Annotated in this window: 105 protein-coding genes and 5 tRNA genes (2 of these 110 cut by a window edge); 56 read left to right on the forward strand and 54 right to left on the reverse strand. The window is 36.8% G+C overall.

Going from position 1 to position 115,343, the window contains the following annotated elements; genetic code table 11:
- Both DBR39_RS10880 and lepA read left to right on the forward strand, forming a co-directional pair.
- Positions 1-169, forward strand: partial view of a hypothetical protein gene (locus tag DBR39_RS10880; RefSeq protein WP_124532979.1) — the final stretch only. Its footprint begins 851 nt before the window's first position; 169 of the gene's 1,020 nt are visible here — the last part of the coding sequence; its start codon lies beyond the left edge, outside the window; the stop codon is at positions 167-169.
- Between the two features lie 127 nt (positions 170-296).
- Positions 297-2,093 (forward strand): translation elongation factor 4, encoded by a 1,797-nt coding sequence (lepA, locus tag DBR39_RS10885; RefSeq protein WP_124532981.1) that lies wholly within the window; start codon positions 297-299, stop codon positions 2,091-2,093.
- A gap of 51 nt (positions 2,094-2,144) precedes the next feature.
- On the opposite strand, the gene DBR39_RS10890 is transcribed toward lepA, so the two are convergent.
- Both DBR39_RS10890 and DBR39_RS10895 read right to left on the reverse strand, forming a co-directional pair.
- Positions 2,145-2,789, reverse strand: a complete 645-nt coding sequence (locus tag DBR39_RS10890) for a DUF1579 domain-containing protein (RefSeq protein WP_124532983.1) — start codon at positions 2,787-2,789, stop codon at positions 2,145-2,147.
- A 289-nt stretch (positions 2,790-3,078) separates the two neighbouring features.
- A complete protein-coding gene (locus tag DBR39_RS10895; protein WP_124532985.1) occupies positions 3,079-3,825 on the reverse strand; it encodes a hypothetical protein in 747 nt (248 codons plus the stop codon).
- 60 nt (positions 3,826-3,885) lie between these two features.
- On the opposite strand from DBR39_RS10895, the gene DBR39_RS10900 reads away from it, so the two are divergent.
- From DBR39_RS10900 to DBR39_RS10965, 14 genes are all read left to right on the forward strand, one after another.
- Positions 3,886-4,581 (forward strand): NUDIX hydrolase, encoded by a 696-nt coding sequence (locus tag DBR39_RS10900; RefSeq protein WP_124532986.1) that lies wholly within the window; start codon positions 3,886-3,888, stop codon positions 4,579-4,581.
- A 331-nt stretch (positions 4,582-4,912) separates the two neighbouring features.
- A complete protein-coding gene (locus DBR39_RS10905) occupies positions 4,913-5,455 on the forward strand; it encodes an NADAR family protein (protein WP_124532988.1) in 543 nt (180 codons plus the stop codon).
- Positions 5,456-5,484: 29 nt separating this feature from the next.
- Positions 5,485-6,033 carry a 2OG-Fe(II) oxygenase gene (locus DBR39_RS10910; protein WP_124532989.1) on the forward strand — a complete coding sequence of 183 codons (549 nt, stop codon included), beginning with the start codon at positions 5,485-5,487 and terminating at the stop codon, positions 6,031-6,033.
- A gap of 78 nt (positions 6,034-6,111) precedes the next feature.
- Positions 6,112-6,447, forward strand: a complete 336-nt coding sequence (locus DBR39_RS10915) for a hypothetical protein (protein ID WP_103234834.1) — start codon at positions 6,112-6,114, stop codon at positions 6,445-6,447.
- A 2-nt stretch (positions 6,448-6,449) separates the two neighbouring features.
- Entirely contained in the window at positions 6,450-7,304 is an 855-nt protein-coding gene (locus tag DBR39_RS10920) for a hypothetical protein (RefSeq protein WP_124532991.1), read from the forward strand.
- An 81-nt stretch (positions 7,305-7,385) separates the two neighbouring features.
- A complete protein-coding gene (locus DBR39_RS10925) occupies positions 7,386-8,465 on the forward strand; it encodes an adenylosuccinate synthetase (protein ID WP_124532993.1) in 1,080 nt (359 codons plus the stop codon).
- 64 nt (positions 8,466-8,529) lie between these two features.
- Positions 8,530-10,212 carry a tetratricopeptide repeat protein gene (locus tag DBR39_RS10930; RefSeq protein WP_124532996.1) on the forward strand — a complete coding sequence of 561 codons (1,683 nt, stop codon included), beginning with the start codon at positions 8,530-8,532 and terminating at the stop codon, positions 10,210-10,212.
- A gap of 5 nt (positions 10,213-10,217) precedes the next feature.
- On the forward strand, positions 10,218-10,724 hold the full coding sequence (locus tag DBR39_RS10935) for an O-acetyl-ADP-ribose deacetylase (RefSeq protein WP_124532998.1): 507 nt from the start codon (positions 10,218-10,220) through the stop codon (positions 10,722-10,724).
- A 4-nt stretch (positions 10,725-10,728) separates the two neighbouring features.
- Positions 10,729-11,415, forward strand: a complete 687-nt coding sequence (locus tag DBR39_RS10940) for an SIR2 family NAD-dependent protein deacylase (RefSeq protein WP_124533000.1) — start codon at positions 10,729-10,731, stop codon at positions 11,413-11,415.
- Positions 11,415-12,356, forward strand: a complete 942-nt coding sequence (locus DBR39_RS10945; RefSeq protein ID WP_124533002.1) for an ADP-ribosylglycohydrolase family protein — start codon at positions 11,415-11,417, stop codon at positions 12,354-12,356. The genes DBR39_RS10940 and DBR39_RS10945 overlap by 1 nt, the downstream gene beginning before the upstream one ends.
- A gap of 10 nt (positions 12,357-12,366) precedes the next feature.
- Complete coding sequence (locus DBR39_RS10950; protein ID WP_124533004.1) at positions 12,367-12,909, forward strand: RNA 2'-phosphotransferase; 543 nt, start codon at positions 12,367-12,369, stop codon at positions 12,907-12,909.
- A gap of 1 nt (position 12,910) precedes the next feature.
- Complete coding sequence (locus DBR39_RS10955; protein WP_124533006.1) at positions 12,911-13,639, forward strand: metallophosphoesterase family protein; 729 nt, start codon at positions 12,911-12,913, stop codon at positions 13,637-13,639.
- Between the two features lie 160 nt (positions 13,640-13,799).
- Positions 13,800-15,524 carry a hypothetical protein gene (locus DBR39_RS10960; RefSeq protein WP_124533008.1) on the forward strand — a complete coding sequence of 575 codons (1,725 nt, stop codon included), beginning with the start codon at positions 13,800-13,802 and terminating at the stop codon, positions 15,522-15,524.
- Positions 15,525-15,621: 97 nt separating this feature from the next.
- Positions 15,622-16,410 (forward strand): T9SS-dependent choice-of-anchor J family protein, encoded by a 789-nt coding sequence (locus tag DBR39_RS10965; RefSeq protein WP_124533009.1) that lies wholly within the window; start codon positions 15,622-15,624, stop codon positions 16,408-16,410.
- A gap of 50 nt (positions 16,411-16,460) precedes the next feature.
- Here the strand turns inward: DBR39_RS10965 and DBR39_RS10970 are convergent, their stop codons facing one another.
- Positions 16,461-17,342 carry a cupin-like domain-containing protein gene (locus DBR39_RS10970; protein ID WP_124533011.1) on the reverse strand — a complete coding sequence of 294 codons (882 nt, stop codon included), beginning with the start codon at positions 17,340-17,342 and terminating at the stop codon, positions 16,461-16,463.
- 450 nt (positions 17,343-17,792) lie between these two features.
- Here DBR39_RS10970 and DBR39_RS10975 point away from each other — a divergent pair, with 450 nt between their 5' ends.
- The gene (locus DBR39_RS10975) at positions 17,793-20,495 is read left to right on the forward strand and encodes a Plug and carboxypeptidase regulatory-like domain-containing protein (RefSeq protein ID WP_124533014.1); all 2,703 of its coding nucleotides are present in this window, start codon (positions 17,793-17,795) and stop codon (positions 20,493-20,495) included.
- Between the two features lie 60 nt (positions 20,496-20,555).
- Here the strand turns inward: DBR39_RS10975 and DBR39_RS10980 are convergent, their stop codons facing one another.
- Positions 20,556-21,053, reverse strand: coding sequence for a DinB family protein (locus DBR39_RS10980; protein ID WP_103231579.1), 498 nt, complete (start codon positions 21,051-21,053; stop codon positions 20,556-20,558).
- Positions 21,054-21,235: 182 nt separating this feature from the next.
- Here DBR39_RS10980 and DBR39_RS10985 point away from each other — a divergent pair, with 182 nt between their 5' ends.
- From DBR39_RS10985 to DBR39_RS11025, 9 genes are all read left to right on the forward strand, one after another.
- A complete protein-coding gene (locus DBR39_RS10985; RefSeq protein ID WP_124533016.1) occupies positions 21,236-22,135 on the forward strand; it encodes a GLPGLI family protein in 900 nt (299 codons plus the stop codon).
- A 168-nt stretch (positions 22,136-22,303) separates the two neighbouring features.
- Positions 22,304-22,576: a hypothetical protein gene (locus DBR39_RS10990; RefSeq protein ID WP_124533018.1), complete on the forward strand. Its 273-nt coding sequence runs from the start codon at positions 22,304-22,306 to the stop codon at positions 22,574-22,576.
- Between the two features lie 135 nt (positions 22,577-22,711).
- The gene (locus DBR39_RS10995; RefSeq protein ID WP_034693968.1) at positions 22,712-22,966 is read left to right on the forward strand and encodes a ferrous iron transport protein A; all 255 of its coding nucleotides are present in this window, start codon (positions 22,712-22,714) and stop codon (positions 22,964-22,966) included.
- A complete protein-coding gene (gene feoB, locus DBR39_RS11000; protein WP_124533020.1) occupies positions 22,966-24,999 on the forward strand; it encodes a ferrous iron transport protein B in 2,034 nt (677 codons plus the stop codon). The genes DBR39_RS10995 and feoB overlap by 1 nt, the downstream gene beginning before the upstream one ends.
- Before the next feature lie 218 nt (positions 25,000-25,217).
- On the forward strand, positions 25,218-26,234 hold the full coding sequence (locus tag DBR39_RS11005) for a DUF4421 family protein (protein WP_124533022.1): 1,017 nt from the start codon (positions 25,218-25,220) through the stop codon (positions 26,232-26,234).
- A 64-nt stretch (positions 26,235-26,298) separates the two neighbouring features.
- A complete protein-coding gene (gene glmM / locus DBR39_RS11010; RefSeq protein ID WP_124533024.1) occupies positions 26,299-27,681 on the forward strand; it encodes a phosphoglucosamine mutase in 1,383 nt (460 codons plus the stop codon).
- Between the two features lie 48 nt (positions 27,682-27,729).
- Positions 27,730-28,308, forward strand: coding sequence for a Crp/Fnr family transcriptional regulator (locus DBR39_RS11015; protein ID WP_124533026.1), 579 nt, complete (start codon positions 27,730-27,732; stop codon positions 28,306-28,308).
- Between the two features lie 342 nt (positions 28,309-28,650).
- Entirely contained in the window at positions 28,651-29,622 is a 972-nt protein-coding gene (locus DBR39_RS11020; protein ID WP_124533028.1) for a zinc-binding alcohol dehydrogenase family protein, read from the forward strand.
- A 207-nt stretch (positions 29,623-29,829) separates the two neighbouring features.
- Positions 29,830-31,212 (forward strand): tetratricopeptide repeat protein, encoded by a 1,383-nt coding sequence (locus DBR39_RS11025; protein ID WP_124533030.1) that lies wholly within the window; start codon positions 29,830-29,832, stop codon positions 31,210-31,212.
- 45 nt (positions 31,213-31,257) lie between these two features.
- On the opposite strand, the gene DBR39_RS11030 is transcribed toward DBR39_RS11025, so the two are convergent.
- From DBR39_RS11030 to DBR39_RS11045, 4 genes are all read right to left on the reverse strand, one after another.
- On the reverse strand, positions 31,258-32,127 hold the full coding sequence (locus DBR39_RS11030) for a hypothetical protein (RefSeq protein WP_124533032.1): 870 nt from the start codon (positions 32,125-32,127) through the stop codon (positions 31,258-31,260).
- 47 nt (positions 32,128-32,174) lie between these two features.
- On the reverse strand, positions 32,175-33,053 hold the full coding sequence (locus tag DBR39_RS11035) for a DMT family transporter (RefSeq protein ID WP_124533033.1): 879 nt from the start codon (positions 33,051-33,053) through the stop codon (positions 32,175-32,177).
- Entirely contained in the window at positions 33,040-33,693 is a 654-nt protein-coding gene (gene aat, locus DBR39_RS11040; RefSeq protein ID WP_124533036.1) for a leucyl/phenylalanyl-tRNA--protein transferase, read from the reverse strand. The genes DBR39_RS11035 and aat overlap by 14 nt, the downstream gene beginning before the upstream one ends.
- Before the next feature lie 61 nt (positions 33,694-33,754).
- On the reverse strand, positions 33,755-34,132 hold the full coding sequence (locus tag DBR39_RS11045) for a DUF3127 domain-containing protein (RefSeq protein ID WP_124533038.1): 378 nt from the start codon (positions 34,130-34,132) through the stop codon (positions 33,755-33,757).
- Positions 34,133-34,311: 179 nt separating this feature from the next.
- Between DBR39_RS11045 and DBR39_RS11050 the strand changes: the two genes are divergently transcribed.
- From DBR39_RS11050 to DBR39_RS11070, 5 genes are all read left to right on the forward strand, one after another.
- Positions 34,312-34,393 (forward strand) — tRNA-Leu (locus tag DBR39_RS11050).
- Positions 34,394-34,397: 4 nt separating this feature from the next.
- Positions 34,398-34,473, forward strand: a tRNA-Gly gene (locus DBR39_RS11055).
- A gap of 6 nt (positions 34,474-34,479) precedes the next feature.
- Positions 34,480-34,563 (forward strand) — tRNA-Leu (locus DBR39_RS11060).
- Between the two features lie 121 nt (positions 34,564-34,684).
- Positions 34,685-34,766: transfer RNA gene (locus DBR39_RS11065), tRNA-Leu, on the forward strand.
- A gap of 78 nt (positions 34,767-34,844) precedes the next feature.
- Positions 34,845-34,928, forward strand: a tRNA-Leu gene (locus tag DBR39_RS11070).
- Positions 34,929-35,059: 131 nt separating this feature from the next.
- On the opposite strand, the gene DBR39_RS11075 is transcribed toward DBR39_RS11070, so the two are convergent.
- From DBR39_RS11075 to DBR39_RS11130, 12 genes are all read right to left on the reverse strand, one after another.
- Positions 35,060-37,264 (reverse strand): peptidase domain-containing ABC transporter, encoded by a 2,205-nt coding sequence (locus DBR39_RS11075; protein WP_124533040.1) that lies wholly within the window; start codon positions 37,262-37,264, stop codon positions 35,060-35,062.
- Positions 37,261-40,362 (reverse strand): lantibiotic dehydratase, encoded by a 3,102-nt coding sequence (locus DBR39_RS11080; RefSeq protein ID WP_124533042.1) that lies wholly within the window; start codon positions 40,360-40,362, stop codon positions 37,261-37,263. The genes DBR39_RS11075 and DBR39_RS11080 overlap by 4 nt, the downstream gene beginning before the upstream one ends.
- A complete protein-coding gene (locus tag DBR39_RS11085; protein ID WP_124533044.1) occupies positions 40,343-41,290 on the reverse strand; it encodes an LLM class flavin-dependent oxidoreductase in 948 nt (315 codons plus the stop codon). Before DBR39_RS11085 ends, DBR39_RS11080 begins: the two co-directional genes overlap by 20 nt.
- Position 41,291: 1 nt before the next feature.
- Positions 41,292-42,449, reverse strand: a complete 1,158-nt coding sequence (locus DBR39_RS11090; RefSeq protein ID WP_124533046.1) for a lanthionine synthetase LanC family protein — start codon at positions 42,447-42,449, stop codon at positions 41,292-41,294.
- Positions 42,449-43,621, reverse strand: a complete 1,173-nt coding sequence (locus tag DBR39_RS11095) for a lanthionine synthetase LanC family protein (protein WP_124533048.1) — start codon at positions 43,619-43,621, stop codon at positions 42,449-42,451. Before DBR39_RS11095 ends, DBR39_RS11090 begins: the two co-directional genes overlap by 1 nt.
- 81 nt (positions 43,622-43,702) lie before the next feature.
- On the reverse strand, positions 43,703-43,867 hold the full coding sequence (locus DBR39_RS11100; RefSeq protein ID WP_175579922.1) for a class I lanthipeptide: 165 nt from the start codon (positions 43,865-43,867) through the stop codon (positions 43,703-43,705).
- Positions 43,868-43,929: 62 nt separating this feature from the next.
- Entirely contained in the window at positions 43,930-44,109 is a 180-nt protein-coding gene (locus tag DBR39_RS11105) for a class I lanthipeptide (RefSeq protein WP_076595230.1), read from the reverse strand.
- Between the two features lie 49 nt (positions 44,110-44,158).
- Entirely contained in the window at positions 44,159-44,338 is a 180-nt protein-coding gene (locus DBR39_RS11110) for a class I lanthipeptide (protein WP_124533050.1), read from the reverse strand.
- A 54-nt stretch (positions 44,339-44,392) separates the two neighbouring features.
- Positions 44,393-44,572, reverse strand: coding sequence for a class I lanthipeptide (locus DBR39_RS11115; protein ID WP_076595230.1), 180 nt, complete (start codon positions 44,570-44,572; stop codon positions 44,393-44,395).
- A 55-nt stretch (positions 44,573-44,627) separates the two neighbouring features.
- Positions 44,628-44,807, reverse strand: a complete 180-nt coding sequence (locus DBR39_RS11120; RefSeq protein WP_076595230.1) for a class I lanthipeptide — start codon at positions 44,805-44,807, stop codon at positions 44,628-44,630.
- 87 nt (positions 44,808-44,894) lie between these two features.
- The gene (locus DBR39_RS11125) at positions 44,895-47,291 is read right to left on the reverse strand and encodes an outer membrane beta-barrel family protein (RefSeq protein WP_124533052.1); all 2,397 of its coding nucleotides are present in this window, start codon (positions 47,289-47,291) and stop codon (positions 44,895-44,897) included.
- Positions 47,292-47,357: 66 nt separating this feature from the next.
- Positions 47,358-48,002, reverse strand: coding sequence for a hypothetical protein (locus tag DBR39_RS11130; RefSeq protein ID WP_124533054.1), 645 nt, complete (start codon positions 48,000-48,002; stop codon positions 47,358-47,360).
- A gap of 125 nt (positions 48,003-48,127) precedes the next feature.
- On the opposite strand from DBR39_RS11130, the gene DBR39_RS11135 reads away from it, so the two are divergent.
- Positions 48,128-48,886 (forward strand): response regulator transcription factor, encoded by a 759-nt coding sequence (locus DBR39_RS11135; protein ID WP_103234627.1) that lies wholly within the window; start codon positions 48,128-48,130, stop codon positions 48,884-48,886.
- A gap of 11 nt (positions 48,887-48,897) precedes the next feature.
- On the opposite strand, the gene DBR39_RS11140 is transcribed toward DBR39_RS11135, so the two are convergent.
- Together DBR39_RS11140 and DBR39_RS11145 are read right to left on the reverse strand one after the other, a co-directional pair.
- Positions 48,898-49,644 (reverse strand): ThiF family adenylyltransferase, encoded by a 747-nt coding sequence (locus DBR39_RS11140; RefSeq protein WP_124533056.1) that lies wholly within the window; start codon positions 49,642-49,644, stop codon positions 48,898-48,900.
- A 218-nt stretch (positions 49,645-49,862) separates the two neighbouring features.
- Entirely contained in the window at positions 49,863-50,489 is a 627-nt protein-coding gene (locus DBR39_RS11145; RefSeq protein WP_124533057.1) for a helix-turn-helix domain-containing protein, read from the reverse strand.
- 122 nt (positions 50,490-50,611) lie between these two features.
- On the opposite strand from DBR39_RS11145, the gene DBR39_RS11150 reads away from it, so the two are divergent.
- The 8 genes from DBR39_RS11150 (at position 50,612) to DBR39_RS11185 (ending at position 61,977) form a co-directional block, all read left to right on the forward strand.
- Positions 50,612-51,007 carry a molecular chaperone Tir gene (locus tag DBR39_RS11150; protein ID WP_103234624.1) on the forward strand — a complete coding sequence of 132 codons (396 nt, stop codon included), beginning with the start codon at positions 50,612-50,614 and terminating at the stop codon, positions 51,005-51,007.
- Between the two features lie 19 nt (positions 51,008-51,026).
- The gene (locus DBR39_RS11155; protein ID WP_124533059.1) at positions 51,027-51,728 is read left to right on the forward strand and encodes a PspA/IM30 family protein; all 702 of its coding nucleotides are present in this window, start codon (positions 51,027-51,029) and stop codon (positions 51,726-51,728) included.
- 3 nt (positions 51,729-51,731) lie between these two features.
- Positions 51,732-52,388: a hypothetical protein gene (locus DBR39_RS11160; RefSeq protein ID WP_124533061.1), complete on the forward strand. Its 657-nt coding sequence runs from the start codon at positions 51,732-51,734 to the stop codon at positions 52,386-52,388.
- A 125-nt stretch (positions 52,389-52,513) separates the two neighbouring features.
- On the forward strand, positions 52,514-54,535 hold the full coding sequence (locus DBR39_RS11165; protein ID WP_124533063.1) for an SPFH domain-containing protein: 2,022 nt from the start codon (positions 52,514-52,516) through the stop codon (positions 54,533-54,535).
- Positions 54,536-54,676: 141 nt separating this feature from the next.
- On the forward strand, positions 54,677-59,476 hold the full coding sequence (locus DBR39_RS11170; RefSeq protein WP_124533065.1) for a DNA repair ATPase: 4,800 nt from the start codon (positions 54,677-54,679) through the stop codon (positions 59,474-59,476).
- Between the two features lie 177 nt (positions 59,477-59,653).
- Positions 59,654-60,022, forward strand: a complete 369-nt coding sequence (locus DBR39_RS11175) for a hypothetical protein (RefSeq protein WP_124533067.1) — start codon at positions 59,654-59,656, stop codon at positions 60,020-60,022.
- Positions 60,023-60,061: 39 nt separating this feature from the next.
- Entirely contained in the window at positions 60,062-61,477 is a 1,416-nt protein-coding gene (locus DBR39_RS11180; RefSeq protein WP_124533069.1) for a PLP-dependent aminotransferase family protein, read from the forward strand.
- Positions 61,478-61,491: 14 nt separating this feature from the next.
- Entirely contained in the window at positions 61,492-61,977 is a 486-nt protein-coding gene (locus DBR39_RS11185; RefSeq protein ID WP_124533071.1) for a GNAT family N-acetyltransferase, read from the forward strand.
- A 74-nt stretch (positions 61,978-62,051) separates the two neighbouring features.
- Here DBR39_RS11185 and DBR39_RS11190 read toward each other — a convergent pair whose 3' ends face one another.
- From DBR39_RS11190 to DBR39_RS11220, 7 genes are all read right to left on the reverse strand, one after another.
- On the reverse strand, positions 62,052-63,905 hold the full coding sequence (locus DBR39_RS11190) for an alkaline phosphatase family protein (protein ID WP_124533073.1): 1,854 nt from the start codon (positions 63,903-63,905) through the stop codon (positions 62,052-62,054).
- 181 nt (positions 63,906-64,086) lie between these two features.
- The gene (locus DBR39_RS11195; RefSeq protein ID WP_124533075.1) at positions 64,087-64,266 is read right to left on the reverse strand and encodes a hypothetical protein; all 180 of its coding nucleotides are present in this window, start codon (positions 64,264-64,266) and stop codon (positions 64,087-64,089) included.
- Between the two features lie 51 nt (positions 64,267-64,317).
- Entirely contained in the window at positions 64,318-64,986 is a 669-nt protein-coding gene (locus tag DBR39_RS11200) for an HAD-IA family hydrolase (RefSeq protein ID WP_124533077.1), read from the reverse strand.
- Positions 64,987-64,993: 7 nt separating this feature from the next.
- A complete protein-coding gene (locus tag DBR39_RS11205) occupies positions 64,994-66,148 on the reverse strand; it encodes a TIGR03364 family FAD-dependent oxidoreductase (RefSeq protein ID WP_124533078.1) in 1,155 nt (384 codons plus the stop codon).
- 11 nt (positions 66,149-66,159) lie between these two features.
- Entirely contained in the window at positions 66,160-67,464 is a 1,305-nt protein-coding gene (locus DBR39_RS11210; RefSeq protein WP_124533080.1) for a DUF5690 family protein, read from the reverse strand.
- 3 nt (positions 67,465-67,467) lie between these two features.
- Positions 67,468-70,293: a TonB-dependent receptor gene (locus tag DBR39_RS11215; protein WP_124533082.1), complete on the reverse strand. Its 2,826-nt coding sequence runs from the start codon at positions 70,291-70,293 to the stop codon at positions 67,468-67,470.
- A 551-nt stretch (positions 70,294-70,844) separates the two neighbouring features.
- Positions 70,845-71,414: a helix-turn-helix domain-containing protein gene (locus DBR39_RS11220; RefSeq protein ID WP_103234392.1), complete on the reverse strand. Its 570-nt coding sequence runs from the start codon at positions 71,412-71,414 to the stop codon at positions 70,845-70,847.
- A 254-nt stretch (positions 71,415-71,668) separates the two neighbouring features.
- Between DBR39_RS11220 and DBR39_RS11225 the strand changes: the two genes are divergently transcribed.
- From DBR39_RS11225 to DBR39_RS11270, 10 genes are all read left to right on the forward strand, one after another.
- On the forward strand, positions 71,669-72,376 hold the full coding sequence (locus tag DBR39_RS11225) for a response regulator transcription factor (RefSeq protein ID WP_124533084.1): 708 nt from the start codon (positions 71,669-71,671) through the stop codon (positions 72,374-72,376).
- Positions 72,377-72,379: 3 nt separating this feature from the next.
- Positions 72,380-73,783, forward strand: coding sequence for a sensor histidine kinase (locus tag DBR39_RS11230; protein WP_124533086.1), 1,404 nt, complete (start codon positions 72,380-72,382; stop codon positions 73,781-73,783).
- A gap of 286 nt (positions 73,784-74,069) precedes the next feature.
- Positions 74,070-74,564 (forward strand): hypothetical protein, encoded by a 495-nt coding sequence (locus DBR39_RS11235; RefSeq protein WP_109737888.1) that lies wholly within the window; start codon positions 74,070-74,072, stop codon positions 74,562-74,564.
- Positions 74,565-74,594: 30 nt separating this feature from the next.
- A complete protein-coding gene (locus DBR39_RS11240) occupies positions 74,595-75,422 on the forward strand; it encodes a YoaK family protein (protein ID WP_124533088.1) in 828 nt (275 codons plus the stop codon).
- 315 nt (positions 75,423-75,737) lie between these two features.
- The gene (mutL, locus tag DBR39_RS11245; protein ID WP_124533090.1) at positions 75,738-77,528 is read left to right on the forward strand and encodes a DNA mismatch repair endonuclease MutL; all 1,791 of its coding nucleotides are present in this window, start codon (positions 75,738-75,740) and stop codon (positions 77,526-77,528) included.
- Between the two features lie 5 nt (positions 77,529-77,533).
- Complete coding sequence (locus tag DBR39_RS11250) at positions 77,534-78,289, forward strand: rhomboid family intramembrane serine protease (protein WP_124533092.1); 756 nt, start codon at positions 77,534-77,536, stop codon at positions 78,287-78,289.
- Positions 78,290-78,298: 9 nt separating this feature from the next.
- On the forward strand, positions 78,299-79,291 hold the full coding sequence (locus DBR39_RS11255; RefSeq protein WP_228447819.1) for an endonuclease/exonuclease/phosphatase family protein: 993 nt from the start codon (positions 78,299-78,301) through the stop codon (positions 79,289-79,291).
- Between the two features lie 72 nt (positions 79,292-79,363).
- On the forward strand, positions 79,364-80,335 hold the full coding sequence (locus DBR39_RS11260) for an endonuclease/exonuclease/phosphatase family protein (RefSeq protein WP_124533094.1): 972 nt from the start codon (positions 79,364-79,366) through the stop codon (positions 80,333-80,335).
- Between the two features lie 4 nt (positions 80,336-80,339).
- Entirely contained in the window at positions 80,340-80,702 is a 363-nt protein-coding gene (locus DBR39_RS11265) for a hypothetical protein (protein ID WP_124533096.1), read from the forward strand.
- A 25-nt stretch (positions 80,703-80,727) separates the two neighbouring features.
- Positions 80,728-81,171, forward strand: coding sequence for a hypothetical protein (locus tag DBR39_RS11270; RefSeq protein WP_124533098.1), 444 nt, complete (start codon positions 80,728-80,730; stop codon positions 81,169-81,171).
- A gap of 70 nt (positions 81,172-81,241) precedes the next feature.
- Here DBR39_RS11270 and DBR39_RS11275 read toward each other — a convergent pair whose 3' ends face one another.
- The 16 genes from DBR39_RS11275 to mraZ all read right to left on the reverse strand — a co-directional run bounded on the left by DBR39_RS11275 (position 81,242) and on the right by mraZ (position 100,782).
- Positions 81,242-82,756: a GH3 auxin-responsive promoter family protein gene (locus DBR39_RS11275; RefSeq protein WP_124533100.1), complete on the reverse strand. Its 1,515-nt coding sequence runs from the start codon at positions 82,754-82,756 to the stop codon at positions 81,242-81,244.
- 105 nt (positions 82,757-82,861) lie between these two features.
- The gene (locus DBR39_RS11280; protein WP_103235094.1) at positions 82,862-83,272 is read right to left on the reverse strand and encodes a BrxA/BrxB family bacilliredoxin; all 411 of its coding nucleotides are present in this window, start codon (positions 83,270-83,272) and stop codon (positions 82,862-82,864) included.
- A gap of 460 nt (positions 83,273-83,732) precedes the next feature.
- The gene (locus DBR39_RS11285) at positions 83,733-84,179 is read right to left on the reverse strand and encodes a GatB/YqeY domain-containing protein (RefSeq protein ID WP_124533102.1); all 447 of its coding nucleotides are present in this window, start codon (positions 84,177-84,179) and stop codon (positions 83,733-83,735) included.
- A 172-nt stretch (positions 84,180-84,351) separates the two neighbouring features.
- Positions 84,352-86,268: a cell division protein FtsZ gene (gene ftsZ, locus DBR39_RS11290; protein WP_124533104.1), complete on the reverse strand. Its 1,917-nt coding sequence runs from the start codon at positions 86,266-86,268 to the stop codon at positions 84,352-84,354.
- 126 nt (positions 86,269-86,394) lie between these two features.
- On the reverse strand, positions 86,395-87,780 hold the full coding sequence (gene ftsA, locus DBR39_RS11295; protein ID WP_124533106.1) for a cell division protein FtsA: 1,386 nt from the start codon (positions 87,778-87,780) through the stop codon (positions 86,395-86,397).
- Between the two features lie 78 nt (positions 87,781-87,858).
- Positions 87,859-88,830, reverse strand: a complete 972-nt coding sequence (locus DBR39_RS11300) for a cell division protein FtsQ/DivIB (protein WP_185147173.1) — start codon at positions 88,828-88,830, stop codon at positions 87,859-87,861.
- Between the two features lie 30 nt (positions 88,831-88,860).
- Complete coding sequence (gene murC, locus DBR39_RS11305) at positions 88,861-90,219, reverse strand: UDP-N-acetylmuramate--L-alanine ligase (protein WP_103232143.1); 1,359 nt, start codon at positions 90,217-90,219, stop codon at positions 88,861-88,863.
- Between the two features lie 96 nt (positions 90,220-90,315).
- On the reverse strand, positions 90,316-91,416 hold the full coding sequence (gene murG, locus DBR39_RS11310) for an undecaprenyldiphospho-muramoylpentapeptide beta-N-acetylglucosaminyltransferase (RefSeq protein WP_124533109.1): 1,101 nt from the start codon (positions 91,414-91,416) through the stop codon (positions 90,316-90,318).
- Between the two features lies 1 nt (position 91,417).
- The gene (locus tag DBR39_RS11315; protein WP_124533111.1) at positions 91,418-92,656 is read right to left on the reverse strand and encodes an FtsW/RodA/SpoVE family cell cycle protein; all 1,239 of its coding nucleotides are present in this window, start codon (positions 92,654-92,656) and stop codon (positions 91,418-91,420) included.
- A gap of 61 nt (positions 92,657-92,717) precedes the next feature.
- A complete protein-coding gene (murD, locus tag DBR39_RS11320; protein WP_124533113.1) occupies positions 92,718-94,043 on the reverse strand; it encodes a UDP-N-acetylmuramoyl-L-alanine--D-glutamate ligase in 1,326 nt (441 codons plus the stop codon).
- 83 nt (positions 94,044-94,126) lie between these two features.
- A complete protein-coding gene (gene mraY / locus DBR39_RS11325; protein WP_103232138.1) occupies positions 94,127-95,368 on the reverse strand; it encodes a phospho-N-acetylmuramoyl-pentapeptide-transferase in 1,242 nt (413 codons plus the stop codon).
- Between the two features lie 80 nt (positions 95,369-95,448).
- On the reverse strand, positions 95,449-96,909 hold the full coding sequence (locus DBR39_RS11330; RefSeq protein WP_124533115.1) for a UDP-N-acetylmuramoyl-L-alanyl-D-glutamate--2,6-diaminopimelate ligase: 1,461 nt from the start codon (positions 96,907-96,909) through the stop codon (positions 95,449-95,451).
- 60 nt (positions 96,910-96,969) lie between these two features.
- The gene (locus DBR39_RS11335) at positions 96,970-98,961 is read right to left on the reverse strand and encodes a penicillin-binding transpeptidase domain-containing protein (RefSeq protein ID WP_124533117.1); all 1,992 of its coding nucleotides are present in this window, start codon (positions 98,959-98,961) and stop codon (positions 96,970-96,972) included.
- A complete protein-coding gene (locus tag DBR39_RS11340) occupies positions 98,945-99,310 on the reverse strand; it encodes an FtsL-like putative cell division protein (protein ID WP_103232134.1) in 366 nt (121 codons plus the stop codon). The genes DBR39_RS11335 and DBR39_RS11340 overlap by 17 nt, the downstream gene beginning before the upstream one ends.
- A gap of 69 nt (positions 99,311-99,379) precedes the next feature.
- The gene (rsmH, locus tag DBR39_RS11345) at positions 99,380-100,273 is read right to left on the reverse strand and encodes a 16S rRNA (cytosine(1402)-N(4))-methyltransferase RsmH (protein WP_124533119.1); all 894 of its coding nucleotides are present in this window, start codon (positions 100,271-100,273) and stop codon (positions 99,380-99,382) included.
- A 50-nt stretch (positions 100,274-100,323) separates the two neighbouring features.
- Complete coding sequence (mraZ, locus tag DBR39_RS11350; protein WP_124533121.1) at positions 100,324-100,782, reverse strand: division/cell wall cluster transcriptional repressor MraZ; 459 nt, start codon at positions 100,780-100,782, stop codon at positions 100,324-100,326.
- Between the two features lie 272 nt (positions 100,783-101,054).
- Here mraZ and DBR39_RS11355 point away from each other — a divergent pair, with 272 nt between their 5' ends.
- The 3 genes from DBR39_RS11355 (at position 101,055) to DBR39_RS11365 (ending at position 102,944) form a co-directional block, all read left to right on the forward strand.
- The gene (locus tag DBR39_RS11355; RefSeq protein WP_124533123.1) at positions 101,055-101,816 is read left to right on the forward strand and encodes an alpha/beta fold hydrolase; all 762 of its coding nucleotides are present in this window, start codon (positions 101,055-101,057) and stop codon (positions 101,814-101,816) included.
- Positions 101,817-101,878: 62 nt separating this feature from the next.
- Positions 101,879-102,502, forward strand: coding sequence for a ribosome biogenesis GTP-binding protein YihA/YsxC (gene yihA, locus DBR39_RS11360; RefSeq protein WP_089735572.1), 624 nt, complete (start codon positions 101,879-101,881; stop codon positions 102,500-102,502).
- Positions 102,495-102,944: a GNAT family N-acetyltransferase gene (locus tag DBR39_RS11365; protein ID WP_103232130.1), complete on the forward strand. Its 450-nt coding sequence runs from the start codon at positions 102,495-102,497 to the stop codon at positions 102,942-102,944. Before yihA ends, DBR39_RS11365 begins: the two co-directional genes overlap by 8 nt.
- 137 nt (positions 102,945-103,081) lie before the next feature.
- Here the strand turns inward: DBR39_RS11365 and DBR39_RS11370 are convergent, their stop codons facing one another.
- From DBR39_RS11370 to DBR39_RS11405, 8 genes are all read right to left on the reverse strand, one after another.
- Positions 103,082-103,396: a hypothetical protein gene (locus tag DBR39_RS11370; protein ID WP_123921364.1), complete on the reverse strand. Its 315-nt coding sequence runs from the start codon at positions 103,394-103,396 to the stop codon at positions 103,082-103,084.
- A gap of 100 nt (positions 103,397-103,496) precedes the next feature.
- Positions 103,497-104,564, reverse strand: a complete 1,068-nt coding sequence (locus tag DBR39_RS11375; protein WP_124533125.1) for a type I restriction endonuclease — start codon at positions 104,562-104,564, stop codon at positions 103,497-103,499.
- Positions 104,565-104,575: 11 nt separating this feature from the next.
- Entirely contained in the window at positions 104,576-104,908 is a 333-nt protein-coding gene (locus DBR39_RS11380; RefSeq protein WP_124533127.1) for a YegP family protein, read from the reverse strand.
- Between the two features lie 5 nt (positions 104,909-104,913).
- Positions 104,914-105,201, reverse strand: coding sequence for a membrane protein insertion efficiency factor YidD (gene yidD / locus DBR39_RS11385; protein ID WP_124533129.1), 288 nt, complete (start codon positions 105,199-105,201; stop codon positions 104,914-104,916).
- The gene (locus tag DBR39_RS11390; protein ID WP_124533131.1) at positions 105,173-105,436 is read right to left on the reverse strand and encodes a hypothetical protein; all 264 of its coding nucleotides are present in this window, start codon (positions 105,434-105,436) and stop codon (positions 105,173-105,175) included. Before DBR39_RS11390 ends, yidD begins: the two co-directional genes overlap by 29 nt.
- A 124-nt stretch (positions 105,437-105,560) precedes the next feature.
- On the reverse strand, positions 105,561-106,226 hold the full coding sequence (locus tag DBR39_RS11395; RefSeq protein WP_124533133.1) for a response regulator: 666 nt from the start codon (positions 106,224-106,226) through the stop codon (positions 105,561-105,563).
- A 13-nt stretch (positions 106,227-106,239) separates the two neighbouring features.
- Positions 106,240-107,880 (reverse strand): sensor histidine kinase, encoded by a 1,641-nt coding sequence (locus DBR39_RS11400; protein WP_124533135.1) that lies wholly within the window; start codon positions 107,878-107,880, stop codon positions 106,240-106,242.
- A 58-nt stretch (positions 107,881-107,938) separates the two neighbouring features.
- Positions 107,939-108,130, reverse strand: coding sequence for a hypothetical protein (locus DBR39_RS11405; RefSeq protein WP_124533137.1), 192 nt, complete (start codon positions 108,128-108,130; stop codon positions 107,939-107,941).
- A gap of 383 nt (positions 108,131-108,513) precedes the next feature.
- Between DBR39_RS11405 and DBR39_RS11410 the strand changes: the two genes are divergently transcribed.
- Together DBR39_RS11410 and DBR39_RS11415 are read left to right on the forward strand one after the other, a co-directional pair.
- Positions 108,514-109,365, forward strand: a complete 852-nt coding sequence (locus tag DBR39_RS11410; protein WP_124533139.1) for a hypothetical protein — start codon at positions 108,514-108,516, stop codon at positions 109,363-109,365.
- Positions 109,366-109,439: 74 nt separating this feature from the next.
- A complete protein-coding gene (locus tag DBR39_RS11415) occupies positions 109,440-111,227 on the forward strand; it encodes a metallophosphoesterase family protein (protein WP_124533141.1) in 1,788 nt (595 codons plus the stop codon).
- Between the two features lie 119 nt (positions 111,228-111,346).
- On the opposite strand, the gene DBR39_RS11420 is transcribed toward DBR39_RS11415, so the two are convergent.
- Positions 111,347-112,423 (reverse strand): phosphatidylinositol-specific phospholipase C1-like protein, encoded by a 1,077-nt coding sequence (locus tag DBR39_RS11420; protein WP_124533143.1) that lies wholly within the window; start codon positions 112,421-112,423, stop codon positions 111,347-111,349.
- A gap of 332 nt (positions 112,424-112,755) precedes the next feature.
- Between DBR39_RS11420 and DBR39_RS11425 the strand changes: the two genes are divergently transcribed.
- A protein-coding gene (locus DBR39_RS11425) for a SusC/RagA family TonB-linked outer membrane protein (RefSeq protein WP_124533145.1) crosses the window boundary here: on the forward strand, positions 112,756-115,343 show its 5' portion. The gene runs 457 nt beyond the window's last position; 2,588 of the gene's 3,045 nt are visible here — the first part of the coding sequence; the start codon lies at positions 112,756-112,758; its stop codon lies beyond the right edge, outside the window.

Here is a 115,343-nt window from a genome sequence, read left to right on the forward strand (position 1 = left end):
TGGGGTCACAATTGGTGTTGCTGCCGGTGGTCTGGTGGGTGGCGTTATTGGTGCAGTTGTTGACGTCAGCTTATCAAATAAAAAGAAGAATACGTTAGGAAATAAAGTTTATCTTGATCCTTTTACAGGAAATTATTTGGTACCGGAAGACTTTGGTAAAACGAAATAATATGTAAAAAAAATTGGAAAAATTTGGCTTCTCTTCTTATTGTTACCTGTGTTTCAGTTAAAAGAAAAAATTAAGAATGAAAAATTCTCTTTCATTTTCTTATCTTTGCAAATTACAAGATTCTTAAATGAAAAACATACGAAATTTTTGCATAATCGCTCATATCGACCACGGTAAAAGTACCCTGGCAGACCGTCTATTGGAGTATACGAATACCGTTACCCAAAGAGAATTACAGTCTCAGACGCTGGATGATATGGATTTGGAGAAAGAACGTGGGATTACAATCAAATCACACGCGATCCAGATGGATTATGAGTATAAAGGAGAAAAATATATTCTAAACCTTATTGATACACCGGGACACGTTGACTTTTCTTATGAAGTATCCCGTTCTATTGCTGCCTGTGAAGGAGCACTTCTTATCGTGGATGCTGCACAGAGTATTCAGGCACAAACCATCAGTAATCTATATCTGGCATTGGAAAATGATTTAACGATCATTCCGATTTTGAATAAAATTGACCTTCCATCTGCCAATCCTGAAGAAGTAACCGATGAAATCATGAATCTGATCGGATGCGAATATGAAGATGTATTGAGAGTTTCAGGAAAAACAGGAGAGGGTGTTCATGATCTTTTAGAGAAGATTGTTGAAAGAATTCCTGCACCGGTAGGAAATCCTGACGGACCACTTCAGGCATTGATTTTTGACTCTGTTTACAACCCGTTCAGAGGAATTGAAGCTTATTTCAAAATCGTGAACGGAAGTATTTCTAAAAATGAAAAGATTAAGTTCTTTGCAACCGGGAAAGAATATGGTGCTGATGAAGTAGGGACATTGAAACTGAAGCAGGTTCCAAAGAAAACGATTCATTGTGGAGATGTGGGATATCTGGTTTCCGGTATTAAGGATGCGCGTGAAGTAAAAGTAGGAGATACCATCACTTCTTTTGAAAAACCTGCAGACGGTCCGATTGATGGATTTGAGGAAGTAAAACCAATGGTATTTGCCGGGATTTACCCAATTGATTCTGAGGATTTTGAAGAATTAAGATTCTCTCTTGAAAAATTAAGACTGAATGATGCATCTCTGGTTTTTGAACCGGAAAGTTCTGCGGCTCTTGGTTTTGGTTTCCGTTGCGGATTCTTAGGAATGCTTCACATGGAAATCGTTCAGGAACGTCTTGACAGAGAGTTCAATATGAACGTAATTACAACGGTACCTAACGTTTCTTATTTTGGATATACTAAAAAAGAACCTGAAGTTCCTATCCTGATCAACAACCCGTCTGAAATGATGGATCCTTCAACGATGGATAGAGTAGAAGAGCCGTTCATTAAGGCTTCTATCATTACAAAATCTGACTTCGTAGGAGCGGTAATGACTTTATGTATCGAGAAGAGAGGAGAGATCGTTAATCAAAGTTACTTGACATCAGAAAGAGTTGAGCTAATTTTCAATATGCCTCTTGCTGAGGTTGTATTCGATTTCTATGACAGATTGAAGTCGATCTCTAAAGGATATGCGTCATTCGATTATCATCCAATTGGATTCAGAGCTTCCAAGCTTGTAAAAATGGATATCCTGATCAATGGTGATATGGTAGATGCATTGTCTTCATTGATTCACGATTCTAATGCGTATTACATCGGTAAAAGGATGTGTGAAAAGCTTCGTGAGCTGATCCCGAGACAGCAGTTTGATATTGCGGTTCAGGCAGCATTAGGGGCGAAAGTAATTGCAAGAGAAACCATTAAAGCCTTAAGAAAAGACGTTACTGCAAAATGTTACGGTGGGGATATCTCCAGAAAGCGTAAACTATTGGAGAAGCAGAAAGAAGGTAAGAAGAAAATGAAGCAGATTGGTAGAGTAGAAGTACCGCAATCAGCGTTCATGGCTGTATTAAAACTGAATGATTAATTCATTATAAAATAAAAAAACCGCTTCAGACGAAGCGGTTTTTTTATTGATTTATTTCTTACGGGTATATTTGATTTCCATTGTTTTGTACTCTTTTCCAGTCTTGGAATCGGGACCGTACATTTCCAGTTTTTGAGTATTGTCATCCACAAATGTGAAAACTTCTCTGAAATCACAATCCTTTCCAGGTCTTGAAGGATCAGTCATTTTTCCTTTAAATTCAACTGATTTTGTGGAAGCATTCCAATCTCCTTCCCCATGCATTATTCCGGTCCCCATATTGTCAATCCATGTACTGACAAACTTCTTCTTTGAGTTGTCATAGCCTACAATGCTCATTCCTTCGAAAGGCATTCCCATAAAGTTTCCTTTGTGGTTGCTGACCTGGTAACGTCCGCCATACATCATTTTATTAGTAGCCTCAGATTGGCTGGTCATAGGTTTTGCTCCGTTTTCCATCCACATGGTGGTTTCTCCGGTCCAGGTTCCGTCAGATTTTGCCAGCATTTTGTGCATTTCTCCGGGAGTAGCATATTCCATCCAGGATTTCATGGCCGTTGCAGAGTCTACAGGTTTCCATTCGGAATTTGTTGCCGTAGAGTCGTTTTTACCGGAACCATTGGCAGCAGCTGTTTTTCCTTTCTCACAAGCCATTAATAAAAAGGCAATAGAAAGAATTGATAATAAATTTTTCATAATGATTTAGTTTTAAGATTGTTAGATTTGCAACTTAAAGATATGAACTTTTATTATATCTGAAATTATTTTTTACTACGGGCATAAATCGCTAGCCAAAGTTATTTGCCATCAGAAGGAATATAGTTCATTTTCGATGTGTTGCCTGCTGAGGTTGTATTTGATTTTTATAATGGAAGGAAATCGATCTCGATTAGGATATATTTCATTTGATTTTACCACACGGTAGCCGTTCAGGCTGTCTTAAACCTAAATAATTAATTCATTCTTACTTTACCTTTGAGTCCTTCTATTGATATTCGATTATTTTTTTATCATAATTCATCAAAAAAGGTTTTGAAGCAGCATTGCCAAAATATAATTTGAATTTGCCCTTACTTGTTCCCGGCAAAAAATTGACTGAAACCACCATAATTTCATCAGGTTCAAATTCCCAATATGCATAGTTCCAGCTTCTATTTCCACAAATTAATGCATTATCATTCCGTATAATCTGCCATTTTTGTTGATTATTTAAAAGAGCTGGAAATAAGCTTTTAAACTCGGGGAGAATAAGTTTTCGTCCGGAAATATTTTTTATAAAGACCGGAAATGATTTGTATTTTTTTAAGGTTTCAGTTTCAAAATTATACATGTATTTTGGAATTGTATCCTGTACTTTGACAATGATTTCAACACTTTTTGAGGTTAAAGAATCAAAGATAACCGGTTTATCTGCTAAATAAACCCTATTGACAGATGGATAGAAATATTTCTGAATGATACGTTCCCTTGCTGAATCTTGCTGAATTCTCTCCAACGAAGGAGGAGGAGGTGGTGGAGCAAGCATATGCCGAAAATATTTTACCTCTATTGATGATGCTTCCTTTCCAATATAGATCACTCCTGTCCCTGTTTCTTCCAGCCCTTCATTGAACTGTTGAAAGCTCAGTTTTTCATGTTTTGGATATTGTAAATTAATTTCATCGGCAAAAGATTTCTCTTTACAGCCGGAGAACGTTAGCAAAAGTGAAAAATAAACAAAAAATTTCATCATGTAAACTTAATAAAAAGATTTATTTCTATAACTTTGTGTATTCGTAACGCAAATTAATTTATGGAGTCTCCAAAAAAACTACAAGATATAAAAGTGGCTGTAGATGCAGTTATTTTCGGATATTTTGACAAAAAAGATCTTCAGATTCTTCTGATTAAAAGAAATATTGAACCTTTTAAAGGAGGTTGGGCACTACCCGGAGGTCTTGTTCTTGATGATGAAAGTGTAGATGATGCCGTAAAAAGAGAACTCTATGAAGAAGCGGGCATAAAACCTGATTTTTTAGAACAACTTTATACATTTGGTAATCTGGGTCGCGATCCAAGGAATAGAGTGGTTTCTGTGGCTTATCTGGGCCTTGTGAACCCGTCTTATCATGAACTGTTTGCAGATTCTGATGCTGAAGATGCACAATGGTTTAGTGTAAACAAACTCCCTTCAGTGGCTTTTGACCACAAAACAATTATTGAGACTGCCTTAAAAAGACTTCGTACAAAAATTCAATACCAGCCTATCGGTTTCAATCTTCTCAATGAAGAATTTCCTTTTTCAGACCTTGAAAACCTTTATAAAGCCATTGTAGGGCAGGAAATTGACAGGAGAAACTTCCGTAAAAAAATCATGAGCTATGGACTGCTTAACGAAACCAACAACGTTAAAAAAGAGGGCAGCGGCAGACCCGGAAAGCTTTTTACATTTAATAAGGAAAAATATAAAGAGCTGGAGGAACAGGGCTTTTATTTTGAGATTAAATAGCTTGTTTTAAATATAAATTTCACTAATAATTGGGCACTAATGTTTACAAATATATTGGAGCTTAAGAAATATACTTTAATAAATTCATTAAAATACATTCAATAGGAACGGGCTTTAGCCCGTTTTTTTTATACCATATTCCAATGGCTTTAGCCAAAACTTATTAAAGATTTGTGTCATTTGTGATATGAATTTGTGCTATTTGTGTTTAATAAAACTGAATTTTTCTAACTGGTAATCAGTTAATTATATTTATTAGTGTAAAATTAACGCAAATAAATTTGGTGCAAAGACTGATTTTCTTTTAAATTTGTGTAAAAATAACACAATCATGAATTACACCTTACACAATATTACAGAACGCTTTCAGAAAAAAGAAAGAATAAAATTTCTCTTTTTCTGGGGACACACAGCAAAAGATACTATTACCAAATCATGCTTTAGCCAGTGGTTTCCAGGAAAATTTGAAGAAAACGGGATTGTTTATAAAACGGCTGAACATTATATGATGGCTGGAAAGGCAAGACTGTTTAATGATGCTGAAATGGAAGAGGAAATCTTAAAGGCGGTTACTCCTAATCAGGCAAAAGCCCTGGGAAGGAAAGTGAAAAACTTTGATCCTACAATTTGGGATGAACATAAATATGAAATGGTAACCCAAGGGAATCTTTTAAAATTCTCTCAGAATCAAGATTTTAAAGACTTTCTTTTGTCAACAGGAGATAAAATTCTGGTGGAGGCAAGTCCTTATGATAGAATTTGGGGAATTGGAATGCTGGAAACAGATACCAGAGCACAAAATCCTTTACTCTGGAATGGAGAAAACCTCTTAGGATTTGCTTTAATGGAAGTAAGAGATGAATTAAGAAAGTAAAAACACAAGACCAAACACAAAATACGATTATGGAAAAAGTTGAATTACACCCACAGATATTTCTGATTGAAGATTTTCTGACCGAAACAGAATGTGACCATTATATCAGTCTTTCACAGGAAAAAGTTTTTGAAGAAGCAAAGATCAATGTTTTTGGACGGCAGCAAATGAACAAAGGCGTCAGAAATAATGACCGGCTGATGATGTTTGATGAAAGAATAGCTGAGGAACTTTTTAAAAAAGCCGCTGCATTTCTACCTCAGGAACATGATGGACATGAGCTTCTTAACTTTAATGAAATGCTCAGGGTTTACAAATATGCTCCCGGACAGCAGTTCAAAATGCACAGAGACGGAAGTTATATCAGGAATGAAAAAGAGAAAAGTTTTTACACCTTTATGATCTATCTGAATGATGATTTTGAAGGAGGAGAAACAGAATTTGAAAACTTATTTCCCGTAGCTCCAAAGAAAGGAACAGCCCTTATTTTTTATCATCCTTTAAGACACGAAGGGAAAATACTTATCAGCGGATTAAAGTATGTGCTGAGAACAGATGTAATGTACTCAAAGGAATAAAATCATTCGTAAAAAGAGATAGCATTACTATGTCCTGTTTAATTAGCGTAATATTAACACAAATAAAAATATTTGGTCATGGAAGATGAATTAAAACCAAGATTTATCGAATCATTACAAAGAAATAATGATCAGATCAGAGAAGACCGTGCCCGGATCATCGGAGGAGATTCCGAATTGATTTACAGACGCCGAGTCGAAGATATCGAATTAAAAATCAAAAGACTCGAGCGGGAACAGGAAGGGCTTATTGATATCAGTCCTTTAGACAGAAACAGTCTGACTTTTGCGGATTTCAATCCCGAAGCATTCGTTCAGAAAGACATGGAATTATCATTAACAATCAGAAATCTGAATATTCAGCTCGAAGTAACTCAAAAGAGATTTGAATATTTATTTGGAAAAACACTATAGTCATGGGAAGTACAAGATACGATTTAGACGCTCGTTATGACAGAGCAAGTAAAGCGGGTTACGGAACAAAATCCGCAGGAGAAATTTTCACCCAAAACGCCAAAAGAATGGCTCATGAATCCATGAATCCTCATGGTATTTCTTTCAGAGAATCCAGAGATTCAGACATTCATCCCAATTCTGTTCCCATTATTTTAGGATTGGATGTTACAGGAAGCATGGGACATATTCCCCATGAACTGATCAGAGACGGTTTGCCAAAACTGATGGGAGGAATTATCCAGGGAGGAGTTCCTGATCCAGCCTTGTTATTCCTTGGAATAGGAGATCATGAATGTGACGGCTATCCGCTTCAGGTGGGTCAGTTTGAGTCAGGAGATGAAGAACTGGATATGTGGCTTACCCGTACCTACATAGAGTCCGGAGGCGGTGGAAATGCCGGAGAAAGCTATCTTTTAGCCTGGTACTTTGCTGCTTTCCATACCAGAACAGATGCCTTTGAAAAAAGAGGACAAAAAGGATTATTGTTTACCGTAGGTGATGAACCTTGTTTAAAAACACTTTCTGCCTCTGCAATCAGAGAAATTATGGGAAAAGGACAGCAAACTTATACTCATTTTGAACTGCTGGAAGAAGCAAAGAAAAAATATGAAGTATACCATATCAGTGTTTTGCATTCTGATCAGGCACTCAGAGCAGATAGAGGCTGGAAAGAATTACTAGGCCAAAACTGTATATCCATAGAAGATCACCGGGAAATTCCCAACGTTATCAAAGGGATTATCTGTGATAAGTTTAAAAATAAAACCTTGGGAACAACAGGAACAGAAGGGTTAGATCAGTTTCAAATGCTTTAGAACTAAGAAATTGCCATCAATACAATTATAAAAATACAAATGAAAATGGCAATGGAAAAGGATCTCAAAAAATATAAAAACATGAAAAAGGCGCAAATAGTAATAGGACTTGGTTTTGGAGATGAAGGAAAAGGAATAACCACCGATTTTCTCGCTTCTCAGAATCCGAAGGCTGTCGTGATCAGATTTTCAGGAGGCCAACAGGCGGCACATACCGTGATGATTGATGAAAGAAAACATGTACATTCCAGTTTTGCGAGCGGAGCACTTCGTGGCCTGCCTTCTTACTTCACCGAGCATTGTACGATACACCCGGCTTTTCTGCTCAACGAAAGAGAAGAATTGAACGCAAAGAACGGTAACATCGAACTGCATATTCATCCGTTAGCAAAGGTCACAACTCCTTTTGATGTATGGCAAAACAGAACAAATGCACGGAATCTGGAGCATGGAACCTGCGGAAAGGGAGTAGGCGCTACCAAGAAAAGACACGAAAGTCCCTATAAACTATTTGCAATAGACCTCATAGCACCCAAAGAAATGTTGTTGGAGAAACTGAAAGGGATCGCTTATTACTATGGTTTTGTAGATGAAAGTGAGATCAGTAAACTTTTACAGCCTTTTTTAGATGCTATTGAAGCCATTGATTGGAATATAAATGATTATAACTACCTGGCTTTGTTTGATCACCTTATTTTTGAAGGAAGTCAGGGAGTTTTACTCGATATGGATCATGGAGTTTTTCCCAATGTGACTTATGCTCATACCACTTCAAAAAATGCATATGAGATCTGCCAGCTTTTAAAAATTGAAGACATAGAAATGTATTATGTGACCAGAAGCTATGCAACGCGCCATGGAAGCGGCTGGATGAGCAATGAAAAAGAAATGAATCTGAGAAATAATGAAGAGGAAACCTGTACATTTAATGAATATCAGAAGGAATTAAGATTTGGAGAAATAGATTACAAACTGCTGAATTATGCCTTGAAGCTGGATGGAGCTTATGTATTTCCGGTTAAAAAAAACCTTGTCATCACTTGTCTGGATCAGATTGACGAACAATTTAAAATAGAAAATCTGGATGTTGAATTTAATGCGGTTTACGGATCCTATTCTCCGTATTCAAAAGATTTTAAAGAGATTTTAGAAAATAAATAAAGAGTTATATTTATTGAGTAATGCTAAGCTCAAATGATGAAATAATATTTAAAAAAAATAATCAATGAATACAATAGATAGACAGGAATTAATTGATAAAGTTAAAAAACTTAATGAAGAGGAAAATTACGAGGAAGTTATAAAAACAGCTTCAGATGAGATTTTGGAACAAGTTAATGATTATGAATTATATGCTGAAATTGCTCAATCTAAATGCAGATTAGGACGAAATGATTATAAACCAGATGCTATAAAAAGTCTTAATATTAAAGAAAATGCTAAGGGCAATCATTATTTAGGAAATTGTTATATTAATGAGGATCCAGCTTTAGCTGAAGAATATTATAAAAAAGCTATAGAGCTAGATGATAAATTTTTTTTAGCTTATCAGGGTCTTGGAAATATCTATGTAACTTCAAAACAGAATGAGTATGCTGAAGAATATTATAAAAAAGCAATTTCAATTGATTCAGAAAATTTCAATATATCAGTATCATATTTAGGATTAGCACAAATTTATTCTGATAAAGGAGAGTATAATAAAGCGATGCTTTCATTTAAAAAAGCAATAAAATTAGAAACAAGAGAGAAGTCATATGCATATAATGGTATTGGTAATATTTATTATGCTAAGGGTGATTTTAAAAATGCAGTAAAGTATTATAAACTATCCATTAGTAGTGATGCAAAAAATTCGGCACCATACTATAATATTGCAAATATTTATTTTACTCAGGAAAAGTATATTGAGTCAAGGGAAAACTATCAAAAGTATATTGAGCTTGATAAGGTAAAAGATTTTTTTTATGATAATTCGGTCTCTAAGGTAAGAGAAATTAGCAAAATTTTATTGAGTGAAGACTATGAAAAAATTCAGAAAATAGTTTCTAAAATTCAAAAAACTTTAGAATATGAGGAGGATTGTATTACGCATTTCACAGGCCTTTCAGTGGCAAAAGCTTTAATTTTAGAAAAAAGTAAATTTCGTTTATCAGAAGGAGCTTTTTTAAATGATACTTCTGAAGGCGCGGCTTTATTTGAGTATTTAAAATATGAATCACCACTTAGTAAAAAGGAAAGTCATGTAGATATTATTTTTGTAAAAAAACCATTTATAGGAAGTTTTGTTTCACAAAATAAGCATAACGATCTTACAATGTGGAGGATGTATGGAAAAGAAGGAAAAGAAGAAGCAAGGGGTTGCGCAATTACAATGAATAAGGAGGTTCTAATTGAAGAAGTAAAATCAGAACTTAAAATCGACAAAACATCACCTAATGAAACAGATTTTAAATTCTATAGAGTTGCGTACAAAAAAGAAAACGGGCAATTTTTTATTCCTGAGCAAGCTGAAAGAAGTATAAGAAATAAGGATTTAAATGATTATTGTAATCAATTAGAGTTAGCGCTCAAAGAATTTATAAAAAAAACAGGAAGTAAAGATATTCAGAAAGATATTGAGGAACTTTTGTTTGAAATTGCATTTTTATTTAAAGGTATTGAATATCAATATGAGCATGAAGTACGATTAGTACAAAAGGGTATTGGTTTCGATAAGAAAGTTAATAAAGATTTTGAAATACCAAGAGTATATATTGAACTTTCTGAAATTTTGAAAAGTGTAAAAAAAATTACATTAGGCCCCAAAGTAGAAAGAGCAGATGAATGGGCAGCAGCACTATACTATGAACTTCAGAATAATGAAATAGAAGCTGAAATACATATTTCTAGACAACCATTTAAATAAGTTCCATGAAAATTGAATTAATAAAAGGCGACCTCACAAAGATCCACGCCGATGCGATTGTTAACGCCGCCAATTCATCCTTACTTGGTGGAGGTGGAGTGGATGGAGCTATTCACAGAGCAGGAGGCCCACAGATCTTTGAAGAATGCATAGCAATCAGAAACAGACAGGGCAAATGCAATACTGGTGAAGCTGTAGTAACAAATGCTGGAAATCTCCCTGCAAAATATGTTATCCATACAGTAGGCCCGGTTTGGAATGGAAATGAGGAAAAAGAATCGAAACTTCTGGCAAACTGTTATCGCAATTCTTTGCAATTAGCAGAAAGTTTAGGAGTAAAGACCATTGCTTTTCCTAGCATCAGTACGGGAGTATATAAGTTTCCAAAAGAACTGGCAGGAAAAATTGCAGTAGATGAGGTCAAAAAATTTCATTCAGATATCATTGAGAAAGTTATTTTTGTCTGTTTTGATGATGAGAATGAAATGATTTATGAAAAACTATTAGAATAAACCAATGAAAAAACTAACCATATTAAGCGGCGCAGGAATTAGTGCCGAAAGCGGAATAAAAACCTTCAGAGACGGAGATGGTCTCTGGGAAAATCATAATGTAACGGATGTGGCAAGTCCGGAAGGATGGAGAAAAGACAGAGCTTTGGTTCTTGAATTTTACAATCAGAGAAGACGCCAGCTGCATGAAGTACAGCCCAACGAAGCTCATCAATTACTGGCAGAGCTGGAAAAGCATTTTGATGTTCAGATCATTACCCAGAATATCGATGATCTTCATGAAAGAGCAGGATCTAACAATATTCTTCATATTCACGGAGAATTGTTCAAATCATGTTCTTGTAACAATAAAAACCTGATTTATGATCAAAAAGAGGATATCAATATCGGAGATAAAGCAGAAGATGGGGCACAGTTAAGACCTTTTATCGTTTGGTTTGGAGAAGATGTTCCATTGTATCAGACAGCAAGAGAAATCGTAAAAGAATCGGATATCCTACTGGTAATCGGAACTTCTTTGCAGGTATATCCGGCAGCCGGACTGATTCATGATATCAAAGATGACTGCCTTTTAATCGTTATCAACCCTAATGAAACAGGATTTGGATACGGACAGAGAGCGGTTGTCATGAAAGAAACAGCCACTCAAGGAATGAAACTCCTGTTCGATAAACTGGTAAACCTTGCCTGATGGAAAACAAAGTAAAAGCAGGAATTATGGGTGTCTGCATTGGAGATGCACTTGGTGTTCCGGTGGAATTTAAGAAAAGAGAAGATTTAAAACGTTTTCCGGTCACAAAAATGCTGGAATACATGTCCTGGAATCAACCCAAAGGTACCTGGAGCGATGACAGTTCTCTTACACTTTGTCTTGCAGAAGAACTTACCAAAGGCTATAACCTGGAAAAAATAGGACAAAGCTTTGTAAAATGGAATAAATACGGTCACTGGACAGCCCATGGAAGGCTTTTCGATATTGGAGGAACTACAAGGCATGCTCTGGCAAGATTAATCAAGGGGGAGAGTGCTAAATTTTCAGGAAATATTTTTGAAGAAGACAATGGGAATGGTTCTTTAATGAGGATTCTTCCCCTGGCTTTTTATCTTGAAAAAGAAGATGATATTCAGACGCTGTATCTTACAGTAAAAGAAGTTTCAGCAATAACGCACGGTCATTTCCGTTCTGTTTTTGCCTGTTTCATCTATGTGATTTTTGCCATTCAATTATTGAAAGGGAAGAACAAAAAAGAGGCTTATGCGCATACACAGGAAGTTGCGTTGGAATATGCAGAAAAGCAAGGGTTTAACCCAAATGAAATTGAGCTTTTTCATAAGATTTTAAAAAGTAATATTTCCGATTATCCTGAAGATGAAATCAAGAGCGGCGGATATGTCCTGCACAGTCTGGAAGCTTCCTTATGGTGTTTTCTAAACTCAGAAAGCTATTCAGAAGCGGTTTTAAAAGCGGTAAACCTGGGAGAAGATACCGACACCACCGGAGCCATCACCGGAGGCATTGCAGGAATTTATTATGGATTTGAGAGTATTCCACAGGAATGGATTGCCGAGCTGGTGAGGAAAGATGATATTGAAGCATTGTGCAAAAAACTACACGAAAAATTAATGAATTAAAAAACAAATCATGAACGAAATAGAAAAGAAAAAAATAAGTAAATTTCTAAGCCTTATTCTCCGGCATCAGCCTGAAAGCATTGAACTTACGCTAGATGAAAACGGTTGGGCAGATATAGAAGAGCTGAGAGCAAAATCAGCCAAAAGAAGAATATATTTTACGCCCGCAGAATTAGATGAGGTTGTAGAAACCAATAATAAAAAGCGTTTTGCTTTTAACGAAGACAAAACCATGATCAGGGCAAGCCAGGGACATTCTATTGATATAGATCTGGCCCTGGAAGCAAAGCAACCCCCTGAATTCTTGTACCACGGAACGGCAGAAGCTAATATCACTTCCATTTTAGAAAAAGGAATTGAAAAAAGAACACGCCAGCATGTACACTTAAGTGTTGATAAAGAGACGGCTACAAAGGTAGGGATGAGACACGGTAAGCCCGTGATTCTCACCATCAGAACCGGAACAATGCATCAGGAAGGATTATCTTTCTATCAGTCAGCAAACGGAGTATGGCTGACGGATTTTGTAGATGCAAAATACATTTCGAAGTAAAATGAGCAGAACATTAGTAATAGGAGACATTCACGGAGGATTTAAAGCCCTGCAACAGGTTCTTGAAAGAGCGGCTGTGACAGAAAATGATCAGTTGATCTTCCTCGGAGATTATGTAGACGGATGGAGCGAATCCTCCCAAATTATACAGTTCTTACTGAAACTTTCCGAAAAGCAGGAATGTATTTTCATCAAAGGAAATCATGATGCATGGTGTGAAGATTGGCTGGCATTGGGACAAAATCCTGATGTATGGCTTTTCAATGGAGGAAAAAGCACCATAGAAAGTTATGCTGATTATTCTCTTGAAGAGTTGGATATTCAGCTCGAATTCTTTCAAAGGATGAAAAACTATCATATTGATGATCAGAACCGGTTGTTTATTCATGCCGGATATGCTTCCATGCACGGCCCTGAAAGAGAAGTGTATTCCAGCAATTACCGCTGGGACAGAACCCTTTGGGAAACTGCGGTGGCAATGGATAAAAAACTGGAAAATAATTCAGAATTATATCCTAAAAGACTGCTTCTGTACAAAGAAATATTCATCGGACATACCCCTACGCTGGATATCGGAATCAAAACACCCGCCAATAAAGCCAATATCTGGAATATGGATACCGGAGCAGCCTATACAGGATCTTTATCGATCATGGATATCGACTCCAAACAATTCTGGCAAAGCGACCCGCTTCCTTCCCTGTACCCCAATGAAAAAGGGAGAAATTAATAGAATGGAACAAATAAATCAGGCTTTTAGTGCTATTAGTAACAAACCTCACAGGTTTTCAAAACCTGTGAGGTTTCTATTTTCAAAACAATTCTGTTAGTCAACACATTCTCTTTTTCACAAAAGATAACTAATTTTAAAGTCTGAAAATATGACTTCAATGAAACTGAAATATCTTTTATTCACGCTGAGTTCCACCTTGTTTTTGGCTCAAAAATCATTTCAGACCCCTTTTGAAAAGGGCAATGGCAACCAGACTGTTACTTACGATGAAATGAATAGCTACTATGAGAATCTGGCTAAGAACTTTAATACCATTCAGTACCTTAAAAAAGGAGAAGATGACAACGGAAAACCCATTTATGTGGTCGTTTATAACCCTTTTCCTGAAAAGGACCTTGAAATAGTAAGAAAAGACAAAGCCATTCTCTTCGTCAATAACGGGATTCACCCCGGAGAACCGGACGGAATAGATGCTACCATGATGCTGATGAGAGATCTTGCAGTCAAAAAAATCAAAACTCCGCAAAATTTTGTCATTGCTGCTATTTCCGCCTATAATGTGAGTGGAATGCTCAACAGAGGATCCTATTCCAGAGCCAATCAAAATGGTCCGGAACAGTACGGCTTCAGAGGAAATGCTAGAAATTATGATCTGAACAGAGATTTTATCAAGGCAGATTCTAAAAATGCAAGAAGCTTTCAGGAAATCTATCAGTGGCTGAAACCGGATGTTTTCATAGATAATCATGTGAGCAATGGAGCAGATTATCAATACACATTTACCTATATTTCTACCTTTAAAGAACGTCTGGGAAATACTCTTGGAGCCTATTTCTATAACGATTATCAGGCTAAAAATCTTGGAGATATGAAGAAACTGGGCTACGAAAGTACTCCTTATGTCAACATTCACGGAGATGTTCCTGAAGTGGGATTTGCTTCATTTGAAGATTCCCCGAGATACTCTACAGGATATACCTCTCTTTTCAATTCTTTAGGAACCGTTCCCGAAACCCATATGCTGAAGCCTTATGACAAAAGGGTAGATGCTACTTACCAATATATGCTGGTCAACCTGCAGAATTTAGATAAAGAATATCATACGATAAAACAGCTCCGCATTGAAAATTTAAAACAATACCAGGCAGGAAAACAATACGGAATCCGTTGGAAAATAGACTCCACGAAGTTTTCTACGATGGATTTTAAAGGTTATGAAGGAAAATACAAACCAAGTGAAATCTCTGGTAAACCAAGGCTGTATTATGACCGCAACAAACCTTTTACGAAGAATATAAAACTCTTTACCACTGCTATTCCTACGGGATATATTACCATTCCGAAGTATTATGTGATTCCGCAGTCGCAGTATCGCGTAATTGAAGAATTTAAAAGAAATAAAATTCAGATGAAACCCATACGGAAAGACAGTACTCTGGCGGTTGAATCCTATAAGATCAAAGATTTTAAAACCGTTAAAAACCCTTATGAAGGTCATTATCTGCATTTTGAAACTACGGTAGATACTTCTCGTAAAAATATGACATTTTCTGCAGGAGACTATTTGGTTTCTACCAATCAGCCTGGTGTAAAATATATCATAGAAACCCTTGAACCTGAAGCACTAGACTCATTTTTCAACTGGAACTTCTTTGATGGAATTCTGGCTCAGAAAGAATATTATTCTGCATATATTTTCGAAGATACAGCAGCTGAACTGTTGAAAAAAGACAACAAACTGAAAGAAGCTTTTGAAGCAGCTAAAGCATCGGATAGAAAATTGTCTGAAGACGGAGAGGCACAGCTGGATTGGGTGTACAGGCACTCTCCATACTTTGAAGAAAAAACGTTCAGACAGTATCCTGTTTACCGGGTGTTGTAGATTTATTTTCATAAAAGTCTGATTATTTTTTATTTTTAATGATAATTTGTTAAACAATGTCTTTGTTTTTTATTAAATTAGCATAAAAATAAACACGATGAAACAAATTTATCAATTCGTAACATTGCTGTGCTTCATACCAACAGGTCTGCTAGCACAATATTCTCAAAGTTTTGACTCGGCAACAATGCCTGCCGGGTGGACGATAATTAATGGAGGAGATCCCGGAACCTGGGAAACCTTTAGTTCTTATGACTCTTCATTCAATGCTCCCCATTCAGGAACCCATTTTCTGGGATTGGAATATGACAGTACTGCCCATGATGATTATGCCATAAGTCCTGCTATAGTGGTTACCGCGGGAGTATCAGATAAGCTTACTTTCTGGGCAAGAAACAGAGGAGCCGGGCTTGCTGAGACGGTGGATATAAAAGTATCAACAACAACTCCCACCATCGCGGGCCTTACCAATACGCTCGCTGCTGCGGTAAAACCTCCTACTTCATGGAATCAGTATACTTATGACCTGACTCCTTATGTAGGACAAACAATTTATATTGCTTTCTATTCCACGACTGAGGATGTCTGGTTTATTGGGATAGACGATTTCCAGATTTCCGCAAACAGTCTATCGGTTTCCGATGTAAAAGAGGATAGCAGCCGTGGATCCATCTATCCAAATCCGGTAAAAGATATCTTATATATCAAAAATAAAACTAAGATATCTGAGATTAACATCTATGATTTTAACGGAAAACTGGTGAAAAAAGAAATAATAAATGCAGAAAACGGAACTGTAAATGTAAGTGAACTGACATCAGGAAATTATATAGTGAAGGTCAAAGATAAAGAGACAGAAAAAGGCTATAAAATGATTAAAAAATAGCATTTTATAATAGAATTAAAAAAGACGTTTCATTTGAAACGTCTTTTTATTTATCTCGGTAAGCCTCTTTTTAAAGCGATTTCTGCTCTTTCAACCGCCAGTTTTTCTTTCCACTCCATGTAATTCTTTTTGAAATTGGCTTTCATTATATCGTCAAATTTTCGCTGTACAGTAAGATTCCACAGCGAATGTGCTTTTACTGCCCACGACTTGTCCCATGCTCTTAAAGAAATAGAGAAACTTCCGTCCAGATATTTCATCCAGTGCCACCATCCCGTAGGCATAAACAGAGTATCTCCGTGCTCCAGGTAGCATTCAATACCTTCTACACCATTCAGCGCCGGGAATTTTGTGAAATCCGGATTTTCTATATCGTAATCTTCCAGTGCATACGTAGCATAAGGAATCTGGTAAAGCCTTTCTCTCCATTTATAATCAAAAAGGAGAATATGCTTTCTTCCATTGAAATGAGTATGGAAAATATGAGCCATATCAATATCAAAATGAAGGAATGTTTCAGATCCTTTTCCGCCGAAGAACATATTAGGATATTTATCAAGAAATCCTCCCATAAGTTCTTTGGGGGAAATATAATCTTCTAAAAGCTTCGGAGCATATTTTATAGGATCAAAAAGAAATATTCTGAGATCAGTCGGCTCCCGCTGTATAAGATCTATATAATCTCCAAACTTCATTTTTGCGGCCGATGCATTGATGGGGGCAGAGGGATCTGCCTTTGAACTGTCATATAGCGGAACTTCCACATCTCCTACAACCTCCTTCATATATTCCATCGTCCATTTTTGGTAAGCAGGCCAGTTTTTTGCCATATTCCTGATGACAACGGGCCTTCTTGGCTTTAGATATTTTTCGTAGAATTCCTCTTTTGAAATATCTTCTACAATATCTATAGGCTTTAAAATAATTCCCATTTTAGTAAATTTAATGTTACAAAATTATTAAATATATATTTATGTGCCCGTTTTTAAGTTTTTTTTAATCTATAATTCAAATCAGATTTTACTATCTGGAATGAATAAAAATATTAAAATTTATATTTCTCTTGAAAAGCGCTTCTTTTTTATTTAATATGATAAATTGTATTAAGATTTTGTTGCGAATTTTTAAAAATAACTGATGAAAATTTTTGAAGATTTTATATGCCCAATATAATTTTTAAAGGAAAAAAATTATCATGTATCATGAGTTACAAGGTGAGCTATAGTTGATCCGAAAAGAATACACTTTAAAAAAAAATCAAAGGTTTAAAAAATATAACTATGTTTGTAGTGATAATGATTTAACCTTTATCTATAAAATTCATCTTTATAAAAAGTGTAACAAAAAACGATAATGATTAACTAATTGAGCAAATGTTAAGTATGAAAAAAAATATTTCTTTATTTCTGATGCTTTTCTTTACTGTGCTTACTTTCGCACAAAAGACTGTTTCAGGAAAGATCACTGATGATGACGGGGTAGCAATACCAAGTGCCAGTGTGACCATAGAAGAACCGGGTAAAGATGCTATTCTGGCCTACGGAATTACCAATTCTAAAGGTGAATACAAAGTAACGTTCACTTCCGCTGAATCGAATGTGGATCTTAAAGTAAAAGCTTTCAATCAGAAGCCCCTTACGAAACAAATCAGCAACAGTGATCAGACCTTAAGTTTCAAAATGCAGTCTGAAGCCACAGAAATTAAAGAAGTACAGCTGAAAACAAAAATGATTACCGCAAGAGGGGATACCATTTCCTATGATCTTAAAGCATTCAACAACAAAAATGACAGAACTCTGGCAGATGTAATGAAAAAGATTCCGGGAATTGAGGTGAATACCGACGGAACAATTCTCTACCAGGGAAATGCCATCAATAAATTCTATGTGAACGGAAAAGATCTTATGGAAGGTGGTTATGGAACCATCAACAACTCACTTCCGAAAGATGCCGTACAGAAAGTAGAAGTTCTCGAAAATCACCAGCCGGTAAAAATTCTTCAGGATAAAGTACCTTCAGATCAGGCAGCAATCAATATCAAGCTTAAAAACTCCGTTACCATGACAGGGAGAGGAGAAGTTGGAACGGGCTTCGGAGATCCATGGCTTTGGAATGTAAAGCTGACTCCTATGTTTTTCGGGCAGAAAAGCCAATGGGTGGTCAATTATAAAACCAATAACATGGGTGAGCAGGTGGAAAATGAAGGAAATATTTTAGCATTCGGGAACAGATTTGAAGGCAAGAGAATCAATGCTTCTCAAAATGACTGGCTGAATGTAGAAAATGCAAGTACCCCTAATCTTCCGGTAAAGAGATATCTGATGAATAATGTTCATTACTTATCAGCCAACTATCTTACCAATATTGATAAGAAAAAGGAATGGGAACTTAAAGCTAACGCGAACTATACCAATAATGCGGTAGAGAGAGAATCTTACAGCCAGACGGATTATTTTGCAACATCTAATCAGCCTGCTTCAAGAGTAACTCAGAATATTTTCAATAATTTCTATACGGATAAAGCAAAAGGAGAATTGATTTTTACTAAAAATGCAAAAAAAGGATTCTTTAAAAATACAACAAGCTTCTCCCAATATTGGAACGCAGACAGGGGTATTGTAGACCGAACAGATGCAACCAACAGCAGACATGGGGATGAGGCAATAGAATCTCCTACTACTTCATTTCAGAACTCTTTGAGTACCATTATTCCATGGAAAGAGAAAATGGTTAATATTCAGTCTTATATTAATTATCAAACAGATAGACAGACACTGGAGGTTTCTCCTGCTTCATATTTGCAGATACCTGGCTTCACAACAACAGCACCTACAGATATTGTAAGACAGAATATGAGGCTTAAAACTTTCGAAGCCAATCATTCTGCCAATTTAGGTTTTTCAGCTAAAGGATGGACTTTCACCCCGGAGGTTGGTTTTAATTTTAAAACTACAGATCTTACTACGGACCTTTCAAACCTTCAGAATAGCAAGTTTTTAAGACCAAATGAAGCATATAATAATGATTTGAAATATACTACAGCAACACCATATGGAAGTTTAGGAGTAAATTATAAAAGTGAATCATTGATGATCTATGCCAATCTTCCAGTAAACTCAAACAATATTAAAGCGGAAGATCCATTGAGACTTGTTTCAAAATCGGTAAATAAAGTAACCTTTGAGCCAAATATTTTTGCACAGTACTCATTTGCTTCATTCTGGAAAGCTTCAGTAACGGGTAATATCAATAATAACTTCGGGGAAGTAAACACCGCATATTCAGGGTTTTTAATGACGTCACCCAATGGTATTAATGCAATGGATGCCTCCAACCCGATTCCTCAGAACAATACAAAATCTGGAGGGACACGAATAGAATATAGAAATCCTTTGAATAATTTGTTCTTTAATCTTAATTATAGATTATCCGATGCCAAAAGAAATCTTATTTCTTCTCCTGTAAGAAACGAAGCAGGATATACCACAGTGAAATATCTGGAACAGGAAAATCACACAAAAAATAATGGGTTTAGCGGAGAAGTAGGAAAATATTTCCCGAAATTTAAAACAAATGCTTCATTAAGCTATAGCAACAATACTTCAACATCAGATGCTTATCAGAATGATCAATCTTACGAAAGCAAAAATAATTCTCAGTCAGTAGGGTTTAAATTCAATAATACCTATTTCAGCTGGATGAGCGTTGATTATAATTTTACCATTTCAAAAACAAAACAAACCAATACAAGTGTAACACCTGAATTGAATAATAAGAACTCAAGAAATGGATTTAATCATAACTTAGGCGTATTTTTCTATCCATTGGAAAACCATACCATAGGATTTAACTGGGATCAGGTAAACAGTAGTGCCGGAACTCAGAAATATAATAACGGATTCTATGATTTGTCTTATCAGTTCAGTTGGGCTAAAAAGAAAATAGATTTCGAAGTGAAATGGATGAATATCGCGAACAAAAAAGTTTTTGAAACGTATGATATCAATGCACAAAGTATTTCTTATACGAGAATCCAACTCCGCCCCAGTCAGGTCATGTTTACTGTAAAATTCAACTTTAAATAAAAATAAAAACCAATCCATCCGGATTGGTTTTTTGTTGAGATATACTTTAAGGTATTAAAATTAAAAACTTTGCTGGTCTGCTGAAGGCCCATAGCTTCCCGGCAAAGGAATGTTGTTCAGTCTGTAATATACTCCCAGTTGAGCTCTGTGATGAGTGATCTGGTTCAAAGCATGGCGGATTGCCCCATATTTGCTCCAGCTTGCCAGTTCATGGCCGTCATTTTTAATGGTCCAGCTTGGGTTCAGATCGTCTTCCTTGCTGTTTTCCAACGCCTTTTTGCCTGCCTGAAAATCTTCTTCCAGTTTTTTCAGAAGCTCTTCTCTTGTTGAAAGAACCGAAGGTTTGTAGTCTCCTTTGCCAAAATCCAGTTCGGAAGTATTTAAAATAGTATTCGGCCATTCAAAAACTTCTACGAGGTGAGTGGCAAGTGGCATCATCTTCATGCTTTTTTCATGGGGGGCGAAGTCATTTTTTCCTTCAGGGAATAGTTCAATAAATTTTTTTGTGGTTTGGAATTCTCCCTCCAGTTCGGATTTTAATTGAGATAAGGTATCCATAATATTTTGTTTTTTAGAAACTTAAAGGTAAGCGTTTTAAAAAAGAAACTGTTTTAAGAGAATCATAATTTTTTAATGATCACTTAATCTGGAGTAGATTTATTATTTGATCAAAAATAAAATTTCAAAAAAACTGTAACAAAAGTAGAGACATGAGTACTAATTATATAAAACTTGAAATAATGAAAAAGTTATTCTCCGTATTTCTTATCGCTCTTTTTGCTTTTGCGGGAGCTCAGGAGTCAAAGGAAACCGCAAACCGTTTCTTTTATGAACTGACTTTTAAACCGAAGAAAGATTCGGCAAAGCTGGATAAGATCATTACCATCCTTGATATTACTCCAAAAAAATCCATCTATCAGGATTACACAATGCCTGCTCAGGATTCTATCATTAAAATTCAGATAGAAGAGATGGAGAAAACCAAGTCTTTCAAGGATATGACCAAACTAATAAAATGGCCTAAATTTTCCTATAAAATTATCAAAAGTTATCCGGACATGAAGGCTCAGTATGTAGACAGAATCAGTAGAAACTTATTCTCATACGAAGACGATCCGAAACTGCAATGGAGCATTTTACCAGATAAAGAAAAGGTAGGTGCATACAATGCTCAGAAAGCAACTACAGAATTTGGAGGAAGAAAATGGACGGCATGGTTCAGTTCAGATATCCCTTTTCAGGATGGGCCGTACAAATTTAAAGGACTTCCAGGTCTGATTGTAAAAATTGAAGATGCTGATAAAAATTACTCATGGCAGCTGAGCGGAAATAAAAAGATCGAAAACTATGATGAATTGTCATATGCAGATAAGATCAATGCCAAGATGGGAATGATGAGCAATACAATAACACCTACATCCAAAGAAAAATTCCTGAAATCTTACGAAGGATATAAAGCAGATCCATTTGCAGAATCAAGACCTTACATGACTGCAGAGAACATGAGCAGACCAATGCCTGGTACAGACGGAACGGTAGGAGATTTTATGAAGAGACTTGAAAAGCAGGTGAAAGATTTCTTCGGATCCAATGACAATCCAATAGAAAAAGAACAGGCTTCTGAAAAGAAGAAAAAATAAGCATTCATATCAACTAAATTATATTTTGAATCAACCCAGATACAGCAATGTGTTTGGGTTGATTTCTTTTTTATAGATCTAAAAGAAATTTTAAAAATTATTCAGGAAAAAATTTGATTTTGTTTTTTATTCTTTTATGTTTGTTAAAACTAATTTTAAAATTATACCATGAAAAAAATTCTTGTCACAGTTTTACTGACAACGTCAGCTCTGTTATTTGCTAAAAATGAATCTCCAAATAAAAATACGGAGTCCAAAAAAGCAACAGAAACTGTTTTAGTCACTAAAAAAACTATCCAAACGGCAGATCAACAACAAAAACCTATTACAATATCCACAACAGCAAAAGAGATAGAATTGACTACAGCAGAAAAATGCGCTATTGAACTTGCTTTAGGTTCTGTAATTGCAGGTCCTCCTTACCACTGCTTACAACTTTAATCCTCAGAAGAAAATTCTTAATAAGATTCAAATCAACCCAGATACAGCGATGTGTCTGGGTTGATTTCTTTTGTATTGAAACGTTATTTAGATTAAATTTAAATAGCGTATATTTGCAGGACTAAAAATTAGGCTTTGAAAGAGAAAGGATTACATAAATTAAGTGGATTCCCTAAGAATAAAATGGGGAAGATATTGGGGTATGATAATGACCATCTGAAAATGCCCAATAAAATTATTGAAATGGGGCTTCTTCCGGAGACCACTTTCAGAATTTTGTATCAGGCCCCGTTCAATGGGCCTATGTATGTGGAGTTTGGAGCAGAAAAAAGCCGGATTGCTCTTCGTGAGGAAGAAGGAGATTATATCATTGTTGAAGAATTGAATTAATGCAGGAAAACAAGAAAAAACAGATACTTTTAGTCGGAAATCCTAATGTAGGGAAGTCAACGGTTTTTAACATGCTTTGCAACAAAAAGCAGAAGACCGGGAACTATGCCGGCGTTACCGTAGCAAGTCATTCTGGGAACTATACCTATAAAAACGAAGATGTTGAGGTGATCGACCTTCCGGGTTCTTACAGCTTATATCCGAGTTCAGAAGATGAAGCTATTTTTTCCAAATACCTTATTGATGAGCAGAAAAACTATGCTGGAGTTGTTTATATTCTTGAAGCATTAAGTTTAAAAAGAGGGCTGCTTCTGTTTCAGCAGATCCAGGACCTTGGTATTCCAATGATTTTGATTGTCAATCAGATTGACCAGGCAGAGAGAAGAGGGATTACCATAGACATTGAGAAATTTTCCGATGCATTAGGTCTTACAATTATCCAGACCAATGCCAAAGAACAGATCGGAATTGATGAAGTAAGAGAAGCCATTTACAAAAATGAATTTGTAAAAGCAGATAAAGTTTCTTTTGAAACCCCAAACGAACACAAAGATTTTATTCAGAAACTGGCAGCACATAAAGGTTTCGACAACGAATATAAGGCCTGGATGAGCCTATCACTAGGAACAGACCTGGGAAGAATAGGATCCGCAATGGAGCAGCTGAATGAAGCTGATACTAAAAGCCTGGTTCCAAAAAGATTACAGGTTCAGGAAACCGTTAGGAGATATCAGAACGTAGATAGAATACTGGAGAATGTAATTTCCAAGAAAGCTCAGTTTAAAGAATTACTGACCGAAAAGCTGGATAAGGTTTTGGTTCATAAATTCTGGGGATATGTCGTCTTTTTATTGATCTTATTGGTTATTTTCCAAAGTGTATTCTTCCTGGCAGAATATCCGATGAACTGGATTGAAGAGACATTCTCGTGGCTGGCTGCATTTACCAGCGAACACCTTCCTGAAGGCCCTGTCAATTCATTGATCTCAAACGGAATTGTTCCGGGAATAGGAGGAATTGTGGTTTTTGCACCACAGATTGGGATTCTGCTGTATTTCCTTTATCTCCTGGAAGATTCAGGATATATGGCGAGAGTGGTATTCCTTATGGACAGACTGCTTCGTCCATTCGGGCTCAACGGTAAAAGTATCGTTCCGCTGGTATCAGGAACCGCCTGTGCCATTCCTGCAGTAATTTCTACAAGAAATATTGAAAACGTTAAAGAGAGGTTGCTGACGATCCTGGTAACGCCGTTTATGACTTGTTCTGCAAGACTTCCGGTATACAGCATCGTTATTGGACTGATCATCTCAGAAGGAACATTTTTAGGAATAAAATACAAAGCGCTGGTTTTGATGGGAATGTACCTTCTTGGGTTTCTGGTTGCTTTATTCTCAGCGGCAATTCTTAAGGGATTTATTAAAAGCAAAGGAAAAACATACCTGGTAATGGACCTTCCTACCTATAAAAAACCACTTTTTGCCTATGACCTTAAAATGGTTTTAGGAAAAGTATGGGACTTTATTACCGGTGCCGGAAAAATAATTTTTATCGTAAGTATCATCATTTGGTTCCTGAGCTATTTTGGACCGAAACAGAAAGCGGATGAACTGGTAGCCGCCAATGTTCATCTTGACCATTCTTACCTTGCCAAAATGGGTAAAGGAATAGAACCCATTATTGCTCCATTGGGCTACGACTGGAAAATGGGGGTAGGAATTCTTACAAGTTTCGTAGCCAGAGAAGTTTTTGTAGGAACAATGTCTACACTATACAGCTTGGAAGATGATGCTCCGGAAGTAAAAGTAATTGATAAAATGAGACGCGATGTAAAACCGAATGGCGAAAAAGTCTTCAGTTTTGCAACGGGAATCTCAGTGCTTCTTTTCTATGCATTTGCAATGCAGTGTGTTTCTACACTTGCAGTAGTCTACAGAGAAACCAAAAGCTGGAAATGGACTGGCTTTCAGGTGGTCATGATGACAGGTTTGGCATACTTTGTGTCGATGATAGCATATCAGATTTTAAAGTAATGAATTCATCATTAATTTTTCAATACGTACTCATCTTATTGATTGTAGCATTCGCATGTTACTCTCTATTTAAGGTGCTTAAAAAGAATTTTGCCCCTAAGAAATTCAGTTCCAAAAGAACAAACTGTGATAAAGATTGCGGCTGTTCTTAATATTGGGCTTATCGGATAATTGGAAAAAATAGAGTAAATTCATTTTTCTAATTTAAATTATTCGATTTGAATTTCTTAAAAGCAGGATTATTAATATTAATTTCTTCATTTTCCACGCAGGGAAAAGCACAATCCGATACCACGAATACCAAGTCCTATGCAGATCAGGTAATGATTCGTGTGAATCTTGATACCAATATAGAAAGCTATATTTTTTCAGAAGGAGAAGGGAAAAATGCAAATAAGACAATCCTGTCAATCAACAACAAAACCAAGACATCCCTTTCAGTCGATTATAGAATAATAAGTGCAACGTTATCATTTTCACCTAAATTTTTACAGGGAAACAATGATAATCAGATGAAAGGCGAAAGCTCATACACCGATTTTAGCTTCAGACTCTTTCCCGGGAGATTCATCCAGAATATGTACTATAAAAATGTAAAAGGCTTTTATATTGAAAATATGAAAGACCTGTTTCCGCAATGGCAGGAAGGTCGTGATCCGTATATTCAGTTTCCGGATCTTAGGGTACAAAGCTTTGGTGGATCCACCTCCTATATTCTTAATAAAAAATTTTCAGCAAGAAGTATCTACACACAGGGAGAATGGCAGAAGAGAAGCAGTGGAAGCTGGGTGCCTTTTGTAGATTATGATCTTACTGTTTTCAGAAATAAAATTGACGAAGTAAAAAGTAAAGAAACTCAATATAATATCGGAGGCAATATGGGGTATTTTTACAACTGGGTAATAGGGAAAAATGTGAACATTTCACCTTATTTAGCCATTGGAATAGGAGGTAAATTCTCAAGCTACCGGAACTTTCAGAATGGTGAGGTAAAAGAAAATGCTCAATATGCCACCATAAGAATGCAGGGCGGTTTGCATGTAGGGTATAATACGGACCGTTTTTTATTCGGGGGCAAAATGAATTTTAATACGTACGCCTACGATCAGAAAAACAACCAGGCAGTGGAGAATAATAACCTCTATGGCTTATTGTATGTGGGATATCGTTTCGCACCACCGAAAGTTGTGAAAAATACCTACGATAAAATCCAAAAAAAGATTCCGGTTCTATAAGTTGAAAGGTCTTTTAAGTATCTTTGTCTGGTAAAATTTAGAAAAACTATAAATTAAAAACATAATGTCGTTAATAAAATCTATTTCCGGAATTCGCGGAACCATTGGTGGAAAAGTAAATGATAACTTGACACCGCTTGATGTGGTAAAATTCGCATCCGCATTCGGAACCTGGCTTCAGAATAATAAAAATAAAAAAGACCTTACCCTTATCATTGGAAGAGATGCCAGAATTTCTGGTCAGATGGTTTCTTCCCTGGTGACTGCAACGCTGCAGGGATTGGGAATTAATGTTGTAGACTTAGGACTTTCTACAACACCCACGGTTGAAATAATGGTTCCTGAGCTGAATGCAGATGGAGGAATCATCCTTACCGCTTCTCATAACCCAAAACAATGGAATGCCCTTAAGTTATTAAATGAGAAAGGAGAGTTCATCACGGGTGAAAATGGAGCTGAAGTATTGGCTTTAGCAGAAAGTGAAGATTTCAACTATGCAGAAGTAGACGATCTTGGAAAATATGAAACAAGAGAGGATGCTTTTGATATCCATATTAAGCAGATTCTGGATTTACCAATGGTAGATGCAGAAGCCATCAAAGCTAAGAATTTTAAAGTAGTTCTGGATGCTGTAAACTCTACAGGAGGTATTGCAATTCCTATGCTTTTGGATACATTAGGATGTGAAACGATCAAATTATACTGTGAGCCTACCGGACATTTTCCACACAATCCTGAACCCCTGAAAGAACATTTGGGAGATATCTGCGAATTGGTGAAAAAGGAAAATGCCGACTTAGGAATCGTGGTAGATCCGGACGTGGACAGATTAGCTTTGATCGATGAAAAAGGCGAAATGTTTGGCGAAGAATATACATTGGTAGCCGTTGCAGATTACTTGCTAAAGCATAAAAATGGTGCAGCAGTCTCTAATCTTTCTTCAAGCCGTGCCTTGAGAGATGTAGCACATACCCACAATTCTGAATATTTTGCAAGTGCTGTAGGAGAAGTAAATGTAGTTACTTTGATGAAAGAGAAAAATGCAGTCATTGGAGGAGAAGGAAACGGAGGAATTATCTATCCTGATTTACATTACGGAAGAGATTCTTTAGTAGGGGTCGCTTTATTTTTAACCCATTTGGCTAAAGAAAACAAAACTGTTTCTGAGCTGAGAGCAGGATACCCAAGCTATTTCATGGGGAAAAAGAAAATAGAACTGACTCCTGAGATTGATGTAGATGCAATCTTAAGCAAAATGGAGCAGGAATACAAAAATGAAGAAGTTTCTGTTGTAGACGGCGTTAAAATAGACTTTGAAAATAACTGGGTTCACCTTAGAAAATCTAATACAGAGCCAATTATCAGAATTTATACAGAAGCTAAATCTCAGGAAGAAGCAGATAAATTAGGAGATGACATCATTGCTAAAATCAAGAGTTTAATCTAAAAATATACGAAGAACGGACGCATTGTCCGTTCTTTTTTTATATCAGGAATGTTTGAAAATATCAAAAACAGATTTCCCTTCCCTAAAGAAAAATGGAGGAAGTTTCTCAGCAGCTTCGAACGGATGGAGGTTCCTGCCAAAACTTTGCTTTTAAAAGAAGACGAAGTTTCCCATAATGCCTATTACATTGAAAAAGGCGTGGTAAGAGCCTGGTATAATAATGATGGAAAAGACGTTACATTCCAGTTTTTCCTGGAGAATACAATGTTCTCGTCCCTTGAAAGCTTTAGAAAAGGATTGCCAAGTATGGTTTCATTCGAGACCATAGAGCCCTGTATATTATATAAAATCAAAAAACCTGATGTGGAAGCTTTCTTAGAAGAAGTTTATGAAAATCCTGAGCTCAGAACTCTGTTTATGGATGCTCTTTTCGAAAGGGTATTCGATTATATGAAGCATTTCTTTTCATTTATTAAAGATACACCACAGCAGCGGTATATCAATCTGGTCAAAACCAAGCCGGAGATCATCAGAAGAGTTCCCCAGCATTATATCGCTTCTTATCTCGGTATTACAACGGTACATCTCAGCAGGATAAAAAGTAAGATCCTGAAAGAGAGACTTTAAGAGGTTGGAAGAAGGAAGTCAGAAGCTGGAAGTTAAAAAAAACACTGTATAACTTCGGACTCATCTTAAACACGATGTCCGCAAAGAATAATTTCCTTAATTGAAGACGGTCGCAAAGGCGTTTCACTCAGCAATGTTGATTGTTCATTGCTAAACGAAGTGCCTTAACGAACACATAATACACAATATCCTGCTCTCTAGCAACCTCTACGTTTCTTAACTCTATTGTCCGCTTTATAAACTCCCAGCCTCCCTCTTCCAGCTCCCTTTCCTAAAACTCATAACAAATGTTATTGCTTTGCTGAGGTTCCCTGTGATAATTTTGTATAAAAATTTAGAACAATGAAAGCAGCCGTAATATTCGAAAAAGGAAAGAGTCCTCAATATACAGATTTTCCGGAGCCGGAAGCAGTAGCGGAAAACGAGATTTTAATATCAGTAAAAGCAGCAGCTATTAAAAATCTTGATAGAGCAAGAGCAAGTGGAAATCATTATTCCACGGAGAAAGAAGAACATAAACCCACTATTATTGGTTCAGATGGAGTTGGATATCTTGAAAACGGAGATAAAGTCTATTTTTTCAGCAAAAAAGGGACTATAGCAGAACAAGTGGTAGTCGATAAAAAAATGACCGTTCCAATCCCCTCGGAACTGGATTTTTCTATAGCAGCAGCATTACCCAACGCGGTGATGGGATCTGCAATGGCATTAAGATTTAAGGCGGGCATACAACCCGGAAATACAGTTCTGATCAATGGAGCAACAGGAATTACAGGGAAGATCGCTGTTCAGATTGCCAGATTATATGGCGCAAAAAAAATTATTGTTACCGGAAGAAATGAGGAAGCTTTGCAGGCCTTGCTTGAACTGGGGGCCGATGAGGTGATTTCCCTCAAAGCAGATGATCATGATTTTAAACAAAAAATAAAAGAAATTCATAGCGAAACTCCTATAGATATTATCCTGGATTATATCTGGGGGCATTCCGTAGAAATGATACTGTCTGCTCTTAAAGGAGACGGAACATTTTCTCACCGATCAAAACTTGTTACCGTAGGCGGAATGAGCGGAGATACCATTCAGCTGTCTTCACAGATTCTCAGAGGAACTGATATTCAGATTTCGGGATCAGGATTGGGAAGCTGGACGAAAGAAGAATCAGCGCTTCTCTTTTCAGAAATTATTCCTGAAATGTTTCAGGCGGCCTTGGACGGAAAAATTAATATGGAGACGGAAGATGTTGATATTAAGGATATTGAATCTGTATGGAATGGGTATGTACAAAGCGGAAAACGGCTTGTCATAAGAATTTAACCCCAATTTGCGTTTTTTTATCCACAATCCTTTTATTGGTTTTCTTTTTTTACTATTTTTATAATAGAAATTAATGAAATGGAAAATTCAAAAAAAAGTTGCAACTTTGCATAAATATTTGAATATCAGTTTCAGATGTATTATTAACTAAAAGTTTGCCGAGGTTTGTAAGCAAATTCAGACATTGGGCCGACAGAGAGGACACTATTGGAAGAGTATTTTGGAAATGAACTTGTAAAAAAGTTCGAGGAAATGATGGAAAACAATGACGAATTCTACTTCGATACCGAAGAATTAGAAGACATTATTGTTTATTATTTGGAGCTTGGAGATTTTAATTACGCTGATATGGCGGTTACTTATGGTCTGAAGCTTCATCCCAATTCATTAGATATCAAGATTAAAAGACTTGAGATCCTTTTGGAGTGGGAAGAGTATAATGCAGCGAAAGAATTGATCAATGAGTTAAAAGGTGCTTCTATGGAGAACACAGACTTTTTGGTTTGCTACGCGAAGTATTATTCGAACTTAGGAAATCCTAGAAAATCCATTGAAATTTGTAAAAAAGCTTTGACATTAGAGGAAGAAGAAAACTTTCTCCACAACTTTATTGCGGATGAATATGTGAATCTTGGAGATCCTTTTAACGCTCTTAGACACTACAGAAAGGCACTTAAAGAAGATCCAACGGATGAATATTCGCTGGAAAACTGTATGGTGTGTTTCAGTGAACTGAATAAGAACGAGGAGGCTATTGCCTTTCTTAATGAATATTTAGATGAATTCTCTTATTCTGAAACCGCATGGTTTGAGTATGGACAATTCTATTTCAACAGAAAAAATTATGATGAAGCGATAAAAGGCTATGATTATTTGCTGGCAATCAACTCTACTTCTGTAGGGGTATATGCCAATAAAGCAGCCTGTTATGAAGCTTTGGGACAATACCAAAAGGCAATCGAGACGTATGAAGAGATGCTGGAGCTTGAATATACAAAGGCATTTACTTTTTATAAGATCGGACTATGCAATAAGGCGTTGAAAAACCCTATTTTAGCTTTAAACGCATTCCAGAAATCATTGAGAGAAGACCCTCAGTTTTATCTTGCGATGATGGAGCAGTCTTATCTTTACGAAGAAATGGGCGGAATGTCTGAAGCATTGCATTATGCCAAAGAAGCTACACAGCTGAATGAAAACAATCTTGATTATCAAAAGAGATTGGCTTTTTTATTCATCGATTCAGGGAAATTTGAAGAAAGTCTTTCCTGTCTTAAAAAACTCGTAGATGCTGAGCCAACAAGGTTCTACAACTGGTATGCCTATTCAGAAGTTTTGATGTTGGTAGGAGAATATGAAGATGCTGTAACGGTTTTGAATAAAGCGTTAAAAAATCACCACAGAGCGGAACTGTTTTATCAGTTAAGCAATTGTTTTTTTAACCTGAAAGACCAGGATAAAGGGATGGAAGCTCTTCAGAAAGCATTAGATCTTGACCCCTCTTTAGTAAAGGATATGCAGAAAAAGTATCCATATATTAAAGATGAGGTGAAAAAGGCTAAGGCAAGTAGAGTGAGAAAGAAGAACTAGATTAATCTAAAAACAATAAAAAACCTGCAGAAATGCAGGTTTTTTTTATTGATAATTGTATTCGTACATAAATCGATCAGGGGAGCTGGTCATTGGGTTTCCATTGATATCAAGAGTTTGTCTGCTTTCTTCAGATGGATAACCGGCTGTATTGAATGTTGTGGTATACTTATGACTGCTGGTTCCGGTTCCAGTTCCGCCTCCGGCTGTCGTATTGGTGAATTGTCCTTTATAAGTACTTAAGCTGTTCTTTATGTTCGAAAACAACATGCTTACCCCATCACTGCTTTCATTTCCATTGAATATAATTTTGTCAAAACCTTTTACATTTTTAAAAGGATAGTTTTTATCCGTATAAGTATAGGTCTCTTTTTCTGTGTAAGTAACAGTATTTCCATTGACGGTTCCGGTTCCCGAGCCTACGTTGCTTACCATATTTCCATTGCTGTATGTAAACACACTGTTGATGGTAGAAGAACCTGCGATTCCCGAGTTCGTCTGTCTTTTTACATTGATTTCTGTAGTACTCGTATACGTATAGGTAAATGTGACTGTGTTTTGTACGGTACCGGTAGTAGAATACTCCTTAGTAACTGCTGAAGCCATACGTCCGCCGGAATATCCATATTCAACCGTACTTTCAAGAACGTTATTTTCGTAATTTTTGATGCCGGTAACGTAATCATCAGTATAAGTGAACTCAATTCTTTGTCCATGATTAATGTTGTTAATCATGCTGATGATTTTAGTTCCGTTGTAATTGATTTTCATGACAATACCATCCTTATTCATTTTTGTAGGAAGGATTACATTTTGAGTGGAGGGATCGCTGTTGTCAAAGGGAGTATCCTCAGAAGAAGTAGAACAGGAAAGTAGAGATAAGGCTATAGAGCCATAAAGTAGAATTTTTTTCATAGTTATAAGTTAAATCAGTCAAATATAATTTAATTTATAATATGATTTTACTTTTTGGGATTTGTTCTTAAAAATATAAGTCCTGCAATGATAATTCCTGCTCCTGCAAACTGTAGGGAAGTCATCTTTTCACCGTCTAAAATTCCCCAGATAATAGCCACAATAGGCATTACTAAAGTAACAGTGGATGCAAAAAGCGGAGAAGAAACTTTCAGTAAACGGTAATTCATCATCATTGCCAGCCCGGTTCCGAAAATGGAGAGCAGCCCGACGAACATCAACCCAAGCAAATTATCCCTGGAAAAGCTAAACTCTGAGAAGAATCCGGTACTTGTCAATGCAATAACGGAAGGAAATAACAAAACAAACGAGAAAACAAATGCAGACAAAACTGTAGAAGAAACCTCCATAAGCTTTGATTTTACCGTAGTTGTGCTCAAAGCATAGCATAAAGTGGCCAATAATAACAAAAGGATCGGAATCATTTTAAATTCCCCGCTGTCACCTCCTCCAAATGCAAGAATACAAACTCCTGTAAAGCTTATTAATATTCCTATAATCTGTTTTTTTGTTGTTTCGAATTTCCAAACCAGTGCCCCTACAATAATCACAAAAATAGGCATCATAGAGTTGATGATCCCGGCAATACTGCTGCTTATCTCAGTCTCTGCAATGGGAAACAGAAACATAGGAATGAAATTTCCTGTAAAAGCAGCCAGAATCAGCCATTTCAAATGCTTTTTCGGGAAAAGCTTATAGTTGGAGATGGCAATTGGAAGTAAAATAATCCCGGCAATAAGAACCCTTAATGATCCCACCTGAAACGGATTAAAATGTTCCAGAGATTTTTTGATCAAAATAAAGGATGATCCCCAGATGATGCTCAGGATAACCAGAAGAATCCATTTTTCTTTATCTGCGTTCATTATTTTCGTGTAAGATTTTTAGAAATTCTTTTTTAGCAATCATTTTTGCGCCCAAACTTTCCAGATGTTCGGTATGAGATTGGCAATCAATCAATTCAAGGGTATCTTTGTTGCTTTCTACAAAATGAATAAATCCTGCTTTGGAGGCGTTGCTTACTTTAGCAAACATACTTTCTCCACAGAAAACATTTCCGATCTGCAATCCGTAAAAGCCACCCACAAGTTCTCCATTCTGCCACACTTCAATGCTTTTGGCTAGGCCATATTCATGAAGAGTAATAAATGAATTCATCAATTCATCAGAAAGCCATGTTCCAGACTGTCCTTTTCTGTTGGTCTGCTGGCAGTTCCTGATCACTTCCCTGAAATTCTGATTCTCTGAGAAAGTAAAAATATTTCTATTTAATATCTTTCTCATTGATTTTGAGACTTTTATTTCTTCGGGAAGAAGAACAAACCTCGGATCCGGGCACCACCATAGAATTTCTTCATCAGGATTGTACCAGGGAAAAATACCCAGCTGATAGGCAAACCAAATACGTTCTACAGACAGATCACCTCCGAAGGCAATCAGCCCGTCATGCCCGTCATAGAGCTCAGGATCGGGAAATGAAATTTCGTTTTCGTCTAATCGAACCATTTTTAGCAAAAAAATCCTACTTCAAAAAGCAGGATTTATATTTGATCTTTTATTCTTTTAATTAAAAAGGTAAATCATCGTCATCGTCACCAGCAAAAGGATTCTCGTTAGAAACCGGTGATGCAGACTGCTGAGGCATTGCCTGAATAGGTTCTGAAGCATTGTCAAAAACCTTCTCTATTTTCCACCCTGTAATAGAGTTGAAATATTTAGTTTCACCCTGAGGAGAAACCCATTCTCTTCCTCTGATATTGATTCCTACCTTTACGTTTTCTCCTTCTTTAAGGTTATCTAATAAACTGATCTTATCAGATAAAAATTCTATGTTTATCGGCTGTGGATACTGTTCTTGGGTTAAAATAACCATTTCTCTTTTTTGAAATCCGCTCGCAAATGTTTGAGCATCAAAAAGTTTCTTTACCGTTCCTTGTAATTCCATATCGTAAATATTAACGATGTAAAAGTAAGAAAATGAAATGTAATAAAAGGGGTCGTGAAAAAAAAATGTGGAAATTTTAATTTTTTTTTCGGAAAAGTTTGCTGGTAAAGGAAATTGTCCTATATTTGCACTCACAAAAAAGAAGCAAGCTCTTTAAAACTTACAATATAAAAAAACCAGCGGATGTGGTGTAATTGGTAGCCATGCCAGACTTAGGATCTGGTGCCGTGAGGCGTGGGGGTTCGAGTCCCTTCATCCGCACTATGCGAAAATAGCTCAGCTGGTAGAGCACAACCTTGCCAAGGTTGGGGTCGCGGGTTCGAATCCCGTTTTTCGCTCCACACCATGCCCTGGTGGTGGAACTGGTAGACACGCAGGACTTAAAATCCTGTGTCCGCAAGGACGTACGGGTTCAAGTCCCGTCTGGGGTACAAGACCCTCTGTAATATCTTACGGAGGGTTTTTTGTTATAATAGAGAGTGTTCTTTAAATAAAAAGTCTTATATTTGTAAGAAATATAGCCTGAATCTGTAAATTCAGATCAGCAAATCAGCGGATGTGGTGTAATTGGTAGCCATGCCAGACTTAGGATCTGGTGCCGTGAGGCGTGGGGGTTCGAGTCCCTTCATCCGCACTATGCGAAAAGACTCTTTCAAGAGTCACTGAAAAGGTTGGAACACTTAGTTCGGATCTTTTTTTTTGCCCACACCATGCCCTGGTGGTGGAACTGGTAGACACGCAGGACTTAAAATCCTGTGTCCGCAAGGACGTACGGGTTCAAGTCCCGTCTGGGGTACAAAGTCCTCTGTAATCAAATTACAGAGGACTTTTTGTTTACTCCCTATAAATTTTCTCTTCCTATTTTTATACTTCAATAAAAAACCGTCTCACAGGCTGTGAAACGGTCAAAAATATATTGAGAGGTGATTAGTTGCCCAATTCAAGCTGATTCTTTACAAGACTGTAGTAATCTGCTTTTCTGTTTACAAGTTCCTGGTGGTTGCCTTTTTCTACAACGGCTCCATTTTTCAGGACTATAATCTGATCTGCATTTTTTACGGTACTTAAACGGTGTGCTACGATAATTACCGTTTTTCCTTTGAAGAATTCCTGCAGGTTATCATGAATAATCTTTTCATTTTCGGCATCCAGCGCAGAGGTTGCTTCATCAAATAATATAAAATGAGGATTTTTATAGACTGCTCTTGCAATAAGAACTCTCTGTTTCTGACCTCCGGAGATTCCGTTGCCGGCAGCCCCGATTTTGGTGCTGTATCCTAATGGCAGATTATCGATGAAAGAGGAAATATTAGCTACTCTTACTGCATTTTCCATTTTTCTGGTGTTGATCTCTACTTCGCTGGTAGCAATATTTCTTTCGATGGTGTCTGAGAAAATAAAACCGTCCTGCATAACAACACCATAGTTTTCTCTGACACTTTTTGGAGATAGCGTTAGAATATCGTCCTCGTTGTAATGAATGGTACCATGAGTTGGATTATAGAACTTCAATAACAGCTTCATTAATGTCGTCTTTCCGCTTCCGCTGGCCCCTACAATAGCAGTTACTTTACCTTCAGGGATAAACAGATTGACATCCTTTAAAACAAACTGAGATTTTGGACCTTCATATTGGAAAGAAACATTATTTAAGGTAATTCCTCTTTCTTCTTCTGAAGATGTACTATTGATTTCAAGGGCTTTCATTCCTTCTTTTTCCTCTTCTTCGTGATTCTGAACTTCATTTAATCTTGAAAGGCTCAGTTTCGCATCCTGTAAAGAGCGGAAGAAAGAAATCATTTGGTTGACAGGAGAGTTGAGCTGTCCGATGATGTAAGATATCGCCAATAGCTCACCAATAGTCATATTTCCTTTTACAACCTGCAATGCCGCAAAGAACGTAACGAAAATGTTTTTAAGCTGATTAAGGAACTCAAAGCCTGAAAACTGATACTGATCTACTTTTAAGATACGAAGGGTTGTTTTGAAAAGTTTATTTTGAATACCTTCCCATTCCTGTCTTTTATAGTCTTCGAACTGGTTCAGTTTCATCTCAGAAACTCCGTTCAGAATTTCATAAACGCTTTCCTGACTTTGTCCTTTTTCTCTGAATCGGTAATAATCGAGGATTTCTCTTTTTTTAAGCCAATATTGAGCCCAAACCAATGATAATGCTGTCAGAGATGAGTAAATAAGCACGATTGTTACATTATAATACCAAAGCACTCCGAAAAACACAAGGAAGGTAACCATAGAGAAGAAAGTCATAAGGCTCTGAGAGGTAAGGAAATCTTCTATTCTCTCGTTATCCTGGATTCTCTGGGTAAAATCTCCCTTCATTTTGGTATCAAAAAAACCCATGGGAAGGAGAAGCATCTTTTTTAGGAAGTCTGAAATAATGGAAATACTAATTCTGGTTCCGATATAAAGCATCAGCCAGTTTCTGAGAATTTCTATCGTAATGCTTCCTAAATATAACACTACCTGAGAGATAAGAATGATTGTAATCAAATCTACATCTTTCGTGTTAACTCCCTTATCAATAAGTGTTTGTGTAAGGAACGGAAAGACAAGGCTCAGGCAGCTTCCGATAAGAAGCATACCAGACAAAAAGAGAAATTTGCTTTTATGCTCTTTGAAATATTTCATGGCAAAAGAAATACTCAATTTATCTTCTTCCGGGAATGTCTGCTGATAAAAACTGTTGGTAGGACTTACGAAAAGAGCGATTCCTGTTTCACCGTCTGATAACCAGCTTTTAAGAAAATCTTTTTCGTTCAGCCAGATCATTCCATGGCTTGGATCGGCAATTCTGTAACGTTTTTTTCCTGTGATAAGGCTTTTCTTTACATCAAGAAGGACTACGAAGTGGTTTTTATTCCAGTGTAGGATACAAGGCAGGCTGCCGTTTTCATCCAAAGTCTGTAATGTAAGCTTGGCAGGATAAGTTTCAAATCCAATATCTTCACATAGTTCACTGATGCTCAGTAAGCTAACTCCTTCTCTGGATAAGTTGGCATTTTCTTTTAAAAAATGTAACGGAATCTGCTTGCCAAAGTAGGAAGCCACCATTGCGATACATGCAGGACCGCAGTCCATTTGGTCGTGTTGAGGGATAAATTTTAGCTTCATGATACTAGATATTTTCTTTTGCCGATTTTCATTTTATAATACTTCTCTACAATTCCGTAGATGATCAGTTCGTGCATTCTGTGTCTGGATCTGATCAGCCTGTTGATATGCATATGAATAAAACTGCTGACTAATCTTTCTTTTTGAATGGTCTTCAGATTCTCTATTTCTCTGCAGTTTTCTGTGATGGAACTGACAAATTCTGAGAAATAAGGGCTGTTGTCTGTTTCTACAATCTCGCTGATGATGTTCAGGTTGTTTCTGTATTTCAAATCGAGTTGCTTCTTAAGGTTGCTGTCTACATTAAACTCCCGCTGAAACTGGGTATAAAGTTTGTTGATGACTTCATATCGCTTGTCCAGATCCAGGTTGAAGACATTGAAGTAGGTATCAATACTTTTGATGGTGTACAGCCAAAGGTCATCGTTATTGGGTATGTTTTTCAGCAGATTAACGGTCAGTTTGCTGTCATAATGGAAGATGTGTTCAGCAGCATCGATAAATTCACCTTCATATCTTTCATATTCTCTGTCATAGGTTCCCATTTCCACTTTATTAATGATTCCTTCGCTGATATACTTATCAAAATAATCGTTGAAAGTGGTAATGATCTGAGCAGTATTGGTGAGTTTACTGTCATTGATTTCCAGTCTCAGTCTGATATGATTATCAGGGTCACTGTATCTGATGTAGAACCACTTTTTGATCAGTTCTTCCTCACTGAGCTGAGGTAAAAGATCTGGGAAGACGTCCTGTAATATTTTGTCTGAGAACTTGTTGCCGCAATAGATTTTATAATACAGCCACTTATTTCCGGGAATAAACTTATTATCAGAAACATTGATGTTGAAAAGATGATGGTCAAGCTCTGTTTTAAATGCTTTATAATTCCTGTTGATCATTGGGATGACAATCTCGTTGTTGAATTCGTCGGTCTCAAGATCATAAAGACATTCTGTAAGGGTTACCATTTCCTTGGATCTCAGCTCATCAATCAGGAATAATAAAAGATTTTCATTTTCCGCATCGATCAGTAACTTATTGTCTCCCTGAGAAATAAAGAAATATCGGTTGACCTTTTTATCTGAAAGATATTCTTTTATCGTTTTAATGCTTTCAGTATTATTTTTAGTCTTTACCCCTGATACTTCGTTCTGGTATAATCTCCATAATGCCGGAGTAAAGATGATGTCTTCGCCATAAGTGATACGAGGAATGTAATCATACATCAGATAGTTGGTGTCTCCGATGTTTAAAACCAATGCAGAGGAGACATCCTGGTGCTGAAGATCACATAAAAACTGATAGACCGGAAGCGAATTATAATCAAAATTGTGGGCGGTAGAATGGAAGATTTTAACCTCTTTATTCAGTCCTTTATGGAATAATACAACTCTTTTATCAATCATTTTAATATAAAGATCCGTCAGGGCTATTGTATTTTCCGACGCTGAAGGTTTGGTAAGAAAGGAAAGCTGATTGCCTCTTTTCACCTGTCTCAGTAAGATATTTCCCACTCTGTTGTCCGGTAAATGAAGCAGCTCTGCGTAGATAAAATGATCATCATTCTGTTCTTCTTTGATAATTCTGTTCATTGGAGCCAGGATTTCTTCATCTTCATTGGAAAATCTGGCGATAAGATTGGTGCCGCTTGTTCCGCCTACAGAAGAGATTGCGATTTTATCAGAAACCTTTTCAATCATAACCGACAGAGATCTTGCAAGGCTTACTTCTTCCGCATTCTGAAGGCTGTCAATATCGTGCTGGCTAAGGTCTATCGCAGTATCTCCATTGATATTGGCTTTGTTGATGAGTCTTCTCCAGAATTCATGAATTTTTTTATTGTAAGTGATAGAAAATGAATCATTATTAGAATTAGGCCAGCTTAGGGTATCCAACAGGGAAGAAAAATCATTTTCATTGTTTTGCTCCTGAATGTATCCGATGCCGCTTTCATTATCCAATACTTCAACCAAAGGCACCAGGCTTTCTTCATATCTTGTGTAAAAAGCAGATTTAAATTTTTCTAAATTTTCATTCACTGTTTCACTTCCTTTGTCCCAAAAGCAGGTTAAGGTATTGATTCCCTTTTTGATTTTGGAAAGATCTTCTCTGGTAACAGGTGAAAAGTCAAGATTTCTTTTTAAGGATGAGTTGATCAGATATTTTCTGTCATACAAAATCGAAAACTGGTTAGCAAGTGCGAATATCTCGTTGTAATATTCCTGAGCTTGTCCTATTCCTGAGTTCAGCAATTCCATATAGCCATCCATTTTGATGAGGGTTTCCAGATAGGTGTCGAGTTCAGGATAAATCCCTTTTTTTGAACTTAAATATTCAATGATCTGAAACAAAGGGGAATGTTCATTTAAGCAGATGTCAAAGCCGCTTTTAAAGAACTGGGCATCAATCAGGCTGAAAATGTAATATTTGGCATCTTCTTCAGAAACTCCTTCCACGTTTTCTGCAACCAAGGCAACCAGTTTATCAAAAGGATAAGATTGGTCTGCTATGGTATCAACCAGAAAATCCAGAAGTTCATCTTTTTCCAATGAGCTTAAAGTGTAGACTCTTTTTTCATTCTGTATTGTAGTTTCGATATATCGGTAATAATCACCTAACTTATAGATCGAGTCATTAAGTTCATATTCGTGAACTTCCGGAAAGTCTCTGTTGATTAATGTTATAACCTGAAAAAGGAAAGACAGATCCAGGGTAGTATACCGATGGATAGAATTCATATTTCCGGCTTCAATATTTTTGTTTTCTGAACTGAGTTCAAAAGCGGAGTGGGAAGCAAATGTTCCGAACGGAGTAGATCTGGTTGTAATTCTGATGTAGTATTTCAGAATAGAATTATTGATTTTGTTTCTCTTTACCAGAGATAAAGAAGGGTCGTTCTGGCACAATCTTGCCCATTCGCTATACAGCTCATAAGAGGCTAAAAAGATAGATTCTCTGAAAACTTCATCATTCCACAATTCCAGTACGAAATGATCAAGATCTGCCGTATTTTTCGGTATATTATTATATTGTTTGAATGAGTACAAAGAGTTCCTCATAAAGCCAATATTGATGTTATCTAACTGCGTTTTCATGTTGAATAGATTGTAAGTTGTAGTGATTGCTTATCGTTTCAGCGTTTTCTATTTTCTTGTCACTGTCGGATTCTGTATCATATAAAATGAATTCATCGACGGACAGTTTTTCATCCAGTTTTTCAATCAGTTCAAAAAGCTCTTCGAAGTTGAGGTTGAGGATTTTGAATGATTCGGATTCATCGGCATCGGATTTTATTTCGTTGACTTCTGAAAGATTGATGGCCAGTGCCAGTGATATTTTAGGAGCAAATCCGTTTTTCTGTACAAATGAATCTCTATATCTGTTGATCTCTTCTTTTTTATCTTCAAGATCTTCAAGGAATTTTCCGCTTCCGTGAAATGCTGACACACAATAGTTTGAATGTAAACTGATGGCGTCATCCAGATTGTTCAGAGAAGAAGAAAGATACCAGAGATCGGGGATCAGTCCGCCGTACGGAGGGATTAAAATTCCTTCTTTTTCGTTCTTTTCGGCTTCAGAATAAAACAGTTCGTGAATTTCGTGGGCATTTTCTTTGAAAACCACTCCGGTGCCTCTTTCAAGGATATCCGGATTCAAAAGGTTTTTGGTATACGTGCTTTCAGGAATTCCTTTTGATAAACCAAGGTCTATTCTTCCGTTGAATATATTATTGATCAGTTTATAATTGGTAGCGACAGCGTAAGGAGAATAACTGGGAACTGAAGTTCCTGCTGATCCTACTCTTATCTTTTCTGTCATTCCGGCGATCATGGCAATCACGATATCCGGATTTGAAAATGCAAGATTCTTGAGGTGGGAATAATGATGCTCTGCCAGCCAGAATCTGCTGTATCCTAATCTCTCTGCATGAAGGGCATAATCAACTACATCGTTAAGAGCTGTGATGGAATCTTTGCCGCTTCTGTATCCTAGTTCTAGTAATCCTATGCTTTTTGTTTTCATGTTACAGTAAAAATTTTAGGTATTTAGTTTTGTCGATTTTATCATTGAGAGCGATCAATGCTCCGGTTTTCCCAAAGAGCAAAGAGCCGTCCTGCTCAGTAAGGGGTTGATCCAATTCGTTTTCCAGGATTTCCAGTGATCTTTTCACCCAGAAGTTTTTGGCCTGTTTATAGTCCGGATGGGCATCTTTTTTATTGATCTCGTTATAGAGCTGTACAAGTCCAGAAGTTCCGTGGCAATATTGAATAAATTCTACGCCTGTATTGGCCATTACTCTCCTTTTTGTGGTTTCTAACCCCAGTTCATGGGCCATATCTCTGTATCTTGTTTCCTGCAGTGTTTCTCCTGTTTTATAAAGAAGATAAGAGAAGGAGAGATCACTGTTGCACCAGCAAAGTCTGTTGTTGTGGAAAGGCTTCAACAGGTTTTCTGCTATTTTGTAATTGTATGGTTTATATATTCTGGCATTTTCTACTTCATGGACATCAAAATTGGAAATAATGAAATCCAGACAGGTGTTAATAATATGCCTTGCTTTTTCCGTTATTACCGGAAGGCTCAAAAGATTATTAACAATAGAAAGATAGCCATAGTTGAATCCTAAGTTAATACCATCTGCATAGCTGTCGTTCAGCTTATTTTCAAATGGGATGGGGTGGGAAATGCATTCATCATAAAGAATGTCTACAATTTCGCTGCTGTACTGTTCATTTCTGATGGTGTTGAAGTAATGAAGATTTCCTATCGGCCCATCAAAAAAAGTATAATTGTCTTCCTTCAGCATGGTAACGGATTGCTGGAAGATCAGTTCTCCGATGTCAGTAATCTGCTCATCAAAGTCATCTTGTATTAATCCGTCTTTTTTTAATAAATCCAGGATAATGCCCAATCCGGTCATTCCTTTGGATAGATTCGGGAGTGTATATACGTTGCTCTCTTTTTGCAGATTGCCATTCTCGAAGACTTCTTCAAGGATAGTTCCTACCTTGTTTACATAGATATCATTTCCGGAGATTTGATATTGTGTTAAGAAATAGAGCAGCAGTCCCAGTTTTCCATAAAGTAATCCATCAGGTAAATTTCCATAATCAAAATCAAGAAGTTTTTGATCGTATTCATGAAGAATGGTCGTGATATTTTGAGATTGTAGAGTTTCCATTATAGATCGTAATTATAGAATGAGACGTAGTTGTGATTGGTTTTAATGACATTGTTCATCAGGGTAATCCCGATTCCTGCTATGCCTTGGCCCAGGGCCATATTGATGTTGTCAAACTCTGCATTGTAATAGGCTTTGAATCCTGCCCATTTTTCACTTTCATTATTTTTTGATTGAAGAAGATGCTCGTGCCAATATTCTTTGGCTTCCAAAAAGACATCCTGCTCAGTAAGATGATAGATTTTTTTGTACAAGGCGGATAATCCTGCGGAACCATAAATGAGTCCCGGCTCCAGGATGGCAGACTGATCAGCATCTTTAAATTTTGTAGTGTTGATCAATATTTGCAGTCCTTTGTCGCAATATTCTTTATGTTCTAAGAGAATTCCGGCGTTGTAAAAAGTATAGCCAATTCCTATTTCACCGTAAGCGAGATTGTGATAATCTATGTAGACGTCTTCAAAGGCATTGAACGGGAAAAGCGTGATATTGTCCGTGTTGCTTTCTTTGCAGTTCCATATGAATGATAATCCTTTGTGAATGAGTTCCAGAGATTCCTGGTTGTAGATGTTATTTTTATAAAGGAATAACAAATAGTTGATTACTCCTGTGGTTCCATGTCCTAAACCTAGTTCTACATAAGGATTTTCTTTATCCCGAAGATCAAATTTCCAGTAGCTTCCGCTTTCATGAGGATGAGCAAGCTCAATGATTTTATTCAGCGTTTCGTCTATCAGATGTTTTTTGCCTTCAAGATTTCTCAGTACGAAATATTTGGCAAAACTCGGAAAACCGCTTGTTAAGTCAAGATCTCCTTTCTCCGTTTGCTGGACCAGTATTTCTTCCAGAATTTCATCTATATTCTCCAGTAAAGAATCAATTTCGCTGTCTAAAACTTCTTCCTGTTTCAGGAACATAAGATATAATCCTAGCTCTCTTATTTCGTCATTAAAATGAAGACTTTTATAATCTTCTGTTAAAACAGACAGAGACTTCTCAATGTAATGGGTTACCAGTTCTAAAGATTCCGATTCTTTGGTCATTAGATAATGATAATAATAGAACATTGAAGCACTTAGAATCCCGTTATTAAGACCGATTCCGGTAAGGGAAGTATCTTTTTTGCGGATACATTCTTCTATTTCTGAGATGATTAGTTTTTCTTTTTGCATGATCTGAGAGCTATGAGATTATATAATTTTTTTTAAAAGAGGGAGGTCTGTGAAAAGTTCTCCCTCTTTTATAGGAGTAGATTACTTTCTTGTTTGTACCACAGTGTTTCCACCACAAGAACATTGTCCACAAGACTGAGCTGCAGCCTGAAGACTGTTAACACCTCCTTTTAGGCTATTCATTTGCTCTTCCTGAAGTTTGCTGATTTGCTCTTTGTTGATTTGAAGACCCTTAGTTAATTTCATTTTGTTCATGATGTTTGATTTTAATTGTTATTGTTTATTTTAAATGTGATTGGGGAAGCTTATTATTGAGCAGCTCTCGTTTTTACGATTGTGTTTCCACCGCAAGAACACTGTCCGCAAGACTGAGCTGCTGCCTGAAGGCTGTTAACCCCTCCTTTAAGGCTGTTCATTTGCTCCTCCTGAAGCTTACTGATTTGCTCTTTGTTGATTTGAAGACCTTTAGTTAATTTAATTTTGTGCATGATGTTTGATTTTTAGATTGTTATAAATATTTTCGAATTTTTGTGAGAATTACTTAGCAGCTCTTGTTTGTACCACTGTATTTCCACCGCAAGAACACTGCCCGCAAGACTGAGCCGCTGCCTGAAGGCTGTTAACTCCTCCTTTAAGACCATTCATTTGCTCTTCCTGAAGTTTGCTGATTTGTTCTTTGTTGATCTGTAATCCTTTAGATAATTTCATTTTGTTCATGATGTTTGATTTTAAATTGTTATTGTTTATTTTAAATGTGATTTGGCAAGCTTATTATTGAGCTGCTCTCGTTTTTACGATTGTGTTTCCACCGCAAGAACACTGTCCGCAAGATTGAGCCGCTGCCTGAAGGCTGTTAACCCCTCCTTTAAGGCTGTTCATTTGCTCTTCCTGTAATTTGCTGATTTGCTCTTTGTTGATTTGTAATCCTTTAGTTAATTTAATTTTGTGCATGATGTTTGATTTTTAGATTGTTATTGTTTATTTTAAATGTGATTTGGCAAGCTTATTATTGAGCTGCTCTCGTTTTTACGATTGTGTTTCCACCGCAAGAACACTGTCCGCAAGATTGTGCTGCTGCCTGAAGGCTGTTAACCCCTCCTTTAAGGCTGTTCATTTGCTCTTCCTGTAGTTTGCTGATTTGCTCTTTGTTGATCTGTAATCCTTTTGTTAATTTAATTTTGTGCATGATTTTAAAATTTTAGTATGGTTAGTTCTGGTTATCTTTTCAAGTCATAAAACCTTTATTGGACCCTACTTGCAAGTATATATTTGATTAATTAATTCTGTTTCTTTCGTCCTCGTTTCCGAAGTTTCTCTGTTGTTCAGATTTTAGATTCTTGTTTCCGAACCTGTAGCTTAACGAGACTCTTACTCCTCTTGTGTCACCATAGCTGCTGAAGTCTGTTTTTACACCATTCGATTCATAAGTGATCACAGGACGCTGGCCGTTCAAAAGATCCATACCGGTAACGGTAAGTGTCAGTTTCTTATCCAGGAGCAGGAATTTCATAGAAACATCCAGAATATTCATTGTTGAGATATGAAAGATCTGATAGCGTCCCGGAAGCTGCAGCCCATAATTGGCACTGACGAATATGGTTTTAGACTTATTCAGCGTGAAGTCATTATTCGAATAGAAATAGGCATTATATCCGTCTATCGAGCTGATGAAATCTGTTTTGGACTTTACCTTCTGATAATTGACATTAAACCCTGTAAAACTGTTCCACCACGACCATTTATTAAAATTGTAATACGTTGAAACCCCGATCTGATAGGTGTTGGCATAATTCAAAGGCGTGCTTCTTGTGATATTGGTATTCTGATCCAGAATGGCAAGATCCTGGCTGAAGTCTGATACCTGAGAATAATACACTGAGGATACCCATTTTTGATTTCTTACATATGAAAACTCAATATTGTCTATTATTGACGGCTTCAGGAACGGGTTCCCTTCCGAATAATAATAAGGGCTGGTGCGTACCACAAACGGATTCAGATAATCGAAATTCGGTCTGCGGATTCTTCTGCTATAGTTCAGCGAGAAAGAATTTTTATCATCAGGATTATAGGTCACATATGCTGTCGGGAACAATTTTACATAATCATTTTTGTTGGTTTGATTAAGATTATGCGAATATCCGGTCGTTTGTGTAGCCTCCATCCTCAACCCAGCCTGAGTTTCCCATTTTTCACCCAGCTTTTTGCTTGCAGAAACGTACAACGCTTCATTATGCTCTTTATAATTAAAAATATTGGACTGGTCTGTATTTAAAACAGGCGCTCCTGTTTTATGATCCAAAACCACAAGGTCATTATTGGTATTTGTATACGTGTACTTCCCCCCGAAGGTTAAAGAAGCCCATTTCAACGGCATTTCCACATCCACTTTTCCAGAATAGTTTTCAATACGGTTCACGTTGGTATTCGTGGCTGAGAAAAACTTTCCAGGAAGAATATTTCTTTGAGGATCCAGCTCATTTCCTGCATAAAAGTTGTAATCACTTTTTCTGTAGTGGAAATAGTCAAAATCCGTGGTGATTTTTGTCCCTGCAGAATCTACTTTAAAGGTGTTGTACCAGTTAAGAGAATTCATATTAGGTTTATTGTTGGCATCCACATCAGACGTAATGTATGAGTTCACGGCTCCTGAAGGATTAAACCTTGAGGTGAAAGGACTGTTTGATGAGGTATTTCTGGTAAAACTGCCCAGATATTTTGCCCCCGTTGTCCATTTATCCGATATTTTGTAATCAATGCCAAACCCCAGTCCGAGATTGTTCTCTTCCGATTTATTTTTGACATTCAGGATCCATAGTTCATCCGGATAGTAAATCTTACTGTCAGATGTAGTGCGAAGCCTTTGGGAATTGGTATTGGCAGTGATTTGTAATGACAGCCTGTTGCGGTTGTAATTAAAGGCTCCCTGAAGGCCTCCTCCTGCATAGGTTTTCTGGGTATAATTACCTCCGATATTGGCATTCCAGGAATTTGCCTTTCCTTTTTTTAATTTGATATTTACCAGCCCACTATCTCCTTCTGCATCATACTTAGCCGGTGGGGTAGTGATCACTTCAATAGACTGGATATTGTCTGAAGGAATAGATTTTAGTAAGCTTGACAAATCATCCGGGGACATTCTCTGAATGCGGTCGTCAATCATAACCAGAACTTCACCCTTTCCAACAATAGAAACCTTTTCATCCTGAATACGGACCAGAGGAGTCGTTTTCAAAGCATCTAATGCCGTTCCTCCTGTTGCTGCAACCGAATTTTCTACATTGAAAACAAGACGGTCTATTTTTCTTTCAATCAGTTTTTTCTTTTTTGTCAGACTGATCGTCTGAATCTCCTGGCTTTCTTGCTGACTGTCTTTTATCGTATAGCTTCTTGTAATTTCACCTTCTATATTTTCATTTCCTTCGTATACTTTGCTTCCGTTCAGGAAAAATTCCATTTTATAAGAATCAGCTTTCGGAAGTTTAATGGAGAAAAGTCCGTTTTCATCAGTGATCGTTGAGAACTTATCATTTCCTGCCAGCAGGATCACTTCTACATAAGAAATATTTTTTGCCTTTTCATCAGATACTTTACCGGAAATACTCTGAGCATTAAGATGGATGCCCATTCCTAAAAAGGATAATAACGGTATTAAGTATTTCTTTGCCATGTCTTTTATTTTATGTTTCAAATGTAGAATGTTGCGTTTTGAATGTTGCTACACGGAAGTGTAGTTTTAGGCGGTTTGTTTCAATACTACACTTTGGTGTAGGGCGCTCACCTGCTGTGTTGACATCAAATGACAGTTCTTATCAAAGAAGTTTTTCAGCCCATTATAGGTAAGCATTACAGGAATCGTTTCAGATCCCAGATAATGAATAGGTTCAGCCAGTGTAACAGCTTCTATTCCCATAAGCTTAAGAACTTTCAGAAGCTTGGCATCACATTCAGCAATGGCAACAGAATTTTCATTCTGACAAACTTCATTAAGCGCATATGCCATTAATGTTTTGAAAATTCCAAAGCCTGTTTTATCAATTCCTTTTTTGATAGCAAATCTTCCAATGTGCCAGATGTTGGTTGTTTTATTTTTGATAAAAGAAGATGGATTGATCTGGAAAAGTTTTTCCAATGGAAGGATATCCTTATGATTCCATTTAAAAACTCTTATAGAACCATTGATCTTACCTTCGTGATCTCTGGAGACAAAAACCTTAGACTTTTTAAAGTTCTTTTCCTCATGATATATATCCTCTACTTCAGCCTTAAACTGATCCGTATCAGAATAACTTTCATGATGATTAAAGTTTTCGGTAACAACAAATTCTGCTAATTCGTATAAGTTTTTATTACTTAAAGAATAAAAGTTAAGATGTTCCATATTTTTTTTATCTTTATAGTAAAATTATTACACTGAATAGTGGGATATGCTACACTTTAGTGTAGATTCCTTAAAGTCTACACTTTAGTGTAGTAACCTAAAAACTGTACCTTAAAAACTTAACTATGGAAGAGATTGGTAAATTCTTTTCGAAAAAAAACAGCATTGATGCGATCTCAGAGTCAGAGAATCATCAGACGTCTGATTACCTTGAGGTGATTAAAGCCTTTGCCAGGATCACTTATATGAGTTTGTATGTCATCGATTATCAGAAACAAAATTTTGAGTATGTCTCAGATAATCCTTTATTTCTTTGTGATCATACTCCCAAAGAGGTAGAAACAATGGGGTATGCTTTCTATTTCCGGCATGTAAAAAAAGAAGACCTGGATCTGTTGTTTAAAATCAATGAAGTAGGGTTTGAATTCTATGAGAATCTGCCCGTGAATGAGCGAAAACTCTATACAATTTCCTATGATTTTCATTTAGTCAATGAAAGTAAAAATACCATCCTTATCAACCACAAGCTCACCCCGCTTTTCTTGTCTTCAGAAGGCAAAATGTGGAAGGCGATGTGTATTGTATCACTATCCCATAATCATGCATCCGGAAATATTTCTATTGTAAAGCAGGGAACAGATGAGATCTGGAATTATGATCTGAAAGATAACAGATGGATCAAAGAAGAGAAAGTAAAGCTCTCGGAAAGAGAGGCAGAGATACTGAGGTTGTATGCCCAGGGACTTACCATCAATGAAATTGCCGATAAGATCTATGTAACAGGAGATACGGTGAAGTTTCACCGAAGAAAATTATTTGATAAAATGGGCGTAAGTAATATCACAGAAGCATTATCCTATGCAACCAATTATAAACTGATTTAAATTCCTGATATTTATTCGGAAATAGCGTTCATATAAAACTGAGGAAAGGCTTTATAAGGCTTTCCTGTGGCTATTTTGAACATTACGTGAGTACACATTCCGGCAACTATCCATGAAGCGATCGCTAATTGAGGAGGAGGAAGGTTTTCTTTTTCGTTCTTATAATCGTCAATAATATTTTCAAGCCACTCATTGGGAGTTCTCCAAAAGCGAAGATAGCCCGCAATGTATTCTACCATTTTGAGTTCATTAAAATTATCATCAGAAAGAATGTCCAGAGGAAGACCATTAGGCTCCAGAACAGCCACTAAACCTCCCCAGCCAAGATTATAGGGATGCAATACATGCATGTCCTTTTCCTGACATATTCTGTCAAATACCACAGGGATATTGCTTGAAAAATCCAGTGCGTTGATGGCAATATCATGGTTGCCTATAATTTCATGAACATTATCCTGGGTGATAAATTCGCTCCGGTACTGAATATTGGCATCAGGATTAATGCTTTTCAGACGATGGTACAGTGTTTCTGCTTTATAGGAAGAAATATCCTGATGGGTATAGTTTTGCCGGTTCAGATTAGACTGCTCAATGGTATCGCCATCCACAATGGTGATATTTTCAAAACCAAAACGTAAGGCACATTCGGCAATATTGCTGCCTATACCACTTCCTGCCAGTAAAATTGAGAAGTTTTTTATTGCGGCCTGCTCTTCTTCCTGTACGTATAACCTGTTTCGAGAATATTTTGTTTCCATTGCTTCTATTTTGAAACAAAAATAGGTTTAAACGTCTTAATTTCGACTACACAACAGTTTAGTTTTAGGTCTGAAAATCAAAATAAAAGTGTGCAAAACATACATTAAATATGGGTTTTGGTCCAATTACAATATTTTATTATTCAATAATTGGTGATTAATTTAATGGCAGAAGCCATCTCAGTTATTTTACCATTCAAACACTGTTGAATTATGATTTAATTTTTGAACTTATTTTCAAGATTTTCCAGCCTTTCAAAAATACCCGTGAAAATATTTTTATCTGCAGTAGAAACGTACCCTACAATCTTATAATATTCCTGATTATCAGTGTTTTTTGTTTTTATTTCAGATCCGTATTGAAGGCTGCCATCCTTATATACCAATAGATTAGATAAAGGATCGTTTTTCAGATCTGTCTTATTTAAAAATAAAACGTCTCCATAATGATATTCAAGAAGCAATTGTTTTTCAGGAGTAAATTCATAGACCAGGTCAACGGATGCTAATATTTTTTGCAAAATTGGAGCGTTGGGATTATTGTTGTCCGTTTTTGCCTGTACTTCTTTGCTGTTCTGAATAGCCAATTCCGGGAAAAGCATAAGCTGATCTATGTCAGATACACTTACCAGCTGGTTTACCTGTAGAGGTTCAGTGAGTAATTTATCAAGATTAAGGTTAAAATGATGGGCTACTTTTAATATCGTTTCGATTTTGGGTTCGGCACGTCCTTCTTCATAAGAGCTTATGACTCCTCTGTTTAGATCAAACATGTCTGCAAAGGCCTTTTGACTAAGTCCTTTCACCTGTCTTATTTTCTTAATATTAGTTCCGAAGAAGCTCATTTTTGTCTAATCTTTTTTGCAAAGATAGAGAATCTGAAATAAATAATTGCTAATAATATTTGCATTTTGAGAATTTTATTTTATATTTGTGTAGACGAAAATAAAACACTAAACCAGCCATCATGAGAAATCAAATATTCAGTACGGTCAAAGAGTGGTTGTTAGATTATGAGTTTAACATCACGTTGGAGGATGAGGCTCAGAGAATCTTAATCATTGAAAAAGAATCCAACGGGATAAAAAACATGATCCTTATAATATCAGACTCTATTCTGATTATGGAACAGTTTCTTTTTGAAATCAAAAACCCATCCGAGAAAATATTCCTGAGACTGCTTCAGAAGAACAGAGATATCGTTCACGGAGCATTTGTACTGGATGGAACCGGAAGACGGGTAATTTTCAGAGATACACTTCCTACCGATAATATGGCTCAGAACGAAGTAATGGCCTCTATCAATTCCCTGGGAATCCTTGTAGGAGAATTTACAACCGAAATGCTTGAAATGAGTAAGTAATTCACAAAAGATATTTAAAATGAACATTTTTAAAAGATTGTTAACAATAGGAAAAGCAGAGATCCATTCTGTGATCGAGAGCTTTGAAGACCCCATCAATTTAACGGAAGAGGGTATTCGTGAAATGAAAGAACAGCTGGGAAAAAGCATTGAAGCCCTTGCCCAGTTGAAAGCTCTTGCCATTCGCAAAAAAAATGAAGCGGAGACAGAAGAACAGATCGCTAAAGATTATTACAATAAAGCCATCGTAATCGTTCAGAAAGCAGAAAAAGGAGAAGTGGAAACTGCAGAAGCAGACCGTCTTGCCAAAGAAGCTTTGAAAAAGCAGACTTCTTCACAGGAAAGCGCAAATACACTTCAGAAAGAACATGAAAAATTGTATAACGAATGCGAAAAGATGCAGGGAAATATCAATCATCTGAAATCGAGCATTGCCAAGTGGGAAAATGAATTGAAAACCCTGAAAGCAAGAGTTCAGGTAAGTGAAGCCACAAAAGATATCAATCAGAAGATGACCCAGATGGATACCGGAAGTACGGTAAGCATGCTGGAAAAACTAAAGGACCGTGTTGTACAGCAGGAAGCTCTGGCAGAAGCCTATTCGGATCTTTCAAAATCAGGAAAAAGTATTGATGAAGAAATAGATGCCATTGTAAACAATCACGATACAAAAGCTGAAGAAGCTTTAAACAGATTAAAAGAAACACTTAAAAAAGGCTAATATATGACCTTTCAGGAATTTTTAAATGTAGCATTTTCTCCGGTGAATACGGTGCTGACGGTCCTTCTTGGGCTTTCAGTGGTCTATTGGCTCTTTACCATTCTCACAGGGCTGGATATCGATGTAGGAATTCATTCCGACCTGGATGCTGATACAGATATAGACGTTCCGCATGGGCACCTTCACGCTCCTGATCATGATCCTTCGGCATGGATGCATTTCCTGAAATTTCTTAATCTGGATATCGTTCCGGTGACCTATTTTCTTACCCTGTCACTGCTGATAACCTGGCTGGGGTCATTTTATCTGAATTATTTTATTCCACTTCCTACATGGGCAGGGATCCTGATCCTGTTTCCATTGATGATTGGAGGAATGCTGCTGACCAAAATAATTCTAAAGCCCCTGAATCCCTTTTTTAAAGAAATAAACCATAAAGGCGAGCTATCATATGCCTTTTTAGGAAGAGAGGGACGATTAAAATCAAGCATTCAGGATGATAAAATAGGAATGATGGAAGTCTTTATCGGAAGCGACCCCATGACGCTGATGGTGAGAAGTAAAGACGGAAGCAGGCTGGAGCATGGCACCCGTGTCATGATTGTAGATGAAGAACCGGAAAAAAGACTCTACTATGTACAGCGATCAATGAGATATTAAAATATAAAGACTAATAACCATGTTAACTATTTTTTTGATCATGCTGAATTATATACTGGAAATCTTTTTCCAGTATATCTAAAACAAAAAACACATCTATATATAAACTATAAACTTATAAAACTATGAACTTACCTTTAATTGCTGGAATTATTGTTGCTGTCGTAGCAACAGTCGGATTGATTTTCTGGATTTTATCGATGTATAAAAAAACCGTTCAGGGAATCGTTATTTTAAGAACTGGCTATGGAGGTACAAAAGTCTTCTTTAATGCCGGTATTGTCATCCCCATCATTCACCGTATGGAATCTATTGATATTTCAGTGAAAAAACTGGAGATATCAAGAGAAGGAAGAGCGGGACTGATCTGTAAAGACAATATGAGAGCAGACATTCAGGTAGCTTTCTTTATCCGCGTCAACAAATCTGTAGATGATATTGTGAATGTGGGTCAAACAATTGGCTGTCAGCGTGCTTCGGATGCCCAGACCCTGAGAGAGCTTTTTGAAGCAAAATTTTCAGAAGCCCTTAAAACCGTAGGAAAGAAATTTGATTTTACCGAATTATACGAAGCCAGAAGCGAATTTCGTCAGGAAATTCTTGATATCATTGGAACAGATCTTAACGGATATGTACTGGACGACTGTGCAATAGATTACCTTGAACAGACTTCTATTGATAAACTGGATAAAGACAATATTCTTGATTCTGAGGGGATTAAGAAAATTACAGAACTTACAGCAACCCAGAATATCAAAGCCAATCAGGTTCGCCGTGATGAGGAAAAAACCATTACCAAGCAGAATGTAGAAGCCCGTGAAGCGATCCTGGAACTGGAAAAACAATTGGCAGAAAAAGAAGAATCTCAAAAAAGAGAAGTAGCCAATATCAAATCCCGTGAAAATGCTGAGATCTTAAAAGTAGGAGAAGAAGAACGTCTGAGATATGAAACCGTACGCATTGCAACAGAAGAAAAACTGCAGATTGCGGAAGAAAATAAACTTCGTCAGGTCGTTATTGCTGCTAAAAATAAAGAACGCGCAGACCTTGTAGAAACAGAAAGAGTATTAAAAGACAAAGCGCTTGAAGCGACCGAAAGAGAGAGGGTTGTTTCTCTTGCTCAGATTGAAAAAGAGAAAGCTATAGAACTTGAGAAGAAAAGCATTCAGGATGCGATTCGTGAGCGTTTGACAATGGAAAAAACGGTAGTTGAAGAGCAGCAGGGAATCAAAGATCTTGAAGCTTTCAAAACCGCAGACAGAAACAAGCAGGTAGAAATTACGATTGCCACTCAGGAAGCAGAGAAAAAGCTGATTGAAGAAACCAGAGCTGCAGAATCACGCAGACTGGCAGCAGAAAAAGATGCACAGAAATACGTCATCGAAGCACAGGCAAAAAGAGATGCTGCAGAAAAAGAAGCGGAAGCCCGTAAAATTATCGCAGATGCCAAAGCAAAAGAAGAAGCAACAGTAGGCTTATCAGAAGCTCAGGTACTGCACGCTAAAGCTGATGCTGCAGAAAGACAAGGGATTGTGGAAGCAATTGTTATTGAGAAAAAAGCAGATGCCAATAAGAAAGAAGGAATTGCACAGGCAGAAGTGATCAAAGAAAAAGCATTGGCAGAAGCAGCGGGAATCACCGAAAAGGCAGAAGCGATGAAGAAACTGAACGATGCCGGAAAAGACCATGAAGAATTCCGTCTTCAGCTGGCAAAAGAAAAAGATGTGGAATTGGCACAGATTGCTATTCAGAAAGATATTGCAGAAGCTCAGTCTATGGTACTGGCAGAAGCTTTCAAATCTGCAAAAATTGATATCGTAGGAGGGGACAATACCTTCTTTGATAACGTGATCCGCCAGGTTTCAGCAGGAAAAGGACTGGACAAGTTTATCAGCCACAGCGAAAACGCACAGATTGTAAAAGAAAGTCTTCTGGGTGATGGAGAAAACATCATTGGAAAAGTGATGGGAATGGTAGATAAATACAAGATTTCTTCAGAAGATATCAAAAACATGAGCATTGCTTCTCTGATCTTTAAGCTGAACGGAGTTGCCAGCCAACAGGAAAAAGGAATTCTGGAAAGAGCGCTTGATATGGCAAAACACCTGGGCGTGGAAAACAAACCGGTGAACAATAACCATGTTTAATTCAACAATACTTTAGGAATACTTAAACCTTATAGGTTTTCAAAACCTATAAGGTTTCAATAAGATAAAATTTTCAAAGTACCATAAGTTTATACAAGGATCTGCTGTCCATCAGCAGTCATGACAACCTAAATACAAACGATGTCAGAACAACTTAATTCCGGAACTTACGAAATCATTCAAAACCGTCTGAATGAGCAGAAAAATGACCTGATTCAGAGGCTTCAGAAACTCAACGAGAACCGTAAAAATATATTTGGAGGAGTAGATTTTTCTCTTATTGCCAACGAGAGAATTTCGACAGATCACACCTGTATTGCAAAAGATATCTATTCTTTGGGCGATCAGTTGATATTTGGTTCCAATGCACACCTTGGACTTCAGACAGAAATCAACATTTCGGATGTTTTTTCAATCTATAAAATTAATAACAACCGTTTTGAACCTCAGGACTATACCTTAATCAATGATGAGGTATTTATTGACGAGTTCAAAAATCTTTACAAATATTACAGAAATACATTCTTTGCCAGATTCGCCTTTACGGAAAACTATCTGTATATGGTTTTTCAACTGTCAGAAAGTACAACGGATATCAAAGCTTTTAAATGGCTTATTAAAGAAAATAAGCTTATTTATATCAACTCCAGGAGTGCTTCAGAAACATCTTATCCTCCTCAACATGGTTTTGTTTGGATAAAGGCAACAAGAGATATGCAGCGGTCGGGAAAGCATCCGCATATTTCATTAGCAGATAAAGTTTTTGTAGAAAGTATTGGCGGAGATATTACCATCAAAGTAGAAGACAATACAGATACGGGAAAAGGGATTTATTCCGAAGATGTACTCCATAAAGACCAGAACCTGGATGATGCAGAGATCCATTTCTGCGATCTGGATAATCTTGTTTTGTTTAAAATAAAGCCTTACCAGGAAACAGAACGTTATTTCATTTATAACCACAAAGAAAAAAAGGTTTCCAGAGCTGATGCTTTGAGATATTCAGGACTTTTGCTTCCGGAGAATCAAGGGGTATTATTTTCCAATGGATATGCCCTTCAGACCGGAGGATTAAAAGTTATTTCCCAGGATGAGAACAGGCTTTACTATCTGAAAACCGTTATAGAGCCCAACGGTGAGAATTTTTTATATGTTTTCTATGATGATAAAACGAACAATTATCAGCTGATTTCCTATAATATCATCACCCAGACCATAGAAACCCCCATTAGATGCAGTGGGTTTACCTTTCTCAATGACGGAAAGCTGATCTATCTCAGAGAAAGTATTGAAACAACCAAACACCATCTGGCTCAGATCTGGCAGACCCCATTTTCCAAGGAACTGGCTCCCAATATTGAAAAAGCAGACAGTTTATTATACAAAATAGGAAATAAAGATATAGTCCGGGTAATGGCAGAAAGCCAGGAGCTGATCACGCTTCTCAATAAAAAAGATTCATACAGTGGTCTTTATGATGATATTGTGAAACTTTCCACCTTTATTCTGGATACGTATTATTTCCTGAATGAAGATGAAGTTCAGAAGCTGGATGTCCCCTTGAAAGAGATCAGAGGGATTGCCCATTCCGCAATCAATGAATACGAAAAAGTAGTAGAGCAGAAGAAGAACACAGAAGAAGCTTTAGAAAAGATAAAACATGCTTGTGAAAAAATTCTGGACGATACCAAAAGGCTTCATTATTCACAGCTGACAGAATATATTGATGCCCTTTCACAGATCAGAGCGTTAAGAGGAGATGTTGCAGGCGCAAGAGAACTTAAATATGCGGATACTGCTTTGCTGGATTCACTGGATAAATCCCTTGCAGACCGTTATACAGAACTTTCAAATGCCTGTGTGGATTTTCTTTTGCAGGAAGGCGCATTGCTGCCTTATGAAGAAAAAGCTCAAAAGATCTCAGAAAACATCATTGCACTGAAGAAAGCAATTGATGCAAAAACAATTGAAGAAAATATCAATATCCTTTCCAGCCAGCTTGAATTACTGGTAGATATTGTCAACAATCTTAAAATAGAAGATACCTCTCAATCTACTCAGATCATAGAAAACATATCGCTGATCTTTGCAAGACTGAATCAGGAAAGGCTGGAACTCAGCAAAAGGAAAAGAGAAATTTCAGGAAAAGAACTGGCTTCAGATTTCCAGGCTCAGATTACCTTATTTGACCAGTCTGTGATCAATTTCCTCGAACTTTCCCAAACACCTGAGAAATGTGATGATCATCTCACCAAACTTTCTATTCAGCTGGAAGAGATGGAGACGAAATTTATCGACTTTGAAGAATTTATACAGCAGATAGAAACCAAAAGAGAAGAAGTCTACGGACATTTCCAGAACAAAAGAGTACAGCTTACCGAATCAAGAAATAAAAGAACTCAGAACCTGTTCGATGCTGCACAGAGAATTCTGAAATCCGTACAGACCAAAGCAGAATCTTTAAACTCTGAAAATGAGATCAATGGGTATTTTGCTGCAGATCTGATGGTTGAAAAGGTAAGAGATCTTTCAAGACAGCTCGCAGAACTGGAAGATTCGGCAAAATCGGAAGAGATTCAGACTCTTTTGAAAACTTCTCAGCAGGAAGCTGTAAGAAAGCTTAAAGATAAAAAAGAGATCTATACAGATGGTGAAAGCATCATTACATTAGGAGACTATAAATTTGCGGTTAACCAGCAGAAACTGGATCTTACCCTGGTTTTGAGAAATGCTCAATATTATTACCACCTTACCGGAACCAGTTTTTATGAACCCCTGAACTTCACGACAGAAGAATTCAAAGAAGTCTGGAATCAGGAATTTGTTTCAGAAAACAACAGGGTAAAAAGATTTGAATATCTTGCCTGGAATGTATTTTCTGCCCATAAGGAAGTGGCTACGGAGCGGCAAAACGAACAGGCTGTACAACAATTCACGGCCGAACATTTCGGAGAAGGTTTGGTAAAAGGAATTCATGATAAAGATGCCCAAAGCATTGTAATGAAACTTCAGCAGATGCACAATGAGCTGGGACTGATGAGGTTCACGGCACAGGAGAGGGCATTAGCGCAGCTTTTCTGGTTTTTCCTGGAAAATGAAAGAAAAGAATATTATGCTAAACAGTTTGAAGCGGCAGCCATTATTTCTCAATCATTTACTGTAAAACAGGGATTTGAGTATTTAAGCAGGGAATTGTCACAGGAAATGAATGCTTTTTTATCATCTCATGGTGTTTTTGCAGATACAGATTATATCAGCGCTGCCCAATATCTGAAACAGGTAGATAAAGACAACTTCCTGATCTCAGAAAAAGCAGGTGCTTTATATGAATTATTCTTGAAAGAGCTGAAAGAAAAAGGCAGAGATCTTGAGTTTATTGCGCAGTTACAGGCTATGTATCAGTATCCTTCAGCATGTTATTATATTGTCGAAAGCGCATTACAGGCCTTTGATTCCGAAGCGGATCAAAATATCATAAAGGAGGCCACAGCATTTATCATTACCCAAAAGTTTGATCCCAAAAATATCAAAAGCATCTCTTTTGAAGTAGCCATAAAAGAACTAAGATCCCTTGAAAAGGACACAGAATACCATCTTAACTATTTTGAATTTGTATCCCGCCTGAACCATTTTAATACAGACACGGTTCCAAAGTATAAAAAATTACAGGAATTAAAATACAACTGGGTAAGCGAAAAGAAAAAAGCACTCAAACTAGATACTTTTAAGACTCAGGTATTAAGCTCATTCGTGAGAAATAAACTGATCAACGATGTCTATTTTCCTCTCATCGGAGCCAATCTGGCCAAACAATTAGGGACAGCAGGTTCAGACAAAAGAACAGACAGAATGGGAATGCTTCTTCTCGTATCTCCACCAGGATATGGAAAAACAACCCTGATGGAGTATATGGCGGAGCGTATGGGATTGGTATTTATGAAAATAAATGGACCGTCTTTAGGGTATGATATCGTATCCACAGATCCGGCAGAAGCCAGAAATGCAGGGGCAAGACAGGAGCTTGAAAAGCTGAACCTTGCGCTGGAAATGGGTGATAATGTCATGTTATATCTTGATGACATCCAGCACTGTAACCCTGAATTTTTACAGAAATTCATCTCCCTTGCTGATGGGCAGAGAAAAATTGAAGGAATTTACAATGGGGAAAGTAAAACATATGATCTTAGGTCTAAGAGATTCTGTCTGGTAATGGCAGGAAACCCATATACCGAGAATGGAGAGAAATTTAAAATCCCGGATATGCTTGCCAACCGTTCAGATACGTACAATCTGGGAGAAATATCAGGATCAAAAACAACTCTTTTTGATCTGAGCCTTATTGAAAATGCCCTGATGTCTAACGAATATCTGACCCGATTGACCCACCCGGGAATGGAAAATCTTTATGAACTGTATGACTGTGTGATGACCGATAATCCGGCAGATAACCTGAAAGGAAACTTCAGTTCAAATGAAATCGCTGATTTTAGAGCAGTATTGCACAATACCATCATGGTAAGAAATATGGTTTTAAAGGTCAATAAAGAATATATTGCATCTGCTGCCATGTCAGATGATTACAGAAATGAACCGCCATTCAAACTGCAGGGATCTTACCGTAATATGAATAAGCTTATTGCACAGATCCAGCCGATCCTGAAAACGAATGAAGTCATTCAGATTGTATTGAATCATTATCAGAACGAATCCCAGACTCTGACAACAGGAGCAGAATCTAATATGCTGAAATTGAAAGAGCTGATAGGTGCTATTTCAGAAGAAGAAATCGAGCGTTGGGAGGAAATCAAGAAGACTTTTGTAAAAAATAAAACTTTAAAAGGTCTAGGAGAAAACGACAGGATGTCACAGATTGTGGCACTGCTGGCCCAGTTTGGAGATGGGCTGGAAGGGATCAAAGAAGCTTTGAAAAAAACAGAATAATAACCATGAAACTTTAAATAGTATCAAACAGGTTGTTTCGAACAGAGGCAGCCTGTTTTTTTATTTTTATTTCTCTCGCATATCAATCTATAAAATCTGTATCCATAATATTATATACTTCTGTATCTGTATCCAAAATTAAATACTCCATAATTTTGTTTAGCTAAAGAAGAAAATATGGAAACCATCGTTCAACGCCAGATACAATTCCAATATGCTGAAGCTTATATATCAGATATGTGGATGCTGAAAAATATTTTTCTGGAGACACAGAATTTGAAGAAAGCAGATCAGAATTTCGGACTTCCTTTTCTTTTGGCTAAAAATGGGAATAAAGTAGTCGCTTTTGCCAGTCTTATTATGAGTGAAAAGGGGGAAATCTCTTTTAAAATTTATGATAAACACAGAATGTCAGAAGCAGAAATGGAGAACTTTTTTTCCAGTGCTGAAAGATATTGTAAAAAAAATAATACTCCCAATTTCAGAGATCCGGAACAATTGAAAAGCAGTATCAATCAAATGATCAGCTGGCTGAATCTTGAATAAAGCCCGTATAAAATTGTACATTTACTTAAAACCGTATTCATGCCGAAAGACGTTCTATACCTTAAAATAGCCAACTCTGTCACAGAGCAGATCAAAAGCGAAACCCTGCAGTTTGGAGACAGGCTGCCTTCGCTCAGAAGTGCTCAGAAATTGTATAACGTAAGCCTGAATACGATAAAGCAGGCTTATATGGAACTGGAAAGCCGTTCCCTGGTAGAATCACGCCCCAAGTATGGATATTATGTAAGCCAGACTTCCCAGCGAAAGCTGGCACTGCCTTCCGTTACCCAGATGAAGGTTTCGGAAAGTAAGAATACACCACAGGATTTAATTGATAAAGTATTTGGAAGCATTGGGGGAACAGATGTTACGCAGTTTGCATTGGGTATTCCGGGGAAAAGTCTTCTTCCGGTTGCCAAGATGAAGAAATGTATGATTGACGTGATGAAAAGGAAGAGCGACAGCGGAACCAATTACGAACCCGTACAGGGAAGCGAAGTGCTGCGCCGGGAAATTGCCAAATGGTCGATGGTCATGGAAGGGAAAATCACAGAAGATGATCTGGTCATTACTTCCGGTGCGATGAATGCTGTTTATAACTGTTTAATGGCTGTCACGCAGCCCGGAGACTCGGTAGCCGTAGAAAGTCCCGTATATTTCGGAATTCTTCAGGCGATTCAGTTATTAGGATTGAAAGCTGTAGAAATTCCTACTCATCCCATTACAGGAGTAGATTTGGATGCCTTGAAAAAGGTGCTTCCGAAGCTATCGGCGTGTTGTTTTGTGGTGAACTATAATAATCCGCTGGGATTTCAGATGCCTGATGACAACAAAAAAGAGCTGGTAAAAATGCTTACTGAGCATAATGTTCCTTTAGTGGAAGATGATGTGTACGGAAACATTTATTTCGGGGCAGGAAGACCAAAACCATGTAAATTTTATGATGAAGCAGGAATTGTAATGTGGGTAGGCTCCGTTTCCAAAACATTAGCTCCGGGGTTTAGAGTCGGATGGGTGGCTCCCGGAAAGTTTAAAGAGAAAATTATCCGCCAGAAACTGGTTCAGACGGTGAGCGGACCTTCCTTGTTTTCAGATGTGATTGCGGATTTTCTTGCGCACGGACGCTATGATCATCATTTGATGACGTTCAGGAAAAAGCTGTATGCTAATTATCTGCAGATTCAGAAGTCGGTGACTCAATATTTTCCGGATAATACCAAAATTTCAGAACCCAAAGGAGGTTTTATGCTTTGGCTGGAACTGGATAAGAGAATCTGTACAGAAGATCTTTATGATAAAGCTGTCAGCCAGAAGGTAAACTTTGCCCCTGGAAGAATGTTTTCACAATATAACCAGTATCAGAATTGTATGCGGTTGAATTACGCTCTGGAATGGACAGACCGTGTAGAAAGCGACCTGGAAAAACTGGGAAAAATGATTAAAAATAGAATTTAATACCATTTAAAGAGATGAATGATATGAATAATGAAGTGACCATAATAAGATATCAACCTGAATATAAAGAAGCTTTCAAAGTTTTGAATGAAGAATGGATCAAAACATTCTTTGTGATGGAAGCCAGTGATTATAAGTTACTGGATCATCCTGAAGAACAGATTTTAAATAAAGGAGGATATATTGCTTTTGCTTTGCTGAATGGAGAAGCAGTAGGAACCTGTGCATTAGTGAAGGCGAAAGATGAGCCTCTTATTTTTGAGCTGTCCAAGATGGCTGTAAGTCCTAAAGCTCAGGGTAAAAAAATAGGATATTTACTGGGAATGACATTGATCGATCTGGCGAAGAACCTAAATGCTGAGAAAGTAGTCCTGGAAACCAACTCGGTACTGGTTCCGGCCATAAAGCTTTATGAAAAAATAGGTTTTGTACATGTACCCATCGTAGATGCCGGCTATGACCGTGTTGATGTGCAAATGGAACTGATTCTGAATAGATAACAAAAAAATATTAGAACTCGGATAAGAATATCCTTGTTCTAATATCAAAATTTAAATCTAATTGCTTTACTGTTTTATTTCTTGATAAAAGTCTTGGTCAGTGACTTTTTGCTTCCGTTGATTTTAATGAAATATACCCCTGCCGGAATATTTCCAATACTAAGTTTTTCATCGTAATATCCTCTCGAAGACTGTAAACGGGTAGTAGAAATAAGAGCACCTTTACTATCGATAATTTCTGCTTTAATTTCCTTATCATCAGACTTGTACTGGATTCCGATGAATGTTGTAACAGGATTGGGGTATACCTTAAAATCATCAGTTGTTACCTTCGTTTCTTTTGTTGTCAGAACCTCGTTAATACAAGCAGGAATTCTATTGATTCCATCAATTCCCCATGAAGATTGTACCGGAATACAAAGCCAGTTCAATACGGTTGGGAAGTGGTCGGTTTCTCTTGTTGTTGAGGTATAATCGTAAATTTTAAAATTGTTGACTGTATTGGCATTATAGGCCGGAGAACCTGTCACCGTCATGTTATTGCCATTTGGACTTGAATCTGTCAACGTGTTTCCTGAGGTTTCATTACATCTCCAATTGCCCAATAACTGAGAATAATAAGGATGCGAAGGTGTAATATCCTGATTAGCCCAGTTCACGATGACATCATTGGGAAGAGCAGATTTCCAGACTCTTACATCTTTATAAGAAGCGGCAAGATTGATCCCGTAGGTATTGGTTCCATCCTGATTTAAGGTGAAAGGAAGCCCGGAATCAATATTTCCAATGGTATTCATTTTAGCAAAAGTCACAGGAACACCATCTTCATAAAGGGTTACAAGACCATCTCTGTCAAAGCTGGCAGCAATATGTTTCCACTTATTGGTTTCCACTTTTCCGCCAACAAGATCAATTCTGTTGGTACCGTCACCAATATTCATCTTGAAAGTCTGCCCGGAATACCCTGAGAAAATAATCCCTTTATTTTTTCCGTTTGCCCAGTTTTTATTCCCGATCATCACTGGATCACTGGAATAGGCCGCATTAGGTTTTACCCAAAATTCAATCGTAAAATCCTGATTCGTTCCAAAATTAAAAGGAGTCTGGTTAGCCGGTTTTGCATAAGTTCCCGCCGGGAAATTCAATTGATTAAACGTTTTGTTAGATTCCAGAACGGTTTTGCTGATCTGTTGTGGCGTAAATCCCGGATTGGAATACACCGTAAAAATATTTCTTTCTGAAAGGTTTCCTCCTCCGTGAGAGCTTTCAATGGCTCCGTGATCTGTGGTCAGTACTACCAGCCAGTCTTCATTATTATAGGAAGGTCTGTTTTTCATAGCGGCCACAATTTCTCCTATATAAGTATCTGTGGTCTGAATAGAAGATACATATTGTGGAACACTTGAAGCAAAACCATAAGAATGTCCTGCATGGTCTACATCATCAAAATCTACGAATAGAATATCAGGATTGTCATTCTGCAAAGCGGTTACGGCTGCATTTTTCACGGCAAGATCTGTTGCCAGATTAGTCTTTACATCGGCATTCTGTACAATCTTATCATTGATGGGTGCCCAGTGAGCAAGAGAAATCGTTTTCAGACTGGGATTGAAGGTTTCAGCTCTTGTTAAAAAGTCAGGATAATTGACATAGTTCGGATTGGTAAAATTATTGTCCTGAACATTGTGTTTGGTATGCCATACGCCTGTAAGCATCGTGCTCCATCCGTTTCCGCTCCAGGTAGTGGAAGCGCAAAGCCCGTCAATAGAATAGATGGACTGACTGATGAGGTTTTGGATGTTAGGAGTGGGTGTAGACATCATTACATCTGCACGGCATCCGTCAATACCGATAAAAAGAACTTTTTTGGTCTGAGCTCCAAGGAAACAGCTCATTACAACAGCCATTGAGAATAGTTTTGTTTTCATGGGGAAAAAGGGTTTTTAAATCGTAAAAGTTTACAAATAGTAATTTATTTTTAACTATTGTAAAATTAGTTTACTATTTGTAAACATGTGTGAACTGAAAATTAATTTATTGATAATTAAACAGCTTACGAGAAAAGCTTGAATGCTAACCACAAAAGCCACAAAAGAAAAATGACTTTATTTATTTTAGATGACCGGCTTTATGAATAAAAAGTTTACAAAAGCCTTCTAAAATCTCCGGCTTTGACAAATATTCAATCGAACGTCCTATATTCCCATCCTTTGGAGGGGTGGCAAAAATTCTTTGAATTTTTGACGGGGTGGTTAAAAAAACACAAACATTTTCAATAGAAGTATCCATGAAAACATTTGTGCCAAGAAGTATTAAAAAAATAAGTTGAAAAAGAGGAGGCTAAAGAAGACCTTCAGCCTCCGAAATGGTATTCAGAATATAATCAGGCGACGCTTTTTGCAGCTCTTCTCTGCTTTGAGCCCCTGAAAGTACAGCAACCGTTAGTCCGCAGCCCGCATTTTTACCTTCTTCAATATCAATCACAGAATCTCCAGCCTTTAAAACCTTATTGGCTTCAGTAATATTGAATTTCTTCATCGCAAGAAGAATCATTTCAGGGCTCGGACGGCTTTCTGAGACATCATCTGCGGTAATCAAAGCATCAAAATGGATACTTTCTTTCCAGTTGAGTTTATTCAAAAGCTGATGAGCGATTTCAGAAGTATATCCTGTATTCAAAACGATTTTTTTGTTTTGAGACTTCATACTTAGAAGGAAATCCTCAGTTCCGTTAATCGGTTTTACTTCAAGTTTTTTATAGGATTCCTTTAGCTGGTCAGAAAAATTTTCAAAAATAGCAGGAGCATCCTCCTGATTGCCATTGATTTCCTTTAAAAGACTTGTAATAGCTTCCAGTTTTTCCATTCCGGCGCAGCTGGATAATACCTTTTCCAGACTTACCACATAGCCATAATCGTTCACAGCATTCGTAAGCGTTTTGTATACTACATTGTCCTCATCAATTGTTGTTCCGGCCATATCCAGAACCAGTAATTCTATATTTTTCATTTAAATTTTATGCGTAGATTTTTTCAATATTAAATTTGGAGAAGCCTCCGCTTCCCGTCATTCCTTTTCCACCGATACCCGTTACAATATGAATGTTGGCAGATGGGCTGTGCTCAAAAATATCTTTTGTTTTGCACTGGGAATAGATTCCGAACCACCTTCTCTGGATTTCATACGTGGGAAGATCAATAATTTTTTTAGCCTCGTGAATCATAAACTCATCAATCTCCATATTGAGATCATATCCAAGATCATCAGCATTTTTAGCATCCGCATATTCATGAGAATCGCCTATGATGACAGAACCGTCAAGAGCCTGCTTGAATAAAATATGAACACCATATTTCTTCTCAAATGAATTTTGATCTTCTAAAGCCTTGATTTTCTGAAAAGAAGCACACTCACCGAAAGATTCATATCTTCTGATAGAAAGCCCCGTAAGAATATTTCCCTGAAGCGAATAAATTCCTTGCGGTTTGGTCTGAAGCATCTGAAGTTTACTCACTTCCAGGTCGCTGTCATTGAATACTTTAGGATATAAAGTTTTGAATTCGTGTCCACCACAGATAATGATCTTAGAAGCATTAAATTCCATTCCTTCTGCTGTTACTGCCATACATTTCTGATCATCTTCATGGGTTTCCAGTACCGTTGTATTGTAGAAAATCTGCAATCCCATTTTTTCCTGAAGCAGCTTATGAAGCTTTACAATCATATCTGCAGAATCTACAGAAAGTTCCTGCGGAAAGAAGAGACCTCCTTTGCAGTAATCGGAACGAAGCCCGTCAAACTTCTTGATGCAGTCGTTTTTTGATAATAAAACCGATTCGTAATCATTATTTCTGTTGATTTCATAGAGCTCTTCAATTAGCTGAAGCTCTTCATCATTCGAAGCGATATATACAGATCCGTTTTGTCTGATGGTAAGATCTGCCTGGTCATGAAGTTCATTATATATTGCCAGACTTTCTCTTCCGAAATTCTGCCATTTAAGATCCATTCCGGAAGGCACTACCTGTCCGAAATTCCTTACCGTGGCACCCTGAGGAACAGAATTTCTTTCCAGTAAAGCGACCTTAAGATTTTTCTTCAGCGCATGATAAGCGTGGAATGTTCCTAAAATTCCACCTCCTACAACGAGTAAATCAAATTTTGTTGTCATTGTATTATTATTTATAAAATTTTCGACGTATCGAAATTGATGAATTGATTAGAATTTGAGTTTGATTTTGGCTTCGATTTATTTCTGAAAGCCAGAAAAGCAATCACCGAGAGAATTAAAACAGCGATTGTAATAATATAATTTAAATTGATATAGAAATTAAGCCATGAAGTCCGAGCTGATCCGAAGTTTTTGTACAGCAGAATCAAGACACTTCCAAGGTACCCGAATGAGTCTACAATATAGATCAGAAAACCTACATTTCCTTTGATTTCAAATGCTGCAATCATTCGGTCAAAATAAATTCCGTTGAAAGGAATATAGCAGATATACATTCCGAAGCCAGAAATGGTCATCCATAAAAAAGGAGATAGTGAGCCTTGCTGAAACAGATAGGTAGAAAGTCCTACCGTAATAATTCCCGCAAAAAGAATATAATGATAGTAGGCAAAAGCCTTTTTGTTGTTCTTTACTTTTACCATAAAGCTCAAGATCAGCAGTACCATTACTGCAATAGGGATTTCCGTTAAGGTGAAAATAGAGCTGTCAAAACTAAAATGAAGGCCATCCCAGATTTCACGGTTGAAATTATCCCTGAAGTCTCTTAAAACCGTTAAACAGATATACAGAAATATAATACACACAATAGGAATAAAAAACTGCTGAATGAGTGCTCTTCTTTCTTTTCCATTCAGTGGCTGTCGCTTATTTTTAAGCAAAATATCTTCTTGTGTAGGCTTCGGAATTTTATTTAAAAGCAGTCCGAAAAGCAGTAAAGGGATGATAAAAATAAGCCCGGCAGAAAAAGGCATCCAGAATTCTGAAATGGTGAAAGTATCCATCAGAAATTTTCCCACAGATTTTGTAAATCCTGAAGAAACCACAAAGCTTGAACATAAAAATAACCCTATAATTTCTGTCGTTTTGCGTCCTTCAATATAGGAGAAAACAATTCCCCAGATCATTCCCAGCGGAATACCATTGATAAACATAAATAGAATGTTATAAGGGGCAGGAACAACTGCAAATCCAAATAAGGCAAGTTCAGCAATAGCAATGAAGGTAAACAGATAGGTGATTCTTTTTTGAGGTTTCAGTTCGGAAATAAATTTGATTCCGATGAATTTCGAGATGAAATACCCTACAGCCTGAGCAATAATAATCAGAATCTTATAATCTACCCCGAAATAGGCAAGTCCCTCAAATGAAGCTACAGTAAAAGGTTTTCTGAAGCCGTACATGCAGAAGTAAACACCGAAAGCGGCAAAAGCTGCCCTCAGTGTTACCAATGTTTTTTTATTGATGGTTCTGGCCATGATTTAGAAGTTCAGTTTTATTCCAAGATTGAATCTTACGCCATAATATTCTACCTGTTCAGGACGGTCTTCATTTTTACCGAAATGATAGATCAGAGGCTTATTCAGAATATTGTTCACATCTGCATACAAAGTCAGGTATTTCGTAAACTGGTAAGAACCTCCGAAATCCAGATTGCTGTATTTACCATAATAAGAATCATTGATGTCCTCCTCGGCATATTCTACAGCGTATTTTCCTTTGTAGTTATAAGCAAGTCTTGCGTTGAATCCTTTTTTCTCAAAGAAAAGCTGTGCATTATACAATTCCTTTGCCTGGTATGGCAGAGCTACCTTTCTTCCGCTTGGCTTTTCCATTTCGGAAGTCATGAATGTGGCATTCAATTGAACTCCGAAATACTGTAAAAACCCTGGAAGGAAGTCGAATCTTTTATTAATTCCCAGCTCAATACCTCCCAGCCATGCTGCTTTTCCGTTGTTGGGAGCCGTAAACTGTACTCCATTCATTCCATTATAATTTCCGATAAAAGAATCCTGGAAAATAGGATCTGTAATCGATTTATAGAAAACACCGCCACTCAGAATTCCTACATTGGAAAAATAATATTCTCCCATCAGGTCAAAATTCAAAGAATACGTAGGATTAAGATTGGGATTTCCACCTTTAAACTCATTATCCGCTTCACTATAAGTACCACCTGGGGTCAGATCTCCAAAATTCGGTCTTGAGAAAGTTCTTGTCGCTGCAAAACGAAGGTTTGTCTTATCATTCAGCGTATATTTCAAATGAATCATCGGAAGCACTGCCAGGTAATTTTTGGTATTTTCTACAGGAGTCAGCACATCATCATTCACGCTGTATCCTTTCACTTTGGTATTGGTATTTGATAATCTGATTCCTCCTAAAATGGTGATTTTATCATTCAGTTTATACGTTGCCATTCCATAGGCATCTGCATGTTTTTCAAGCACATCAAAGTTTCTTCCTAATGCTTTATTGTATTCCAGTGCTTCAGAATCAGCGGTATTGATCTTTAAATTTCCCTGATTCTGATACCAAAACTGATTCATTCCGGTGGTAGAAAGTACCGGGCCAAAAGTATTACCGATGTGGGTATTCATTTCACTTAAATATTGCGGTCCGTTGGCTTGTGTCGTGATGTATTGCGAATAATCAGACAGAAGGGGAGCTGTTCCGCTGCTCCAATTGTAGAAAATGTCGGAGAATCTGGCATTACGCTCTTTATCTCTGTATTTAAAACCATATTTTAAAGTAAGCTTATCAGAAGCATTGATCTCATGGTTGAATGCTGCTACAATCTTATCTTTTTCCTCTACAAAAACCTTATAGAATTCAAGATCTGTAAATCTCATCTGAGAAGCATCCATTTTAAAGTTCGGATCGCTGTAGAAACCGAAAAGAGCATCCGGGTTTTTATAATCTAACTTCCCGCCATCAGCTTTCCAGTAGGCTCTCGGACCGTTTCCGTGATTTGAAATATAATCAGGATTGATGCCTACACCGGATTGAGTATATTTAATAACATAGTAAGAATTGTTCTGTTTGTCAGGAATATTTCCATATTTGAATTTGTTATCATAATAAGATAGATCCCAATCGATCTTTCCTTTATTTAAATTATGAATACCTCCCAAAGACACAGAAGTAAGTTCTGTAATCAATAAGTTGTGGATATTCTGAAGTTCTACTCTTGCTGTATTGTTGGCACTGCTGAACTTGTCAAATCGGATTCTGTGCTTGTAGTGGGTTTCGTCATCCGAAAGCGTACCATACATTCCTTTTAAATAAAACGTGGTTTTTGGAGACAACACGTATTCAAAAGCAGTATTGATCCCTGTTGTTTTTCGGACTCCGTTATAATCGCGAAGCTCCAGTCTGAAAACCCCTTCATCACCACTTCTTCTCGCTTCAAAATTATCCGTAGACCAATTCCTGATGAAATGGGCAAAATTGAATAAATACCCGAATTTTTTATCTTTTGTTCTTCCTCCATATAAAAATCCAAGGTTGTAAACCCCTTTGTCAGACTTAGCATTATATCCGCTTCCTACCGTTGCTTTGAACTCTGTTTTCATAGGCGGCGTTTTGGTGATAAAATTCACACCGCCTCCTATACCGTCAGCTTCCATGTCAGGGGTAAAAGACTTATTTACATGCACATAAGAGATCAGTTCCGTAGGAAAGAAGTCAAATGCTGTTGCTCTGGATGTTGTTTCTTCCTCAGCAGTAGGAAGTCTGTTTCCGTTGATGGTTGTAGATGCCCAGAATGGCGGAAGTCCTCTCAGAGAAACAAATCTTCCCTCTCCCTGGTCTCTTTCGATAGAAACTCCCTGTACACGCTGTACCGTCTCTGCAGCATTTCTATCCGGTAGTTTCCCAATCCCATCAGAAGCAATTACATTGGTAATATTGATCGCATTTTTCTGAAGGTTTAAAGCTCTTGCTTCCGTATTTTTCAACGTTCCGGTAACAACCACTTCATCAATGTTTTTTCGCGGCTGAGAAAGTTTGATGATTCCCAAATCTACCGTTTGCTCTGATTTCAGATCAATATTGATGTCTGTAGATTCATAACCGATATAGCTGATTTGTAAAATATATTGACCTTCTTTGATATCGTTAATGGTGAATTTCCCTTCAATATCAGTCGCTATATTCTTGGATAAGCCTTTTATTTTGACTGTGGCCCCGGGGAGAGGCTGGCTGTCGTCAAGAACCGTTCCTATAATTAATTGTTTCTGCGCTGAAATAAAGACTATGAAACAGACAAAAACAAGGGTAAGTAATTTCTCTAAATTTGTTTTCATTTTTACATATATTAAATTTTTTATGCAAATCACGCCAATAATTTTAATATATATAAATATTTTGTGTTAAGTATTATTTAACAAATAAGTGCTATTTGTTACGCCTATTTTACTTTTAAACCCATTAATGCCAGCCTTTGAAAACAGGTTGAAAGAAAGTTTAAATTCACTATTTCAATACTTTTCGCAAATATTTACTGAAAATAAAAGGAATAGAAATCTTCCGAAAACAGGACTGTTTTGGTTAATATTTCGTTCATCTTGGAAGGAAACGGAAAAACAAAAGTTGCATATTTGTAAACTTTCATATTGTAACAGAAATCGAAAATTGAAGAATGATAGGAAAAATAGATAAAAAAGTGATTATTATTTAAACGCAAAGTTTAATAAGCCAACTGATATATTTTAAGGAAGCAAAGAATGCGACGTTGTCGCTGATGAAGTGTAATTATTAGGTATACGCTTAGAAAGAATCAATGAAATTGATTCCATTCTTTGCTCTCTTAAAGATCGTGGGTTTGCTAGATAAAAACTTTGCGTTAAAAAAGTATTTAAGCAGTATAAAAATAAAGAACAAGCATCACGCAGCTTTCATCGCTGATGCTTACCGGAACGTGAGGAAACTTTCCGTTGAAATATAAAGAATCACCTTCTTTTAAGATGATTTCCTCATTATCAATCAGATACTTTACTTCTCCCTTAAGGATATATTTGAATTCCCAGGCATCCGTAATTACCTTTTCTCTTTTAGAATTAGGTTCAAGAGTCAATAATACGGCTTCAAAACCCAAAGAATGAAGGCTTTTGCTGAAGATATGCATATACTTGAATCCTTCAGCCTCTACTTCTTTTTCTATAGTTTGCTGGCTTTCTTTTGGAACATAAATGAACTTGGCATTGGATTTTTTCTCCACTCCTTCGAAAAAATAGCTGGCATCAATCTCAAGAGACTGAATCAGATCCAGTAAAACAGGAAGCGAAGGAATCGTTCTTCCATTTTCAATCCTGGAAACAAGGCCGTTACTCACATTCGCTTTGAAAGCCAGTTCGTTGATGGTTAAATTATTCTTTTTTCTAATATCCTTTAATCTCTTACCGATACCTATTAAAAAGTCGTTCATACGCTGTGCAATTTAACCTGAATTATTTTTTCGTCATTCTATTAAAAGCAAAGGTAATATTATTCTATAGAGTTTGGACAAGGGCGGGAATCAATTCATTGAAAATTATTATAGAGGATGAAAAGCTGAAGGAGGGTAATGATGTGAAATACCAACAAGACAGGTTTTCTTTTGAAAAGAATAGAATCGCTAATTTCCCTTTTTGCCCATCCCAAGAAAATTTCCCTATTTTTGTAAAACTCCTTATTTCATCTATGAAAAAAATTATTCTTATCGAAGACGAAACCAGTGTAGTCTCTTTTATCAAAAAAGGACTTCAGGAAAATGGATATGAAATTTCTGTGGCTTTTGACGGTCGTACAGGAGTGCAATTGGTGCAGGCCAATGATTTCGATCTGGTAATTTTGGACATTATGCTTCCGGAAATGAACGGTCTGGATGTATGTAAAGAAATAAGAAAAACCAACCAAAGCGTTCCTATTTTATTCCTTACAGCATTGGGAACATCTGAAAATATTGTTCTTGGACTGGAAAGTGGAGGAGACGATTATCTCGTAAAGCCTTTTAAATTCATTGAACTGGTCGCGCGTGTGAAGTCTTTGCTGAGAAGAAGCAACAACAACGGACCGCAGGAAACCATTGAACCTGAGCCGGATAATGAACATGTGTTTCAGTTTTCAGACCTGATGGTAAATGACTATACCAAGAAGGTGAGCCGTGCAGGAGAAGAGATTTCTCTGACATCAACAGAATACAAACTTCTGCTGTATTTCCTGAATAACCCTGAAAAAGTAATTTCAAGAGCGGAAATTCTGGATGCGGTATGGGGAGTAAACTATGAGCTGGGAACCAATGTAGTAGATGTTTACGTCAATTATTTGAGAAAAAAGCTGGATCATCAGGATGATAACAAGTTGATTCATACTGTGATAGGAATGGGGTATGTATTGAAAAAAACATAATGGATGTTTAATAAAGTGATTACAAATCAGACCAAAACGATGGTGCTTTTGATGTTGGTTTTTACAGCCATCATTTTGCTGTTCAGTGGTTTGGTGTACTTTTCAATCGTTAATTTTTCACATCAGAGGTTTTATGAACTGCTAAAGATCAGGACGGCAACCATTGTTCAGATTGAAAAAAGCAAAGACCATCTCGATCTTCCGGAAAACTATGTTCTCAGCAGTCTGAATGATGAGGAGCTTCCGATGGAAAAAGACTACGTTTTCGCGGTGCCTACAGATTCCAATTTCAAGAAGATTTCTCAGGAGGTTCATATTCCGGATTATTTCTTTAAAAATATTATCAAACAAGGTGAATCCAATTATAATGATGAGGAATTTTATTATATAGGTCAGAGTTTCAGGTATGATGATAAAGATTATATTGCGATCGCATCGGCCAAAAACCATTACGTCGTTTATTATCTTGGCTTTTTAAAAAGAACCCTGCTTACCTGTATTGTACTTTCTCTGTTCTTCAGTATGATCTTTTCTTTTTATCTGTCTAAAACTTTATTCAGACCGATCTTAAAAATTACAGGAAAAGTAAAGGAGATCAGTTCTGAAAATCTTCACTTAAGGCTAGAGGCTCAGGCGGACAATAAGGAGCTTAATGAATTGGTGGATACCTTCAATGATATGCTCAACCGTATTGAAACCTCTTTTGAAACCCAGAATCACCTGATCGGAAATGTATCTCACGAATTGAGAACTCCTCTTACATCAATTATGGGAGAGGCAGACGTTGCGCTTTCTATCAGCAGAACAGCCGACGAGTATAAAGAGACTCTAGGAATCATTCTTGATGAAGCCGAAAAGCTGGATAAAAAGATCAAAGCTTTATTAATGATTGCCCAAACCGGTTTCGACGGAAAGATCCAGAAAATGGATAAAGTAAGAATCGACCAACTGCTTTGGGATGTGATTGAAACCCTGAGAAGAATTGATTCCAGAAATAATATTTACCTGGATATCAGTATGCTGCCCGATAATCCTAAGAAACTAAAGGTACAGGGAAATGAACAGCTTCTTCATCTTGCCGTTGCCAATATCATCAGTAATGGCTGTAAATATTCTAACTTCCAGCAGGTAAAAGTTTCTTTAGGAGCCACCAATACAGATGTCTACATCATTATAAAAGATAACGGTATCGGAATTCCTGAAGTAGAAATGAATAAAATCTACGACCCATTCTTCAGAGCCTCCAATACGAATAACTATGAAGGCTACGGAATCGGGCTTCCATTGGCAAGAAACATTGTAAGAATGCACCACGGCGAACTGATCGTAAGTTCACACGAAAATCAAGGAACAACTGTACAAATGCGTTTCCCGAATTTCTATAGTATGATGCAGAAAGGGGAATAAGCGAATGGGCAGATAAGGGTCTTCCTTTACAGGTATTTCCAGCTTATGATACCCTTTTTTTTCTTTTATTTAGTCTGAAAAACAATCTTATAGCAAACAATTTCTATAAGCAATCCGCCCTTTTGCGATTTTGCTTTTTTTTGCTATGTTAACACCCCCTTAACAATTTTCTAATCTCATTTTAATCTCTTTAATCACATTTTAATTCCGTTCCAAAGATCTTCTAATTTGGTCGTTCTAGTTTTGTATCATCAAAAAGATAACACAATACAAAATAATAAAGAACATGGCTAAAACAATTTTAATTGCGACAGATTACTCTCTTGAGTCATTGAATATATTGAAAAAAGTACTTAAGGAGAAAGATGCATCAGAAGATCAGAATCAATATAATATCCTTCTGACTTCCGGATACGATTCGGGAGATTCTATCAGAGACCTTTTATTCACTACCAAAACATCGGTTTTCAATAAAATCAGACCTGAAGAGTTTTGTGATGCCTATGGAATAATCAGTAATAAATACCCTCATCTGGTGAATAAAGTTATCTGTGATGTTTTTACAGGAAGCTTCCAAAGAACATTCAACCAGTATGTAAAGGCAGAAAATATTGAAGAAGCATATTATTCTCCATCTATCAAAAGCAAAGGGAAAGGGAAATTCGACCTTATTCCTTATATCAAAAAATGCAAAGAGCTGCAGTCTCGTGAAATTACTGTTGAAGTAAGAGAAAGACTTCCGGAAAGAGGAAGACTGGCAGAGATCTTTGTAGAGGTCTAAAAAATTAAACACTATTTAAAAAGATAAAAAATGTTAAGAAATTATAGTAACAGCAGGACACTGGGAGACAATATCAGGTTGGGGACGCTGACTGCCTTTACGGCGGGTACTATAAATATTGCTTCCCTATTGATATTTCTCTCTTTTACGTCGAACGTAACGGGACACTACGCTATTTTGGCGGCAGAAATCAGTAAAGGAAACTGGACTCAGGTAGGCGTAGTAGGCGGATGGATATTTTTATTCTTCTTCGGGAGTTTCCTATCCAACTTTATTGTAATCAACTTTAATAAGAAAAGTAAATACTTTGCCCATTCTATGCCTATTGTGCTGGAAATTATATGTCTGCTTTTTGTAGGGGTGTATGGGCAGTTCTATTATCAGAAAACATTAGAAGAGACAGAATATTTGGTAGCCCTGATGCTTTTCGCCACCGGATTGCAAAACGGATTGACGGCAAGTATCTCCAATTTCTCTGTGAAGACCACCCACCTTACCGGAACAACCACCGACTTAGGAATCCTGGTATCTATGTTTACACAGAAAAAATACAGAAGAAACGGAGAGTTGATTGGTAGAGCAAAACTGCTGATGAGTATTATGCTTGCTTATGTTATGGGAGCCGTCTTCTCTGGACTGACTTATTATTATCTGGAGTTTAGGGTATTCTACGTGATCAGTTTATGTCTGTTGATTGTCATTGGGTATGATGCCTATAAAATTCATGTACGTCACTTCAATACGAAGTACAGATACAACAGGATCTATAAAAAGGCTAACCTCTTGGCTTACCTTTATGATAAAATCCATGGAATTCCTAAAAGAGAAGAAAAAAGAAAGCTTGTCTTTGAGGATTAAAATATAAAACACACTATTAATTTTTTGTATAAACTAGCTGTAAATGCCCTTATTTTATTATAGAATAAGGGCGTTTTTTTGAAAAATCACCTCGCATATCAATATTTTGGTTGTTTTTCGCCAATTTTTATTGGTATAGAAATGAAAAATTTCAGAATCAAATAAATAAACTTGCTAAAGCCCTTCATTACAAACATTAAAAAAAATGGTTGGGGATAAATAGGCAAAAATGTTGATAATTAAATATTAAATCACGATTTTAGTGTTTTAATTCCCGTTTTCATTGACTATTTTTGTAAGTTGATTTACGTTTTTATGTCAGATATTATTCAGCTTTTACCGGATCATGTAGCCAACCAAATTGCAGCGGGAGAGGTGGTGCAGCGCCCTGCATCCATTGTGAAGGAGCTTTTGGAAAATGCTATAGATGCAGATGCAACGAAAATTGAATTGATCATCAGGGATGCCGGGAAAAACCTTATTCAGGTGGTAGATGACGGAAAAGGAATGTCTGAAACAGATGCGAGAATGGCATTTGAAAGACACGCCACTTCTAAAATCAAAGCGACAGAAGATATCTTTAAGATTGCAACAAAAGGCTTCCGTGGTGAAGCTTTAGCTTCTATAGCAGCGGTTTCCCAGGTAGAACTTAGATCCAAACAGAAAGATACTTCCATTGGGACCAATATTTATATCGAAGGTGGAGTTTTTCAGTTTCAGGACCCTATTCAGACAGCAGACGGATCAAACTTTTTAGTAAAAAATCTTTTTTATAACGTTCCTGCAAGAAGGAAGTTTTTGAAAAATAATAATATTGAATTCAGACACGTAATTGATGAATTTCAGCGTGTTGCATTGGCTCATGAGAATCTGGAGTTTTCTCTTTTTCATGATGATGAAGCTGTTTTCAGACTGAGAAAAGGAAGTCAGATGCAGCGTATTGTCGATGTTTTCGGAAGAAAGCTTCAGCCGCTTTTGATTCCTATCAAAGAAGATATTATCTGGTGTAAGCTTCATGGGTTTGTTGCCAAACCTGAAGGTGCCAAGAAAGCAAGAGGCGAGCAGTTTCTTTTTGTGAATGGAAGATATTTCAGAAGCCCTTACTTCAATAAAGCAGTACAGGAAGCTTTTGAAGGACTTCTTCAACCGGGATATGTGCCGTCATTTTTCCTTTTCCTGGATCTTGATCCGGAGAAAATAGATGTGAACATCCACCCGCAGAAAACAGAGGTGAAATTTGAAGATGAGCACCTTATTTTTGCTTTGCTTCGATCAACCATTAAAAGATCTTTAGGGATTTACAATGTTTCTCCAAGCCTTGATTTTGACAGAGATCCGGAATTGGATCAAATGATGAATAAGCCGATTCCAAGTAAAGGAAATGGCGGCGGTGGCGGTTTTGTAAAAATGCCTGAGATCATTGTGGACAAAGATTATAATCCGTTTCTGGAAGAAAAAATTGTAGTGCATCCTGAGGAAATTCAGAACCTTACGGAAATGTACCATCAGAATATTACGGCGGAACCTTCAAAAATCAACTTATTTGAGGATGAAGATTTTGACGAAGATCTTATGAGACTTCCCAACGGATACTGGCTTTTCAATAAAGGGGATGTGACGCTCATGCTGGATTTGGGAAGAATGCACAGATTATTGGTTTCTGATGGTAACAAATCTACCAGAAAATCGGGCACAAACAGTCATGCTCTTCTTTTTTCTCTGGAGTATCATATGAATGAGATCGAAAAGACAAAATACAATTCGATCAAAAAATATCTTCCGGAATTAGGGTTTGACATGAAAATTGCACATGAAAGTGTGCTGAGAATAGATTCACTTCCTGAAGGACTGAAAGAAACACAGGCAATGAAGTTTCTGGAGAACCTTTTTGAAATTCTGGAATACAAGACAGAAGATGAATTTATGCAGTATTACCATAACCAATGGAGTAAAATGCAGTCGAAGTCAAGGTTTGACTTTATTTATAAAAAAGATGCGGAACAGCTTATCAAAGATTTTACAGCATTAGGCTTCCCGGAATTTTTACCGGACGGCAAGAGATGCTTCTATGAAGTTCCGTTTAATGATTTTAAAAACAAATTTTAAAAATTATGTTTAACAATATACCGCCGATTACAAGAAATCTCATTATTATAAATGTTATTGTATACTTGGTCGCGAATTTTTTGCTTCCGGATTTATACAATACACTTTCAGGTTTTTATCCTTTTTCTCCTAATTTTAAGTCTTGGCAGATTATTACGCACATGTTTATGCATGCTTCTATTTCCGAATCTATAGGTATAATGCATATTTTATTCAATATGTTTACATTGTTCAGTTTTGGGCCCATTCTGGAGCAAACATTAGGAGACAAAAAATATTTGATTTTATATTTTGCAAGTGGTCTAGGAGCATTCTTCCTTTTTAATTTATGGAATTTTGTGGAAGCTCAGCAAATTATTTCCCGCTTACAAAGCCTTGGCTTCAACGCTTCTGAAGTTTACCCGAAAGCAGCTCTTGATTATGTGGGAAGTATGAAGATTAGCGCTACAACAGCCGAAGGGCAAAAATTGGCTAGTGAATATTATGCCTTATTGAGATCCAAAATGGTAGGAGCTTCCGGTGCTATTTTCGGAGTAATAGCCGCATTTGCAACATTATATCCGGATTCTAAAATTGGAATCATGTTTATTCCGGTTCCAATTAAAGTAAAATACCTGCTGCCTATTATTGTTGTTGGTTCCATTTACCTTGGTATATCCGGGAATGGAGGTGGTGTTGCTCACTTAGCTCACGTAGGAGGTGCTTTGGTGGGGTGGCTGCTGGCAAGAATTTGGAAAAAGCATTTGTATAGATTCAATTAAAATAACATTGTGAAGGTTTTCCGACTCATCCTATTGATTCTACATCTTGGAATTCTATTTTTACTGCTGGGCACTTTATTGAATGCCTATGTTCCACCGAAGGTTTTTCCTTGGTTTAATCTTCTTTCTTTAGGTTTCCCGGTGCTGATTATCTTATATGTCATTCTAACAATATTCTGGGTATTCAGCTGGAAAAAGAGAGCTTTTGTATTCATGTTTATGGGGTTGGCATTTATCAATCCTGTAAAACGATGGGTCAATTATTCCTCTCCTAAAAAAGGGGACACTGACATAAAAGTGGTTTCCTTCAATACCAGAGCAGGAGGTAGAGGAAATGAAGGGATTGCACCTTATCTGAAATCTCAGAACGCAGATGTTATTCTTTTGCAGGAAGATGCCGGGAGAGAATATGAATTTGAAGGCTATCAAAAAGCCAATCCATCTATCGGATTAACTGTTTTGACGAAACATAAAATTATCAGTCAGAAAGTTATCGATCCCCAGGACGAAGATGTAAGAGTTGCCGGCTTAGAGGTCGATATTGAAATTAATGGCAAAGTATACCGGTTTATTGATGTTTATCTTAATCCGTTCCATTTCGAAAAAGAGATGGTGAAGCTTAACGGAAATACCGATGCCAATGAACAAAAGGTAAAAGACGTTATTAAAAGACTTATTCCAACTTTTAAGAAGCATCAGGATCAGGTAGATCTGATCCAGCAATCCATTGAAAGTTCTCCTTATCCTGTTATTCTAACCGGAGACTTCAATTCTGTTCCTAGTTCTTATGAATATTACCATCTTTCTGAAGGACTTGAAGATGCATTTTTAACAGCAGGAAAGGGAAGTGCTACCAGTTTTCATGACTATAAATTCCCTATCAGGATCGACTATGTTTTTTCCTCAAAATCATTACGCGCATTGTCCTATGAAGTAGATCGTTCTGTCAGAATTTCAGATCATTACCCCGTAATTGTAAAGTTTTCAAAAGAGGGTAAGTAATCATAAAAATAGTTAAAGTTTCACTGCTTGGTAGGGTTTTTGCTTAAAAACATCCGTACCAAGACCGTTTTTATGAAGTCGAATCAGATATTACTATTTATACATATCGTTGTTGCTGTTTTACTCTTATGCACATTAGGGAATGCGTGGATTCCTCCTAATCTTTTGGGGACCCTTAATCTTCTCTCTCTTGGTTTCCCTTACATAATGGCAACATATCTTATTCTTACGCTGGTATGGGTCTTTAAAAAACAAAAAATTGCTATTGCCTTTGCTTTGGGGACTCTTGTCTTTGTTAACCCGATCAGACGCTGGGTCAACTTTTCTCCCAAAACAGAAAATTTAAAAACAATCCGTGATATCAAAGTATTGACTTTCAATGTGAAATACGGAGAATATGGCTGGGATAAAGTAAAAGATTATATCAAAGCACAGGATGCTGACATCATTCTTGTGCAGGAAAAAGACACCAATCGCGCATTGAGGAGAGATCTTATAAAATATCCTTCAGTCATTCTGAAAACAAAGCATAAAATTGTAAGACAGGCAGAGCTGATTGATGAAAAAGCACGGGGAAATTCGTTTTATGCTGATATAGATATCAACGGAAAAATTATCAGAATTATAAATGTCTATCTGGAACCCTTCAGACTTCATAAATCTATGTTTACAAAGCTTGATGCACTAGGTTTTGGGAATATTTCTACCTTGTTATCTCATATGACACCTACATTTCAGGCACATGAAGATCAGGTAAAAAGAATCAGAAAGATGGTAGATCTATCACCTTATCCCGTTATTTTAGCCGGTGATTTCAACTCTGTTCCCAATTCTTATGAATATTATAACCTCGGAAAAGATCTTCAGGATGCTTTTTTAGTAGCAGGGAAGGGAAGTGCAAGCAGTTTTCATGATTATAAAGTTCCTTTAAGGATCGATTATATCTTTACTTCGAAATCAATTATTCCACTAAGTTATAAAGTAGACCAGTCTGTGAAATTATCGGATCATTATCCTGTAATTGCAGAATTTCTGCTAAATTAGTTCCATGAAAAATTTACTGTCTGCGATTTTTATTTTTACCATTCTCTTCACCGCCTGCTCTAAGAAAGAATCTCCGGGTTTCGCTGCTGAACAGGATGTTAAGATGCATTATGATACTGTTGCTGTTGATTCCTTTTCTACAGGAGCTGTTTCAGTAGATATTGCCCGTAAGATAAGAATGTCCTCTCCTCAATATCTGGACTCTGTAAAACAGGCTAAAAAGCTTCAGGAAGAAGAAAGTAAGCTTAAAGCAGAGCTTGAAAAAGAGAACAAGGCAAAACAGGAAGAGGAAAAGAAAAAAACAGACGCAGAAAAGAAGAATAAAGCTTCAGAAACACCATCTGCACAAAATACCAAAACAGAATAAATCAAAATCATTAAAAATATATAATATGAAAAAGCAAATCCTTGCAGCGGTAGTGATCTCAATATTCACTGTAGCATGCACAAAATCAACTACAAAAACAGAACAAGTAGAAAGTTCTGACGGCTCAGTTACTACGACCACAACGACAGTTACGGAAACGCCTGACGTTGTTGATAGTGCAAAAGTCAACAAAACAAAAGAAGACGTTAAGAATAAAGTAGATGAAGCTGGAAATAAGATAGATAACGCTGCCCAAAAAGCTAAAGATAAAATTGATGCCACTGCAGACAAGACAAAACAGGATCTTCATAAGGCAGGACAGGATATCAAAACTGAAGCGAACAAAGTTGGGAAAGATATTAAAAGCGGAGCGCAGGAAGTAGGAAAAGATGCAAAAGATGCCGCCAAAAAAGGAGCTTCAAAAGTAGAGGAAGCTGCTAAAAAAGTAAAAGAAGACTTAAGTAAGTAAAATAAAAAGCCGCAATTCAATGAGATTGCGGCTTTTTTTATTCATTAATTTGAAAGAAATATTCTTTCTCTTATTTATTCATTTCCAGCAGGGGCTCAATATATTCACGGTCATTGCTTAGCCTTGGTACTTTATTTTGTCCGCCCAGTTTTCCCTTGGCCTCCAGCCAATGATAGAAAAGGTTGTTTTTAGCAATGTGTACAATAGGTCTTTTAAGAGTTATATTATTGTACCTTTTCGCTTCATAGTCGGAGTTGATGGTCTTTAAATGTTTATCAAAAGCATCAACGAAGCTGTCCAGATTATCCGGATGCTGACTGAACTCAAAGATCCATTTGTGAGCACCCCCTTCATTTTCTTTCATAAACACCGGAGCGCCTGTAAAATCAGTGATTTGTGCTCCTGTAGCCTCACAAGCTCTCGCCAGGGCAGATTCTACATTGGTGATCATCAGTTCCTCCCCAAAAGCATTGATATAGTGCTTGGTTCTTCCTGTTATTTTTATTCTGAAAGGGTTTGTTGAAGTAAAGACTACCGTATCACCTATAAGGTATCTCCATAGACCGCCGTTGGTTGTGATAACCATAGCATAGTTTTTCCCAACTTCCACATCCTCCAGACTTACGACTTTTGGATTCGAAAAATGAAACTGATCCATGGGAATAAATTCGTAAAATATCCCATAATCCAACATCAGAAGCATTTCATCACTGTCAGATCTATCCTGTATACCGAAGAAGCCTTCAGAGGCATTATAAATTTCGTAGTAATTGATGTTTTTTCCGATGATCTGTCGGAATTGCTCCTTGTAGGGCTTAAAGCTGATTCCACCGTGAAAAAACACCTCCAAATTAGGCCACAGCTCAGAAACATTTTCTACATGGGTTTCCTTTAATACTCTTTGAAGAAGAACCATCATCCAGCTGGGCACCCCAAGGATACTTCCCACATCTTCATTTTTCACTTCAGAGGTGATCGCTTTCAGCTTACTTTCCCATTCTCCCATCAAAGAAACCTTCTTGCTGGGAGTTGTCGTTATTTCTACCCAAAACGGGAGATTATCAATCAAAATAGCAGATAAATCGCCAAATTTGGTGTTAAAGTCTGCATACAATTCAGAACTTCCGCCTAAACGTAAGTTTTTATAATTAAAAAGCTGATTTTCAGGGTGATTGTTGGCATAAATGGAAACCATATCTTTTCCGGCTTTCATATGGCAGTATTCAAGACTTTCCGTTGAAATAGGAATGAATTTACTTTTCGCATTTGTTGTTCCGGAAGATTTTGCAAAATGTTTGATATAACCGGGCCAGCTTACATCCTTTTGTCCCTGTCTTGCTTTTTCAATATAAGGTTCCATTTCTTCATACGTAACAATAGGAACTTTATTTTTAAAATCCTGATAACTTGATATAGAATTGAATCCGTATAATTTACCATACTCCGTATCTTTTGCATGAAACAGCTGAGAAAAGAGTATACCTTTCTGTGTTTCAATGGGATGGTCCATGAAATTTTGTATCTGATCTATCCTTTGACGGATAAACCAATTGACTACAGTATTGAAAAGTGCTTTGGTTGCCATTCCAACAAATATAATGATATTTGAATTTTCAGGAAATTTTTTCAGAAATTAAATAAAAAAACCGTTACATATTTTGTAACGGTTTGATATTTAGATTTTTGTTTCTTAGCAATACTCATCGTATGCTGCCTGAAGGTTGGCTGCAATAGCTCCTGCAGGGTTTCCTTCGATGTGGTGTCTTTCCAGCATGTGAACCAATTCACCATCTTTGAAAAGTGCTACGCACGGAGAGCTCGGTGGGAATGGAGCAAGGTGTTTTCTTGCTTCTACCACAGCTTCTGTATCGAATCCTGCAAATACAGTTGTTAAGTGATCCGGTTTTTTATCTCCTGTCAAAGAGTATACTACCCCTGGTCTTGCAGCTCCTGCAGCACATCCACATACGGAGTTGATTACCAATAGTGTAGTTCCAGACTGCTTCAGTGCATCTTCTACCTGAACCGGAGTTGTTAAATCCTGGAAACCTTTATCTGTAAGCTCTGCCTTCATTGGCATTACTAAATCTGTTGGATACATATATTTTGTTTTTTATCGTTACAAAGTTAAGAAATTCTTTGCGTTTGTTCAATATATAAAAACTATCAATCGTTTAGTCATATAAAATTAACCAGATATTAATATTGTAATAATATTAAAAAAATGATGAATTAAAATTAGGAATAATAAAATATTAGTATTAAATTTGAAATGATTCTGAAAAACAAACGACCATGAAAAAAACATTTAAGGCTTTCCCTCGAGCAATCAATCACTTAAATACTTTCTGAAATATGGTAGTATCTTAATTCTTTTTTTTTAGTTTAGAATCAAAACTGATTAACAAACTTTAATATCCAAGAAAACGAAGCCCGAAACTGAAAAGTTCCGGGCTTGTTTAATCAAATCGATATGCAAAGGTTGTATATCCTTAGTTATGGAATGAGATACGTGTTGTGTGAGATTTGAAATCAATCCAAATCCCGGAACCCGGATCACATTATGAAAGGAGCTTCTTAACCATCTCGGAAATACTTTTTCCGTCTGATTTTCCGGCTAATGCTTTTGAGGCAGCTCCCATTACCTTCCCTAAATCTTTAAGAGATTCAGCTCCGGTTTCAGAAATAATATTTTTTATTTCTGTTTCTAATTCTTCAGCAGAAAGCTGCTTAGGTAAAAATTTCTCAATGACTTTCATTTGAGCGTCTTCTACTTCCGCCAGATCCTGTCTGCCCTGAGCTGAAAACTGCTCAAAAGAATCTTTACGCTGTTTGATCATTCTTTGCAGAATAGCGATCTCCTGTTCAGCAGAAACTTCAGCGCCTCTAGCTTCTGTTTTTAAAAGAAGAATTTGTGATTTTACAGCACGAAGAGAGTCCAGAGCGACTCTGTCTTTTTCTCTCATGGCCGTTTTTATAGCCTCACTGATGATATTTTCTAAACTCATAAATTTATAATTTGAGAATTTGAGAATGAAACAATTTGAAAATAATAAAAGCAATGGTAAATGATTGAGCTTTATATTATTAATTAAAATAATTAGCTAATACACCGAATTCATACTTTCTAACAGTTGGTTAATTTTCAAATTCTCAAATTATTCCATTTTCAAATTAATTCTAGTCTACGTCTTTATTTAAAAATCTGTTTTCTCTGATCTGCATAGATCCATTGTTATCAGATAGATACGTGTTGATATTCTGGTCTGAAGCATTGGTTCCGTCGATCGAAATATTTTTTCTTTTGAAAGCAGGAATAGATTCAAATTCACTATTGCTGTCAAAATTCTGGTAGCGCGAATTGAATTCTTTTAATTTATTTCTTCTTTCAACCACTCTATCCTGATCCATCGTTTTATTCACAAACGTGAATTCTGATTCTTCAGTTTGAGGGGCTTGAATTTCTGTCTTATTTTCAAAAGTTGATCTTGTTTCTGCCTTTGGTTCTTCCTGTTTCTGGTAGAATGTTTCAATCTTTTGAGCAGGCTCAGCTACTGCAGCATTCGAAGGGGTATTAAATTCTGCTTTTGGCTGTCCAAAATCTGTATTGGGCTCATTTCTGACAGGCTCGTTGACAAAGAAGCTGAATTCAACAGATTTTTCCTCTGAAAAAGAATTGCTGAATGTGCTTCCAGACTGCGGCTCATCTTTTTTATTTTCAAAATCAAATGAGAAAGACTGGATCTCAAGATCGTTCGGGTCTTCATTTTCTTCATCAATAGACAATAAGCTGTATTCCTGATCGCCTTCTTCTTCGTTTCTCCAGTGTTGTTCAGGGGTATTTACTGTGTTTTCCTCTTTATCAAAGAATCTTACATCAGTTTTAATTTCTTCCTCCTCAATAATCATTTTTTTTTCAATAGATGTCACCTTGAACTGTGGAGTATTGTGGTCTTCATCATCTAATCTGAAATGATTGCTTCTATTGGTGTCATATGCGGTCTCTGGAGCAGATTCTCTTTCCTCTCTTGTTTTGAAAGGAGAGTTTTTTGGAGCTTCGAAACTATCGTTAAGACTGATTCTGATTTTCTCAGTAGGGCCTGCAAATTTCTTGTTATCATTAGAGAATCCTGTTGCAATAACAAGAACGCTTACAGCATCTCCCAATTCTTCATCAGCACCCACCCCGAAGATGATATCTGCGGTATTTCCTGCTTCTTTCTGAATATGATCCATAATGATACCGATCTCATCCATGGTTACTTCTTCTGCACCGCTTCTGATCAACAATAGAACATTCTTAGCTCCTGTAATCTTATTGTCATTCAATAATGGGGAGTCAAGAGCTTTTCTTACTGCTTCTTCAGCTTTATTCTCTCCTGAAGCTGTTCCTGTAGACATAAGAGCTGTTCCGGAATTCTGAAGTACAGATTTAGCATCTCTAAAGTCAATGTTTACATCAAAATAACCCGTAATAACCTCTGCCATTCCTTTGGCAGCATTGGCTAAGACTTCATCAGCTTTGGAGAATCCCTGTTTGAATCCAAGGTTTCCAAACTGTTGTCTTAATTTATCATTGTTGATAACAATTAATGAATCAACATTATTTTTTAATTTTTCAAGACCGTTTTCAGCCTGGTCTAGTCTTCTTTTCCCTTCAAAACTGAAAGGAACAGTGACAATACCTACTGTTAAGATCCCCATGTCTTTTGCTACTTTGGCAATAACAGGGGCTGCTCCGGTACCGGTACCACCACCCATTCCGGCAGTGATGAACACCATTTTGGTGTTTTGGCCCATAGCGGCTTTGATATCTTCAATACTTTCGATTGCTGATTTTTCTCCCACTTCAGGGTCAGCACCAGCACCAAGACCTTCTGTGATTGTTGTTCCTAACTGAACTTTATTAGCAACGGGGTTATTATCTAAAGTTTGAGCATCCGTATTACAGATCACGAAATCAACTCCGTGAATTCCTTTTTCGTACATGTGCTTCAGAGCGTTGTTTCCACCGCCCCCTACACCGATTACTTTTATGATGGATGAATTTCCTTTTGGCAAATCAAATGAAAATCCTTGTGTACCTATATTTTCCATAACTATACTTTTAATAATTGATAACTGATAGATGATAGATGATAATTGGTGAACGATATTCGTTTTAAGTTAATAAATATTAATTTATTTTACGTATAATTCATCAAAATCTTTTATCATTTATGTTTATTCTACTTCTTCAAAGAATTTTTTTACTTTTTCCATAAGCGACTGCCCGAAAGTCAGTTTCGCTTTTCTGTTTTCTTGCTTTTCTCTCTCAAAAGACTGTTGCTCCTGAACAGGTGTTGCCTGCTGAACGGGTTGAACAGTTTCTGCCTGTGCCACAGCGACTTCAGGTTTTGGCTGTTCAGTGACAGTTTCTACTTCTTCATCAATATTCTGTCTTTTGTCTCTGATCTTTAAACTCTCCATCAGTAACCCGATAGACGTAGCAAATTCAGGACCTTTCAGATATTGATTTTTATCGTTGGCGATATATTCATTCGCAAAACCGATTCTGCTGTCAAAACCTGTGGTATAATTGGCCAGCTGACGAAGATGCTTTAAGTTTGAACCCCCACCGGTAAGAACAATTCCGGCAATCAGTTTTTTCTTTTGTTCAAAAGCTCCGTACGCTTTCAGCTCCGTATTTACCATTTCCAAAACTTCTTCTACTCTCGCATTGATAATCTGTGCCAGAGTTTTTAAAGAAATTTCTTTATCCGGTCTTCCATGAAGCCCGGGAATGGTTACAAAAGTACTGTCTTTTTCTAATTCGGGAACAGCCGAACCAAACTTTACTTTCAGTTGTTCTGCATGTTTCTCTATAATGGAACAGCCTTCTTTGATATCTTCGGTAATAATTCCGCCTCCGTAGGGAATAACACAGGTATGACGGATGATATTATCTTTAAATATGGCAATATCTGTTGTACCACCACCAATGTCTACAATGGCTACACCGGCTTCTTTTTCTTCTTTTGTAAGAACAGCTTCTGAAGAGGCTAGTGGTTCCAACGTAAGAGCTTCCATTTCTAATCCTGCTTCACGAACGCATCTTGCAATGTTTCTGATGCTGCCCATTTGGCCTACTACGACATGGAAGTTTGCTTCTAAACGTTTTCCGTGCATCCCAACGGGTTCCTGAATTTCACCCTCGGAATCCACTTTATATTCTTGAGGAAGTACATGGATAATTTCTTCTCCAGGAAGCATGACCAGTTTTTTTACCTGATCTTTCAATGCTTCGATGTCATCGTCTGTAATAAATTTATCAGGATGTTCACGCATAATATAATCGGAGTGCTGCAGAGAACGAATGTGTTTTCCTGCAATACCTACCGTAACTTTGCGGATAGGAACTCCAGCACTGGATTGTGCTTCGGATACTGCAGCCTTGATTGAATTAATGGTTTGCGAAATATTATTCACAATACCTTTATGAACACCAAGACTTTTAGCTTTTCCTACACCGAGAACTTCTATTTTCCCGTGTGCATTCCTTCTTCCGACAATCGCGACTATCTTTGTTGTCCCGATGTCCAGACCTACTGAATACTCTTGATTTTCCATTTTTATATCGATTTGATTTTTTCTACTTTTTTCCTTTAAGGAGGATCTCCTATTTGTGTATTAAATGTGCTGAATAACTTATTCTATTTTTACTTTTGCCTTTGGCTTTGGTTTGGACAGGGCCTTAGCGGTTGATTTTTTCTCTGTTTTTTTCGTCTCTTTTGTATGTGTTTTTGTATTTTCTTTTGGTTTTGCGGGTGTGGAGCTTGTTTTTTTTGTTTCCGCTAGTTTTAGCTTGATCTCTGTCTTCTTACCAGAAGTTGAAGAAGAAGGGACTTTTGCCAGTTCCATTTTTCCAGCTTTCAAAATACTGTCGTTTTCCTTAAAATAAGGGTTTAAGGTAGTGACAATCTGGTTCTGATATTTTACAGAAACCATGCTGTACTTCTGAGGATCCTGATATACCAGATATTTTTCCACGAAGGTTTTAAATCCTTTTACTTTAAAATCAATATTATCCAGATCTCCGATTTCTACTCTGTAATTTCCTTCACTCGTCAGAAGATTATAGCTTTCTTTATATTTTGAAATCCCAATGAAGTATTTCTTGCTAAAATCATCTTTATCTATCTTTTCAACCAGTTCTGCCAGTTTCTCATATTCATCCGGCTGTACATTTCCGGTTACCAGCATACAAGGATGCGAATACGTCCTTGAAATAGGGAATTCAATTCCTTTTTCATCCACATAAAAGTCTTTCCCATCTTTGTTAAGTCTGAAAACCGGTACTCTCTGTTTGATATCCAGATTCAGCTTCCCATTCAGATTCAGGTAGACATTAGCACTGTCAACGGCTGGAAGAGAATTAATCTTTTTTTCTAAAGATGGGATATTAAGATCTCCAACGTTTCCTGATGGGTTTTCTTTTTTTACAATCTCCCTGATATCTTTTTCATCGACGAAATAAACCGGAGTTTTCTCGCTCATTTTTACAGAAATCTTATTGTCCGTAATCTGTTGGTGGCTGAATCTCTTCAACGAGAAACTCAGTAACAATCCAAGGATGATTACGGTGACAGCAATTTTTAATATTCTGTATTTATTTTTCATATTTTTTCTTCGCGAGCATTGCGTTTATACTCAAATTTTCTCTATCCATTCACAAATAGGGTCATACAGGGTGTCTATATTTCCTGCGCCTACTGTAAGGAGGATATCAAAATCTTTTTCTTTTATTTTTTCAAAAGCATCGGATAATGTCGATACTTCTTTTTTATCTAATGTTACTTTGTCCAGCAGCCAGCTTGAGGTAACTCCTTCAAAGTTCTCCTGAAGCTCTCTTGCAGGGTAAATGTCAAGCAGAATAAGTTCATCTGCTTTGCTTAAACTCTCTGCAAACCCGTCTGCGAAATCTCTTGTTCTGCTGAAAAGGTGGGGCTGGAAGACTACCAGTAGTTTTTTATCAGGGTAAAATGTTCTGATGGAGCCTATTACAGCATTGGTTTCTGTAGGATGGTGGGCATAGTCATCAATATAAATTTTACCGTTTGGATAAATATGTTTGGTATATCTTCTTTTAATTCCTTTAAAGTTGGCAATTGCTTTTTTCAGCGTATCAAAATCTGCGCCTAAATTATGCAGAATAGCCAGGGCTACAGTAGCATTTTCCACATTATGGATTCCCGGAATTTCCCATACAAAATCCTTTATCGTTTCCGTTGGAGTATGGAAATCAAAATAGATTTTATCATGATCCATACGCAGATTGTCTGAATAATAGTCTGCAGGCTCATTCACCGCATAAGTTTGATGTCCTCTGCCAATTTCTACTCCTTTTCTTACAAAGAGCTGCTTGTCTTGAGGGACCAAAGCGGCAAACTGTCTGAATCCTTCTTCAATATGGCTCTTGTCTCCATAAATATCCAGGTGATCAGCATCCGTAGAAGTTACTACAGCCCAATCCGGGGATAGGCTTAGGAAGCTTCTATCATATTCATCAGCTTCCACTACGGAATAAGTAGATCCGTTGTACAGGAAGTTGGATTTAAAGTTTTCAGAAATGCCCCCTAAAAAGCATGAGAAGGGAAGATCTGCTTCTTTGCACAAATGAGCCACAAGGGTTGACGTTGTTGTCTTTCCATGGGTTCCTGCAATGGCGATACAATCTGTATTTTCTGTAATTAATCCTAAAACCTTAGCTCTTTTCAACACTTCAAACTGATTTTGGTTGAAATAATCCAAAATTCCAAGCGTTTTGATGGCTGGAGTATAGATCACCAATGTATCTTCTTTCTGAAGGGAAGTGATCCTTTCATCAATATGATCTTCAAAAACAATATCAATCCCTTCGTTCATCAGATTCTGAGTCAATTTTGTATTGGTTTTGTCGTACCCCAATACTTTTTTTCCGGATGCATTGAAATAGCGCGCCAATGCACTCATTCCGATACCTCCGATTCCAACGAAGTAAAAAGTCTGATATGTTTGTAAATTATTCATTTATTTATTTAAAAATTTTCACTTTGTCATTTCGATGAGGGATGAATCTCAATATAGATTCTTCACTACATTTCATTCAGAATGACAAACATTCATTTATTGTATCACTTTAAAAATCTCGTCTACAATCTCTTTTGCGGCGTTTGGCTTGGCAAAATATTTCAGATTGTCGGACATTTCTTTTCTTACGCTTTCATTTTCGCAGATCTCTGATAATGTATTCCAGAATTTTTCCTGCATTTCAGAGTCTTTTACCATTTTGGCCGCATTTTTTTCAACAAGGTTCATGGCATTTTTGGTTTGGTGGTCTTCCGCTGCAAAAGGGAAAGGAACCAAAAGGACCGGTTTTTGTGCTACAGCCAGCTCTGAAATGGCAATGGCTCCGGCTCTCGAAACGATGATATCCGCTGCAGAATATGCCAGCTCCATGTCTTTGATAAATTCTAGGATCTGAATATTTCTGGTATCTATATCTTTTGTTTCGTCTAAAATATCTTTATAATCAAGCTTTCCGGTCTGCCAGATCAGCTGATAGTCTTTGTCTACTATTTCTTTTAAATGAGATTTCCAGGCATTGTTCAATGTTCTGGAGCCTAAAGAACCACCCACAGATAATATCGTAAGTTTATCTTTATTCAGTCCCATTTTCTCTTTTGCCTGAGCAGTGTTCTGCATTCCTGAAATAATGTTTTCACGAATGGGATTTCCCAGGAATTTTATTTTTTCTGCCGGAAAACCTTCTACTTTTGGATAGGCTGTGAAAACAGCTTTTGCTTTCTTGCTTAAAATTTTGTTGGTTACTCCTGCATGGGCATTCTGCTCCTGTATGAAAATCGGGATTCCCATTTTGCTTGCCTCATAAAGAGCCGGTCCGCTGGCAAATCCCCCTGTTCCTACTGCAAAATCCGGTGCGAAGTTTTTGATAACCCTTTTAGATTTTGATAAACTCTTCAGAATCTTGAAAGGCAGTCCCAAATTGGACAAAAGGTTTCCTCTGTCGATTCCGGCGATATCAATTCCTTCTATTGTATAGCCTGCCTGAGGAACTTTTTCCATTTCCATTTTTCCGTTGGCACCAATGAACAAAAATTCTGCATCAGGAAATCTTTTTTTGATCTCATCAGCAATGGCGATGGCAGGGAAGATATGTCCTCCTGTTCCTCCGCCTGATAATAGTATTTTCAATTTTTTGTTCATGTTAAGCGATATCGTTTATTTCTGCTACACTTTGTTTTTTGCCCATTCCTTCTTCATCATAAATCTGTATTCTTGAGCTTATATTTAAAATAATACCTAATTGTAAATAGGTTACCAGCATTGAGGTTCCTCCATAACTGATCAAAGGCAGCGGCTGCCCTGTTACCGGAATCAGGTTCACGGCAACAGCTATGTTTACCGAAAGCTGAATAAAGATCATTACCCCGAGACTGAGCACGAGCAGGGATCCAAAAAATGCAGGCATTTTACTGGCGATCATTACGATCCGTATCATCATAATCAGGTATAAACAGATCAGAAAAGCAGCGCCTATCACGCCATATTCTTCTACAATCACAGCGAAGATAAAGTCGGAGGCAGACTGTGGAAGCATTTGCTTCAATGCACTTTTTCCGGGTCCCATTCCGGTAATCCCACCATGTACAATGGCTGCTTTAGCCTGCATTACCTGATAGTTTTTCGCTTTTATGCTTTCATCATCTACATCGGCTGATTTTGCTTTGCTTGAGGTAAATGTTTCTACACGGCTCATCCATGTGTGAACACGGTTTCCGCCGATCATGTTCGTATTCAGGGCTATTAGTAAAAATAATACAATGGCTATAAATGAGGCAGAAATAAATCCTGCAATGTATTTCCAGTGAAGCTGCCCTATAATAAGAACAATCACAGAAACCATTAAAATCATTAATGCTGTAGAACCGTTATCTTTTGCTACCAATACGAAAACAAGGAGGATAGGCCCGAAAATATACATGATATTCTCTATCGGAAGTCTTTCTCTTGTTATCTTTTTGGTTAAATATCTGCACAGATAGATGATTAACATTAAAAAGGCGAACGATGAAGGCTGAAAGGAAATCGGGGTTCCCGGAATTTTCAGCCATCTTGAAGCACTGGCCCCATCAATGGTCTGTCCTGTAAACATGGTAACGATCAGTAAAACAACCATCAGACCGAGCAGAATACTGCTGAGCTTTCCGATGTATTCGTATTTTACGGTTCCTGCCAGTCTCATAATTCCTAATCCTAGGACTACAAAGAACATATGTTTGATAACGTGACCTGTTGTGGTCCCGTTATTGACAATGTATTCTAGATTTGAACTTGCAGAGTATACGGGGAAAATAGAGAAAATGGAGATCACAAGGATGACCATCCAAAGTACTTTATCGCCCTTTAGAAATTCAAATCTGCTTTCTGTGTTCTGTTCGTCCATATTGATTGTATTGATGTATGATGTACGAAGTAAAATGTACTTTTACATCCAACATTTACATTTATTTTAATACCTGCTCTTTAAACTGGCGTCCTCTGTCTTCATAGCTTTTGAACAGGTCAAAGCTTGCACAGCACGGAGATAATAAAACAGTATCGCCTTTTTTAGCCAGTGATTTTGAAATTTTCACGGCTTCTTCCATACTTGAAGTATCATAAATGAATTCTTTTTTGTCTTTAAAGAACTCAATGATCTTTTTATTATCAACTCCCAGGCAAACAATTGCCTTTACTTTTCTTTTGACTAAATCTTCAATTTCCGTGTAGTCATTTCCTTTGTCTAATCCACCAACAATCCAAACGGTTGGTGTTTTCATACTTTCCAGAGCATAGTAAGTGGCATTCACATTGGTTGCTTTGCTGTCATTGATGTATTTTACGTTATCAATTTCAGTTACAAACTCTAATCTGTGTTCCACTGCCTGGAATGTCATCAATGAATGTCTGATGCTTTCATTGTTGATTTTTAATATCTTACCGGCAATAGATGCTGCTAAGCTGTTGGCTACATTGTGATTTCCCAATAGAGACAATTCATCAACCTTCATTGTGAATTCGTCTTTCATTTTTACCACAATTTCATCTTCATTAATGAAACCTCCTTCCGGTAACTTCTCTTTTATTGAGAAAGGAATCATTTTAGCCTTTATTTCAAGCTTTTCAAGAAGATTTTTGCTCATTTCATCATCTTTGTTGTAGATGAAGAAATTATCATTTTCCTGATTTTCAGTGATTCTGAATTTTGCCAACGCATATTCTTCATAGTTGTAGTTGTACTGATCCAGGTGATCCTGAGACAGATTCAACAATAAAGAGATATACGGTCTGAAATTCTGAATATCATCCAACTGGAAAGAGCTTACTTCCAGGACATAATATTCATGGTTTTCATCTGCAACCTGCTTGGCAAAGCTATATCCGATATTTCCACCCAAACCCACATTCAATCCGTCATTTTTCAGGATATAGTAGATCAGGGAAGTCGTTGTTGTTTTTCCGTTGCTTCCTGTAATGGCGATGATCTTAGCGTCTGTAAATTCAGAAGCAAATTCAATTTCAGAGGAAAGTCTGATTCCTTTTTCATGAATTTTATAAATGATCTCCGCTTTTTTCGGAATTCCAGGGCTTTTTACGATCCAGTCAGCATTTAAAATCCTTTCTTCATCGTGGTTTCCTTCTTCAAATTCAATTTCATTATCGGTAAGAAACTGCTTATAGTTATCCTTAATGGCTCCTTTATCTGAAAGAAATACTTCCAGACCTTTCTTTTTAGCCAAATAAGCAGCGCCGCATCCGCTTTCTCCACCTCCTAAAACAACTATTTTCATATTATTCTGATTTAATGATTAAAAGATTTAATGATTAAAAAAATTCTTCAATGTTTCAATCTTTTAATTTTTAAATTGGTTTTTTATCTCATTTTTAATGTGATCAGACACACAATAGCCAGTATTACTCCAATGATGATCATTCTGTTCACGATTTTACTTTCATGAAATCCTTCTTTCTGATAATGATGGTGTAATGGTGACATTTTGAATAGTCTATTGTTTTGGGCATATTCCAACCCATATTTTCTTTTTCTGTATTTGAAAACAATGACCTGCAGCATCACAGATACATTTTCAATCAGGAAGATTCCGCATAATACAGGAATCAACAATTCTTTTCTTAAAATAATGGCTAGTACAGCAATCACTCCTCCCAGCATTAAACTTCCGGTATCTCCCATGAAAACCTGTGCGGGATAAGTGTTGTACCAGAAGAATCCGATCACGGCACCTACCATTGCCACCGCAAAAATGGTGGTTTCTCCCATATTCGGAAGGAACATGATATTGAGATAGTCTGCAAAGATGATGTTCCCGGAAAGATAGGCGAAGAGAGCCAGCGAGAGCAGTATAATAGCACTGGTTCCTGCTGCGAGACCATCGATTCCGTCTGTAATATTGGCTCCGTTTGAAACCGCTGTTACAATGAAGATCACAATAGGAATAAAAACAATCCATGCCCATTCATGAGCATCCTTATCATTCATCCAAAACAAAATTCCACTATAATCGAATTCATTATTCTTTGCAAAAGGAACGGTAGAAACAGTAATTTTTTCTGTAGGCATAAAGTTTTGCTCTACATTGTTTCTGTTTACCACTTTCGCATCTGCATATTTTCTTTTAACGGTGATGTCCGGGTGGAAATACATTGTAATTCCGACAATTAGCCCTAATCCGACCTGTCCTACAATTTTGAATTTTCCACTTAACCCGTCTTTATTTTTTTTAATTTTCTTTAAATAATCATCAAGGAAACCAATGGCGCCCATCCAGAACATTGAAACCAGCAACAGAACAATATACACATTGGTAATTCTTGTAAACAGCAATACGGGAATGATGGTTGCCAAAATAATGATAAGGCCTCCCATGGTAGGAGTTCCTTCTTTCTGTTTTTGACCATCCAATCCTAGATCACGCACCAATTCTCCCATTTGTTTTGTTCTCAGGTAATTGATTACTCTTTTTCCGTAGACAAGAGCAATAATCAAAGAGAATAAGACAGCCATTCCGGCACGGAAGGAGATGTATTTCAACAGTCCTAATCCGGGAATGTGAATTCCATGGTTGGTTAGATATTCGTATAGATAGTATAGCATAGTTTCAATTGTTAATAAATGATCATTGATAATAGATAAATGATTAAATCAGTTATTATTTATCGACTATCGTTTATAATTTATTTGGACATTAATTTCCAAAGCTCATTAATTACTTCTTTGTCATCAAAATGATGTTTCACCCCATTGATCTCCTGATAGGTTTCGTGGCCTTTTCCGGCAACCAAAACGATATCTTTAGGTTCTGAAAACTTTATGGCCATTTTTATGGCTTCTCTTCTGTCCGGTATTGAAGTGTATTTGCTGAAGTTTTGAGGTTCAACGCCTGCTTCAATTTCTTTAATAATCTGTGCCGGATCTTCTGTTCTCGGGTTGTCTGAAGTGATGATTGCCAATGTTGATTTTTTAGAGGCAATATTCCCCATTTCAGGTCTTTTGGAATGGTCTCTGTCTCCTCCGCAGCCAAACACGGTGATTAATCTTTCGTTTTTGGTTCTGATATCGTTGATGCTGTCCAGAATGTTTTCCAATGCATCCGGAGTATGTGCATAATCTACGATAAAGAAAATTCCACCATCGGATTTGAATGTTTCAAATCTTCCGGAAACTCTTTTTAATTTGCTGATCGCCTGAAGAATTTCATCCTGCTCAAAACCAAGTTCCACAGCAATTCCGAATACAAGCAGCAGATTGTATACATTGAATTTCCCGGTAAGTGTCGTCCAGAATTCTTTTCCGTTGAAGTTCAACAGCATTCCGTTGAAATCCACTTCCAATAATTTCCCGTGATAATCTGCCATGGTTTTCAGAGCATAAGACTTCTTTTTGGCCTTAGTGTTCTGAAGCATGACATTTCCATTCTTGTCATCCACATTGGTGATGGCAATGGCTGTATCTTCTAATTGATCAAAGAATCTTTTCTTTGTTTTTAAATATTCTTCGAACGTTTTATGATAATCTAAATGATCATGTGTAAGGTTGGTGAAACCTGCTATTTTGAAGTGTAATCCTTCAATTCTGTTCTGAGCAATACCGTGTGAGCTTACTTCCATGAAGGCAAATTCACATCCTTTTTCTACTGCTTCAGCCAAAATCCTGTTGATTGTAATCACATCAGGAGTAGTGTGTGTTGCCGGAATAATTTCTTCACCAATTCTGATCTCAACAGTGGAGAGTAAAGCAGAATCATATCCTAAGTTTTTGAATACATCAAAAAGTAGGGTAGAAACAGATGTTTTTCCGTTAGTTCCTGTAACGCCAATCAGTTTTAGTTTCTGAGATGGGTTTCCATAGAAGTTGGAAGCGAGATGGCCCAATGCTTTAGATGAATCTTTCACTTTGACATAGGTGACATTTTCTGCCAATGTCTCAGGAAATTCTTCGCAAACAATTGCTGCAGCTCCTTTTTCAATAGCAGATACAATGAATGTGTGACCATCCACCACTGTTCCTCTCATCGCAACATACAGAGCGTTTTCTGTAACCTTTCTGCTGTCAATCACCAACTCAGTAACCTCACGGTTGCTATCACCGTGGATTTCCAGTACTGGGATTCTGTTTACTAATTCTGTTATAATCATCTTTATCAATAGAGCTTAACTCTATTTTGGTTTATATCACTCTTTTGGAGTTCTGTTTCTTTAATTTTGCAGAGACAAATAAATTCTCTGATTCTTACTGATCGTTGTGCCTTCCAGCGGGAATTGTTCTTTGATTCTTCCCACTCCTTTATAGTCGACACGGTATCCTAAGTTTTCCAATTGCGGGATTACGTTTTTACCGATTAATCCTACTACATTGGGCATTTGTTTATCATTAACTGCTACTTTTACGTTAGGTTCAACCATTTTGCTCAGGTTTACCTTTTTGTCTACGAGCATTTCTTTTTCAATATTCTGAGGGGTCTTCAGGAATGTTTTTCCTGCAATTTCCTTAAAGACTGGTGCTGAAACGGAACCTCCATAAAATCCTATAGATGTATTGGGCTCACTTATCATTACATAGCAAGTGTATTTGGGTGCGTCTGCCGGATAAAATCCTGCAAATGATGCTCTGTATTTCATAGGGCCGGGAAGCCAATATTCAAATCGGGCGGTTCCGGTTTTTCCTGCCATTTTAAGATTCGGGGTAAAGATGCTTCGTCCTGTTCCTTTTTCTACTGCTTTGGTTAAGGCGTTAGTCATCATTTTAATCGCTTTTTCAGAAGCCATTTTATTGACCATTACTTCAGGCTTGGCATTGTACATCACCTTGCCGTCTTTCATGATTTTATCGATGAATAAAGGCTTAAGCATTTTCCCTCCATTAGCAACTCCATTGTAGAATGTTGTTAATTGCAGAAGATTGATATTAGAAGAGTATCCGTAAGAAATAGAGGCCAGTGTTGCTGCGTTCCATCTCTTGTTTTGTGGAGTAACAATCTTTGGTTTTGTAATTCCCGGAAGTTCAATGTCCATTTTGTCGAATAATTTCCAACGTTTCAGGTGGTCAAGGAAAATCTGTGGCTTTTCTGCGTAATACTTTGTGATCAGCTTTGAAGTTCCTACGTTGCTGGATTTCGCCAATACATCACTGATGTCGTAAGTTCCTCCTCCGTGACCATCAGAGATTCTTTGTTTTGCATATACCCAAACTCCGTTTCCTACATTTACTGTTGTATTTTCATCGATAAACCCGTCATCCATTGCTGCTAAAAGCGAAATGGTTTTAAAAGTGGATCCCGGTTCAATATTATCTTTCAGTGCGTAGTTGTAAGAGTCTTCGTAATCTCCTGAATCTGTTCTTCTTAAGTTGACAAGGGCGCGTACTTTTCCGGTTTCAACCTCCATCACAATTACGGTACCATGTTTTGCTTCAAAATGGATCAGCTGCTTCTCCAGAGCGGAGTGTGCAATGTCTTGAATTCTAAGGTCTAAGGTGGTGTAGACATCTTCTCCATCTACAGGTTCCTGAACTTTCCAGAAGTCGATTGGTTTCCATTGTGAAGAGTTGATTCTCTGCTCCAGTCTTTTACCGTTAGTTCCTGTCAGATATTTTGAGAAAGCTCCTTCCAGTCCGGATCTAAGTTCTCCGTTATCCATACCGATGGTTCCGGCTCCGATTTCTGAAGTGGCCAATTCTCTTTTATAATTTCTGTCGACAATGAATCCGCCTTTATTTTTACCTCTTTTGAAGATTGGGAATTTTCTGATTCTGTCGTATTGGTCAAAATCAAGCCCTTTTACCAAAGTGTAGTATTGGTTTTTCTTTTTCTTCTGCTCGTCAAATTTCTGTCTGAATTCTCCTCTGGACTTTCCGAACATTTTGCTCAGAGAATCTGTCAATGCTCCAATGCTGTTGGAGTACACCGTATCTTTCATCGTTTTGAAGTCAAGATAGATGTCATACCGCATCACCGTTGTGGCGAGAATAGAACCGTCGGAGGCAAAAAGATTACCGCGGGCAGCCTTTAAAGTGGCTTCGCGATAATTTTTATTAATGTAATCATCTTTAATTTCCTGGACATTAGTATTCTGAAGGATAACAATCCTTGCCAAGAACATTACAAACACGCACAAAGCTACCACTGCAAAGAGGTAGCCCCATCGTAACGTTTTCTTACGCTTATTGTCATATTCATTTTGCTTTTGCATCTGTACTGTCCAGTTTTATTAGCAATTTGTGAGGGTGGTTTTCCAGGGTCATCAATGAATCCCGGGCGACTTCTTTCCCCAGCTCTGATTCCATTTTCACTTTGATCAGCTTACTCTGGGCGTAAGCGTTTCTCGATTTATATTCTTCTGTTTCTTCCTTTAAGGCGTTTACAATTTTAATTTTCTTATTGACGAGATGGTTCGTATAAATCATGGACATCATCAGTATAAACAACAAGAGAAAATACCTGTAATGTATTTTGATCTCATCACGATTCAGAAAGTTTCCTTTTATAATATCTATAAAAGTGAGTCTTTTCTGGGGGCGATTTGTTGTTCTTTTTGCCACTATTATTTTTTATAATTGATAAATAATGATTGATCTTTTACAATCATTGATCACTTATCGGTTACCATTTTATACCTTTATTCCTGTTCTCATTTTGGCACTTCTTGCTCTTGAGTTTTCTTCGATTTCCTGATTGTCAGGAATGATGGCTTTACTCTTTATCAATTCGAATGCCTTTTTATAGTTTCCGTAGATATCTCTTTCCGGTTCTCCTTCGAACATTCCGTTTTTCAGGAATCTTTTTACCAAACGGTCTTCCAGAGAGTGGTAAGAAATAACGACTAATCTTCCTTCCTGTTTCAATACGTTGAAAGCCTGAACCAACATTTCTTTCAATACTTCCAGTTCCTGGTTTACCTCAATTCTTATCGCCTGGAAAAGCTGAGCATAGAACTTATTTACTTTATGAGGCGGAATATAGCTGAAAAGCTTTTTCAGATCCTCCGTAGTATTTATCGTTTTGATCTTTCTATGATGAACGATTTCTCTTGCCAGCTTTCTTGCTTCTCTTAGTTCTCCATAATGATAGAAAAGATCTGCAAGCTCACTTTCTTCATATTCATTGATTACTCTTTTGGCATCAAGATTCTGCATTACATTCATTCTCATATCCAAAGGAGCATTGCTTCTTGTGGAAAATCCTCTGTCTGCTTCATCAAACTGGTGAGATGAAACACCTAAGTCTGCCAGAACACCGTCTACCTGAGAAATTCCGTACATCAGTAAAGAGTTTTCCAGAAATCTGAAATTCTGATTTACCAATGTAAACCGTGGATCATCAATTGTATTTTTAAGTGCATCCAGGTCCTGATCAAAACTGAACAATCTCCCTTTATCGGATAGTCTGCTCAAGATCTCTCTTGAATGGCCTCCTCCTCCAAAGGTGCAGTCCACATATATTCCGTCAGGATTCGTCACCAAATCATCAACACTCTGCTTCAACAAAACGGGGTTATGATACATGCTTAATTGTGTTTTTTATTTAATAATAATCAATTAATAACCTACTAAAGTTATTCTTCATCGAAAGAACCCATCACATCTTCTGCAAGGCTTGCAAATTCAGTTTCATTGGTGGAAATTACCTTTTCATAGGCATCTTTATCCCAAATTTCGAAGAGCTCTCCCGCGCTGGTAATCACAATATCTTTCTGAAGATTTGCGAAATTCGTCAGGTCTTTGGAGATCTGTAACCTTCCTGCATTATCCAATTCTACTGTCTTTACTCCTGCCGTAAACATTCGTATGAAATCAGCATTCTTTTTTATGAACCTGTTCAGTTTATTAATTTTGCCCATCAGTTTGTCCCATGCATTCATAGGATATACCTCCAGACAGGGTTGGAACACAGATCTTTTGACTACAAATGCGTTGTCTTCGAAGTCTTCCATCTGTTTGATTAAAGATGAAGGAACTTTTAAGCGGCCTTTGTCGTCAATTTTACACTCGTATGTTCCAATGAAATTTTTCATTTGGGACAAATTTATATAATAATTTCCAAAATTTCCCACTTTTTCCCACTTTTTGACTCAATGTTAATAAGTTTTATTAAAGATTGAATCTCAATAATGTAAAATACTGATATGAAGACACTTGCTGGAAGTGTTATTTTAGCCATAACAAAGCGGTTTTGAAAAAAAAAGTTAAAAAGGGGAATATTATATTATTTTTATCTTAAATTAGGATAATCAAAATTTTTTTGAGGTTTAATTTGTATTTTTGCAAGGCTTTATTAAGGCGTTTTATGATATTTAGTACAAAAAAAGAAAAGAAATATTCCTATGTAGAAGCAGGAGAAGGACATCCATTGGTGCTGTTGCACGGGTTAATGGGTGGTTTGAGTAATTTCGATAAAATGGTAAGTTTTTTTTCGGAAAGGGGGTTCAAAGTATATGTGCCTCAATTACCCATCTATGATCTTCCGGTACTCAATACGAATCTTACCACTATCGCAAAATATATTATCAAGTTTATAGAAAGTCATATTTCAGGACCTGTAACCATTGTAGGAAACTCGATGGGAGGGCATGTAGGGCTTATTCTAACTTTGGCAAGACCAGATCTGGTAAAAAATCTTGTTCTTACGGGAAGTTCGGGATTATACGAAAGAACTTTCGGGGACAGTTTTCCGAGAAAGAATGACCGCTCTTATATCAGAAAGAAAACGGAAGAAGTTTTCTATGATCCAAAAGTAGCGACAGAAGATCTTGTAGATGAAGTTTTTGCAGTAGTCAACGATAGGATGAAAGGAATAAAAACAGTAATGCTGGCAAGAAGTGCTATTAAGCACAACATGCTGCATGATCTTCCGAAGATTCTGACTCCTACATGTCTGATCTGGGGAAAGCAGGATAATGTAACTCCTCCGGAAGTGGCAGAAGATATGCACAAGTTTATTCCGAATTCGGATTTATTCTGGATCGATCACTGCGGCCACGCTGCGATGATGGAAAAACCTGATGAATTCAACGAAATCCTATACAACTGGGTAAAAGATAAAGTTTAAAATATATAAATGACCATTAAGAGCTTTTCTTAATGGTTTATTTTTCTAAAATACATTCAAAAATGATTATTAAAACAGCAGAGTTTGTAAAGAGTAGTGGAAAATGGCAGGAATGCCCCGAGCCCAATATTCCCGAATATGCTTTTATCGGAAGGTCAAACGTAGGAAAATCATCACTGATCAATGCCATGATGAATCATAAAGATTTGGCTAAAACTTCGGGGACTCCGGGGAAAACTCAGCTGATCAATCATTTTTTGGTGAATGAAAACTGGTACCTTACCGATTTACCAGGATATGGATATGCAAAGGTTTCAAAAGTTCAGCGAAAGGATTTTGAAAAACTGATCACCAATTATATTCTGAACAGAAGAAATCTGGTGAACCTTTTTGTTTTGGTAGATTCAAGACACACTCCACAGAAAATTGATCTGGAATTTATCCAATGGTGTGGGGAAAGCGGAATCCCATTCTCAATTGTCTTTACAAAAGCAGATAAGCTAAAACCGAACGTTGTTATCAAAAACGTTGAGGATTATAAGACCGAACTTCATAAAACCTGGGAAGATCTTCCGGAATTGTATGTTACCTCAGCAGAAAAGAAAGAGGGGGGAGACAAGATTCTTGATTTTATACAAAAAACCAATGAGTTTTTAACGAATAATAATATAAGTTTCGATGAGTAATATTGTCTGGAAAATTAAAACGTTTGACGAGTTTACGGTTCCTGAATTATATGCTGTACTGAAAGCACGTATAGATGTTTTTGTTATTGAGCAGAACTGTCCTTACCCTGATCTTGATAATTATGATCAGAAGGGAGTTCATATCTGGGCGGAAGAAGACGGGCAGGTTCTTGCCTACTGCCGTGTTTTTGATAAAGGAATAAAGTTTGACGAGACTTCCTTCGGCAGGGTTCTGACTACAGAGCAGGCAAGAGGAAAAAGCCTTGGAAAACAGTTGATACAATACGCCGTAGAAACCATAGAAAACCGTTTTCATACTTCTGAAATCAAAATATCAGCGCAGGATTATCTGTTGAGATTTTACAGCGGATTCGGTTTTGTAGATACTGGAAAAAAATATCTGGAAGATGATATTCCCCATACGGAAATGATCAGAAAATAAAATATAAAAAGCATCTCAAAACCGAGATGCTTTTTTGTTATATGCTGAGTGTGTTTTTAGGCCTGTCTTTCTTATTGAAGAACTTTTATTTTTCAAAAGAAGGGGTTAATTTAAGTTTCATGGTTATTATTTTTTATTTAGTTACATCCGGAACAATAAGATCGGTCTACATATTTTTTACTGCTTCCTGAATAATAATAGCATCCACCTCTTGATCCTACATATAACTGCTGTCCGTTATATGTACAGCCTTTGCTTGAGGAGTATGCTCTTGAATATCCTGAAGATGCACTGCCTGTCGTTCTGCTTTTTCTGCTCGATTTGCTTTTACTTTTTCTGGGTTTTTTGCCGGAAAGCTCTTTTGCAAAAACAGTGGTGGACGTGGTTGCGGAGAAGTTAGCAGGTAATAATAGTCCCAGCCCTAGAAGGCTTGTAAAAAGTAGTTTTTTCATGGTATTTATTTTTAATGATGTGAATCGTTATCAGGGGTATTGATCAATTGTCGATGGTTAATCGATTCATTAGAACTTTAAACTGATGTGAAGTGTAGGGTTAATAGTTTTCAAGGGTTTTATGAAGTTCTTCTCTGAAATTGTATATTTCGTCAAGATTATTCAGCAGTACTTTTTCTCCGGCATCTTTACCGTTATGAAAGGTTTCAATATATTTATTTGCTGTATTGAAATGTAATCTGCAAAGCGGTTTTCTGTTATTGTCATCCAGTAATATTCCAAAATAAGATAATGTGTCTCTGTAAGCTATACGCGCTGAAGGAACTTTTTCTCTCATAATTGCTTTTACAATCTGGAAGCCTTCGAGCTCTTCTTCAGTAGTAACAATTTTAGAATCATTATTTTCATCAATAGGCTGTGATGTTTTTATATCATCTTCTCTTTTTTCAATTTGTTCATTGATGCTCAATGCAGATTTTAACCGAAAACTGATTGATTCATTAATAGAAGTTGTCAATGCTTTTTTTGTATACTCTTTAAAAGAAAGCATTCGGTTGGCTGTCATCGGTTTTTCAAAGAATCTTCCTACCAATAGCTTTACCAATTCATCAGAAGGAGATTCTATTTCTTTTTCAAATTCCTTTCTTATCGCCTTAATATATTTTAATGCTTCAGCAGAGTCCAGAATACTTTCCAGGTTGTAATCCTTTTTAGTAAAACTCTCCAGGATTTTGATAGAACTGTCTTTCAAGTCTTCCATATTGATCGTGAAAAATGGTTTTTCATCCATAATATTGGGCTTTTCAAGATCTGTATAGAAATTATAAATAATACCGTTCGTAAGAACACCAAATCTTGTTTTAGAAACATGGTAATATCTATGAAGCTGAGAATTGTGAGCGTCTGCACTTTCTTTCCAATGTTTGCATTCGATGATGAAGATAGGCTCATCATTATTTTTAATCACATAATCTACTTTTTCTCCTTTCTTGGTTCCGATATCACAAACATGCTCGGGAACCACTTCTGTAGGATTGAAAATGTCATAGCCTAAAATTTGTATAAAAGGCATTACAAAAGCATTCTTTGTCGCTTCTTCCGTACCGATCTGCTCCTTTAAGCCTGTTACTTTTTGATGCAGTTGTTCTAGTTTTATTTTAAGATCCATAGTTGTAATTTTTATAAGGTTTCATCAATAATTTCTGCATCTGGAGCATTGCTTTTTACAGAAGCAATTCCGTTTTCCATACCAGATTTTGTGCTATACAATTGGCTTTTACCAATAATTTCTCCATTTCTGGCTTTAAGAACAAAATACTCTTTGCTGTTGACGGCTACACGTCTGTCATACCTTGAGTCTTCCTGTGAATTAACTCTTACAGATTCGATTCCTTTCTGACATGATGCTTTCTGAACATATCCTTCACTGGTTAAAATGATTTCTCCATTTCCGGCTTTAAGATTGAACTGATATTCTCTATTGACTCTTTGAGTGATTACGAATTTTCCCATGATGGTTATTTTTTATTTGTAATAAATCTTTCTGAAATTTCTATTTCATTAAGAATTTGTTGATTAGGTAAAATGATTTGAATTTCTCCTGAAGGATTTTCTATAAGGTGAGCGCCGGATCTGCAGTTTTGAAAACGATATCTGAAAGCTTTTAATCCTGAAATAAATCCATCATGTATTGTTTTTTCATACACGTATTTAGAACAGCTGGTTCTGAAGATACATTTCCTTCTTTTTGACGGAGGAATGCCCCACCAATAAATTTTAATGAGAAGAATTAACAGACTTTTCATTTTCTTTTTTACTGAAAACCGCCATTTGATAAGAAGTCATATAGCCAGGTTTATGACCAAGACCAAAGCATCCGTCAATAGGTTGTATATAGGTGGATACGCTTTCCAGTCTTACATATTCCCAGCCGTCAATAGAATGAACTTTTATTAAATTGTCTAATTGTTCTGCAATGTTTTTTGCACTCATATTTTGTTGATTGGCTGTGGCAACAAATGGTATTACTTTGTATTCCATAATTGTTTTTATTTATACTCCAAAAGTATCATCCTTTACACCCCAATCCTTACGGGAAACCGTAACGCAAAAAAAACCTTTCAAAAATGAAAGGTTTGTATATCAAGGTGCTGGTATTGGAGACTTAAATAATCCCTAAATCCTTACAAAAAGCAACAAGCTGCTCATTGCTGGTGACCTGAAGATCTTCTTTCAGGTTGTTGAGTTTTTTCTCTACACTGCTCAGGCTGTTGGGCTTGATATTATTGTTCTGAAGGTATACAGGAATATTCTTCTGAAGAACTCCCTGAGACAAAAGAGAGACCAGTGTAATGTCATACGTTGAAAACTCATAGCTGTTCAGCTTCTTTACTTCTTGTTTGAGATCAAGAGAAAGATAGTTTTCATTGACGTATACAGAAGCGATTGCTTTTTTCAGTTCTTTGGAATCATTTCTGGCTTTACGGACAAAACCATTGATTCCATATTCTGAGAAAAGAGAATCTATAACCCCGGATTTGTGCTCTGCGGAAAAGACAATGGCCTTCAGGGAAGGATGCAGCTCTTTGGCAGCACTGATAAGTTCCTTCCCATCTTTAATTTTTTGTTCACGGTGATCCTCTTCAAAGGAAAGATCAGTAATCAGTAAATCATATAGATCATTTTCCCGGATAGATTTTTGAATTTTGGCTATGGCATCATCACAATAATACACATAATCTGCATTGGAAATATTGAGATCCTCTAATGTTTTCTGTACAGAAATACTGCTGCTTTCGTGGTCTTCGGCTATTAAAATTTTTTTGAACATTCTTTTTGTTTTTTTACGATGCAGGGAATGAAATATAAATCTTCAACCCTTTTTCTGTTGTGTTGTCAAAAGTAATTTCTCCATTGATGTTTTCAATACGGGAAACCGTATTCCTCAATCCATTTTTGTAGGAAAGATCTCCGGGAATACCTATTCCATTGTCTGTGTACTGAATTTTAATCAGGTTATTATTTCTTTCAAATTTAAAAACAACAAGACTTGCGTGGCTGTGTTTTTTCATATTCACCAAAAGCTCACGGATCACCTGATAGACATTATCTTTCGCTGAATCATTCACTCCGTTCCAGATATTTTTTTCATTCCCAGCCAGAAAGGTATTCACTTCCTCATTTTTGAAAGAACCAATAAGTCCTGATATTTTTTCATCAAACTCTACAATGTCTTTTGCATCAGGTTTTTCATAGGAAATATCTCTTGATTTTTCATACACAAATTCAAGTTCATCCAGCGCTTTATCCCGATCAAAATGTTCCTGATTTTCAATTTTGGTCATCACCTGATAGATCCCATTGGCAACTACATCATGAACTTTTTTAGACATTTTAAGCTGAGTGTTTTTTACTTCGATTTCTTTTTCTTGTTCGAGCCTTTTTCTTCTTCTTCTAAACCAAAAGAAGCCACCAATTAAAACTAGAATTAAAGCACCAATGCCCACATTTTTATATAGTAATTCTACTTCTTTTTCGGCATTTTCTCTTTTGAGTTTTTCAGAATCGTATCTTTCGAAAGCAAATTGATTTTTAGACTTATTTCTGGCTGTTTCTAAGCTATCCTTCAAATTTTGATATTGCTTGAAGGTCGTTTTTATATTTTCAGGCTTCTCTAATTGTATTATTTTTTGGAGGGCTTCTAACTTATCATCAGGGCTCTTGTTAAGTGATGCTGTCTGTAACTTTTTTTTTGCATAAAAGAGAGCTTTTGTGGCGTCACTATTCTCAAAATATTCTGTTAAATGTGAGTAAGAAGCAATTAACCCCCAATTATCTTTTATGCTGTCTCTAGTTTTTAAAGCATTCAATAACTCTTCTTCAGCGTTATAATTTTTATCTTGAAGAAATTTGAAATAGGCTTGATTATCATAAACTTTCGAATATAGAATGCTTTGTTTTTTTAAATTTGGATAATTGAGAATTCTATTGAAAAGAATATTTGCAGAATCAATTTTTTTTGAATAACTAAAAGCAACAGCTTTATTATTTAGATGCGTAAGACTATCTAGAGGATCTTGCGAAAATTTTGCAGCAAGACTATAAAATTGTGAGGCTTTTTTATATTCTTTAAGATTTTGAAAAGCTATACCAAGACTATTATAATTTGAGGAAAGTTCATATGAATCTTCTTTTTCGTTTAAATATTTAATTGCAGAAAGACCTGTTTCTTGGCTCCCATAATAATCTCCATAATCATTCTGTATAATAGCCATATTCACTAAGCAGCTTCCAGCAAATGAAAACTTTTCTTGAGTAATAAATTCGTCTTTTGCTTTATTAAAATATTTAAAAGCACTATCCTTTTGCGAAGTTTTTAAAAAGCTATATGCTTTATCGTAATCTATTCTATCAATTTTATTATTGCTCTGCCTACATGAAGAGATAATCATCAAAAGCAATAAGAATGGTATTAGTTTTTTCAATTTTTTTTATCAAAATTAACAAAAAAAGCGAAAGAAAGTTCTTTCGCTTTATTAGTTATTATTTTTTTGGAGGTGGTGGAGTTTGCCCTGTTTCTCCTCCCGTATCGCTTCCCCCTGTCTCTCCTGTCTCTGTAGACTCTCCCTGAGATTGTGTGGTTACAGTTGTTGGGTTATTATCATTTGCAGTTGTTGCGTTGGCCGTATTGTTTGAGAATGCTAAACCGAATAGCATTAAAATAATTTCTAACATGGTTCAAAAAATTTATTGTTAAAGCATTCGTGTTCTTCCCTGCGAAACAGATCACAGATAGTATTACACGATTAAAAAAATTGAAGCGCTTCTAAATTTTTTGGGAAGTAAACCTTCAAAAACGGAGGAGAAACATCTGCTTCCCAACCCGGAGTTTTCCTCCGTTTTATCTGGTGATTTTAAAATCAGTTTTGTAAATTTGTTTTTGTAATGTTTTGTTTATCACTGATTTTGTTATGGCAAAGATGGGGAAGAAAGGAAAGTAAGTGTTAGACAAAATATGGACATCGATGGACAAGAAATGGACAGGAATTCGTTACGGAATCCCGTAATGCGACACGGTAGAAAATCGCCTATTTTGTAATTGCCTTTAAAAACTAATTATGTCCAAGAAAAAACTACTAATTCGTGAAGTATTTGAAAAGATTAAAGCAGAGTCTCCAAAAGATACCAAAAGCGGATGGGCAGATGACCTTTCGGATGACCTTGAAAAAAAACTCAAATTTGCAATATCAGGAAAGACACTTTCCAGATATTATGATTCATTTGTTGCAGAAACTAAAAAAGAGACAGGGATAGAGACTTTTATATTGGATAAACTAAGTCAGTATATTGGTTATGCTAGTTTTAGAGATTTTAGCCCAACATTTGAGAAGAAGATAGAAAGCGAAGGAGAAAGTACAACATCGGTGAAGTTCATGCTGGATGGGGAAGAAGTTTCTGTGCCGGAGAAAATTTTTAATATCATTATTAAAATATCCAACAACCCGAATTTTAACGTTCCTGATTTTATGAAAAAGAACGGATTGGGAGTGTTGGAATTTGTGTTTGTTGCCTTATTGGTTACCGGCGGTGTTGTTTTTTCAAATCCATCAACTAAAAATAGAGATGAAAACAGATTAGGCATTATGTCTTTCATGAGCCCGAGTAAAAATTATATGTATTGGGATGGAAAAGAATTTATTGAGACAGACAGTAATAATATAGGACCTGAGTTTGATGTGGTTGCCAGAAATGAATATAACCTCAGGTATTTTAAAAGAATAACAAGAAAGGATACGATGACGATTGAAAATTCTCTCGGAAAAACCTGGTATTCAAAATACAACGGAAATGTTGAATTCTTTACGGCTGATGGTATTGATCCTGATAATAATAGAGAACTGAGAAAATCTACTCCATTGATGATAGAGAAATATGCAGGTAAAGGCACAGACTCTATACAGGCAGAATAAACTTCCTTCACAATTATTTAAAATTCAATTAAAACAAATCCATAGCGATTCCCTTAATTTCGTCTTATTTTAAGATGAACAGAGGAATATTCACCCTATTATTTTTTGTATTTGCCCTTTTTCAGGCGCAAAAACCTGTGCAGATCGCTTTTCTTTCCGATGTGCACTTTCAGGACTTGTATGGAAGTTTTTCGGATCATAATTTTAAAGGAATTCTGAATCCTAAAACAGGAAAATCCACGATTCTGAGAACGATGGATTCCCAATTGCACTCTACAAGAATTTTCAATGAAAATTATTTTGCTTTTCTTAAAGCCTTGGATGATATTGCGGCAAAAGGGATCAAAATTGTGGCCATGCCCGGTGATTTTTCGGATGATGGACAGGCTTATAACCTTCGTGGGCTTCATACCATTTTGAAACAATACCACAGGAAATATGGAATTAATTTTTATTTGACGACAGGAAATCACGATCCGGTAGGACCTTTCAGAAATGACTGCGGAAAAGATGATTTTCTTGGGCAGGATGGAAATCCACTGGGTATTTACAGCAAAGAAAATATCGGAAAATCAAAAGATAAAGTGATCACAAAAGATATTGCAGAATCCGGATACCTTGAAATTCTGAATGAATTAAAAGATTTTGGCTTCTATCCAAAAAAAGAAGATCTGTTTTGGAGTACACCTTTTGATCATGATTCGTTTAAGAATTATTCTTACGAAAAAGCCTTGCAGTCGGCAGACTATTCCCAAAGAATGTATGAAGTTGAAAAAGGGTTTTCTGTTCCGGATTTAAGTTATGTTGTTGAACCCGTGAAAGATGTATGGATGATTGCCATCGATGGAAACACCTATATCCCGAAAAACCTCAATGAAACCCCCAAAAACACGTCCAACTACAAAGGAGCAAGTATTGGTTATAATAACGTACTCACTAACAAAAAACATGTAATACAATGGGTAAAAAAGCTGGCTGATGAGGCGAAGAAAAATAATAAAACCCTGATTGCCTTTACCCATTATCCCATGATTGATTTTAATGATGGAGCCACTCAGGAAATTAAAAACGCATTAGGGGAAAAAAAATGGCAGCTGGAGCGGGTTCCTCAGGAAGAAGTGGCAAAAGTATTTGCAGAAGCAGGATTGCGGATTCACTTTGCGGGTCATATGCACATTAATGATACAGGAATTAGGAGGGTAGGAGATCATGTATTGATCAATGTTCAGGTTCCGTCACTGGCGGCTTATTTGCCGAGCTATAAAATTCTGACCATACAATCTCCGGACATCATGGAAGTGCAGACCGAAGTTTTGAATGAGGTTCCGCGCTTTGATGAATTATTTCCTTTGTATGAAAAAGAATATAAAGCGTTGCAAAAAGATACAGGTAAAATACGTTGGAATAAAGATATTCTGAAAACGAAATCCTATCACGATTTCATGCTCTTTCATTTAAAAGAATTGGTTCGCCTGAGAATGATTCCGGATGATTGGCCGAAAGATTTTATTGAAAAAACTAAGAATATGAATGGAGAAGACCTTCTGTTACTTATTCAAAATAAAAATCAGCTGAAGGAGAAGAAGATTGTATCAGAAACCTTTAAAAAGTGGTCTTTTGAGGATGTGTTATTGGATCTGTACAAGTTTCAGTCTGCTGATGAATTGGCAAAGAAAGATATTCCCAAAGAAAGACTGGAGCAGTATCAGCTATTGGAGCAATTATATCAGGAGAATCAGTCGCAGGATCCATTGATCATCCGGCTAAAATCAGTTTTTAAAATACTTTCACTGCTTTCCAACGGAGATCCGGCAGATCATTTTGAAATAGATTTAAAAAACCAGAAAATAAGAAGACTGTAATGTTTTCAGTGTATCACAGGTTTTTCCATTTATGAAAAATATAAGGGCAATTGTGGTAAAAAAGAAAGACCATCAGTAATCTGACGGTCATTTCTTTTCAATATTTAATCATGAATATATTATTTTCCCGTTACAGGATTCTTTCTTTCATAGGTATTGTTCTCAAAACTTACCTTATAACTGGATTTGAATAATTGGCTTGGGTGATAATAATCGGTTGTAATAATCTGTGCACCGCTTTGCTTGGCCTTTTCAAACCTTGAATAATCTTCACTGCGTGCTTCCATGGTGTCTGCATCTGCCCTTGTACGGATGATATAGCCTTTTTTTACCAGGTCTTTTATGACCGCATCATCTTTCTTTGGCTCATTCATCAGTAAAACAGCAGCTTCAGGTGTTCCCGGATTAGAATTAGTAAAAATCATTCTCCCTTTTAATGAAGGATGGTCTTTGATGTACAAATCCCTGTTCTCACTGTTATTATCCAGTACAAAAAGGAATTTGCCTTTTACCTCTTTCACTTTTGGCCAGTTTTTCTTTATAGCAGCTTCATTTAAGGTGGTATAAGAACCGCGGATATCATCCGGAGCGATGATTTTGTCCCTCCCAAGATATTTTTTCAGTTCATGATCAAGATCATCAAAAAGTTTTGAAGTATAATGCTCGGGTTCTGTTCCAAACTGGTTGGCTTTTCCGTCTTTCGGTTCAAGGGTTATAAAAACAGGATCGTGGTCAGGATGCAGGTCAGACCATTTTTTCAGGTCTTTCAGGCAGTCTTCCAAAGTATAATACCACGTCTGAAAATCAATATCTGTAATATGAATTATTTTGTAACCCGGTTTCTTCATTTTACCATCCGGATCAAAAGACTCGGTTGTTTTTACCAGATCCAGAATTTTCGGATGGGCATATTTTCCGCCTTTACTGTCAGCATATACATCAATTTCCAGATTTCTTAATCCAAGGTCCAATTGCTGGGGAATAGGAATGTGTTCATATTGAATTCTCGGCAACGCTTTGAGACTGTCTTTCTGGGATAAATAGGCGTACACTTCAGGAAGAATAGCCTTTTTGTAAGAATTGTGAGAACCAATTACCTGAATTTCATTGATTTTTGATTCACTTATATTTTTCGTCTGTGACCAAAGAAAATGGATGGAAAATAAATAGATGCCTAAGAAAACAGCCTTTTTCATTTCGATGAATTTTGTCACTGCGAAATTAATGACTCTTCCCGATGAATGATTTATATATTATGTTAAGTCTTCTTTAAAAAATTGTAATTGCTGAAAAAATATCTGCCTATAAATACCTGAAAATTAGTCAATTTATAATATCTCAAAATGAGATATTTATATTTTGTTGACTTTAAGATAATATTATGTTAAAATAGAATTGTGGTAGATGCTTTTACTTTGTATGCCGAAATAAAAACTAACCGTTGCCTGAAAAGAAAACCACTGTTGCGGGAACAACAGCGGATTTTTAATAAGCAATGTAACGTCTTGCAATTACTTTACTTATTGATATGTACCACAAAATTAATTTTTTTAAGCTTAAAAAGCTAATTCCGATTGCATTAATTTTTTTGGTGGCCAACCAAGCTGATGCTAAAGGATTTACCTCCAACTATCCTGTATTTTCACAGGTAAATGAAACGATTTCCGGGAATGTAACGGATCAGACTGGCTCTGCAATAGAAGGAGCGAAAGTTACCGTCATAGAAACCGGAGAAACCGCTACTACCGATGCGTCCGGGAACTTTACAATTTCCGCGAACATCGGGCAGACCCTATCCATTTCTTATGAAGGATATGGGATTCAGACGATGAAGATTTCAAGTACTTCGATTGCTGTAAAATTACAGTCTAAAAAAGAGGCTACTTCCATTGAAGAGGTCACTTTAGTAGGATATGGTTCTCAGAAAAAATCAGACTTAACGGGAGCGGTAAGCCAGCTGAAGGCTGAGAACTTCAAAGAAGGAATGAATATTTCTGTCGACAATCTGATGCAGGGGAAAATCGCGGGAGTCCGTATCGTTCAGTCGAGTGGAGAACCGGGAGCAGGAGTGAATGTTTCGATCAGAGGTATTGGCTCCATCAGAAGCGGAAGTACCCCATTATTCGTTGTAGATGGTATTCCTTTAAATAATGATCCGGTGAGTGCACAAAGTCCGAATGTAGGACTGGGAAATACAACCGCAAAGAACCCGTTAAACTTTTTGAATACAAGTGATATCGAATCCATCACGGTTTTGAAAGACGCTTCTGCGGCTGCAATCTATGGAGCGAGAGGTTCAAACGGGGTAGTTTTGGTAACCACAAAAAGAGGAAAGAAGGGAGAGCCTATGTTTACGTATGATACGTATTTAGGTTTTTCTTCAGTGATAAAAAAATTAGATTTAATGACTGCGGACGAGTACAGAGCTGCAGGTATTGATAAATCTTATGACCATGGCGGAAATACAGATTGGCAAGACGAAATCTACAGAAATGCAGTGTCATCCAATCATTCGGTTTCCTTCTCAAAAGCGACAGATACAGGGAATTATTTTGCATCCCTTTCTCACATGGACCAGGATGGTATTGTGCTGAACAGCAGCTTTAAAAGAACAACTGCGCGACTGAATGCAGAAGAGTCTTTCTTTGATAACAAAAGACTAAAGGTGAAGCTCAACCTTACCGCAAGTGATATCAGAGAAACAGGAATTCCAAACGGAGGAAATGCGGGATCTGATGGCCAGCTGATTATCCATGCTTTGATGGCGAATCCTACACGTTCCGTATATGATCAAAACGGAAATTATACGAATTTCAATATGAACGCCCACTACAACCCATTATATTTATTGAGCGTTTACGAAGATAAAACGAATACTTTCAGAGTGTTGGGGAATACGGAAGCAACGTTGAGAATTTTACCGGGATTGAATTATAAATTTAATTTAGGAGTTGACAGAAGCTTATCAGAAAGAAATACAACCATGTTCCCTAACATTACAGACAGAAGCCCGAAAGGAATTTATTCTCAGGCCAACCTGGATTCTTATAATATTCTTTTGGAGCATTATTTAACGTATGATCTTAGCTTAAACAGACATAACTTCAGCATATTGGGAGGTTTCTCTTATCAGAAATTTAAAGCCACGGCTACTTATCTTGGAGTAAGAAACTTTGTGAATCAGGGAGTGGGGATCTCACCAGAAATTAATCCCGGATATTCCGGAGATGTGTTTATTCCACAGCCAGGAACCTCTCAGGAAAATGAATTGCAGTCTTATTTCGGAAGAGTAAATTATAATTTTAATAAAAAATATTTCTTAACAGCTTCCTTAAGAGCGGATGGTTCTACACGTTTTGGGGATAACAATAAATATGGATATTTCCCATCAGTGGCTGTAGGCTGGACAATTTCAAATGAAAATTTCCTGAAGGGAGTTTCATTTATTAACGAATTGAAACTAAGAGGAAGCTGGGGAGAAACCGGAAACCAGGAAGTTCTCAATAAAATTACAAAAGCAAGTTATCTATTATCACAAAATGCAGGATATTATTTATACGATAACTTAAACCTCATCAATGGAGTTCAGGTGGTGAGAACACCCAATCCTAATCTGAAATGGGAAATTGTAGCACAAACCAATATTGGGTTGGATTTCAGCTTATTTAGAAACAAATTATATGGTTCACTGGAATACTACAACAAAACAACTAAAAATCCAATATTATATATTCCTTCCACTCCGTTAAGTCCTACCGATTTTGTTTGGCTGAATGCTGATGGGAAAATTGTGAATAAAGGTTTTGAATTCTCTTTAGGCTCAGAAATTATTAAAAACGAAAATTTCACATGGAATCTTGATATCAATGGAGCTACAGTAAATAATATCGTAAAAGATCTTCCGGTTTCAGGCATTAATTCTGGTGAGGTTTCAGGACCCGGACTTTCAGGAGTTACTGCAAATATCTACAGAAATGGGTATGAGGCAGGATCTTTCTACATGTATAATTACTTGGGAATTGATGCCAACGGAAAATATATTTATGAAGATCTGAACGGAGACGGAAAGATTGATGCGAATGACAGGAAGATTTTTGAAGGTGCAATTCCTAATTT

Origin of the sequence: Chryseobacterium sp. KBW03 (genome assembly GCF_003852415.1) — a bacterium.
Taxonomy (GTDB): domain Bacteria; phylum Bacteroidota; class Bacteroidia; order Flavobacteriales; family Weeksellaceae; genus Chryseobacterium; species Chryseobacterium viscerum.

Bases quoted from the DNA above. Each gene is read 5' to 3' on its own strand.
- DBR39_RS11170 (WP_124533065.1), top strand. From the start codon at position 54,677: ATGTCAGAACAACTTAATTCCGGAACTTACGAAATCATTCAAAACCGT.
- DBR39_RS11355 (WP_124533123.1), top strand. From the start codon at position 101,055: ATGATATTTAGTACAAAAAAAGAAAAGAAATATTCCTATGTAGAAGCA.
- DBR39_RS10905 (WP_124532988.1), top strand. From the start codon at position 4,913: ATGAATTACACCTTACACAATATTACAGAACGCTTTCAGAAAAAAGAA.
- DBR39_RS11415 (WP_124533141.1), top strand. From the start codon at position 109,440: ATGAACAGAGGAATATTCACCCTATTATTTTTTGTATTTGCCCTTTTT.
- lepA (WP_124532981.1), top strand. From the start codon at position 297: ATGAAAAACATACGAAATTTTTGCATAATCGCTCATATCGACCACGGT.
- DBR39_RS11225 (WP_124533084.1), top strand. From the start codon at position 71,669: ATGAAAAAAATTATTCTTATCGAAGACGAAACCAGTGTAGTCTCTTTT.
- DBR39_RS10985 (WP_124533016.1), top strand. From the start codon at position 21,236: ATGAAAAAGTTATTCTCCGTATTTCTTATCGCTCTTTTTGCTTTTGCG.
- DBR39_RS11210 (WP_124533080.1), bottom strand. From the start codon at position 67,464: ATGGCCAGAACCATCAATAAAAAAACATTGGTAACACTGAGGGCAGCT.
- feoB (WP_124533020.1), top strand. From the start codon at position 22,966: ATGCAGGAAAACAAGAAAAAACAGATACTTTTAGTCGGAAATCCTAAT.
- DBR39_RS11275 (WP_124533100.1), bottom strand. From the start codon at position 82,756: ATGGCAACCAAAGCACTTTTCAATACTGTAGTCAATTGGTTTATCCGT.
- DBR39_RS11205 (WP_124533078.1), bottom strand. From the start codon at position 66,148: ATGACAACAAAATTTGATTTACTCGTTGTAGGAGGTGGAATTTTAGGA.
- DBR39_RS10915 (WP_103234834.1), top strand. From the start codon at position 6,112: ATGGAAGATGAATTAAAACCAAGATTTATCGAATCATTACAAAGAAAT.
- DBR39_RS11125 (WP_124533052.1), bottom strand. From the start codon at position 47,291: ATGGCAAAGAAATACTTAATACCGTTATTATCCTTTTTAGGAATGGGC.
- DBR39_RS11370 (WP_123921364.1), bottom strand. From the start codon at position 103,396: ATGAAAAAACTACTTTTTACAAGCCTTCTAGGGCTGGGACTATTATTA.
- DBR39_RS10890 (WP_124532983.1), bottom strand. From the start codon at position 2,789: ATGAAAAATTTATTATCAATTCTTTCTATTGCCTTTTTATTAATGGCT.
- DBR39_RS10960 (WP_124533008.1), top strand. From the start codon at position 13,800: ATGAAACTGAAATATCTTTTATTCACGCTGAGTTCCACCTTGTTTTTG.
- aat (WP_124533036.1), bottom strand. From the start codon at position 33,693: ATGGTTCGATTAGACGAAAACGAAATTTCATTTCCCGATCCTGAGCTC.
- DBR39_RS11200 (WP_124533077.1), bottom strand. From the start codon at position 64,986: ATGAAAAATATAGAATTACTGGTTCTGGATATGGCCGGAACAACAATT.
- DBR39_RS11315 (WP_124533111.1), bottom strand. From the start codon at position 92,656: ATGGACGAACAGAACACAGAAAGCAGATTTGAATTTCTAAAGGGCGAT.
- DBR39_RS11265 (WP_124533096.1), top strand. From the start codon at position 80,340: ATGAAAAATTTACTGTCTGCGATTTTTATTTTTACCATTCTCTTCACC.
- DBR39_RS11145 (WP_124533057.1), bottom strand. From the start codon at position 50,489: ATGAGCTTCTTCGGAACTAATATTAAGAAAATAAGACAGGTGAAAGGA.
- DBR39_RS11395 (WP_124533133.1), bottom strand. From the start codon at position 106,226: ATGTTCAAAAAAATTTTAATAGCCGAAGACCACGAAAGCAGCAGTATT.
- DBR39_RS11190 (WP_124533073.1), bottom strand. From the start codon at position 63,905: ATGAAAACAAAACTATTCTCAATGGCTGTTGTAATGAGCTGTTTCCTT.
- DBR39_RS11090 (WP_124533046.1), bottom strand. From the start codon at position 42,449: ATGGAAACTCTACAATCTCAAAATATCACGACCATTCTTCATGAATAC.
- DBR39_RS10910 (WP_124532989.1), top strand. From the start codon at position 5,485: ATGGAAAAAGTTGAATTACACCCACAGATATTTCTGATTGAAGATTTT.
- DBR39_RS11100 (WP_175579922.1), bottom strand. From the start codon at position 43,867: ATGAAATTAACTAAGGGTCTTCAAATCAACAAAGAGCAAATCAGCAAA.
- DBR39_RS10990 (WP_124533018.1), top strand. From the start codon at position 22,304: ATGAAAAAAATTCTTGTCACAGTTTTACTGACAACGTCAGCTCTGTTA.
- DBR39_RS10975 (WP_124533014.1), top strand. From the start codon at position 17,793: ATGAAAAAAAATATTTCTTTATTTCTGATGCTTTTCTTTACTGTGCTT.
- DBR39_RS11160 (WP_124533061.1), top strand. From the start codon at position 51,732: ATGACCTTTCAGGAATTTTTAAATGTAGCATTTTCTCCGGTGAATACG.
- DBR39_RS11155 (WP_124533059.1), top strand. From the start codon at position 51,027: ATGAACATTTTTAAAAGATTGTTAACAATAGGAAAAGCAGAGATCCAT.
- DBR39_RS10965 (WP_124533009.1), top strand. From the start codon at position 15,622: ATGAAACAAATTTATCAATTCGTAACATTGCTGTGCTTCATACCAACA.
- mutL (WP_124533090.1), top strand. From the start codon at position 75,738: ATGTCAGATATTATTCAGCTTTTACCGGATCATGTAGCCAACCAAATT.
- DBR39_RS11230 (WP_124533086.1), top strand. From the start codon at position 72,380: ATGTTTAATAAAGTGATTACAAATCAGACCAAAACGATGGTGCTTTTG.
- DBR39_RS11390 (WP_124533131.1), bottom strand. From the start codon at position 105,436: ATGGAATACAAAGTAATACCATTTGTTGCCACAGCCAATCAACAAAAT.
- DBR39_RS10900 (WP_124532986.1), top strand. From the start codon at position 3,886: ATGGAGTCTCCAAAAAAACTACAAGATATAAAAGTGGCTGTAGATGCA.
- DBR39_RS10935 (WP_124532998.1), top strand. From the start codon at position 10,218: ATGAAAATTGAATTAATAAAAGGCGACCTCACAAAGATCCACGCCGAT.
- DBR39_RS11015 (WP_124533026.1), top strand. From the start codon at position 27,730: ATGTTTGAAAATATCAAAAACAGATTTCCCTTCCCTAAAGAAAAATGG.
- DBR39_RS11375 (WP_124533125.1), bottom strand. From the start codon at position 104,564: ATGGATCTTAAAATAAAACTAGAACAACTGCATCAAAAAGTAACAGGC.
- DBR39_RS11300 (WP_185147173.1), bottom strand. From the start codon at position 88,830: ATGAAAAATAAATACAGAATATTAAAAATTGCTGTCACCGTAATCATC.
- DBR39_RS11330 (WP_124533115.1), bottom strand. From the start codon at position 96,909: ATGATTATAACAGAATTAGTAAACAGAATCCCAGTACTGGAAATCCAC.
- yidD (WP_124533129.1), bottom strand. From the start codon at position 105,201: ATGAAAAGTCTGTTAATTCTTCTCATTAAAATTTATTGGTGGGGCATT.
- DBR39_RS10980 (WP_103231579.1), bottom strand. From the start codon at position 21,053: ATGGATACCTTATCTCAATTAAAATCCGAACTGGAGGGAGAATTCCAA.
- DBR39_RS11035 (WP_124533033.1), bottom strand. From the start codon at position 33,053: ATGAACGCAGATAAAGAAAAATGGATTCTTCTGGTTATCCTGAGCATC.
- rsmH (WP_124533119.1), bottom strand. From the start codon at position 100,273: ATGTATCATAACCCCGTTTTGTTGAAGCAGAGTGTTGATGATTTGGTG.
- DBR39_RS10955 (WP_124533006.1), top strand. From the start codon at position 12,911: ATGAGCAGAACATTAGTAATAGGAGACATTCACGGAGGATTTAAAGCC.
- DBR39_RS11185 (WP_124533071.1), top strand. From the start codon at position 61,492: ATGAATGATATGAATAATGAAGTGACCATAATAAGATATCAACCTGAA.
- DBR39_RS10925 (WP_124532993.1), top strand. From the start codon at position 7,386: ATGAAAAAGGCGCAAATAGTAATAGGACTTGGTTTTGGAGATGAAGGA.
- DBR39_RS10950 (WP_124533004.1), top strand. From the start codon at position 12,367: ATGAACGAAATAGAAAAGAAAAAAATAAGTAAATTTCTAAGCCTTATT.
- murD (WP_124533113.1), bottom strand. From the start codon at position 94,043: ATGAAAATAGTTGTTTTAGGAGGTGGAGAAAGCGGATGCGGCGCTGCT.
- DBR39_RS10920 (WP_124532991.1), top strand. From the start codon at position 6,450: ATGGGAAGTACAAGATACGATTTAGACGCTCGTTATGACAGAGCAAGT.
- DBR39_RS11115 (WP_076595230.1), bottom strand. From the start codon at position 44,572: ATGCACAAAATTAAATTAACTAAAGGATTACAAATCAACAAAGAGCAA.
- DBR39_RS11365 (WP_103232130.1), top strand. From the start codon at position 102,495: ATGAGTAATATTGTCTGGAAAATTAAAACGTTTGACGAGTTTACGGTT.
- DBR39_RS11075 (WP_124533040.1), bottom strand. From the start codon at position 37,264: ATGAAGCTAAAATTTATCCCTCAACACGACCAAATGGACTGCGGTCCT.
- DBR39_RS11335 (WP_124533117.1), bottom strand. From the start codon at position 98,961: ATGCAAAAGCAAAATGAATATGACAATAAGCGTAAGAAAACGTTACGA.
- DBR39_RS11020 (WP_124533028.1), top strand. From the start codon at position 28,651: ATGAAAGCAGCCGTAATATTCGAAAAAGGAAAGAGTCCTCAATATACA.
- DBR39_RS11105 (WP_076595230.1), bottom strand. From the start codon at position 44,109: ATGCACAAAATTAAATTAACTAAAGGTCTTCAAATCAACAAAGAGCAA.
- DBR39_RS11410 (WP_124533139.1), top strand. From the start codon at position 108,514: ATGTCCAAGAAAAAACTACTAATTCGTGAAGTATTTGAAAAGATTAAA.
- DBR39_RS11110 (WP_124533050.1), bottom strand. From the start codon at position 44,338: ATGAACAAAATGAAATTATCTAAAGGATTACAGATCAACAAAGAACAA.
- ftsA (WP_124533106.1), bottom strand. From the start codon at position 87,780: ATGGAAAATCAAGAGTATTCAGTAGGTCTGGACATCGGGACAACAAAG.
- DBR39_RS11150 (WP_103234624.1), top strand. From the start codon at position 50,612: ATGAGAAATCAAATATTCAGTACGGTCAAAGAGTGGTTGTTAGATTAT.
- DBR39_RS11030 (WP_124533032.1), bottom strand. From the start codon at position 32,127: ATGAAAAAAATTCTACTTTATGGCTCTATAGCCTTATCTCTACTTTCC.
- murG (WP_124533109.1), bottom strand. From the start codon at position 91,416: ATGAACAAAAAATTGAAAATACTATTATCAGGCGGAGGAACAGGAGGA.
- DBR39_RS11120 (WP_076595230.1), bottom strand. From the start codon at position 44,807: ATGCACAAAATTAAATTAACAAAAGGATTACAGATCAACAAAGAGCAA.
- DBR39_RS11285 (WP_124533102.1), bottom strand. From the start codon at position 84,179: ATGAGTTTAGAAAATATCATCAGTGAGGCTATAAAAACGGCCATGAGA.
- yihA (WP_089735572.1), top strand. From the start codon at position 101,879: ATGATTATTAAAACAGCAGAGTTTGTAAAGAGTAGTGGAAAATGGCAG.
- DBR39_RS10940 (WP_124533000.1), top strand. From the start codon at position 10,729: ATGAAAAAACTAACCATATTAAGCGGCGCAGGAATTAGTGCCGAAAGC.
- DBR39_RS10970 (WP_124533011.1), bottom strand. From the start codon at position 17,342: ATGGGAATTATTTTAAAGCCTATAGATATTGTAGAAGATATTTCAAAA.
- DBR39_RS11180 (WP_124533069.1), top strand. From the start codon at position 60,062: ATGCCGAAAGACGTTCTATACCTTAAAATAGCCAACTCTGTCACAGAG.
- DBR39_RS11165 (WP_124533063.1), top strand. From the start codon at position 52,514: ATGAACTTACCTTTAATTGCTGGAATTATTGTTGCTGTCGTAGCAACA.
- DBR39_RS10945 (WP_124533002.1), top strand. From the start codon at position 11,415: ATGGAAAACAAAGTAAAAGCAGGAATTATGGGTGTCTGCATTGGAGAT.
- DBR39_RS11280 (WP_103235094.1), bottom strand. From the start codon at position 83,272: ATGTATCCAACAGATTTAGTAATGCCAATGAAGGCAGAGCTTACAGAT.
- DBR39_RS11095 (WP_124533048.1), bottom strand. From the start codon at position 43,621: ATGCAAAAAGAAAAACTAATCATCTCAGAAATAGAAGAATGTATCCGC.
- DBR39_RS11130 (WP_124533054.1), bottom strand. From the start codon at position 48,002: ATGGAACATCTTAACTTTTATTCTTTAAGTAATAAAAACTTATACGAA.
- DBR39_RS11240 (WP_124533088.1), top strand. From the start codon at position 74,595: ATGTTAAGAAATTATAGTAACAGCAGGACACTGGGAGACAATATCAGG.
- DBR39_RS11260 (WP_124533094.1), top strand. From the start codon at position 79,364: ATGAAGTCGAATCAGATATTACTATTTATACATATCGTTGTTGCTGTT.
- glmM (WP_124533024.1), top strand. From the start codon at position 26,299: ATGTCGTTAATAAAATCTATTTCCGGAATTCGCGGAACCATTGGTGGA.
- DBR39_RS10895 (WP_124532985.1), bottom strand. From the start codon at position 3,825: ATGATGAAATTTTTTGTTTATTTTTCACTTTTGCTAACGTTCTCCGGC.
- DBR39_RS11080 (WP_124533042.1), bottom strand. From the start codon at position 40,362: ATGAAAACGCAGTTAGATAACATCAATATTGGCTTTATGAGGAACTCT.
- DBR39_RS11235 (WP_109737888.1), top strand. From the start codon at position 74,070: ATGGCTAAAACAATTTTAATTGCGACAGATTACTCTCTTGAGTCATTG.
- DBR39_RS11085 (WP_124533044.1), bottom strand. From the start codon at position 41,290: ATGAAAACAAAAAGCATAGGATTACTAGAACTAGGATACAGAAGCGGC.
- murC (WP_103232143.1), bottom strand. From the start codon at position 90,219: ATGAATAATTTACAAACATATCAGACTTTTTACTTCGTTGGAATCGGA.
- DBR39_RS11045 (WP_124533038.1), bottom strand. From the start codon at position 34,132: ATGGAATTACAAGGAACGGTAAAGAAACTTTTTGATGCTCAAACATTT.
- DBR39_RS11220 (WP_103234392.1), bottom strand. From the start codon at position 71,414: ATGAACGACTTTTTAATAGGTATCGGTAAGAGATTAAAGGATATTAGA.
- DBR39_RS11250 (WP_124533092.1), top strand. From the start codon at position 77,534: ATGTTTAACAATATACCGCCGATTACAAGAAATCTCATTATTATAAAT.
- DBR39_RS11405 (WP_124533137.1), bottom strand. From the start codon at position 108,130: ATGTTAGAAATTATTTTAATGCTATTCGGTTTAGCATTCTCAAACAAT.
- DBR39_RS11140 (WP_124533056.1), bottom strand. From the start codon at position 49,644: ATGGAAACAAAATATTCTCGAAACAGGTTATACGTACAGGAAGAAGAG.
- ftsZ (WP_124533104.1), bottom strand. From the start codon at position 86,268: ATGGAAAATATAGGTACACAAGGATTTTCATTTGATTTGCCAAAAGGA.
- DBR39_RS10930 (WP_124532996.1), top strand. From the start codon at position 8,530: ATGAATACAATAGATAGACAGGAATTAATTGATAAAGTTAAAAAACTT.
- DBR39_RS11175 (WP_124533067.1), top strand. From the start codon at position 59,654: ATGGAAACCATCGTTCAACGCCAGATACAATTCCAATATGCTGAAGCT.
- DBR39_RS11270 (WP_124533098.1), top strand. From the start codon at position 80,728: ATGAAAAAGCAAATCCTTGCAGCGGTAGTGATCTCAATATTCACTGTA.
- DBR39_RS11420 (WP_124533143.1), bottom strand. From the start codon at position 112,423: ATGAAAAAGGCTGTTTTCTTAGGCATCTATTTATTTTCCATCCATTTT.
- mraY (WP_103232138.1), bottom strand. From the start codon at position 95,368: ATGCTATACTATCTATACGAATATCTAACCAACCATGGAATTCACATT.
- DBR39_RS11215 (WP_124533082.1), bottom strand. From the start codon at position 70,293: ATGAAAACAAATTTAGAGAAATTACTTACCCTTGTTTTTGTCTGTTTC.
- mraZ (WP_124533121.1), bottom strand. From the start codon at position 100,782: ATGAAAAATTTCATTGGAACATACGAGTGTAAAATTGACGACAAAGGC.
- DBR39_RS11135 (WP_103234627.1), top strand. From the start codon at position 48,128: ATGGAAGAGATTGGTAAATTCTTTTCGAAAAAAAACAGCATTGATGCG.
- DBR39_RS11380 (WP_124533127.1), bottom strand. From the start codon at position 104,908: ATGGGAAAATTCGTAATCACTCAAAGAGTCAATAGAGAATATCAGTTC.
- DBR39_RS11195 (WP_124533075.1), bottom strand. From the start codon at position 64,266: ATGGATACTTCTATTGAAAATGTTTGTGTTTTTTTAACCACCCCGTCA.